This is a genomic window from Ewingella sp. AOP9-I1-14 (genome assembly GCF_052375995.1).
Classification (GTDB): Bacteria; Pseudomonadota; Gammaproteobacteria; order Enterobacterales; family Enterobacteriaceae; genus Ewingella; species Ewingella allii.
On the sequence record NZ_JBQSVA010000005.1, the window covers coordinates 1 to 113,533 of the forward strand.

Consider the following 113,533-nt stretch of genomic DNA (forward strand, 5'->3'; position numbering starts at 1 on the left):
TGACTTCTCAGTCGTTGTTCCCGGTCAGTGGAGGCGCATTATAGGGAGTTCTCAGAAGGCCGCAACCCCTAATTTCAAATTAATTACTGACCGTTCTTTTTTTCAACAAACATCGCAAAAACGGACAACAATCACCCAGTTTTCTACACAAAATGGCCTTTTCGACCCGTAACACTGGGGTAAACTCTTTTCTATAATAAGACCACTGAATCTCAGGATGCCCTTTTAATGCCCCTTAACGCCCAACAACAAGCCGCCCAGCGCAATCTTTCTTATCTATTGGCGGAGAAAATCGCCCAGCGCATCTTATCTGGTGAATATGCCGAGGGCAGTATCTTGCCCGGTGAAATTGAATTGGGGGATATTTTCGGGGTAAGCCGGACGGCGGTACGCGAAGCAGTGAAAACGCTGGCCGCCAAAGGGATGCTGTTACCCCGCCCACGGATTGGGACGCGGGTGATGCCGCAATCAAACTGGAACTTCCTCGATCAGGAGCTGTTGAACTGGTGGATGACCCGCGAGAACTTCGATCAAGTGATGGCGCACTTTGTGATTTTGCGCCGCGCGCTCGAACCCCAGGCTTGCGCACTGGCCGCCACTACGGCGACGAAGGAACAGAAGGAACTTCTTTCTTTATATATGGCGGAGATGAAGGAGCTGCATTATCGCTTTGACCGCGAGCGCTGGATAAAAGTCGACACCCAATTCCACCAGCTTATCTATGAAGCCGGAAAGAACCCCTTCCTGACCTCATTCTCCAATTTGTTCAGCTCGGTTTATCAAAGCTACTTTAGAGCCATCACCGGGAATGAGGTGATTAAGCTGGAATACCATCAGGCCCTGGTTGATGCCATTCTGGCCAGTGATCCCGAGGGTGCTCTGCTGGCATGCCAAAACCTGCTGTTAGCGGTGGATTGAGCCAACCGAGCCGCGCACCACTAGCTCTGGCGTTAAGACCAGAACCTGAGGCTCAGCTTCAGGTTCTTTCAAACGATGCAAAAGCGCATCGATGGCCAGTTCCCCCAGTGAATCTTTCGGCTGATGAATGGTGGTCAGCGGCGGCGTCATATATTGCGCCAGCTGAATGTCATCATAGCCAATGACTGCGATGTCATCCGGCACGCGCAGCCCTTCTTTATATAGTGCCTGATAAACCCCAACCGCCATCGCGTCGTTGCTGGCGAAAACCGCCTCGGGGCGCTGCGGCAGGGCGAGCAACTGCTCCATGGCGGGCAGGCCGCTGGCAAACTCGAAATCCCCAATCACTTCATAACCCGGTAACACCGGCAGTCCCGCCTGATGCATGGCCTGACGATAACCATCCAGTCGCTGTACGGCGGTGGTTTTATCCAGCGGGCCGGTGATACAGGCGATGCGCTGGTACCCTTGGCTAATCAGATACTCCGTCGCCATCACGCCGCCGAGCAAAGCGTTATCCTGAATGACATCGTTCGCCGCGCCAAAAGGTGCCCAGTCCATCATCACAATAGGTAATGACGGATAGCGGCTGATGGCGTCCTGCGACGGCCGATGATTCTCGGTACACATTAATAGCAAACCGTCGACGCGCTTTTGCAGCAGGGTTTCCATACTGCGGTTCATGCGCTCGGCGTCGCCGTCGGTGTTGCAGAGGATCAGGCTGTAGCCGCGTTCATAGCAGCTGCGCTCCACGCCGCGCACTACTTCCGCATAGAAGGGGTTGCTGCTGGCGGTGAGCAGCATGCCAATCGTCCGAGTTTGGTTCAGTTTAAGGCTACGGGCGAGGGCGGAAGGTGCATAGTTGAGGCTGTCTATCGCCGCGGTGACTTTTTCGCGGATAGCCTCGCTGACAAAGCGATTGTTGTTGATGACATGAGAGACGGTGGAGGTTGAGACGCCCGCGACGCGGGCGACATCTTTCATGGTGGCCAATCAGGACTCCTGACGCGCAAGGAAGTCGTCGATTTCATTACGCCATGGCACAGAAGGCTGCGCCCCCGGACGAGTCACGGCAATGGCGGCGGCGGCGTGAGCAAAACGCACGGCTTTGTCCATGGCTGCGCCTTCGAGCAGGGCGGTGACCAATGCGCCGTTGAAGGTGTCCCCGGCCGCGATGGTGTCCACGGCTTTGACGCGGAAACCGCTGACCTGCTTGCCTTCGCCGTGCTGGCTCAGCCAGACGCCTTTGCTGCCTAGCGTGATAATCACGGTTTCGATGCCTTTATCATGCAGCGCTTTCGCGGCGCGTTGGGCATCTTCATTATTATTCACCTGAATGCCGGTCAGGCGCTCGGCCTCGGTTTCGTTCGGCGTGATCATGTCCACCAGCGACAAGAGTTCATCGGGCAGTTCACAAGCCGGAGCCGGGTTGAGGATAACCTGAGTGTTGTGCTGCTTCGCCAGCTTAGCCGCAGCGATCACGGTTTCTAGCGGAGACTCTAATTGCATCAGCAACGCCGAGGCGTCGACAATGTTCTGTTGATAACGATTCAGGTAGTCAGGCGTCACGGCTTTATTCGCACCGGCATCAATACCGATAACATTCTCGCCTTCGGCATTAACGAAGATCAGCGCCACGCCGGTAGTGGTGTCGGCGATTGCCTCAACGGGAGAAGTATCGATGTTGTCACTGGCCAACTGCTGACGAACGCGCTCACCAATATCATCATCACCGACGCAGGCGATAAAGGAAATATCCGCGCCCGCGCGCCCGGCGGCGACCGCCTGGTTAGCTCCCTTACCGCCAAAAGCCACGGTATATTGTTTACCGATCACCGTTTCGCCAGGCTGAGGGAATTGATTGATATTGAGAATATGGTCGGCATTGATACTGCCGAGAACCACCAGTTTACCTGTATCCATTTGCGTTCCCTGAGTCATGTTGCGCCGCCCAACAGGAGCGGCGCAGAGTCTGTCAATTACGGCTGTGCAACCAGTTTCAGATCTACTGGAATAACAGCAGGCACTTTTTCGCCTTTCAGCACTTTATCAGCAGTCTGAACGCCAATCACACCAATCTGGTCTGGACGCTGGGCCACGGTTGCGCCCATCTTGCCACTGTTAACCGCTTTGATGCCATCTTCGGTGCCGTCAAAACCTACCACCAGAACGTCGGTTTTACCCGCGGTCTGCAAGGCACGCAGCGCGCCTAATGCCATTTCGTCATTCTGAGCAAATACCGCCTGCACGTCTGGGTGTGCAGTCAGCAGGTTCTGCATTACGTTCAGACCTTTAGTACGGTCGAAGTCTGCCGGCTGGCTAGCCAGAATAGTGAAGTGGTGCTTTTCAGCCGCCTGAGCGAAGCCTTTGCCGCGTTCGCGGGCAACGGAAGTCCCGGCAATGCCTTCCAGTTCAATAACTTTGGCGTTTTCGCCGACTTTCTTGGCGATGTAATCACCGGCCATTTTGCCGCCGAAGGCGTTATCAGAGGCCACGTGGCTTGCCACTTCGCCTTTGCTTGCCTGACGGTCAAGGGTGATCACTGGGATCTTAGCCTGGTTCGCCATGGCAACGGCGTTACCCACGGCGTCGGAGTCAGTCGGGTTGATCAGCATCAGTTTGGTGCCGCGAACCGTCAGGTCCTGCACGTTTGCCAGCTCTTTCGCCGGGTTGTTCTGGGAATCCAGCACCACCAGGTTGTAGCCCAGCTTGTCAGCTTCTTTCTGCGCGCCGTCTTTCATGGAAACGAAGAACGGGTTGTTCAGCGTAGAAACCACCAGCGCGATGGTGTCTTTAGCCAATACGTTGGCGCTGAAAGAGGCGGTAATTGCTGCTGCGGAAACCCAAACTGCCAGTTTTTTCATATTCATGGTCATAATTCCTGTAGGGGAGGTTATTTGTTGCTTTTGTTATCTACCAGAACAGCCAGCAATATCACGACTGCTTTGACTATCATTTGGTAGTAGGAGGATACGCCTAATAAATTCAAACCGTTATTTAGGAAACCGAGGATCAGCGCGCCGATCAACGTTCCTACAATACGTCCTTTACCACCCGACAGGCTGGTTCCTCCCAACACCACAGCGGCAATTGCGTCCAGCTCATAACCGGTACCGGCAGTCGGTTGCGCAGAGGACAAACGCGCCACTTCGATAATGCCGGCTAAAGCCGCTAATAAACCACACAGGGAGTAGACGATAATTTTAACTTTATCAACGCTGATACCTGACAGACGCGTCGCGGACTCATTGCCGCCCAGCGCGTAGATATAACGTCCTAAACGGGTGTGATGCAGCATGTACCACGCCAGCGCAAACACCACCACCATCAGCCAGACCGGCGTCGGGATGCCCAGCGGGCGACCGATACCAAACCAGCCAAATGTATCAGCAACATCGGTGAATCCAGTGCTGATTGGACTACCGTTGGTGTACACCATGGTGACACCGCGCAGCAGGAGCATCATCACCAGTGTGGCAATAAACGCCTGAACCTTGCCTTTAGCGACAATCACCCCGGTGACGGCACCTACCGCCGCCCCCAAGGCCAGCGCACCGGCGACGGCCACCAGCGCATTCACTTCTAAACCGACAATCGACGCAGCCACCGCGCCCGTTAAGGCCAGCAGCGAACCGACGGATAAGTCGATCCCCGACGTCAGAATAACCAGCGTCATGCCCACGGCCATAATGGCGTTGACCGAGGTTTGTTGAAGAATGTTAAACAGGTTGTTCAGCGTGAAGAAATTCGGGCTCATGGAAGAGACCACGGCAATCAGCACCAGCAGCGCAATCAGCGATTTCTGCTCTAACAACCATTCTTTTGTGAACCAGCCCTTTTTGGCTGGCATAGTTTGAGAACTCATAGTTGATTACTCCTGCGTCACGCCGTATTGCTTGCCGACAGCGGCTGCCATCAACACTTCTTGCGTAGCCTGTTCTATCGGGAATTCACCGCTTAAATGGCCTTCGTGCATCACCATGATCCGGTCACTCATGCCGATAACTTCTGGCATTTCTGACGAAATCAAAATGATGCTCAAACCTTCGCGCTTGAACTGGTTAATGAGCTGGTAAATCTCTTTCTTGGCGCCGACGTCAACGCCGCGCGTTGGTTCGTCGAGGATCAAAACTTTTGGACGTGTCATCAGCCCGCGAGCAATCGCCACTTTCTGCTGATTCCCCCCGGAGAGCAGGCCGATAGGCTGCATCATGGACGGCGTCTTGATGTTGAACATGCGAATGAAATCGCCGACAGCCTGCTGCTCATCAGCATGTTTCAGGGTGCCACCCGCGCGGCTGAAGTAGCGCAGCGCGGTCAGCGACATGTTCTCTTTGACTGACATCCCGAGCACCAGTCCGTCGCGCTTACGATCCTCAGAGATATAAACGATGCCGTTCGCCAACCCGTCCTGTGGGGAATGGGTGACAACTTCGCGGCCATCAAGGGCGACATAACCCGCTTTACGCGGCAGCGCGCCGTAGAGAATCTTCATCAACTCGGTACGACCGGCGCCCATCAGTCCGGAGACACCGAGAATTTCGCCAGCATATAAGTTGAAGCTGACATCTTTGACGCCCGGCCCGGAGACATTGCGCACTTGCAGGCGCAGCGCGCCGCGCTCTTGCTTGAGGCGCGGGTATTGCTCTTCAAGGCGGCGGCCAACCATCATTTCGATCAGCGTGTCTTCCTGCAATTCGCTTACTGGGCGCTCGGCGATAAACTGGCCATCGCGGAACACGGTGACGTCATCGCAAATTTCAAAGATTTCCTTCATGCGGTGCGAGATGTAGACCACGCCGCAACCCGCCGCTTTCAGCTCGCGGATGACGTTAAATAAAGAGGCGGTTTCGGTATCGGTTAAGGCGTCGGTCGGCTCATCCATGATGATGACCTTGGACTCGAAGCTCAGCACCTTGGCGATTTCCACCATTTGCTGGTCACCAATCGATAACTCGCCCACCAGACGATGGCTGCTGTAACGCAGGTTCAGGCGCGCCAGCAGTTTGTCGGCTTCGGCGTACATCTTCTTCCAATTGATGCGGCCAAACCCATTAACAAACTCGCGGCCAAGAAAGATGTTTTCCGCGATAGTCAGCTGGGGGATCAGGTTCAATTCCTGATGAATAATGCCGATGCCGGCTTCCTGAGAATCTTTAGGCCCGTTAAAAGAGGCCTCTTTTCCCAGAAAACGCAGTGAACCGGCATCCTTTTGATAGATGCCGGTGAGCACTTTCATCATGGTGGACTTACCGGCGCCGTTTTCACCCACCAGCGCCATCACGCGGCCCGGATAGACGCTTAGCGCCGCGCCGGAGAGCGCTTTAACGCCGGGAAACGCTTTATCAATCCCTGAGAGTTGCAGCAAAGGTTGCATAAAGGCCTCAGAAGGTTACGCCAGCACAAAGAATAACGTTCGCGTACGGCGAACATTCCCCGCTACGGACCACGGCCCGGCTGTGTTCGGTTTGCACCTTGAATGACTCATGGCTGATGTACTCAAGGCTGATGGTGTTTCCCTGGTGTTGCTCAAGCTGTTTCAACTGCGCGAGTAACGCTTCATGGAGTTGAGGATTTTTTTCGACGATCTCCTCGGCGAGAATCGCGCGCTCAACCTGCATCTCATGGGTCACTACCTTGAAAACTTGCAAGAAAGTAGGAACACCGGCAGTTAGCGCCAGATCGATGCGTTGGGAAGATGCGGGTACCGGTAAACCGGCATCGGCAATAACCAGCTGATCGGTATGACCTAACCTGGCAATGACATAGGAGATTTCGGCATTTAAAAGCGGTGATTTCTTCATTGTGAACTCCGACAGCGAAACGTTTCGCTCACTGCTGAGTTTATGACGATGCTAGAAACTGGCAATCGCCTTGTGATGAAATTGTGATCGCCGTCGAAACGTTTCGCTACCCGTTTTAGAAAGCCGCGCTAAATTTGAGTTAATGACTTTTCACGGCGTTTAGAAAAGCAAAAGGGCACTCGAAAGTGCCCTTTGTTCACCACAGGCGAATTAGATTTCCACCTGCGTCCCTAGCTCGATAACGCGGTTAGGCGGGATCTCGAACTGGTCCGGCGCGCGCAGCGCGTTGCGGCTGAGAGCCATAAACAGCTTGCCGCGGAAGTAGAGATACCAAGGCCGCTTGGTGAGGATTAGCGACTCGTGGGACATAAAGAACGAAGTTTCCATCATGCGGCACGGCAGACCTTCCAGCCCGCAGCGGTGGAACACTTCCTCAACGTTTGGCGTCTCTTTGAAACCGTAGCTCGCCACCACGCGCCAGAAGGTCGGTGAGAGCTGCTCGATAGTTACCCGGCGAACATTGTGCACATAAGGCGCGTCTTCGGTGCGCAGCGTCAGCAGCACCACGCGCTCGTGCAGCACTTTGTTGTGCTTGAGGTTGTGCAGCAGGGCAAACGGAATGACGTTAGTGGCGCGGGACATATAAACCGCAGTGCCCGGCACGCGCACCGGCGGCGATTTCTCCAGCGAGGCGATCATGGCTTCCAGCGAGTTGCCGTGTTCGTGCATCCGGCGCATAAGGCGGAAACGCTCGCTTTTCCACGTGGTCATCACGATAAACATGCACAGGCCGAGGGTCAGAGGCAGCCAGCCGCCGGAGAACAGCTTGGTGGCGTTCGCCGCGAACATCGGCACGTCAATAAACAGCAGAACCACCAGCAGAATGCCGACCAGGAAAGCTTTCCAGTGCCAGTTTTTCAGCGCCACGGTGCAGGAGAGAATCGAGGTCAGCACCATGGTGCCGGTCACGGCAATACCATAGGCGGCGGCCAAATTACTCGAATGCTCGAAGCTGGCGATGACGATAACCACTGCGAAATAGAGCGTCCAGTTAATGGCGGGAATGTAGATCTGCCCGGCTTCCATTTCTGAGGTGTGGATGATGCGCATTGGCGGCAGATAGCCCAAACGAACTGCCTGACGAGTCAGGGAGAACACGCCGGAGATCACCGCCTGCGAGGCGATAATGGTGGCGAGGGTCGCCAGAATCAGCAGTGGGATCAGCGCCCAGTCAGGTGCCAGCAGGAAGAACGGGTTTTTAATCGCCTCGGGGTTTTTGAGCAGCAGTGCGCCTTGCCCGAAGTAGTTCAGCACCAGCGAAGGTAGCACCACGGTGAACCACGCCAGACGGATAGGGAATTTGCCGAAGTGGCCCATATCGGCATACAGCGCCTCAACACCCGTGATGGAAAGCACCACCGCGCCGAGCGCAAAGAAGGAGAAGGATTTATGCTCAATAAAGAAGTTCACCGCCCACATCGGGTTCATGGCCCGCAGCACTTCTGGGTTTTGAGCAATACTGTTAATACCTAGCACCGCCAGCGTCAGGAACCACAGCAGCATCACCGGGGCAAACAGCTTGCCGACAATGCCGGTGCCGTGCTTCTGGATGATGAACAGTAACGTCAGGACGGTAATAGAAAGCGGCACGATATAAGGGTCGAGCGACGGGGCGGCAATCTCTAAGCCTTCCATCGCCGACAGCACCGAAATCGCCGGGGTGATCACCACTTCGCCATAGAAGAAGCTGCCGCCGATAAGCCCGAGGATCACTAATACCGCCGTGGTTCGCGCCGAGGTGTTACGGCCCGCGAGGGACATCAGGGTCAAGATCCCGCCTTCACCGGCGTTGTCTGCGCGCATCACGTAAGTGAGGTATTTCAGCGAGACAATAAGTATAAGCATCCAGAAAATCAGGGAAAGGAAACCAAAGACAACGCTGGGTTCAACGTTAAAGCCGTAGTGGCCTGAAAAACACTCTCTCAAGGTGTAGAGAGGGCTGGTGCCAATGTCACCATAAACCACACCAATGGCGGCCAGGGTTACTGCGGGGAGTGACCGTTTATGTTCTGTGCTCATAATTGGTTTCTTTTTGCTGCTCTTTTATGCAAAGAATTCCGTAAGCGAAAGATGCGCTCAGGGCTGAATGCCCACTAAACGGCGCACAGTATGCACGAATAAATCCAATTGCCTACCCCTATATAAACAAGGAATTGGCGATTAACGCAGATAAACCCACAGTATCTATAATAGAAAGATTTGTGTAATCAACAATCTATATCCGTAAGCTATATCAATAAAAATAGGCCATGGTTTATTATCATTCCCAGCCCAGTAATTTCACTGATCTCATTTACTCACGGAAACCGGAAGATTCAGTATGGCGCATTCTCCTTTACTTGCAGAACGGATTGCCCGTCTTGCCAATGCTTTAGAACACGGACTGTACGAGCGTCAGGAAGCCATCCGGTTGTGCCTGCTGGCCGCGCTGTGCGGCGAAAGCGTGTTTCTGCTCGGGCCGCCCGGCATCGCTAAAAGCCTGATTGCCCGCCGCCTTAAGTTTGCCTTCCGCCACGCCCGCGCTTTTGAATACCTGATGACGCGCTTTTCCACTCCAGAAGAGGTTTTTGGCCCGCTGTCAATTCAAGCCCTGAAAGACGAAGGCCGCTATCTACGCCTGACTTCCGGCTATTTGCCCGAGGCGGAGATTGTTTTTCTGGATGAGATTTGGAAAGCCGGCCCGGCCATCCTCAATACCCTGCTGACCGCCATTAACGAGCGACGCTTTCGTAACGGCGAGCGCGAGGATGCTATCCCGATGCGGCTGCTGGTAAGCGCCTCCAATGAACTGCCTGAGGCCGACGGCAGCCTTGAGGCACTCTATGACCGTATGCTAATCCGCCTATGGCTGGACAAGGTGCAGGATAAACAGAATTTCCGCTCTTTGCTGACTTCCCGGCCAAACGAAAGCGCCAATCTGGTGCCGGAAGCCCTGAGCATTAGCGATGAAGAGTATCAGCAGTGGCAGCCTGAAATAGATAAGGTGGCCTTGCCGGAATCCTGCTTCGAGCTGATTTTCCAACTGCGCCAGCGTCTGGATGCGCTGGACACCGCGCCTTATGTTTCGGACCGCCGCTGGAAGAAAGCCCTGCGCCTGCTGCAAGCCTGCGCCTTCTTCAGCGGCCGTCAGGCCATCACGCCTATCGACCTGATTTTGCTGAAAGATTGTCTGTGGCACGACCTGAACACCTATCACCTGCTGCAAACCCAAATCGAGCAGATGATCACCGAACAGGCTTACCAGCAGCAGACGTTATTAATGAAGCTGCGCCAGCTCAATCAGGAATGGATGCAGTATCAGCAGCAGCAAAGCTCCAGACAGTCGATCAAAGTGCTCAAAAAGGCGGGTATTTTTAGCCGTAAGCCACAATACAGCCTGCCGGATACGCTGGCGGCTAGCAGCCTAACCCTACTGCTGCAAACTCCTCTCCATCTGCACGATATTCAGGTTTCCCATCTGCTGGTGGAAAGAAGCGTGCTCGACGAGTGGCTTAATAAAGGAGGGGTTCTGAAGGTGAAGCTCAACGGCATGGGATTCGCGCAGAACATTGAGGCGGAGGTGGATGACAAGCTGCAGCTGCTGGTGCTGGATATCAGCCGCCAGTCGACGCCCCTGACCTTACCGGGCAAAGAGCAGATTGCCGTTCCCGATGAGATGAAAAGCACGCTGGAAGGGCTGAATGCCAAATTTAACCAGCAGCGCCACGAGTTCAGCCAGCATCAAAACTGCCTGTTTGTCGCCGCCGAGTGGGCCGCGAAGATTGAAGCCAGCCTGCTGGCGGTGTCGGAGCAACTCCGCCACCAGCAAGACTTGTTCAGCGGGCACTGATCCATGCTCAGTCTGGAATCCCTCGATCTCTTATTGTCGATCAGCGAAGGTGAGCTGATCGAGGAGCTGATCATCGGCCTGCTGGCCACGCCGCAGCTGGCGATTTTCTTCGAAAAGTTCCCACGACTGAAGCGCGCGCTGACCAAAGACCTGCCCGAGTGGAAGTTCAGACTGCGCCAGCGCATCCACGATACGCCGGTGCCGCCGGACCTCGCCAAAGAGTTCTACCTTTATCAGCACTGCCAGCAGATTGACGCCGCCACCTTTCAGGCCGAGCTGCCTGCGCTGATTGAGCAGCTTGAGTCGCTAAACTCTCCCTTTATTACCGAGGCGCGCTCGTTGCAGCAAAACGCCGAGGAGACGCGAGGCCCGAAAACCGGCAATAGCTTCCACACTCTGTTTCTCCAGCGCTGGCGGCTGAATCTTACTTTCCAGACGGTGACCGTTCATCATCAGCTGCTCGAGCAGGAACAGGAGCAGTTGCAGGAAGAGCTACAGCAGCGGCTGGAACTCAGCGGCGAGCTCTCTCCTTTATTAGCAGAGAACGATGCCGCCGCCGGACGGCTGTGGGATATGAGCAAGGGCCAGCGGCAGCGTGGCGAAGTGCAGTCGCTGTCGCGCTACGGCGCTTTTTTGCAGCAGCAGCCTGAGTTGCAGAGGCTCGCCGAGCAGCTGGGTCGCAGTCAGAAAGCCAAAACCAGCCCGCACGAAGATGCCAAGATGGAAGAACATCGGCTGATGGTGCGCGAGCCCGCCACGGTGCCCGAAGAGGTGAACGGCATTCATCAGAGCGACGATATTTTGCGCCTGATGCCCACCGAGCTGGGGACGTTGGGGATCCCCGAGCTGGAGTATGAGTTTTACCGACGCCTGCTGGAAAAGCGCCTAATGACCTACCGACTGCAAGGCGACGTGTGGCGCGAAAAAGTGGTCAAACGCCCGGTGGTGCATCAGCAGCAAGAACCCCAGCCGCGCGGGCCTTTTGTCATCTGCGTGGATACTTCGGGTTCAATGGGAGGATTTAATGAGCAGTGCGCCAAAGCGTTCTGCCTGGCGCTGCTGAGAATTGCGCTGGCCGACAACCGCCGCTGCTACATCATGCTGTTCGCCAGTCAGGTGATTCATTACGAGTTGACCTCTTCCAACGGGTTGGATCAGGCTTTGCGCTTTCTCGGCCAGCATTTCAGGGGCGGTACCGACTTGGCTGCCTGCCTGACCGCCACCTTAGATAAGCTGTCATCACCCGAGTGGCAGGACGCCGACGCGGTGATCATCTCGGATTTCATCGCCCAGCGGCTGCCAGAAGAAGTTAAGAAGAGAGTGAAGCATTTACAGCAGGATAAACATCACCGTTTCCATGCTCTGGCGATGTCGCAATACGGCAAGCCCGGCATCATGCGCATCTTCGACCACATTTGGCGCTTTGATACCGGGATGAAAAGCCGCGTCCAGCGTCGCTGGCAGCGGCCTTAAACGGTAGTTTTAGAGCACGCCTTCAACGCTGTCGTGCAGCAGTGGCGACCAGACGCCGCACTGCACCTGCGCGATATGCGGCTTTTGCAGCAACAGCATCACCAAACGAGATTGGCCAATGCCGCCGCCGATGGTTTGCGGCATCTCACCGCGCAGCAGCGCCTGGTGCCAGTCGAGCTGTAGACGAGCTTGGTCATCGGTCAGCGCCAGCTGGTGCTTTAAGGTCGCGGCATCAACGCGAATGCCCATCGACGACAGTTCCAGCGCATCTTCCAAAATAGGGTTCCACACCAAAATATCGCCGTTCAGGCCAGATAGCCCAGCTTCACCTTTACTGCTCCAGTCATCGTAGTCCGGCGCGCGAACGTCGTGATATTTACCGTGAGACAGTTTGCCGCCAATGCCCATCAGGAACACCGCGCCCAGCTCTTTGGCGATGGCGCGTTCGCGCTGCTTGGCATCTAGCTCCGGGAAGCGTTGAAGCAGAGTTTCGCTGTGGACAAAGTGGATCTCCTCCGGCAAGAACGGCGTCAGGCCAAACTCACGGCTCACCGCCGCTTCGGTTTCCTTTATACCGGCGTAGATCTTACGCACCGTGGCTTTAAGAAACTCAGGCGTTCGTTCGCCATCGCCCATCACCTGTTCCCAATCCCACTGATCCACACAAACAGAGTGCACCGGCGACAGACGATCTTCATCCGGGCGCAGCGCCTTCATGTGGGTATACAGGCCTTCGCCCGCGCTGAAGTCATGCTGGCCGAGGGTTTTACGCTTCCACTTCGCCAAAGAGTGCACCACTTCAAAGGTCGAGTCTGGCAGGGATTTCACATGCACCTGAACCGCCTTCTCGCTGCCGGAGAGGTTGTCCTGCGTGCCGTCGCCCAGCTGGCTTAATAAAGGTGCCTGCACTTCAATCAGGCCTAGCTGCTTTTCCAGCTGCTGGGAGAAGGTGGATTTCACAAAGCTGATTTGACGCTGTTTCTCGATAAATTGGGTTTTCATTGTTGTTTTCTCATTCCCTTGTCTTCAATAGAACTGATTAAGCAACAAAGTAAGAGATAGATTCAATATCCAACAATAAATATTGCCTTAAGGCTTTTAATCCATCATTTTTAGGCAGCATAAATTGTTGATACGAGAATATGAGAGGAAAAAAATGACCGAAATTTATCAGATCGATAATCTCGATCGCGCCATCCTAAACGCCCTGATGGTTAACGCGCGCACGGCCTATGCCGAACTGGCGAAGGTTTTCGCCGTCAGCCCCGGCACCATCCATGTTCGCGTTGAGAAGATGAAACAGGCAGGAATCATCACCGGTGCCAATATCACCGTCAGCCCAAAGCAGCTAGGTTACGACGTCTGCTGCTTTATCGGCATCATTCTCAAGAGCGCCAAAGACTACCCCTCTGCTCTGGCCAAGCTTGAAAGCATTGAAGAGGTGGTCGAAGCCTATTACACCACCGGCCACTACAGCATCTTCATCAAGATCATGTGCCGCTCGATTGATTCGCTGCAACACGTACTTATCAACAAGATCCAGACCATTGATGAGATTCAGTCCACGGAGACGCTGATCTCCCTGCAGAACCCCATTATGCGCACCATCAAGCCATAAGGCCGAATTTATATACCCCTATTATCCACAGGTAGATCCCAGCTGATTCACAGCGTACAATGTCGTTTCTTTTATCAGGTGAGAGCATTATGTCTACCATTACCCTGATCAGTGGCAGTACGCTTGGCAGTGCCGAATATGTAGCGGAACACGTTGCAGAAAAGCTGGAAGAAGCCGGTTTTAGTACTCAGACATTACATGGTCCAGAGCTATATGAAGTCCCGGCCGAAGGTATTTGGCTGGTGGTGTGTTCAACACATGGTGCAGGAGATCTTCCTGACAACCTTCAACCTTTCCTGGAACAGCTGGAAGAGCAGCAGCCGGATCTGTCTAAAGTACAGTTCGGGGCATTGGGTCTTGGCAGCAGCGAATACGATACTTTTTGTGGCGCGATCCGTTCATTGGATCAAAAACTGACAGCGTTGGGCGCGAAAAGAATTGGCGATCGCATGGAAATCGATGTGACCCAACATGAAATTCCTGAAGATCCCGCTGAGATTTGGGTGATCAATTGGATTAATTTGCTCAAATAAGTGTAAATATTCAGCGATCAGTTGTGGGTAACTAGGCTGCAAAGCAGGGTAAAACCGGTAGTTATCCCTCTAACAACCTTAGGTCGCATTTCATGCTGTGCATAACTCTCTATTCTGATCCCAGCTTATACTGAACAGGATCACCGATCATTCACAGCATTCGATCGTGCTTAGCTTGTTGATCTTCATCGACAATAAAGACTTATGCACAGAGGATCGTGATCCTAATAGAAGTATTAATAAGAGATCTTTAAATAAAAAAGATCTTCTTTTAATTAGTGACGATCCCTCGGGACTTGTGGAACCTCAAAACTTGAGTAGAATCCCTCCTCCCAACACCACACACCCTTTCATCGCATGAACTCCGAGGTGCAGTACCATGTTTTATCCGGAACAATTTGACGTCATCATCATCGGTGGTGGCCATGCAGGCACCGAAGCCGCTATGGCTTCAGCCAGAATGGGACGTCAAACCCTGTTATTGACCCACAATATCGACACGCTTGGACAAATGTCGTGTAACCCAGCGATTGGTGGGATCGGGAAAGGACATCTGGTTAAAGAAGTGGACGCACTGGGCGGTTTGATGGCTACGGCGATCGATCATGCGGGGATTCAGTTTAGGATACTAAACGCGAGTAAAGGTCCAGCCGTTCGAGCCACTCGTGCCCAGGCAGACCGTGTTTTGTATCGCCAAGCCGTTCGCACAGCATTGGAAAACCAGCCAAACCTGATGATCTTCCAGCAGTCTGTTGAAGATTTGATTGTTGAGAATGGCACAGTGGTTGGCGCCGTGACCAAAATGGGCCTTAAATTCCGTGCTAAGTCTGTCGTTCTGACCGTGGGCACCTTCCTGGATGGAAAAATCCACATTGGTCTGGAGAACTACAGCGGCGGCCGTGCGGGGGATCCACCAGCAATCTCCCTGTCACAGCGCCTGCGTGAACTGCCACTGCGTGTAAATCGCCTTAAAACCGGTACGCCTCCGCGTATCGACGCACGCTCTATCGACTTCAGCGCATTAGCGCCGCAGCACGGTGACAACCCGGCGCCGGTTTTCTCATTCATGGGCAACGCCGCGCAGCATCCGCGTCAGATCCCTTGCTACATGACCTACACCAATGAGAAAACCCATGATGTGATCCGCAATAATTTGGATCGTAGCCCGATGTACGCAGGGATCATCGAAGGGATCGGCCCGCGTTACTGCCCGTCGATCGAAGATAAGGTCATGCGTTTCGCAGATCGTAACTCGCATCAGATCTTCCTTGAGCCTGAAGGGCTGACCAGCAACGAAGTCTATCCAAACGGTATCTCCACCAGCCTGCCGTTTGACGTGCAGATGCAGATCGTTCGTTCCATGCAGGGTCTGGAGAACGCCGTTATCGTGCGTCCGGGCTATGCCATCGAATACGATTTCTTCGATCCGCGTGATTTGAAGCCGACGCTGGAAAGCAAATTCATTCCAGGCCTGTTCTTCGCCGGACAGATCAACGGCACCACCGGTTACGAAGAAGCAGCAGCGCAAGGCTTATTGGCGGGCATGAACGCTGCGCGCTACGCCTTTGAGCAAGAAGGTTGGGCGCCGCGTCGCGATCAGGCTTACCTTGGCGTGTTGGTCGACGACCTGTGCACTCTGGGCACCAAAGAGCCGTACCGCATGTTTACCTCGCGTGCTGAATATCGCCTGATGCTGCGTGAAGACAATGCCGATTTACGCCTGACTGAAAAAGGCCGTGAACTGGGCTTGGTTGATGACGCTCGCTGGGCTCGCTTCAACCAAAAATTAGAGATGATCGAGCTTGAACGCCAGCGCCTGCGCGGCATTTGGGTGAACCCGCGTTCTGAGCAAGTTGAATTGGTTAACGCGCATCTGTCCGCGCCGCTGTCAAAAGAAGCCAGTGCCGAAGAGTTGCTGCGTCGTCCTGAGATGACATACGAGCTGCTGACCAGCCTTACACCGTTTAGCCCTTCAGTGCCGGACGTTCAGGCTGCCGAGCAGGTTGAAATTCAGGTCAAATACGAAGGTTATATCGCTCGTCAGCAGGATGAGATCGAAAAACAGCAGCGCAACGAGAATACCCTGTTGCCGCTGGATCTCGATTATCGTCAGGTGAATGGCTTATCGAACGAAGTGCTCGCCAAACTTAACGATCACAAACCGACGTCGATCGGCCAGGCGACCCGTATTTCAGGTATCACACCGGCGGCTATCTCGATTCTGCTTATCTGGTTGAAAAAGCAAGGTCTGCTGCGCCGCAGCGCCTAATTTCCTCTCGGTTCTGGCCGCCGGATGATTTCAGTCTGGTGGCCAAATCTCGCTTTTCCCGCTCCATCAGCTGATTTATCATTCTTCACCAATTCGAACGGACATGTTTTTTGTCAGAGGACCTCATTGTGCATAAGAAATTAGACTCGCTGCTGGCTGCGGCTGGATTATCGTTACCCGATCAGCAAAAACAGCAGTTAGTGGCCTATGTCGAGATGCTGCACAAATGGAATAAAGCCTACAACCTGACTTCGGTTCGTGACCCTATGCAGATGCTGGTTCGCCATATCATGGACAGCATCGTGGTGAATAATCACCTGACCGGCTCGCGCTTTATTGACGTCGGCACGGGGCCTGGCCTGCCGGGCATCCCGCTGGCTATCGTTCGCCCTGACTCCCACTTCACTCTGCTCGATAGCCTTGGCAAGCGCGTGCGTTTCTTACGCCAGGTTCAGCATGAGCTGGGGCTGACTAACGTCGAGCCGGTACAGAGCCGCGTGGAAGAGTTTATCCCCAAGCCGCCATTTGACGGCGTGATTAGCCGCGCCTTCGCCTCGCTGCAAGATATGCTGTCGTGGTGTCACCATTTGCCGGCGAAAGGGCAGGGGCGTTTCTACGCGTTGAAGGGCGTGCGTCCGGATGATGAGCTAGACTCGTTACCTGATGGCGTCACGTTGGAAGAGATCGTCAAATTGAAGGTGCCTGAACTCGAGGGAGAGCGCCATTTAGTTATCCTTAAGGCAAACTAAATTTGCGATGAGTCAATAAATCGTCAAAATTTCAAATGTGTATGAAAGGTAAAATAAGCAGGCTAATTAAATTAATGCCGTCCATTTGAGTTTTACCTCATTTTTACACTCTGATAGCAGTTGTATGACCTTTCAGATCTAATCAGGCAGGAAATAGTTACGGTTGAAAATAAAAAGTGGCGCTGGCTAAGATAAAACTCATGTAATGAAAATGTTGTTATTTGTTGGGTTATTGTTTCATGGAAGTGCAGTTATTTTGCATTCCGTTTTAATTAAGGCTACCAAATAACCATCCTATTGATTTTTATTACTTTTAAAAGGCCAGAATAGCTAAGGATTAGCTTTACCGATGATGTATTAGCAGCTGAAAATAGTAATTATGTGATCGGGCGCACGCTTCTTTGTTAAGCAATGGAATACTCGTACAAATGCCAAAAGGCCATTTACGACTATAGTTTGCTTATGAAAATAGCCTTAAAGCTTAAAATTTAAATAATTGTTCACCTTTTCGCTACTTATCCATTGAATTCGTTTGAGTGGCCCGTATAATTTGCTCGTTTTTTGCTGCTTGACTCAAAACCGTAAAGGCTATGATATACGGCACTCAGCATACCTCCAGCTAGGTACTTAGTACGGAGAGAACAAACGTCATGTCTGTATCAGGTATTTTGTACAGCAAGAACGGCGCGAAGGTGGCCAGAAAGCTGTTAATACTGCAGTTACTGACCTTTGTTCTGCTCAGTGCTGCATTTGGCTTTAAAAGCCTGACGTGGACCACTTCTGGCTTAATGGGCGGAATGGCCGCATGGCTACCGAATGTATTGTTCACGCTTTTCGCAATGCGTCAGCAGGGGCAAACAGCGGTTTCTGGACGAGTTGCCTGGACTTTTGCCATCGGAGAAGCGCTGAAGGTTCTGATAACGATTATCTTGATGATTATCGCGCTGGGCCTGTTTAAGGCGGTTTTTGCTCCGCTTGGTTTGGCTTATTTATCGGTGTTGATGACTCAGATTTTAGCACCGGCCGTCATTAACAGTTACCGTACTTAACTACTAAAGGGTAAGAGGCATCATGTCTGCATCAGGAGAAATCTCTACTCCACAAGAGTATATCGGTCACCATCTGACACAGCTTCAGGTAGGGACGGGATTCTGGTCGATTAACATCGATTCGATGTTTTTCTCCGTGGTCCTCGGGGTACTCTTTCTGGTTATTTTCCATCGCGTCGCTAAAAAGGCCACCAGTGGTGTCCCAGGAAAAATGCAAACGGCCATCGAGCTGGTTGTAGGTTTCGTCGATAGCAACGTGCGTGACATGTATCACGGCAAAAGCAAAGTCATCGCCCCTTTGGCTCTGACTGTCTTCGTCTGGGTGTTCTTAATGAACATGATGGATTTGCTGCCAATCGATTTTTTACCGACCATCGGTGAAAGATTACTTGGTTTGCCTGCTCTGCGTGTTGTACCAACGGCCGACGTGAACATCACGTTGTCGATGGCGCTTGGCGTATTCATTCTGATTCTTTTCTATAGCATTAAGATGAAAGGCGTTGGCGGTTTCGTTAAGGAACTGACAATGCAGCCATTCAATCATCCGGTTTTCATTCCGATTAACCTGATTCTTGAAGGTGTCAGCCTGCTGTCCAAACCAGTTTCACTGGGTCTGCGACTGTTTGGCAATATGTATGCGGGTGAGTTGATCTTCATCCTTATTGCTGGCCTGCTGCCGTGGTGGTCACAGTGGATTCTGAGTGTGCCTTGGGCCATTTTCCACATCCTGATCATTACGCTGCAAGCTTTTATCTTCATGGTTCTGACGATTGTCTATCTCTCGATGGCATCTGAAAAACACTGATTTTCTTTCAACACTACTGCGTTTTAACTGAAACAAACTGGAGACTGTCATGGAAAACCTGAGTATGGATCTGCTGTACATGGCTGCCGCATTGATGATGGGCCTGGCGGCAATCGGTGCTGCAATCGGTATCGGCATCTTGGGTGGTAAATTCTTGGAAGGTGCTGCACGTCAGCCTGACCTGATCCCTCTGTTGCGTACACAGTTCTTTATCGTTATGGGTCTGGTCGATGCAATCCCAATGATTGCTGTTGGTCTGGGTCTGTACGTGATGTTTGCTGTCGCGTAACACTGAGCTCGCTCACTGTTATTCGAACTACATCAAATAATTCACTTTGAAAGAGGCATTGTGCTGTGAATCTTAACGCAACAATCCTCGGCCAGGCTATCGCGTTTGTCCTGTTTGTCTGGTTCTGCATGAAGTACGTATGGCCGCCAATTATGGCTGCCATCGAAAAACGTCAGAAAGAGATTTCTGAAGGTTTGTCTTCCGCAGAACGTGCAAAAAAAGAGCTGGACTTAGCGCAAGCCGATGCGACCGACCAACTGAAAAAAGCTAAAGCTGAAGCTCAGGTAATCATCGAACAGGCGAACAAGCGTAAATCGCAGATCGTCGACGAAGCGAAAGCCGAAGCCGAGCAGGAACGTAACAAGATCGTGACGCAAGCTAAGGCAGAGATCGACGCCGAACGCCAACGCGCCCGTGAAGAGTTGCGTAAGCAAGTCGGGATTTTGGCCATTGCTGGCGCCGAGAAGATCATCGAACGTTCCGTGGATGAAGCTGCTAACAGCGACATCGTTGATAAACTGGTCGCTGAACTGTAAGGAGGGAGGGGCTGATGTCTGAATTTGTAACTGTAGCTCGCCCCTACGCCAAAGCAGCTTTTGACTTTGCCGTTGAGCACCAAAGCTTAGATCGCTGGCAGTCCATGCTGGCGTTCACGGCTGAAGTCACACGCAATGAACAAATTGAAGAACTGCTTTCCGGGGCTTTAGCACCAGAAACTCTGTCTCAAACGTTTATCGCGGTATGTGGTGAACAACTCGACGACGCAGGCCAAAATCTGATTAAGGTTATGGCTGAAAATGGACGTTTACGCGTTCTTCCGGAAGTGCTGCAACAGTTCATCGAACTGCGTGCCTCTTTAGAGGCCATTGCCGAAGTAGAAGTTACTTCAGCAACTCCACTGTCCGAAGATCAGCAGGCTAAGATTGCTGCTGCGATGGAAAAACGTCTGTCTCGCAAAGTTAAGCTGAATTGCAAAATTGACAAGTCTGTTCTTGCCGGTGTCGTAATCCGTGCAGGTGATATGGTGATTGATGGCAGCGTTCGCAGTCGTCTTGAACGCCTGGCAGACGTCTTGCAGTCTTAAGGGGACTGGAGCATGCAACTGAATTCCACCGAAATCAGCGAACTGATCAAGCAGCGCATTGCTCAGTTCAATGTGGTGAGCGAAGCTCACAATGAAGGTACTATCGTTTCCGTCAGTGACGGGATCATCCGCGTGCACGGCTTAGCCGATGTCATGCAAGGCGAAATGATTGCGTTGCCGGGTAACCGTTACGCTATCGCCCTGAACCTGGAGCGCGACTCCGTAGGTGCCGTTGTAATGGGCCCTTACGCTGACCTCGCCGAAGGTATGAAAGTTAAATGTACTGGCCGTATCCTGGAAGTTCCAGTTGGCCGTGGCCTGCTGGGTCGCGTTGTTAACACCCTGGGTGCGCCAATCGACGGTAAAGGTCCGGTAGAACACGACGGCTTCTCAGCTGTTGAAGCTATCGCACCGGGCGTTATCGAACGTCAATCCGTAGACCAACCTGTGCAGACAGGCTACAAATCCGTTGATGCCATGATCCCAATCGGTCGTGGTCAGCGTGAATTGGTCATCGGTGACCGTCAAACCGGTAAAACTGCTCTGGCAATTGATGCGATCATCAACCAGCGCGATTCCGGCATCAAATGTATCTATGTGGCTATCGGCCAGAAAGCGTCCACCATTTCTAACGTGGTTCGTAAACTGGAAGAGCACGGCGCACTGGAAAACACCATCGTTGTTGTTGCGACTGCATCAGAATCTGCTGCACTGCAATACCTGGCACCGTACTCCGGCTGCGCAATGGGTGAATACTTCCGTGACCGCGGTGAAGACGCACTGATCGTTTATGATGACCTGTCTAAACAGGCTGTTGCTTACCGTCAGATTTCCCTGCTGCTTCGTCGTCCACCAGGTCGTGAAGCTTACCCAGGCGACGTTTTCTATCTCCACTCCCGTCTGCTGGAGCGTGCTGCGCGTGTTAACGCCGAGTACGTTGAAGCATTCACCAAGGGTGAAGTGAAAGGCAAAACCGGTTCCCTGACTGCGCTTCCAATCATCGAAACGCAAGCGGGCGACGTTTCAGCGTTCGTTCCAACCAACGTAATCTCGATTACCGATGGTCAGATCTTCCTGGAATCAAACCTGTTCAACGCCGGTATCCGTCCTGCGGTAAACCCAGGGATTTCCGTATCCCGTGTTGGTGGTGCAGCTCAGACCAAGATCATGAAAAAACTGTCCGGTGGTATTCGTACCGCGTTGGCACAGTATCGTGAACTGGCTGCGTTCTCCCAGTTTGCATCCGATCTGGATGAAGCAACGCGTAAACAGTTGAACCACGGTCAGAAAGTGACTGAATTGCTGAAACAGAAACAGTACGCGCCGATGTCAATCGTAGCGCAGTCACTGATTATCTTCGCAGCAGAACGTGGTTACCTGGAAGACGTTGAATTGTCTAAAGTCGGTAGCTTTGAAGCTGCGCTGTTGGCTTACGCTGACCGCGAGCACGCAGAGCTTCTGCAACAAATCAACCAAACTGGTGCGTACAACGATGAGATCGAGGGTAAATTCAAAAATATCCTCGATACCTTCAAAGCAACCCAGTCCTGGTAACACTAAGCGGTCCTGCTGCCCTGCTTTAGCAGACCAGCAGCAGGCCGTTTGGTAATGAGGAGAAGCAGAGATGGCCGGCGGAAAAGAGATACGTAGTAAGATCAGCAGCGTGCAAAACACGCAAAAGATCACTAAAGCGATGGAGATGGTCGCCGCCTCCAAAATGCGTAAAACGCAGGATCGCATGGCGGCCAGCCGTCCTTATGCAGAAACCATTCGTGAAGTGATCGGTCACCTCGCGTTAGGTAATCTGGAATACAAGCACCCGTACCTGGATGAGCGTGAAATTAAACGCGTTGGGTATCTGGTGGTGTCTACCGACCGTGGTCTTTGTGGCGGCTTGAACATTAACTTGTTCAAAAAACTGCTGGCAGAGATGAAAGGCTGGTCCGAGAAAGGCGTTGAGGTTGACTTAGCCCTGATCGGTTCCAAAGCAGCCTCTTTCTTCGGTTCCGTAGGTGGCAACGTTGTTGCCCAAGTGACTGGCATGGGGGATAACCCTTCTCTGTCAGAACTTATCGGACCGGTAAAAGTGATGTTGCAGGCTTACGATGAAGGTCGTTTAGACAAGTTATGCGTTGTTAGCAACAAATTCGTCAATACCATGTCTCAGGAACCACGCATCGTTCAGCTGTTGCCTCTGCCACCGGCAGAAGATGGCGAACTGGCGAAGAAATCCTGGGATTACCTGTATGAGCCAGATCCTAAAGCACTGCTGGATACCCTCCTGCGTCGCTATGTGGAATCTCAGGTTTATCAGGGCGTCGTAGAAAACCTGGCCAGCGAACAGGCCGCGCGAATGGTAGCGATGAAAGCCGCAACCGATAACGGCGGCAGCCTGATCAAAGAGCTGCAGTTGGTATACAACAAAGCTCGTCAGGCCAGCATCACTCAGGAACTCACCGAGATCGTCGGGGGAGCCTCCGCGGTTTAAGCTAGGTTTACGAATTACGTAGAGGATTCAAGATGGCTACTGGAAAGATTATCCAGGTAATCGGCGCCGTGGTGGACGTCGAGTTCCCTCAGGATGCAGTACCGAACGTGTACAATGCTCTTGAGGTAGAAAACGGTGCCTCCAAACTGGTTCTGGAAGTTCAGCAACAGTTAGGCGGCGGCGTTGTTCGTTGTATCGCAATGGGTACCTCAGACGGCCTTCGTCGCGGTCTGAAAGTGAACAACCTGGAACACCCAATTGAAGTTCCGGTTGGTAAAGCGACTCTGGGTCGTATCATGAACGTATTGGGTGAACCAATCGACATGAAAGGTGAAATCGGCGAAGAAGAACGTCGTGCAATTCACCGTCCAGCACCTTCTTACGAAGAGCTGGCTAACTCCCAAGAATTGCTGGAAACCGGTATCAAAGTTATGGACCTGATGTGTCCGTTCGCTAAGGGCGGTAAAGTCGGTCTGTTCGGTGGTGCGGGTGTTGGTAAAACTGTAAACATGATGGAGCTGATCCGTAACATCGCGATCGAGCACTCCGGTTACTCCGTGTTTGCAGGCGTGGGTGAACGTACTCGTGAGGGTAACGACTTCTACCACGAAATGACTGACTCCAACGTTATCGACAAAGTTTCCCTGGTCTACGGTCAGATGAATGAGCCACCAGGTAACCGTCTGCGCGTTGCACTGACCGGCCTGACCATGGCGGAGAAATTCCGTGATGAAGGTCGTGACGTACTGCTGTTCGTTGACAACATTTACCGTTACACCCTGGCGGGTACCGAAGTGTCTGCACTTCTGGGCCGTATGCCATCGGCGGTAGGTTATCAGCCAACGCTGGCGGAAGAGATGGGTGCTCTGCAAGAGCGTATCACCTCGACCAAAAGTGGTTCTATCACCTCCGTTCAGGCCGTTTACGTCCCTGCGGATGACTTGACTGACCCATCTCCAGCCACCACCTTCGCCCACTTGGATGCGACCGTGGTACTGAGCCGTCAGATCGCGTCACTGGGTATCTACCCAGCGGTTGACCCACTGGATTCTACCAGCCGTCAGCTGGATCCACTGGTTGTTGGTCAGGAACACTATGATGTGGCTCGTGGCGTGCAGTCTATTCTGCAACGTTACCAGGAACTGAAAGACATCATCGCGATTCTGGGTATGGACGAGCTGTCAGAAGACGACAAGCTGGTTGTATCCCGTGCGCGTAAGATTCAGCGCTTCCTGTCCCAGCCGTTCTTCGTGGCCGAAGTCTTCACCGGTTCTCCGGGCAAGTTCGTATCGCTGAAAGATACCATTCGTGGTTTCAAAGGCATTATGGACGGCGACTACGATCACCTGCCGGAACAAGCGTTCTACATGGTTGGCACCATTGAAGAAGCAGTGGAAAAAGCCAAGAAACTGTAACGCTAGCTTGTTGTGAGAGAGGATGACATGGCTGAAAAAGCTTACCATCTGGATGTTGTCAGTGCGGAAAAGAGAATGTTTTCTGGCATGGTACAAAAGATCCAGGTGACGGGTAGCGAAGGCGAACTGGGTATTTTCCCGGGGCATGCTCCGCTGCTCACCGCCATCAAGCCTGGTATGGTGCGCATTGTTAAAGAACACGGTGAAGAAGAGTATATCTATCTTTCCGGCGGCATCCTTGAGGTGCAACCGAGCGCAACGACCGTGTTGGCTGACACTGCAATCCGTGGGCAAGACCTCGACGAAGCGCGAGCGCTTGAAGCTAAGCGTAAAGCGGAAGAACACATCAGTGGTTCTCACGGCGACGTCGACTACGCTCAGGCGTCTGCGGAACTGGCTAAAGCGATCGCGAAACTTCGCGTTATCGAGTTGACCAGAAAAGCGATGTAACGACATCAGTTGAAAAGGCGACCTTCGGGTCGCTTTTTTTTTGGCTATCTTTTTTTTGGGCAATAAATAAGGTGGGTTTTGCATCTTATTCTTATGACAAGGCCCGCCATTAAATGGAATACTACTGCGTAAATCAGGCATTTTTATCGCCGATTTCATTTATATTGGCTATGCCCTGCTCAGGCCTTGCGGGCTGCGGCTTGCGGGCATTTTTCAAAGCGAAATATGTAGTAATTCTGTTGCTTAACAGGTTACTTTTGTCCCTCAAATTGGATTTGTCAGGTTACCTATGTCTAACAGCGCATTGAGTGTTGTGATCCTTGCCGCAGGCAAGGGGACTCGCATGTACTCCAACCTTCCTAAAGTTCTTCATCCTCTGGCTGGTAAGCCGATGGTTCAGCACGTAATCGATGCTGCGACCCATCTAGGTGCGAATAACGTTCATCTGGTTTATGGCCACGGTGGCGATTTGCTGAAGCAGTCGCTGGCCGAAGAGGGGCTGAATTGGGTGCTTCAGGCCGAGCAGCTGGGCACCGGGCACGCGATGCAGCAAGCCGCGTCGCACTTTGCCGATGATGAAAACGTGTTGATGCTGTATGGCGATGTCCCGCTGATTTCTGTTGAAACGCTGGATAATCTGCTGAAAGCCAAACCGGACGGTGGCATTGGTTTACTGACAGTGGTGCTGGATGACCCAACGGGCTATGGCCGCATCGTGCGTGAAAATGGCACGGTGACTGGCATCGTTGAGCAGAAAGACTCCAACGCCGAGCAGTTGAAAATCAAAGAAATTAACACCGGTATTCTGGTGGCTGAAGGCGCATCGCTAAAACGCTGGCTGGGGCAACTCAACAACAATAATGCGCAGGGTGAGTATTACATCACCGACATTATTGCCATGGCCCATGCAGAAGGGCACCAGATTGCCACGGTTCACCCAGCCCGTAATAGCGAAGTGGATGGTGTGAACAACCGCCTCCAGCTCTCCCGCCTTGAGCGCGTTTATCAGAGTGAGCAGGCCGAGCGCCTATTATTGGCGGGCGTCATGCTATTAGACCCATCCCGCTTTGATTTGCGCGGCGAGTTGTCGCACGGCATTGATGTGCAGATCGACGCCAACGTGATCATCGAAGGCAACGTCAAGCTTGGCGACCGCGTGAAAATCGGCGCGGGCTGCGTGCTGAAAAACTGCGTGATTGGCGATGACTGCGAAATCAGCCCGTACAGCGTGTTCGAAAACGCCGTGCTGGAAGCTGAATGTACCGTGGGGCCATTCGCCCGCCTACGCCCGGGTGCCGAGCTGGCGCAGGGCGCGCACGTCGGTAACTTTGTCGAAGTGAAAAAAGCGCGACTGGGCAAAGGCTCAAAAGCTGGCCATCTCTCCTATCTTGGCGACGCGGAAATTGGCGATAACGTGAATATCGGCGCGGGCACCATTACCTGCAACTATGACGGCGTAAACAAGTTTAAAACGGTGATTGGCAACGACGTCTTTGTTGGCTCAGACACCCAGCTGGTGGCGCCCGTTACCGTCGGCAACAACGTGACTATCGCCGCAGGCACTACGGTGACTCGCGACGTGCCAGAAAACGGTTTGGTTATCAGCCGCGTACAGCAGGTGCATAAGCCTGACTGGCAACGCCCGGTGAAGAAGAAGTAACGCGTTTAACCGCTATAGTTAATTCAGAAAGGCACGTTTCGGCGTGCTTTTCTGACACCAGAGTTGTGTTTTGGTCTGCGTTTTCTCAGGAAATGCAGACCAAAACATAATAATCCCCAACTTCTACAAGGCTCGGGGAACCCGGAAAAAATCCGGATATCAATCAGGTCAGGCGACAAAAATAAGGTCTGTGAACAGGCTTTAAATAGGAATAAAACTGATGTGTGGAATTGTTGGCGCAGTAGCGCAACGTGATATTGCAGAAATTCTGTTAGAAGGTTTACGCCGCCTCGAGTATCGCGGTTATGACTCAGCGGGTCTGGCGGTGGTCGATGCCGATGGCAAGCTGAACCGTCTGCGTCGCGTAGGTAAAGTGCAAATGCTGGCTGATGCTCTGGCACAAACGCCTTTGAGCGGCGGCACCGGCATTGCGCACACCCGCTGGGCGACCCACGGCGAGCCTTCTGAAGCGAATGCCCACCCGCATGTGTCTGATTACATTGCCGTGGTGCATAACGGTATTATCGAAAACCACGAACCTCTGCGTGCTCTGTTGATCGAACGCGGTTATCGCTTTGATTCTGAAACAGATACCGAAGTTATCGCCCATCTGGTTCATTGGGAGCAATTGCAGGGCGGCACGCTGCTGGAAGTGGTTCAGCGCGTTATTCCTCAACTGCGTGGTGCTTATGGCACGGTGGTGATGGACCGTCGCGATCCGTCCGTGCTGGTGGCCGCGCGCTCCGGAAGCCCGCTGGTGATTGGTCTGGGCGTGGGTGAAAACTTCATCGCGTCTGACCAGCTTGCCCTGTTGCCTGTCACTCGCCGCTTCATGTTCCTTGAAGAAGGCGACGTGGCGGAAATTACCCGCCGCACGGTGAACGTCTTTGACAATAAGGGTCACGCGATACATCGCGCTGAAATCGAATCTAAAGTGCAATATGACGCCGGTGATAAAGGCGTTTACCGTCACTACATGCAAAAAGAGATTTACGAGCAACCTCTGGCGATTAAAAACACCCTGGAAGGTCGCTTCAGCCAGGGTCAGGTGAATCTGAGCGAACTGGGTGAGAAAGCCGACGAGATCTTGTCTCACGTGCAGCATGTGCAGATTATTGCCTGCGGGACCTCTTACAACTCCGGCATGGTGGCGCGCTACTGGTTTGAATCTCTGGCTGGCATGCCTTGTGATGTCGAAATCGCCTCTGAATTCCGCTACCGCAAATCCGCCGTGCGCCCGAACAGCCTGATCATCACCCTGTCGCAATCCGGCGAGACGGCTGACACGCTGGCAGCGCTGCGCCTGTCCAAAGAGCTGGGTTATCTGGGCTCGCTGGCCGTGTGTAACGTGGCGGGTTCTTCGCTGGTGCGTGAGTCGGATCTGGCACTGATGACCAAGGCGGGCACCGAAATCGGCGTGGCATCCACCAAAGCGTTCACCACCCAATTAACCGTTCTGCTCATGCTGGTGGCGCGTATGGGCCGCCTGAAAGGGATGGACGCTCAGGTCGAACACGACATCGTGCACGCGCTGCAGGCCTTACCTGCGCGTATCGAACAGATGCTGTCGCTGGATAAAACTATCGAATCTCTGGCTGAAGGCTTCTCTGACAAGCATCACGCCCTGTTCTTGGGCCGTGGCGACCAATATCCGATCGCGATGGAAGGTGCGCTGAAGCTGAAAGAGATTTCTTATATTCACGCTGAAGCCTATGCCGCGGGTGAGTTGAAACACGGCCCGCTGGCGCTGATTGATGCTGATATGCCAGTAATCGTTGTAGCACCTAACAACGAATTGCTGGAAAAGCTGAAGTCGAACATTGAAGAAGTGCGCGCGCGCGGCGGCTTGTTGTACGTCTTCGCCGATCAGGATGCGGGTTTCACCGACTCAGACGGCATGAAGATTATCCAACTGCCACACGTGGAAGAAATCGTTGCCCCTATCTTCTACACCGTGCCGTTACAGCTGCTTTCCTACTATGTTGCCCTGATCAAAGGTACCGACGTCGATCAGCCACGTAACCTAGCGAAGTCTGTCACCGTCGAATAAATACCCGTCATCCTTCGCGCTACAACGCGAATGATTTAGGGTATTACTGGAATGTGACAGCTTAAGCCGACCTCCGGGTCGGCTTTTTACCCTCCAAATCTCAAGAACCTGCCCGCATCGGCTATTTTGTGACCTTTGTCATAAAACTGTCATATAACGTACATTTTACTGTCACCAAACTGTCCTATTTTCCTCCTGTGCCAAACACTTTAAGTAGCCTCGAGCTGGGTCGAACCCAAGATCGAACAAATAAGAAACCACTAGGAGTGGAACATGAAATTGATGCGTAACACCGTCGCCGGTATTGTGGCAGCGACTTTCTCCCTCACAGCAATGTCTGCTTTCGCTGCTAGTAACTTGACTGGCGCTGGCGGCACCTTCCCTGCACCTGTGTATGCCAAATGGGCTGACGCTTATCAAAAAGCTACTGGTAATCAGGTTAACTATCAGGGTATCGGTTCTTCCGGCGGCGTTAAGCAAATCATCGCTAAAACTGTCGACTTCGGTGCTTCTGATGCGCCAATGAAAGAAGAAGACCTGCAAAAGAACGGTCTGTTCCAATTCCCAACCGTGATCGGTGGCGTGGTACTGGCTGTTAACATCCCGGGCATCAAATCAGGTCAGTTGACGCTGGACGGCGCAACGCTGGGTGATATCTACCTGGGCAAAATCAAAAAATGGAATGACGCGGCAATCACTAAGCTGAACCCAGGCGTGAAACTGCCAGACACCAACATCGCGGTTGTGCGCCGTGCTGACGGTTCAGGTACCTCTTTCGTGTTCACCAGCTACCTGACAAAAGTTAGCTCTGAGTGGAAAGACAAGATTGGCGCAGGTTCAACGGTAAACTGGCCTGTTGGTCTGGGCGGCAAGGGTAACGACGGCGTTGCTGCTTTCGTTCAACGTCTGCCAGGCTCAATCGGTTATGTTGAATACGCATACGCTAAACAAAACAACCTGGCATACACCAAGCTGGTGGATGCAGACGGTAAGTCAATCAGCCCAACTGAAGCTTCTTTCAGCGCGGCAGCTAAAGGCGCTGACTGGAAGAAAACTTTCGCTCAGGACCTGACTAACCAGAAAGGCGACAACGCGTGGCCAATCAGCTCTACCACCTTCATTCTGGTGTACAAAGAGCAGGCTAACGCAGCCAACGGTGCTGAAGTGCTGAAGTTCTTTGACTGGTCTTACAAAAACGGCGGCAAGCTGACTACTGATTTGGATTACGCCACTCTGCCAGAATCTGTTGTTGAACAAGTTCGCGCAGCATGGAAATCCAACATCAAAGACAGCAGCGGTAAAGCTCTTTACTAATCAATCATCTTTAAGTTGTCTCGGCGTTGGTCGCCTTGATGGAACTTAAATGATTTTGAGTTAGAGTACAGGTCTTCTGCCTCATTCCCTCTCCGTCCGGAGAGGGAATTAAATCTGAACAAGAAGAGAGTGGTATGGCTGAATATAAGCCGTCTATCAAAGCACCAAGTAAAAACGGTGACATCATCTTCGGCGCGCTAGTTAAGCTGGCAGCGCTGATTGTGCTATTGCTGCTGGGCGGTATTATCGTCTCGCTGTTTATTGCCTCATTACCAAGCATCGAGAAATTTGGTTTCTCTTTCCTGTGGACGAAAACCTGGGACGCACCGAACGAACAATTCGGCGCACTGGTGCCAATTTACGGCACGGTTGTCACCTCGATTATCGCCTTGCTGATTGCTGTTCCGGTCAGCTTTGGTATCGCACTGTTCCTCACCGAGCTGGCACCTAACTGGTTGCGTCGCCCGCTGGGGATTGCGATTGAACTGCTGGCGGCTATCCCCAGCATTGTTTACGGCATGTGGGGCCTGTTTATCTTCGCGCCGCTGTTTGCTACCTATTTCCAGACTCCCGTTGGCGAAGTCCTTTCCGGTATTCCTATCGTTGGCGCCCTGTTCGCAGGCCCGGGCTTTGGTATCGGTATTCTGGCCGCTGGCGTGATCCTCGCCATCATGATCATCCCTTATATCGCCTCCGTGATGCGTGACGTGTTTGAGCAGACGCCGGTGATGATGAAAGAGTCCGCGTACGGCATCGGCTGTACGACGTGGGAAGTTATCTGGCGCATCGTGCTACCTTTCACCAAAAACGGCGTTATCGGCGGCATCATGCTGGGTCTTGGCCGTGCGCTGGGTGAAACCATGGCGGTGACCTTTATCATCGGTAACACCTACCAGCTCGACAGCGCATCGCTGTATATGCCGGGCAACAGTATTACCTCCGCGTTGGCGAATGAGTTTGCCGAAGCCGAAGCTGGCCTGCACACCTCGGCGCTGATGGAACTCGGTCTGATTCTGTTTGTTATCACCTTCATCGTTCTGGCCTTGTCCAAAGTGATGATTCTGCGTCTTGCTAAGAAAGAGGGCCGCTAAATGACCACGATGGAAATGCAAAGCAACGAAGCTTTATTACAGTCACGCCGTAAACGTCAGGCGTGGCGCCGTCAAAAGAACCGCGTTGCCCTGCTGTTGTCGATGGCAACCATGGCTTTCGGCCTCTTCTGGCTGGTGTGGATCTTATTCACCACCGTAGTGAAAGGTGTCGACGGCATGTCCTTGGCGCTGTTCACCGAAAACACCCCTCCGCCGAACACCGCGGGTGGTGGTTTGGCGAACGCCATTGCCGGTAGCGGCCTGTTGATCCTGTGGGCGACCGTGATTGGTACCCCGCTCGGCGTGATGGCGGGTGTTTATCTGGCTGAATATGGCCGTAAATCGCCGCTGGCCGAAGTGATTCGCTTCATCAATGACATTCTGCTCTCCGCGCCTTCCATCGTGGTTGGCCTGTTCGTTTACACCATCGTGGTGGCGAAAATGGGTCACTTCTCCGGTTGGGCTGGCGTGCTGGCACTGGCATTGCTGCAAATACCTATTGTTATCCGTACCACGGAAAACATGCTCAAACTGGTGCCGGACAGCCTGCGTGAAGCGGCCTACGCGCTGGGTACGCCAAAGTGGAAGATGATTTCTGCTATTACGCTGAAAGCGTCGGTGTCGGGGATCATGACCGGTATCCTGCTGGCGATTGCCCGTATTGCCGGTGAAACCGCACCGCTGCTGTTTACGTCGCTCTCCAACCAGTTCTGGAGCACCGACATGATGCAGCCGATTGCCAACTTGCCAGTGACCATCTTCAAATTCGCGATGAGTCCGTTTAGCGAGTGGCAAGAGCTGGCTTGGGCAGGTGTATTGCTGATCACCGTCTGCGTCCTGCTGCTGAATATTCTGGCGCGTGTGATTTTCGCCAAGAAAAAACAGTAAGTTAGAGCAAAATAACATTTATTGAGGGTGGCTCCGGCCGCCATCACAGTTACCCGGCGTCGCAGCTGCGGCGCGCGAAAGATAAAAGAGAGATGTCTTAATGAGTCGAATGACTGACGCATCCAACAGCAAAATCCAGGTTCGCGACCTGAACTTTTATTACGGCAAATTCCATGCGCTGAAAAATATCTCCCTGGATATCGCCAAGAATGAAGTCACCGCCTTTATCGGCCCATCCGGCTGCGGTAAATCGACGCTGCTGCGCACATTCAACAAAATGTACCAGCTCTACCCAGAACAGCGCGCGGAAGGTGAAATCCTGCTCGACGGCGAAAACATTCTGGTGGATAAGCAGGACATCGCGCTGCTGCGCGCCAAAGTCGGCATGGTATTCCAGAAGCCAACGCCATTCCCGATGTCGATTTATGACAACATCGCCTTCGGCGTTCGCCTGTTTGAGAAGCTGTCTCGCACCGACATGGACGAGCGCGTTCAGTGGGCGTTGACCAAGGCCGCGCTGTGGAACGAATCCAAAGATAAACTGCATCAGAGCGGCTACAGCCTGTCTGGTGGTCAGCAACAGCGTCTGTGTATTGCGCGCGGTATCGCGATCCGCCCAGACGTGCTGCTGCTCGATGAGCCTTGCTCGGCGCTTGACCCAATCTCTACCGGCCGCATTGAAGAGCTGATCACCGAGCTGAAATCGGACTACACCGTGGTTATCGTGACGCACAACATGCAGCAGGCTGCGCGTTGTTCCGACCGCACGGCGTTCATGTATTTAGGTGAATTGATTGAATACAGCGACACCGACTCGCTGTTCACGTCACCGGCGCGCAAACAAACTGAAGACTACATCACTGGCCGTTACGGTTGAGGTAAGAAAAATGGATAACCTGAACTTAAATAAACACATTTCCGGCCAGTTCAATGCAGAGCTTGAGCACATCCGTACTCAGGTGCTGGCGATGGGCGGTCTGGTTGAACAGCAACTGACTGACGCCATTACCGCCATGCACAATCAGGATGGCGAGCTGGCTCAGCAGGTCATCAAAGGCGATGACAAAGTTAACATGATGGAAGTGGCTATCGACGAAGCTTGCGTGCGCATCATTGCGAAACGCCAGCCGACCGCCAGCGACTTACGCTTGGTGATGGCGATCATCAAAACCATTTCCGAGCTGGAACGCATTGGTGACGTGGCGGACAAAATCTGCCGCACGGCTCTGGAGAAGTTCTCCCATCTGCATCAGCCGCTGCTGGTCAGCCTGGAGTCGCTGGGCCGCCACACGGTGCAGATGCTGCATGACGTGCTGGACGCCTTTGCCCGTATGGATCTCGACGAAGCGGTGCGTATTTATCGCGAAGACAAGAAAGTCGATCAGGAATACGAAGGCATTGTGCGTCAGTTAATGACCTACATGATGGAAGATCCGCGCACCATTCCAAGCGTGCTGACCGCGCTGTTCTGCGCCCGTTCTATCGAGCGTATCGGTGACCGTTGCCAGAATATCTGCGAATTCATCTTCTACTTCGTGAAGGGTCAGGATTTCCGTCACGTGGGCGGCGACGCGCTGGACAAGCTGCTGACTGATAGCAAAAAAGAGAAGAAAGAAGACTAACAGCTTCCCTTTCTGCTCGAACGAAAAGGCCTCCTCGCGAGGCCTTTTGCTTTTCTGCTTTCTAGCGCGCTGTAATGGTGTAACCCTTGGCGCGCCACAGTGCGGGCAGTTCGCGCATATCGTGGAAAGTAGTTACTAGCGGGTTGTCGAGAGGCGGGTTGTGCGGGTCGGCGCAGTAGTAAAAGACTGGAATGCCGGCGGCGATCCCCGCCTGCGCGCCTGCCACGGAATCTTCCACCAGAATGCAGCGTTTGATGTCCACCTTCATCACCTCGGCGGCTTTATACAGCACGGCCGGATCGGGCTTCCAGCGCTGCAAGTCGTAGCCGCTGAACAGGTTATCGCCCATAAACGGCAATAGGCCGGTTTTGCCAAGTGAAAGCTGCATTTTGCTCACCGGGCCGTTGGAGACCACACACATCGGCACCTGAATCTGCTCTAACAGCTGGTGCACGCCGTCGATGGCTGTCAGTTTGCTATCAAACAGCCGCGCCACGTGCTGGCGGAAAATCACTTCCATCTCTTCTTTCGGCACATCCAGCCCGTGCTGTTTATTGATGATGGCGATGATTTCGTAGAGCTTGACGCCTTTGTAAGTCTTGTACATCTCGTCAAAGGAGACGGTAACGCCAAAGTGCGCGAACATCTCCACGTAGGCTTCGCAGCACAGCAGTTCGCTGTCCACCAACGTGCCGTCACAGTCAAAAAGCACGCAGTCGATCGGCAACGGGTCATTGTTTTCAATATTTTGGCTTACGGACATATTTCCTCCGGCAGAGATTTTTGTCATGGCATCATGAATTTAGGATCTTTGACCTCAACTCTATCCTGTACGCGACAAAATGTGCTGCTTTTCGTGCCAGAAAAAATCCTGCCGAGTGGCATCCAAAAAGCACTTTTTGGGGTAGGATAGCCGTCGACTGTTTTTTCCCTTCTTCGGAACCCACTCAATGAGTAAACCACAAAGCAATGTCTCCAGCGGACAGGGCCTGTTCGAACGTCTGTTTAAACTGACGCAGCACGGCACCACCGTACGTACTGAAACTATCGCCGGGCTGACGACGTTCCTGACCATGGTCTATATCGTGTTCGTGAACCCGCAGATCCTTGGCGTGGCCGGTATGGATAAACAGGCTGTGTTCGTGACCACCTGTCTGATTGCCGCGTTCGGCAGCATCCTGATGGGCGTGGTGGCTAACTTGCCGGTGGCGCTGGCACCAGCGATGGGGCTGAACGCGTTCTTCGCCTTTGTCGTGGTTGGCGCGATGGGCATTTCATGGCAGATCGGCATGGGTGCTATTTTCTGGGGCGCAATCGGTTTCCTTTTGCTGACCATTTTCCGCATTCGCTATTGGATGATTGCCAATATTCCGGTGAGCCTGAGAATTGGCATCACGGCCGGTATCGGGCTGTTTATCGGCATGATGGGGCTGAAAAACGCCGGCATTATTGTGCCGAACCCGGACACCATCGTCACCATCGGCAATCTGACCTCGCACAACGTACTGCTGGGAGCCTTGGGCTTCTTCATCATTGCCGTACTGGCTTCGCGTAACATCCACGCGGCGGTGCTGGTGTCCATCGTGGTGACGACGGTGATCGGTCTTATTATCGGCGACGTACACTTCACCGGCTTCTTCTCTATGCCGCCGAGTGTCACCTCCGTTGTGGGGCAAGTTGACCTGAAAAACTCGTTAAACATCGGGCTGGCGGGGGTTATTTTCTCCTTCATGCTGGTGAACCTGTTTGACTCCTCAGGCACGCTGATTGGCGTGACGGACAAAGCCGGGCTGACCGACGCCCAAGGCAAATTCCCGCAGATGAAGCAGGCGCTGTATGTCGACAGCATCAGCTCCGTCGCCGGGGCTTTTGTCGGCACCTCTTCCGTGACGGCTTACATCGAAAGCTCCTCAGGCGTTTCCGTAGGGGGCCGCACCGGCCTGACCGCCGTGGTGACAGGCATCCTGTTCTTGCTGGTGATTTTCCTCTCCCCGCTGGCGGGAATGGTGCCAGCCTATGCCGCCGCCGGTGCGCTGATTTACGTGGGCGTGCTGATGACCTCAAGCCTGGCGCGCGTCACGTGGGATGACCTCACCGAGGCTGTTCCGGCTTTCGTCACCGCCGTCATGATGCCGTTCAGCTTCTCCATCACCGAAGGTATCGCCTTAGGCTTTATCTCCTACGTGGTGATGAAAGTCGGCACCGGCCGTTGGAGAGAGATCAGCCCGTGCGTGGTGGTTGTCGCGCTGCTGTTCGTGCTGAAAATTGTGTTTGTCGATAGCCACTAACTCCAGCATCGATACATAAAAAAACGGCCCGTCATGTGAGTGACGGGCCGTTTGGCGTTTGGCTTACCGCTGGCGTTATTTGGCCGTGACGCGGCGCGTGTAGTCGGCGAAGGCATTCAGCTGGCCGGTGAGGAAATCCAGCGTGCCTTGCTCAATCACTTCGCCCGTTTGCTCATCCACTTTGCTCTGGATCACGCCACCCATAAACTCAGGACGGTTCATCACCTGGGCGTCGAGGAACACCAAAATCTGGCGCAGGTGATATTGGCAGCGCGCGCCGCCAATCGGCCCCATTGAGCTGGTCTGGATCAGCACCGGTTTGCCCGCGATTGGCTGGTTTGGCAGGCGCGAGAGCCAGTCGATAGCATTCTTCAACCCGCCGGGAACCGAATAGTTATACTCCGGCGTCACGATGATCAGGCCGTCAGCCTGACGAATTTGCTCGGCAATGGCTTCGATATCCGCCGGGAAACCCTCTTCTTGCTGCACGTCTGCGTCATACAGCGGCAGGGTGCCAATCGACGGCAGAGCTTCAATACTCACGCCGGAAGGTGCAAGTTTAGGGAGGGTTCGCGCGACCATCGCGTTGTACGAGCCTTGGCGCAGGCTGCCTAACAGAGTGACAAACTTCAGGGGTTGCGTTGACATGAATGACTCCTGTTATGGGGAATGTCTTGAATGAGGCTCAGAATAAATCTATACCAGATTGCTGGCGCCGGACAGCGATCCGCACGGCGCTTTCGCAGGCAATCATTACTTTGCCGGAGGCAGACTGGTGAACTTCATAAAATGCGGCGAGTTGGGCTGCTGCTGGATGGAGAGAGCTTGAGTGCGAGTAAAGCCACTTTCGGGTGAATATCGCCAGCAGAGTAGACGGGCGATAGCCGGAGAGTGCGCACAGGCCCACGTCAGAGAGCCATCGATGTCACTCATCACCTGAGCTTCAGGAGTGATGGCCGAGCGCAGGCGGCCCGACGCCGGATTCAGGCTCAGGCTCCTCTCGCCGTATTCCGTCAGCCCGGAGAGTTTCAGCATGCTTTGGCGAATACACCACAGTTGCAGCGCCGACTCCACCGGGTCACTTTGTAGCGCGATCCATGTCTGTTCGACGGCAGACAGCTGGGCTTGCTGCTGCGAATTGATTAACGCGCTGCGGGCGTGGATCACTTCCAAATCCAGCCCGACCTTGCCTTCGCTGCTCAACATCACGCCGACCGTGGTTCCGGCGTAAGCCAGACTGAAATCAGGCAGGTTTTGCGATTCAAAGCTCGGGCGGCCGCTGGGCAGGGTAATGATCGCGGGCAGTTCGGTAATGCCGTACAGGTAAAACATCATTTCGGCCAGCAGCACGCGGCCACTTAGAAAGCGTTTACGCTGTTTTTCGGAAAGGCTTTTGGCAGATAAAAGTACGTTCGGGGGAAGGCGGTGAGTATCCGGCTCAGGCTCCGCTGCAACCCATCTAGCAAAATGGCACGCCATTGTTCACTCCATGATTAATGGTTCGGCTTATTTTCTATTAAGAAAGGAAGGATAACATTAAGAGAAATCATTAAAAACTGCTTAAAAACCGCCTTTAATCGCATTTCCACTGCTTAAAAATGCGCTTTCCATCCCCAAAAGGTGAGCCACATCACGTTAATCCCCCACAACTAACAAATTTCGCTGTCCGAAGGATGTTCTGGCGTTTTCTGACCGAAACTGACTTACAAGATATATCTGCTAACAGCACATAAAGAAACCTCAGAAAATGCCGTTAGTACTTAAGCAGCGCTCTCGCTGCTTTGCCTGTGAGTACCGCGAAAATGTTAAAAACAACGCAATCACGCTTTATCGCCTTGATCAGCTTATTTTTTATTGTGCTGGTTATCGTTACGCTTATCGTCATCCAGGTGTATATCTCTCCCAAGTTGAAACAGGCCGAAAGCACGCAAGTCGCCAATCAGGTTGACGATATTGCGGTTGCTATCAACGATCGCCTGAATAAAGTTGAGTCGCAGGTTCGAAGCATTACCCAGAGCGTGGCGCAGATGGACAGCGCCTCCATCGACAAACTTCTGCCGCCACTTGTGGATCAGTATGGCGACAGCGCGGTGTTCGGCGGCGGTATCTGGCCTCTGCCCAACAAGCGCGATCCGGCCAAAGTGAAGTTCAGCACCTTCTTTGCCCGCAATGGCAGCAATGAGCTAACCGAAAATACGTTTTGGAACAGCGCGGAGTCGCCAAACTACTTCGAGCAGTCGTGGTACGTCGGGGCTTTAAAAGGTGAAAAGGGCCAGTGCGTCTGGGCTCCGGCCTATTTCGATGATGCCAGCACCCAGCCGCGCACCAACTGTGCGATGGCGATTTACAAAGGGTCTGAACCTTGGGGCGTGGCCACCATTGATGTCACGCTGGGCTTCTTCAATCAGCTGGTGGCTGATATGGAGAAAAAGGTTCACGGCACGATTTATATCGTTCAGCAGGATGGCACCATTGTCGGTACCAGCCACAGCAGCGATGAAAAACTGCCGAAACTGGCCTCACTGGGCGATCAGTCTGCACTGGCCGAGCAAATCAGAAAAAGTCTCGATGGGATAAAAGACAGCAGCACTCTGGTGGCGGATTATGACAATGACGGCACCAGCCACACCCTGTTTATGAGCCGCATTCAGGGGCCGTGGTTTATCGCCACTGATATGCCAACCAGCCAGCTGTTACAGCGGACGCACAGCATTTTGGCGAGCCTCGGCCTGGTGCAGATCCCGATGGTTCTGCTGCTGTTGATTGTGCTGATTGCCGGCATCAAGCTGTTTATGCGCCAGCTCGCCGCGCTGAATCGCAACATCAGCCAGCTTTCGGCCGGTGGCGCGGACTTGACCCAGCGCCTGCCGCAAAGCAGCAGCCCTGAGTTCAACGCGGTGAATAGCAGCTTCAACAACTTCCTCGACTTCCTCCAGTCGCTGCTCAAGCAGGTGGGCGACAGCTCGCTGGCGATAGCCTCGGCGTCGCGGCAGATTGCCAGTGGTAATCTGGATCTCTCGGCGCGAACCGAGGAGCAGGCCAGCTCGATTGAAGAGACGGCGGCCTCGATGGAAGAGCTGACCAGCACGGTGAAACAGAACGCGGGCAACGCCGAAAGTGCCAACCAGCTGGCGCGCGATGCCTCCAACGTTGCCGAGAAAGGCACGCGGGTGGTGCGCCAGGTGGTGGATACCATGGGCTCGATCACCAACTCGTCGAAGAAAATCGTCGATATCATTAGCGTGATTGACGGCATTGCCTTCCAAACCAACATCTTGGCGCTGAATGCCGCGGTAGAAGCCGCGCGCGCGGGCGAACAGGGGCGCGGATTCGCCGTGGTGGCCTCGGAAGTACGCAGTCTGGCCCAGCGTTCCGCCACTTCAGCCCGTGAAATCAAAAAGCTGATTGAGGATTCGGTGGCGGATATTACCTCCGGCAGCCAGCTGGTCGCCACGGCAGGCAGCACCATGGATGAGCTGATGACCGGGGTGAACAATGTTGCCACGCTGATGAATGAAATCATGTCCTCCAGCCAAGAGCAGAGTCTGGGGATTGAGCAGGTGAACGTGGCGATCACCCAGCTGGATAACACCACCCAGCAGAACGCCGCGCTGGTGGAACAGGTGTCTGCCGCCGCGCAGGCGATGCAGGATCAAACCCTGCAGCTGGAAACCGTGGTATCGGGCTTCAAACTCTAATTTTCTTCTGACGGCATTAATCCAAGCCCGGCCAGCGCGCCGGGCTTTTTTTATGTCCCAAATCAGCCATAAACCAATGGTTACGATCTGGCCTTATTTCGTGGCGTGAATTGAGTGATTTTTAGCCCCGCTCGGCGGCATAATGGCAGACCTTCACTGTGACCCAAAAGTAACTCACCGGATGACGCGAAAAATAACCATAAAGTCTTACGGGCTGTGGCTCGCCATGGCAATCAGCGGGCTGGCGCAGGCGGCCCATGCCGACAGCGACCTGGCCGCGCAGATTAAACATGGCGAGTATCTGGCGCGTGCCGGGGATTGCGCCGCCTGCCACACCGCGCCGGGCGGCAAGCCTTTTGCTGGTGGCTTGAAGATGATGACGCCGGTGGGGGCCATCTATGCCAGCAACATCACCCCGGACAAACTGACTGGCATTGGGAGTTACAGCGAGCAGGATTTCAGCCGGGCGCTGCGCCAAGGCATTGCCCAAGACGGCCACCATTTGTATCCGGCGATGCCTTACCCCTCATTCAATAAAATCACCGACAGCGATACCCGCGACCTTTACCTCTATTTCACCCAGCAGGTCGCGCCGGTGGCACAAACCAACCGGCCGAGCGACATCCCTTTCCCGCTCAACATTCGCTGGCCGCTGGCGGTGTGGAATCAGGTCTTTTTGCAAGAAAAGCCTTACTACTCCGACCCGAAACAGACCGCCGACTGGAACCGTGGAGCCTATCTGGTTCAAGGGCTGGGGCACTGTGGCAGCTGCCATACGCCACGCGGCGTCGGCTTCCAAGAGAAAGCCTTGGATAACGGCAATCGCGCCTATCTCTCCGGCGGCACCTTGGACGGCTGGCATGCGCCAAACCTGCGCGGCGACGCCACCACCGGGCTGGGGCAGTGGACCGAGGGTGATATCACCCAGTTCTTGCAGCAGGGCCACACGGCGCGAAGCACCGCCTTTGGCTCGATGGTCGAGGTAGTGCAGGACAGCACCCAATACCTGACCGACGCCGACCGGCAGGCGATTGCCGTGTACCTCAAATCGCTGCCTGCCGACGGTCAATTTAGGGTTCAGGTGAATAACAGCGCCACCGCGCAGGCACTGGAGAAAGGCGACCTCGCCGCCAGCGGCGCACAGCTTTATATGGATAACTGCGCCGACTGCCACTTAGCCAGCGGGCAGGGCGAAAAGAACAAATATCCGCAACTGGCGCAAAACCCGGTGGTGGTCAGCGCCGACCCTTCATCAATGATCAATATCGTGCTGCGCGGCGCGCACTCGCCAGTCACCGCCACGTCCGGCAAAGAAGCGAAAATGCCCGCCTTCGCCGACCGACTGGAAGATCAAGACGTCGCCGACGTCGTAAACTTCATCCGCAACGGCTGGGGAAATCAGGCCGAAAAGGTCAGCGCCGCACAGGTTAAAGCCATGCGTAAGCTGACCGAGCCTGATAAGGGCTAAATTGTAGGGGGTCTGCCGCCAGTGTTGGCATGCGGCATTAATGCTGGTGGTAGCACTGAAGCGTGGTTTTGATTGCCTCTTACGGCATAAAAGAGTGAGGGTAAACCTGCTCCACAATGGATTTTTCTTTCGATAAATCAACTCAGAGCAGCTTTTCGATCTGCTTCTCGCTCATCCCCATACTCAGCTCAAGCAGCTTAAAATCCATACCGAGATACTCGTCGAAAAAAACCGCATTAACAGAGAGTTAACGCGGTTAGTGTTTACTTACAAACTTATCGAATTTCTGGCTTATTTGCCGATACAGAAACTGGAGAAAATACGCCCAAGTAGGTCATCCGAGGTAAATTCACCGGTAATTTCACTCAGCGCCTGCTGCGACATGCGCAGCTCTTCTGCCAGTAACTCTCCGGCGCGCGCGCCTAAAAGCTGGTCTTTGCCGCGGATCAGGTGTTCTGCCGCCAGTTCTAGCGCCTGCAAGTGACGGCGGCGGGCGAGGAAGCCCCCTTCCATATTGTGATTGAAGCCCATAACCTGCTTTAGATGCTCACGCAGCAGGTCTACGCCGTCGCCGGTGCGTGCCGAAAGGCGAATAAGTGAGTGACCAATCACTTCGGTCATACCCAGCGTTTCACCTGTGATGTCTGCCTTGTTGCGCACCACGACAATCGGCAATGTCTCTGGCAGACGGGCCATAAACTCCGGCCAAATTTGCGCAGGCTCGGTGGCGTCGGTGGTGGTGCCATCAACCATAAACAGCACTAAGTCGGCCTGTTCGATCTCATTCCACGCACGTTCGATACCAATTCGCTCAACTTCGTCACTGGCTTCGCGCAGTCCGGCGGTGTCGATGATGTGCAACGGCATGCCGTCGAGGTGAATGTGCTCGCGCAGCACGTCACGGGTGGTACCGGCGATGTCGGTGACAATGGCCGCCTCGCGCCCCGCTAACGCATTGAGCAAGCTTGATTTTCCGGCGTTTGGACGACCGGCGATCACCACTTTCATTCCTTCGCGCAGCAGGCTGCCCTGACGCGCCTCGGCACGCACGGCATCAAGGTCGCCGATCACCGTATTGAGTTGAGCCTCAATTTTGCCGTCAGACAGGAAGTCGATTTCCTCATCGGGGAAGTCGATCGCCGCTTCCACAAAGATTCGCAGGTGAGTAAGTGCTTCCACCAAATGGTGAACACGATTGGAAAATGCGCCCTGTAGGGAGTTTACCGCCGAACGCGCGGCCTGCTCGGAGCTGGCGTCAATCAGGTCAGCGATGGCTTCGGCCTGGGCTAAGTCCAGTTTGTCATTGAGGAAGGCGCGTTCAGAGAACTCGCCCGGGCGCGCGATACGCACGCCGTCCAGCGAGATAATACGCTTAAGCAGCAAATCGAGGATAACCGGGCCGCCGTGGCCTTGCAGCTCCAGCACGTCTTCGCCGGTGAAGGAGTTCGGGCCGGGAAACCACAGGGCAATACCCTGGTCGAGCGTCGAGCCGTCCGCATCGCGGAAGGGCAGATAGTCGGCGTAGCGCGGCTTGGGCAGCTTACCTAAGATCTCCTGCGCAATCTGGCTCGCCGCGCGGCCGGAAACGCGCAGAATGCCGACTCCGCCGCGGCCGGGAGGCGTGGCTTGGGCAACAATGGTATCTGAGGTGCTCATAGCGAATTATCTCTATTTTGAATGTACAAAAGGCGATCAAATGATCGCCTTTTCTGTTAATTACACAAGTTCAGAATTTCACAAGTTTAGAGCTTCAGGGGCGGGAAGCCCCTGAGACTGACTTATGATTTTTTCTTGTCGCGGCTGTGCAGACCACGTTTTTCCAGCCCGCGATAAATCAGCTGCTGCTGGAGGATGGTTACCAGGTTACTGACGATGTAGTACAGCACCAGACCGGATGGGAACCACAGGAAGAACACGGTGAAGATGACCGGCATGAAGGTCATGATCTTCTGCTGCATTGGGTCTGTGACGGTAGTCGGCGACATCTTCTGAATGAAGAACATCGTGATACCCATCAAGATCGGCAGAATGTAGTACGGGTCTTGCGCTGACAGGTCATGGATCCACAAGGCGAACGGCGCGTGGCGCAATTCAATGGAGCCAGACAGCATGTAATACAATGCCAGGAAGATTGGCATCTGGATAACCAGCGGCAGACAGCCACCCAACGGGTTCACTTTCTCTGCTTTATACAGCGCCATCATCTCCTGACTCATGCGCTGTTTGTCATCACCAATGCGTTCACGCATCGCGGCCAGTTTCGGCTGCAGCATACGCATTTTCGCCATCGACGTGTACTGAGCGCGGGTCAGTGGGTACATGATACCGCGAACAATAAAGGTGATGATGATGATGGAGAAGCCCCAGTTACCGATGAAACCGTGAATGAATTTCAACAGTTTAAACAGTGGCTGAGAAATGAACCACAACCAGCCGTAGTCAACAGTCAGGTCAAGGTGCGGCGCGATGGCGGCCATTTGATCCTGAATCTCTGGGCCTACCCACAGGGTAGAAGCCACTTGTTGCTGCGCGCCAGGTTGAACAACAAAAGGTGCACCTTTGAAGCCAACAGCGGAAATGCCGTTATTGGTCGTGGTGTAGAAGTTGTTGGTGTCTTTCGCTGAAGGGATCCACGCGGTTGCAAAGTACTGCTGCAACATGGCAACCCAGCCGCCTTGAGTGGTGACGTTCAGCGCTTCGCTCTTATCGAACGCGTACTTCTGATATTTATCATCGCTAGACGAGTAAGCAGCGCCACGGAAGGTATGCAGGGCAAAGTTATTGCTCCCGGTATCTTTGTGCTTCGGCAGCTCGGTGGTTTGGCGCAATTGGCCAAACAGCGTCATTTCAAGTGGGGTCGCAGTGGTGTTGTTGATGTTGTACTCAACATTCACGGCGTAAGAACCACGCTTGATAACGAAAGTTTTGGTGATCACTGCGCCGTTCTGAGCGGTATAAGTCAGAGGGATACGCAGTTCAGCCTGACCTTCGCCTAAGGTGAAGTTGTCCTGACTAGCCTGATACAGAGGACGTTCGCCGTTAGCCGGGTTGTCTGGGCCGTTTTTGCCCGTCAGACCGCTTTGAGCCTGATAGACGAAATTAGGAGTGGTTTCCAGAAGCTGGAAAGGTTCGCTTGAACCCAGAGACGTTGGGTAAGCAGTCAGTAAAGCCTGATCAATATCACCGCCACGGGTGTTGATGCTCAATGACAGCACGTCAGTGTTGACGGTGATCATTTTGCCCTGTCCGCTGCCAGGAACAGCCTGGTTAGCAGCATCGCCGTTAGCAGTATTCGCAGTCTGTTGCGTGGTCTGATTGGCTGGTTGCGGAGCGTGGTCCGTCTGCCAGGCCTGCCAGATCATGAAAGACACGAACAGCAGAGCGATGAGAAAGAGATTGCGTTGCGAATCCATCGTTAGAGTTCTCTGTTATTGTCGGTTTTCGGCGGCACGGGGTCATCACCACCTGGGTTCAAAGGATGGCATTTTAATACGCGTTTCAATGTCAACCAACTGCCTTTTAACATGCCAAAACGACCAATGGCCTCAATACCGTATTGAGAGCAGGTTGGTCGAAAACGACAATGTGGCCCAAGCAAGGGACTGATAAAAAGCTGATAACCACGTATCAACCCGATCAGGATGCGGGAGCCTGCCGGCAATGTCGACGCCATAATTTCTCCAACGCTTCCGTCAACGCACGATTGTCTAAATCGGCGACACCCTTTTTAGCCACTACCACAAAATCCATCGAAGGCAGCTTGTGCTGAAGTAGCCGGAAACTTTCGCGGGTTAGGCGTTTTATCCGGTTACGCTCATGAGCGCGTTTGACGTGTTTTTTTGCGACGGTGAGACCCATGCGGGGATGCCCCAGCTCGTTCAGGCGGCCGAGTATAGTGATTTGCGGCGTGCCAGCCCGTTGTGGCTGCTGGAAGACGAAAGTGAAATGACGGGGAGTTAACAAACGTAACTCCCTGGGAAAAGCGAGCTTAACCACTAAATAGGTTAGCTTTTATTACTTAGAAGCAGACAGACGGGTACGGCCTTTCGCACGGCGGCGAGCCAGAACCTGACGACCATTCTTGGTGGCCATACGAGCACGGAAACCGTGGCTACGGTTGCGCTTCAATACGGACGGTTGGAAAGTGCGTTTCATAGCGATTTCTACCTAAACTTAAATTATTACTGATCAGTAAACGCGTTGGCTGTCGGTGAAAAAACAACCGATGCCTTTATCGCAACATATAAAGAAGCGGGATTGTAATAACTGTACAGTCCTGAGTCAATTTACATTACCAGATGTTTACCATATATGGCCCGTGGTCACCGCTTAATCCCATCAGGCTATGACCATCAGGAACACAGGCATCACACGTAGGGCTGAGGATTATACGGACTCCGCCCTAAAGCGCAAGGATCGACCGCAGATCCTTGCGCTTTAGTTATGTGATCTGACGATCAGGCTGATTAAAAACATAGCGAATAAATCTTATTTTTTGCAGTGAGTGATGATTACGACACCTAATTTTTTTAGGATCGGCTAAGCTTACCCACTTGCTGATCGTAGCCTGTGGATAAAAAGGATCTAATCTGTCAGGAAGGGGAGGATCTCTGTGTCGGATTGCGTTATGATCCGCCATTCCGACAGCGATCCCAGCACGCTCGTTGTCGACAAAACCGTAAAAAGCGGTTCGCACGGTAATTCATATCACTGACAGGGTGATTGAAGACTCATCCCCCGCAACGCCGGGCGGTACGTGTGTCAAAAATCATGATTTAAAAAATATCCTGATCCTTTTCTTTTTTTGATCTTGTTCGAGTGGAGTCCGCCGTGTCACTTTCGCTTTGGCAGCAATGTCTTGCCCGTTTGCAGGATGAGTTACCTGCCACAGAATTCAGTATGTGGATACGCCCCTTGCAGGCGGAACTCAGTGACAATACGTTGGCGCTTTACGCACCTAATCGTTTTGTCCTTGATTGGGTGAGAGACAAGTATTTAAACAATATCAATGGTTTGCTTAACGATTTTTGCGGCACTGATGCGCCATTATTGCGTTTTGAAGTCGGCAGCAAGCCGCTGATTCAACGCGTTAACCAGCCGGTTACCGCCAGCGTGAGTTCGCCTGCCACTCAACCTGCACCACGGCTTGCGCCTTCGCGCCCAAGCTGGGACAGCTCGGCGGCACAGCCCGAGTTGTCATATCGCTCGAATGTGAATCCCAAGCACACTTTTGACAACTTCGTCGAAGGTAAATCGAACCAGCTGGCTCGCGCGGCTGCACGTCAGGTTGCGGACAATCCTGGCGGTGCCTATAACCCTCTTTTCCTTTATGGCGGTACCGGTCTCGGTAAAACCCACTTATTGCACGCGGTCGGCAATGGCATCATGGCGCGCAAAGCCAATGCCAAAGTGGTGTACATGCACTCCGAGCGTTTTGTTCAGGACATGGTTAAAGCCCTGCAAAACAACGCCATTGAAGAGTTTAAACGTTACTACCGTTCGGTCGATGCACTGCTGATCGATGACATTCAATTCTTTGCTAATAAAGAGCGTTCTCAGGAAGAGTTCTTCCATACCTTTAATGCCCTGCTTGAAGGTAACCAGCAAATTATCCTGACGTCTGACCGTTATCCGAAAGAGATTAACGGCGTTGAAGACCGGCTTAAGTCCCGCTTCGGCTGGGGTTTGACCGTGGCGATTGAGCCACCTGAGCTTGAAACGCGCGTCGCCATCTTGATGAAAAAGGCTGATGAAAATGATATTCGCCTGCCGGGTGAAGTCGCCTTCTTTATTGCTAAACGTCTGCGTTCTAACGTCCGTGAGCTGGAAGGGGCGCTGAACCGCGTCATTGCCAACGCCAACTTTACTGGCCGGGCGATCACTATCGACTTCGTTCGTGAAGCGCTGCGCGATCTATTAGCGCTGCAAGAGAAGTTGGTCACCATTGATAATATTCAGAAAACGGTGGCCGAGTATTATAAGATTAAGGTTGCAGACCTGCTCTCCAAACGACGCTCTCGTTCGGTAGCCCGCCCGCGCCAGATGGCGATGGCATTGGCGAAAGAGCTCACCAACCACAGCCTGCCAGAAATCGGCGATGCGTTCGGTGGTCGCGACCATACAACGGTGTTGCACGCGTGCCGTAAAATCGAGCAGCTGCGTGAAGAAAGTCACGACATCAAAGAAGATTTCTCCAACTTAATCAGAACATTATCCTCCTAGCGCTATGAAATTTATTGTTGAACGTGAGCATTTGCTAAAACCGCTGCAACAGGTCAGTAGCCCGCTGGGTGGGCGACCAACTTTACCTATTCTCGGCAACCTGCTTTTACAGGTGACTGAGGGTTCGCTGTTGCTGACAGGTACCGATTTAGAGATGGAGATGGTGGCGAAGGTGGCCCTGTCTCAACCCCATGAAGTGGGCGCGACCACCGTTCCGGCGCGTAAATTCTTTGATATTTGCCGTGGTCTGCCAGACGGCGCGGAAATTTCCGTCGCGCTGGACGGTGACCGCATGTTAGTTCGCTCGGGCCGCAGCCGTTTCTCGCTGTCGACTCTGCCTGCGACTGACTTCCCAAATCTGGACGACTGGCAGAGCGAAGTCGAATTCACTTTGCCACAGGCGACCTTAAAACGCCTGATTGAAGCCACTCAGTTCTCCATGGCGCATCAGGACGTTCGCTACTACTTAAACGGCATGCTGTTTGAGACGGAAGGCGAAGAGCTGCGCACTGTGGCTACCGACGGCCACCGTCTGGCGGTCTGCTCCATGCCTATCGGGCAGGCGTTGCCGTCGCATTCGGTGATCGTACCGCGTAAAGGCGTGATGGAATTGGTTCGCCTGCTGGATGGCGGCGACGCTCTATTGCAGCTGCAAATTGGCAGCAATAACATCCGTGCGCACGTCGGCGACTTCATCTTCACCTCGAAACTGGTTGATGGCCGTTTCCCTGATTATCGCCGCGTATTGCCGAAAAATCCGGACAAAACGCTGCAAGCGGGCTGTGACTTGCTCAAGCAAGCCTTTGCTCGCGCCGCCATTCTTTCCAACGAGAAATTCCGCGGTGTTCGCCTGTATGTCAGCCATAACCAGCTGAAAATTACGGCCAACAACCCAGAGCAGGAAGAAGCCGAAGAGATTCTCGACGTCGGCTATGACGGCACTGAAATGGAAATCGGCTTTAATGTCAGTTACGTGCTCGACGTGCTGAATGCGCTGAAGTGCGAAGACGTGAATCTGCTGCTGACTGACTCAGTATCCAGCGTGCAGATTGAAGATGCCGCCAGCCAGTCAGCCGCCTACGTTGTTATGCCAATGAGGCTGTGATCTGAATTAATGGCCCTCACCCGATTACTGATAAAAGATTTCCGCAACATCGAGGCGGCGGATTTAGACCCGTCGCCCGGCTTCAATTTTCTGGTCGGCCCCAATGGCAGTGGTAAAACCAGCGTGTTAGAAGCGGTTTATACGCTAGGGCACGGGCGCGCTTTTCGCAGTTTGCAGGCGGGAAGAGTAATTCGTCACGATCAGGCGGAATTCATTCTGCATGGCCGTATCGATGAAGGCGGCGAGCGTGATATTTCCGTTGGGCTAAGTAAAAGCCGCCAGGGTGACAGCAAAGTGCGCATTGATGGCAGCGACGGCCACAAGGTGTCTGAACTGGCGCAACTGCTGCCGATGCAGCTGATCACTCCCGAGGGCTTTACCCTGCTGAACGGCGGGCCAAAGTACCGACGAGCATTCCTCGACTGGGGCTGTTTCCATCATGACCCCGGTTTTTTTATCGCCTGGAGCAACCTACGTCGGTTACTCAAGCAGCGCAACGCCGCGCTGCGTCAGGTGAGTCGCTATGCGCAGATTCGTGCCTGGGATCAGGAGTTGATCCCGCTAGCCGAGCGCATTAGCGAATGGCGGGCAGCCTACAGTGACGCAATCGCCGCTGATATCAGCGCGACCTGCGCCCAGTTCCTGCCTGAGTTTGCCCTGAGTTTCTCTTTCCAGCGAGGATGGGATAAAGAGACTGAGTATGGTGAATTGCTGGAGCGTAACTTTGAGCGCGACAGAGCCTTAACCTATACCGCATCAGGCCCGCATAAAGCCGATTTCCGCATCCGTGCCGATGGCACGCCGGTGGAGGATTTACTGTCTCGCGGGCAGCTGAAATTACTGATGTGTGCGCTGCGATTAGCGCAGGGTGAGTTTCTCACCCGACAGAGCGGGCGGCGTTGCCTGTATCTTCTTGACGATTTTGCCTCCGAGCTGGATGCCGACCGACGTCGGTTACTGGCCGATCGCCTGAAAGCCACCCAGGCTCAGGTATTTGTCAGCGCCATTGCTGCTGAGCAAGTAACCGACATGATGGGTGAAAAGGGCAAGATGTTCCGCGTGGAACAAGGTAAAATAGCCGTTCTATCACAGGACTAAAAATGAGCGAGAAACGTTGATGTCGAATTCTTATGACTCCTCAAGTATCAAGGTATTAAAAGGGCTGGACGCGGTGCGTAAGCGCCCCGGCATGTATATCGGCGATACCGATGACGGCACTGGTCTGCACCACATGGTATTCGAGGTTGTGGACAACGCTATCGACGAAGCCCTCGCTGGCCACTGTAAAGAGATTCAAGTCACTATCCACGCTGACAACTCTGTCTCCGTTCAGGATGATGGCCGTGGTATTCCGACCGGTATTCATGAAGAAGAGGGCGTTTCAGCTGCTCAGGTCATCATGACCGTTCTGCATGCCGGCGGTAAATTCGATGATAACTCGTACAAAGTCTCTGGCGGCTTGCACGGCGTGGGTGTTTCCGTCGTTAACGCCCTGTCAGAAAAACTCGAGTTGGTTATCCGCCGCGAAGGCAAAGTGCATGAGCAAACTTACGTGCACGGCGAGCCACAAACCCCGCTGAAAGTGGTCGGTGAAACGGAAACTACCGGTACTACCGTGCGTTTCTGGCCGAGCTTCCAGACCTTTACTAACCAAACCGAATTCCAGTACGACATTCTGGCGAAACGCCTGCGTGAACTGTCGTTCCTGAACTCCGGTGTGGCAATTCGTCTGCTGGATAAGCGCGACGATAAGAGCGATCACTTCCACTACGAAGGCGGTATCAAGGCTTTCGTGGAATATCTGAATAAGAACAAAACGCCAATCCACCCAACGGTGTTCTATTTCTCTACCGTGAAAGACGATATCGGCGTTGAAGTCTCATTGCAGTGGAACGATGGCTTCCAAGAGAACATTTACTGCTTTACCAACAACATCCCTCAGCGCGATGGCGGTACTCACCTTGCCGGTTTCCGCTCTGCGATGACCCGTACGCTGAATGCGTATATGGATAAAGAAGGCTACAGCAAAAAATCGAAAATCAGCGCCACCGGCGACGACGCCCGTGAAGGCCTGATTGCCGTGGTTTCCGTTAAAGTGCCCGATCCTAAGTTCTCATCTCAGACCAAAGACAAACTGGTTTCTTCCGAAGTGAAGACTGCCGTTGAGTCGCTGATGAACGAGAAACTGGTTGATTACCTGATGGAAAACCCAGCCGACGCCAAAATCGTCGTAGGCAAAATCATTGATGCCGCCCGTGCGCGTGAAGCTGCACGTAAAGCGCGTGAAATGACCCGTCGTAAAGGCGCGCTCGACTTGGCCGGCTTGCCGGGCAAACTGGCTGACTGCCAGGAACGCGACCCAGCCCACTCTGAACTCTACTTAGTGGAAGGGGACTCAGCGGGCGGCTCAGCCAAACAGGGCCGTAACCGTAAGAATCAGGCCATTTTGCCGCTGAAAGGTAAAATCCTGAACGTTGAGAAAGCGCGTTTCGACAAAATGCTTTCTTCTCAGGAAGTTGCGACGCTTATCACCGCGTTGGGTTGCGGCATTGGCCGTGACGAATACAACCCTGACAAGCTGCGTTACCACAGCATCATCATCATGACCGATGCCGACGTCGATGGTTCTCACATCCGTACCTTGCTGCTGACCTTCTTCTTCCGTCAGATGCCTGAAATTATCGAACGTGGTCACGTGTATATCGCTCAGCCGCCGTTGTATAAAGTCAAAAAAGGCAAACAAGAACAGTACATTAAAGATGATGAAGCGATGGATCAGTATCAAATCACCATCGCAATGGACGGCGCAACGCTGCACACCAATGCCCACGCTCCGGCGCTGGCAGGTGAAGCACTGGAAAAACTGGTTGCCGAACATTACAGCGTGCAGAAGATGATTGGCCGCATGGAGCGCCGCTACCCGCGTGCTCTGTTGAACCGTCTGGTTTACCAGCCAACGCTGCACGAAGCCGATCTCACCGATCAGGCTAAAGTTCAGGATTGGATGGAGTCGCTGGTTGCTCTGCTCAATGAAAAAGAGCAGCACGGCAGCAGCTACAGCGCCATTGTGCGTGAAAACCGCGAACGCCAGATTTACGAGCCGGTTCTGCGTATCCGTACTCACGGCGTGGATACCGATTACGATCTTGATTTCGAGTTCGTTCACGGTGGCGAATACCGCAAACTCTGCACTCTCGGTGAGAAGCTGCGCGGCCTGATCGAAGAAGATGCTTTCATCGAACGTGGCGAACGCCGTCAGCCAATCTCCAGCTTCGAGCAGGCGCTGGAATGGCTGGTGAAAGAGTCCCGTCGCGGCCTGTCAGTACAGCGTTATAAAGGTCTGGGTGAAATGAACCCAGAACAGCTGTGGGAAACCACCATGGACCCAGAGCAACGCCGCATGCTGCGCGTAACTATCAAAGATGCTATCGCCGCCGACCAGCTGTTCACCACCCTGATGGGTGATGCCGTTGAGCCGCGTCGTGCCTTCATCGAAGATAATGCCTTGAAAGCCGCTAACATCGACATCTAAAAATACCCGGCATCCTTCGCGCCGTCTCGGTGTTGGCTGCCTTCTTTCACCCCGGTCACTTACTTGTGTAAGCTCCCGGGGTTCATTCAGTTGCCGCCTTGATACAGCACGAATGATTTTGGGTAGTAGAGTGTTATGAAACTAAGTCCGGAGTGAGAAATCACTTCGGATTTTTTTTATCCGTGATCAACTCGGCATATCGCGCTAGCATTGGGCTAGATACCGACAATTCAGAGGATGCTATGGCTATTGAATTAATCGCAATTGATATGGACGGCACGTTGCTCAATCCGCAGCATGAAGTGACACCCGCGGTGAAAAAGGCACTGTCCGCCGCTCGCGACAAAGGCGTGCAGATTGTTCTGGCGACCGGCCGTCCGTTCGTTGGCGTGCAGCGATACCTGATGGAGCTAGATTTGCAGCAAGAGGGTTGTTATTGCATTACCAATAACGGCGCTTTGGTGCATAACGCGCAGGATGGCAGCGTGATTGCCGAAATAGCTATGGATATCCATGATTATCACTACTTTGAGAGGTTGTCTCGCGAGCTGGGCGTTCACTTCCACGCGCTGACCCGCACCGAGCTGTTTACCGCCAACAGCGATATCAGCCAGTACACTGTTCATGAGTCGGCGGTCACCGGCATTCCCCTGCACTTCTGCCCGGCAGAAGAGATGGACGCGGCGATGACCTTCCCGAAAGTGATGATGATCGATCATCCCGAGCTGCTCGACCGCGCTATCGCGCAAATCCCTGCTGAAGCTCGGGAAAACTACACCATCATGAAAAGTTCGCCGTACTATCTCGAGATCCTCGATAAGCGCGTGAACAAAGGCGAAGGCGTCAAAGCCTTGGCGGAAAAACTGGGCATTCCGCGTGAAAACGTCATGACCCTTGGCGATCAGGAAAACGACATCGCCATGTTGGAATATGCCGGTATCGGCGTGGCAATGGGTAACGCGCTGGACAGCGTGAAGGCCGTCAGCCAGTTCGTGACCAAAACCAACCTTGAAGACGGCGTGGCCTATGCCGTTGAAAAATTTGTATTAAATGTCTGATATAGACTGATGAACAGGGCGGCCACTGGCCGCTTTTTTTATGCCCGCCATTCGTCGCCACTTCACACAATTGTTAATTCAATGTTGCTGATTGTCTAAAATGTGATCTGAATTGTAGTACAACCCAAATATTGGGTACTACAATCGCTCACAAGTTGAATGACTTTTAGCCGGAGATGGCATGGACGTTGTGGTGAATGAAGACAGCCTGTTGAGCAAAACCGATCGCATTATTTTGGCATTAGGCGAGCAGATTGTGGCGGGCAAATACCCTCCGGGCGCCGCGCTGGCGCCTGAATCTGAGCTGTGCGAAGAGTTTCAAACCTCGCGAAACGTTATCCGTGAAGTAATGCGCTCGCTAACCGGCAAACGACTGATAGATATCAAACGCTATCGCGGCGCGTTCGTCACCCCGCGCGACCAATGGAATTTCCTCGATACCGACGTCTTGCAGTGGTCGCTGGCGCAGGGTGATAAACCCGAGCTTATCGCAGCCATGAGTGAAATCCGTAATTTGGTGGAACCGGCAATCGCTCGCTGGGCCGCCGCGCGCGCCACGGCTGCCGACCTGATGCGTATTGAAGCCGCGCTCAACGACATGGTGGCTTTTGCTCAGGAGCGTCAGGCGTTTAACGAGGCCGACGTCCGTTTCCACGAAGCCGTGCTGGCGGCGGTGCATAACCCGATTATGCAGCAGCTCAGCGTGGTCATCAGTTCTCTGCAACGCGCCGTTTTCGAAAGAACTTACATGCCAGATGCCAATAACATGCCGCGCACGCTGCGCGAGCATCAGGCGCTATATGACGCAATTCGCTTACAGCATCCGGATGAAGCAGAGCAGGCGGCGTTAACCATGATCGCCAGCACCACCCGCCGCTTACAGGAGATGCCATGAACCACAGCTATATCGCCGTCGACTGGGGCTCCACCAACCTGCGCGCCTGGCTTTACCGCGACGGGAAATGCGTCGACAGCCAGCAGTCGGCCGCCGGGGTTACGCGTCTCGAAGGGCGCACCCCGGCGCAGGTTTTCCAGCAACTTATTGCTCCGTGGCAACAGCACGGCCTGCCGGTATTGATGGCCGGAATGGTGGGCAGCGACGCGGGCTGGGTGCCCGCACCTTATCTGCGCTGTCCGATTAGCTTGTCGGAAATCGCCCATCGCCTGACACCCGTCGAGCAGGCTACGTCGGCCAATGTGCGCATTATCCCAGGCATCTGCATCGAACGTGAAGACAACTTCAACGTCATGCGCGGTGAAGAAACCCAGCTGGTGGGTGCCTACGCCACGCGGCCCGCCGAGTTTTACCTGCTGCCCGGCACCCACAGCAAATGGGTGCGCCTTGAGGGCGACAGCGTAGTGGATTTCTCTACCGTGATGACCGGCGAGTTGCACCACTTGCTGCTGACCCATTCGCTGATTGGCAGCGGCCTGCCGGAGCAAATCGTCGACAGCGCGGCTTTCGCCAAAGGCATGGAGCAGGGCTTCTACGACAGCAGCCTGATGCGCCGACTGTTTGAAGTCAGGGCCGCGCGAGTGCTGGGAAAACTGGCGAAAACCTCAGTCAGCGACTGGCTCTCCGGCCTATTAATCGGCCACGAAGTGGCACAAATGCAACAACACTACTCGCTCAGCCGAGAGCACGGCCCGCTGGTGCTGGTGGGCAGCCCGGCGTTGACCCAACGTTATCTCCCCGCGCTGAAAATAGCGGGGATTCAGGCCTTGGTTATCGAGGGCGATACGGCTTTTCAGGCGGGAATAAGGAGCATTGTCAATGAGTTGGAAAACTGAGGTATTCGACGGCGAACTGCTGCCACTGATCGCCATCCTGCGCGGCATTACTCCTGCCGAGGCTGAGCAGCACGTCGAGGTGCTGATTGAGGCGGGTTTCAACGCCATCGAAATTCCGCTGAATTCACCCGACTGGCAGAGCAGCATCAAGGCCGTCAGCGCCAAGTATGGAGCGCGCGCGCTGATTGGCGGCGGCACCGTACTGACGCCGCAGAACGTCGACCAACTGGCCGAATTGGGCGGCAAACTGGTGGTGACGCCAAACACCTCCGCGCCTGTGATCCGCCGCGCCGTCGAGCTGGGCATGGTGGTCTGCGCCGGTTGTGCCACGGCCAGCGAAGCCTTTACCGCGCTGGAAGCTGGAGCACAGGGGCTGAAAATTTTCCCCTCTTCGGCCTTCGGCCCTGAATACATCAAAGCCCTGAAAGCGGTGTTACCGCCGGCGATCCCGGTGTTCGCCGTCGGTGGCGTCACGCCGGAAAACCTGCATCTGTTTATGGCGGCAGGCTGCGTCGGCGCTGGCCTGGGCAGCGATTTATACCGCGCCGGGCAGCCGGTTTCGCGCACGCAACAACAGGCCCGCGCCTTTATCGACGCCTATCGGGGAGCACTGCAATGAAAATTACCAAACTGACCACTTACCGTCTGGCGCCGCGCTGGATGTTTTTGAAAGTCGATACCGACGAGGGCATCAGCGGCTGGGGCGAGCCGGTGATTGAAGGCCGCGCCCGCAGCGTAGAAGCTGCGGTTCACGAACTGAGCGAATACCTGATTGGCCAAGACCCGGCGCGCATCAACGATATTTGGCAAACCCTGTATCGCGGCGGTTTTTATCGCGGCGGCCCTATTTTGATGAGTGCCATTTCCGGCATCGATCAGGCGTTGTGGGACATCAAAGGCAAGGCGCTCGGCGTGCCGGTCTATCAACTGCTTGGTGGTTTAGTGCGAGATAAAATCAAAGCCTACAGTTGGGTGGGCGGCGACCGTCCGGCGGAAGTGATTGAAGGCATTCGCAAATTACAGGGCATTGGCTTCGATACGTTCAAGCTAAATGGCTGCGAAGAGATGGGACTTATCGACAGTTCGCGCAAAATCGATGCCACCGTCGCCGTGGTGGCGCAAATCCGCGAAGCCTTCGGCAACAGCATTGAGTTTGGTCTGGATTTCCATGGCCGGGTGAATGCGCCAATGGCAAAAGTGCTGATCAAAGAGCTGGAGCCGTATCGCCCGCTGTTTATTGAAGAGCCGGTGCTGGCCGAGCAGGCGGAATATTACCCACGGCTGGCCGCGCAGACCCATATCCCGATTGCCGCCGGTGAGCGCATGTATTCACGCTTCGAGTTTAAACGCGTGCTGGAGCAGGGCGGATTGGCAATTCTTCAGCCCGATCTCTCCCACGCCGGGGGCATCACCGAGTGCTACAAAATCGCCGCGATGGCCGAGGCCTATGACGTCACCCTCGCGCCACACTGCCCGCTGGGGCCTATCGCGCTGGCGGCCTGCCTGCACGTCGACTTTGTTTCCCGCAACGCTGTGTTTCAGGAGCAAAGCATGGGGATCCACTACAATCAGGGCGCGGAATTGCTCGATTACGTGCTGAATAAAGAGGATTTCTCCATGGAAGGGGCGTTCTTCCTGCCGCCGACCAAACCGGGTCTGGGCGTGGTGATCAATGAAGTGTTGGTGATTGAGCGCAGCAAGCAGGCTCCGGACTGGCGCAATCCGGTGTGGCGGTATGAGGATGGCTCGGTCGCCGAGTGGTAATGCCCGGCATACTTCGAGCCGTAGGGGCGTTGGCTGCCTTCCTACAGCTCGAATTATTTAGGGCATAAGCAGGTTATTTTTATTTAAAACAATAATACCTACGGGTTTTTATTCCGCTTAACGGGATAGGGGCTCCCCTACACGTAATTCAACACCAAGGTGCGTACGATGAATAATGAATTGTACTCCTCGACCATTAAAAAAATGAATATCAGGATCATTCCTTTTATTATGTTGCTGTATCTCATTGCTTATATCGACCGTTCTAATATTTCGGTAGCGGCGTTGCAGATGAATGCGGATTTAGCGCTTACCGCCGAAATGTACGGTATAGCCGCCGGGATATTTTATATCTCCTATATTATTTTCGAAGTGCCGAGCAATGTGATTTTAACCCGCGTTGGCGCGAAATTATGGATAGCCCGCATCATGATCACCTGGGGCCTGCTGGCCGCCGGGATGAGCCTGGTACAGACGCCGGTACAGCTCTACGTCATGCGTTTCCTGCTGGGTGCCGCGGAGGCGGGCTTCACGCCGGGGATCATTTATTATCTCTCCTGTTGGTATCCGCGCAGTGACAGAGCGCGGGCCATGTCGCTGTTTTATATTGGTGCTGCGCTGGCGTCAGTGGTCGGTTTACCTATTTCGGGCACGATTCTTAATATGCACGGCTTCTTAGGTGTTGAGGGCTGGCGCTGGTTATTCCTGCTGGAAGGTATTCCCGCCTTTCTTTTAGGTATAGTGACCTGGTTTTATTTAGATGATTCACCGCTGAAAGCCAAATGGCTCAGCGAGGCGCAGCGTAATGCGTTAACGCAGCAATTAAATCGCGAAGCGGGTGAGTCAGTGATAAATAAAGACCATCGCTGGTCAGCAGCATTAAAAAGTAAAAAGGTCTGGGCATTAAGTCTACTGTGGTTATTACAAGCTTTTGGGACAATTGGTATCACGCTATTTTTGCCGCTGATCGTCAAAGGCGTGGTGTCAGAGCAGAGTAATTTGATTGTCAGCCTGCTGTCGGCGGTACCTTTCCTTTTCGCCTGTATTTTCATGTATTTGAATGGTCGCCACTCGGACCGCACCAAAGAGCGCGCCCTGCACCTTGGGCTGCCACTGATTGTGTCGGGCTTCTTACTGCTCGGGGCGATTTTCACCCATAACTTGGTTCTGGCTTACATCATGCTGGTGCTGACCGTTGGGCTGAACTGGGCCATCACCCCCATCTTCTGGGCGGTGACCACTGAGACGGTGGCGGGCGTGGCGGGTGCCGCCTCGATTGCGCTGATTAACGCGGTGGCGAACATTGCCGGGTTAACCTTCCCGCCGATTATGGGACGCATCAAAGACGTGACTCACAGCTACGACGCGGCGCTGATTGCCGTGGCCGCCGCGCTGATCCTGGGCGGGCTGCTGGGGCTGGTTCTGGGCCGCAAACGCTCCATGCTGGTGAATGCGGGCAAAGGGGCCATGCCCGCCGCCAAATAGTGTTCCCATAAACAAAAACGTTTACTCTTAAACAAGGCCGCACAGGGGCAGAGAATAAGAGGAAGCAAACGTGGTGGGTGAAAAGCAGTTAACCGACGATGCTCGCGGGCATCAGCTGACCAACATTAACGTCTGGACGCCGGACGGCCAGTGGCTGGTCTATGATGTCCGGCCGCACGGCGGTTCATTTACCGGCTCAACCATTGAGCGGGTGAATGTCGAAACCGGCGAAGTGCAGGTGATTTATCAGGCCACGCAGGCGGCGCACGTCGGCGTGGTCACGACCAGCGCGCAGCCGCCGGTGCGTTATGCCTTCATCCACGGGCCAGAAAACCCAGATGCACAGTGGCAATATGATTTTCATCATCGCCGTGGGGTAATTGTCACTGAGCCAGAAGCTGAAGCAGTTACTCTCGATGCCCTTGATATTACGGCACCTTTCACCCCCGGCGCCCTGCGCGGCGGCACCCACGTTCACGTCTTCAGCCCCGACGGCAGCCGCCTGAGCTTTACCTATAACGACCACGTTTTGCACGAGCTGGATGTGCAGCTCGATCAGCGTAATGTCGGCATCGCGCTCTCTTCCTTGGGCGTCGTTTCCCCTAAACATCATCCGCGTGAATATAACGGCAGCCACTTCAGCGTGCTGGTGAGCCACACCACGCCGGACCCTCAGCCGGGCAGCGATGATATTACCCGCGCCTATGAAGAGGGCTGGATTGGCACCGAGGGCTATCTCAAGCCGGACGGCAGCCGCCAACGCTGGGCGCTGGCGTTTATCGGCGACACACTGTCGGCCAGCGGCGAGAAGCTACCGGAAGTCTTTGTGGTTGATTTACCAGAAGATGACGCCAGCTATCGGCAGGCCGGAGAGTTGCCGTTACAGGGCACTGCTGCTTCGCTTCCCGCGCCGCCCAAGGGAGTGCGCCAACGCCGCATAACCTTCACCGCGCAGCAGGCTTTCCCCGGCGTCGCCTTGCAGCCGCGCCACTGGCTGCGTGCTTCCCCGGACGGCTCAAAAATCGCCTTTTTGATGAAGGATAACAACGGCGTAGTTCAACTGTGGACGGTTTCGCCGAACGGCGGCCAGGCGCAGCAAATCAGCCGAACCACCACCGGAATTCAGTCGGCATTTAGCTGGCACCCCAATGGCAATGCGTTAGCACTGGTTTGCGATAACAGCGTGATGGTGCTGGACGTGGCGAGTGGCGAGATGCGCCGCCTGAACGAGCGCAGCGAAATCGCGCCCTGCGGCGACGCGGTGGTGTTTTCACCCGACGGGGCGAAAGTCGCCTATATGCGCCAGTGCGGCCAGTTTGCCCAGCTTTTTGTGGCGCAGAATGTAGGCTAAATAAAGAAGCTTGGCTGCATAAAAAGCAAAAAACCGGCCTGATGAATGGGCCGGTCTGTTTTTAATAAAAGAGGCTGAGGTGGGGAATATTAATGTGACGCCCGCTTTTTCTGCTTCGTCGACTCAGTCATTGGCGGCACGTGGTCAATATCAATGCCGTGGCTGATCGCTAAATTCTGCTCCTCGCTGGCTTTTATACGATCCCGCGTGTTGAGTTTGTCCTGGCGGTAATAGTCATAAGGCAGCAGCAGGGTATCAAGTAATGCACTAAAAGGCAGATCGACAATCAGCAGTGGCGTCATGGCCCAGCTGGTGTCGTCGCTTGAAATCATCGATACGTCGGCGCGTGTGCCCGGATAATAACCCTGATGGCCGCCGGTATGACTCATTACGCTAGAGCAACCGCTAACCGATAAAAACGCGCATCCCGTCACGAGCGGTAATAAAACTGATTTCATCATGTAGAACTCATCTCATGCTGTCGGGCTGAGGATATTTCGTCAACGTTGATTTATATCATTCAGCTAAAAGATTTAACAAAGCAAAGCGCGGCTCTGTGCTAGCCATCCCAATTTATCTTTTTCATCCTTGAATCGTGTTTATAAATGTCGCAGCGATCTGTCCTAATTATTTCGCTGGGTTATCTGTTTTGGCTTTGTCACAAAATTACAGCGTTAGTTATAGTGTAAGAGATAACTGAGATCCTGCCGCCCAATGTCAATTTTTATAGGGTTTAAGCTTTGTTTAGACATCTATAGCTCCCTGCTGACATGCACTGATAAAAAACTTTTCTTTCCCTGACTTGAAAATCTTTTTTCCGTCGCCATTTTTATCATACGACGCAGGAAAAGCATACGCCGACAGGGTATGAAGCGTCGCAGACCTGTCCATGAGGAAGGTCGTTTAACCGACTCGCTGCATAATCAGGAGAAGTAATAAATGCGTAATTTTGATTTATCCCCTCTATACCGTTCCGCTATTGGTTTTGATCGCCTGTTTAATTTGATTGAATCTGGTCAAAATCAGGGTGGCGGCTACCCTCCTTATAATGTTGAACTGGTAGATGAAAATCACTATCGCATCGCGATAGCGGTCGCCGGTTTTGCTGAGTCTGAGCTGGATATTACTGCTCAAGATAATATGTTGCTGGTCAAGGGCGCGCATAAAGATGCAGCCGCAGAGCGTACCTATTTATATCAGGGTATCGCTGAGCGTAATTTCGAGCGCAAATTCCAGTTAGCAGAACATATTCAAATTAAATCCGCCAATTTGGCGAATGGTCTGCTGTATATCGATCTCGAACGCGTGGTCCCCGAGTCCTCAAAACCGCGTCGGATAGACATTCGCTAATTTCTAACGAATTTTAAATTTTCCACCTTGCTCGCCGTCAGGGAGCAGCAGCGTCACGCCGATGAATAACGTGGCGCTTGATGAATAAACATTATCTCGCTTCACAGAAGGAGTTTTAAATATGCGTAACTACGATCTTTCCCCATTACTGCGTCAGTGGATTGGTTTCGACAAACTCGCCAGCTCCATGCAGGGCGCTGAACAAGGCTTCCCGCCATATAACATTGAGAAATCAGACGATAACCATTATCGCATCTCACTGGCGCTGGCCGGTTTCCAGCAGAGCGAACTGAATATTGAAGTCGAAGGCCCGCGCTTGACCGTCAGCGGCACCCCGGCTGAGGCGGATAAAAAAGTGGAATATCTGCATCAGGGGCTGGTGATTAAGCCTTTCAGCCTGAGCTTCACGCTGGCCGAACATATGCACGTATCGGCGGCCGAGTTCGTCAACGGCCTGCTGCATATCAGCCTGGTGCGCGATGTTCCGCAGGCGCTGCAACCGCAGAAAATCGCCATCGGCACTGAGAAGCCTGCGTTAGAGAATCAATCGGCTGAATAACAGCCAAAAGCAGCAGAAATGAAAAAGGAGGACATCACGTCCTCCTTTTTTATGTGCGTTTTCCAGCAGTTAGCGAATCAGCCCTTCGGCGTGTGCTCGCTCGACTTCTTCCGCCAGAATCTTCACCCCGCGTTCGATCTGCTCGGCGTCCGGCACGTAGTTCATGCGCATACACTGGTGAGTGTGCGGCCACGGGTGCTCAAGGCCGGGGAAGAAGAAATGCCCCGGCACCATCAGCACGCCGCGCTGTTTTAGGCGCTGATAGAGCGTTTCAGTGCTGATCGGCAAATCTTTGAACCACAGCCAGAGGAAAATCGCCCCTTCGGGTTTATGAATTAAGCAGCGATCTTCTGGTAAATAGCGGCGTAAAGTAGCAATGGTTTCCTGCACGCGCTGATAGTAAAACGGCTTAATGACCTCTTCGGAGAGGCGCAGCAGATCGCCGCGAGCAATCATTTCATTGGCGATGGCTGGCCCTACGCTGCCCGGCGCGAGGCTGATAATGCCGTTCATGTTGCTGATTGCCGTAATGATTTTCTCATCCGCGATGACAATGCCGCAGCGCGAACCCGGCAGGCCGAGCTTGGACAGACTCATGCACAGAATGATGTTCGGATTCCACAGCGGCGTGGCTTCGCTAAAGATAATGCTCGGGAAAGGCACCCCGTAGGCGTTGTCGATCAGCAATGGCACGTCGTGCTGCTGGGCGAGAGCGTCGAGGCGCTGTAATTCCTGATCGGTTATCACATTGCCGGTCGGGTTGGTCGGGCGTGAAACGCAGATCAAGCCAACTTCTTCATTGATGTTCAGATGGTCGAAATCAACGTGATACTTAAACTGCCCTTCGGGCAGCAGCTCAATGTTTGGTTTGGCGGAGATAAACAGGCTCTCGTCCAATCCGGCGTCGGCATAGCCCAGATACTCTGGGGCCAGCGGGAACAGCACTTTGGACATTGAACCGTCTGCGCGACGACCGGCGAACAGATTGAATAAATAGAAGAACGCGCTCTGGCTGCCATTGGTTAACGCAATGTTTTTTGCATCTAACTCCCAGCCCAGCTCTTTCTTCAATAGCGCCGCCAGCGAGTGGCGCAGCACGTCTTTACCCTGCGGGCCGTCATAGTTGCACAAGGCCTCTGTCAGCTTGCCTTCGCTTAACATCTCGGTAAACAGCGTCTGGAAATAGTCCTGCATTTCAGGTATTTGCGCAGGATTCCCCCCGCCGAGCATCACAGCGCCCGGCGTGCGCAGACCTTCGTTCATATCACCCATCAGGCGGCTAATGCCTGTGGAACGGGTAAATTTATCGCCGAAAACAGAAAACGTCATAGTCAAACTTTGTGTTATCAGAATGTGATGACCACCTTAACGCTTGCTTTAAAACAGTGCAATCAGGTGCAGGTTTTTGCATGAATTCCTCTCCCCGCGCAAGGCGAAGGGAGAGGTGAAGTGGCGCGGTTTTTACAGCAGAAAAGGCGGAAGAAAATTACTTATTTAGAACCTGCGGGTTGACGCAATTCTCTTGCACATCGCCGGTCAGGGCGGCAATCAGGTTGTCCACCGCGCAGGCGGCCATGCCGTAGCGGGTTTCATGAGTGGCAGAGCCAATGTGTGGCAGCGCGACAACGTTCGGCAGGCTAAGCAGTGGAGAATCTTTCGGTAGCGGCTCAGTTTCGAACACGTCCATACCTGCGGCGTGAATGGTGCCGTCCTTGAGCGCGGCGATCAGCGCCTTTTCATCAATGACCGGGCCGCGACCGGCGCTGATCAGAATCGCGCTGGATTTCATCTTCGCCAGCTGCTCTTTGCCGATGGTGTGGAAGGTCTGGTCAGTCAGCGGCAGCAGCACGCAGACGAAATCAGATTTAGCCAGCAGTTCGTCCAGCTCGCACTTTTTCGCGCCAAAACGCTCTTCCGCCGCTTTATGCTGGCTGCGGGCGTTGTACAGCACCGGCATGTCGAAGCCGAAGTGGGCGCGCTGGGCCAGCGCCATGCCGATGCGGCCCATGCCGATAATGCCGATAGTTTTGTGGTGCACGTCAACGCCAAACCAGTCTGCGCCGATGTTGCTGGTCCATTCGCCCGCTTTGACGCGCTCGGCAACGTTGACCACGCGGCGCGCGGTGGAGAGCACCAGCGCCATCACGGTGTCGGCCACGGTGTCGGTCAGCACGGTCGGGGTGTGCATCAGCGGGATTTCGCGGCGAGTCAGCTCGTCCACGTCGAAATTGTCGTAACCCACGGAAATGGTGGATACGCCGCGCAAGCGCGGAGCGTGGTCCAGCAGCTCCTTGTTTACCGCGCCGCCCGAGCCAATCAGCCCTTCAGCCTGTTGCAGGGCATCGAACACCTTGGCGCGGTTTCCTTCATTAATTCCGTCGAATTCGACAATTGAAAAATGCTCTTCCAGACGTTGATGCAGGTCGGCAGGTAGTTTTTTGTATAAAACGATAGACGGCTTCATTACGGACTCCAGAAACGAATGAATGTACCCAACCTATTGAAATGGCTGGGATAGCGATTTAAAGGTAATGTCTAAACATAGCACAGGCTTAGGCCGACTGCGGCTTGGCGGCATCGCGTTCCGGCTTCACCATCAGGGTCAGTATCACGGACACCAGCAGGGAGACGGCCATGAAAATGAAAGAGGCCGCCGGACTGCCGGTGTTGCCGTTGAGGTAGCCGACGAACCAGGAGCCGAAGAAAGAGCCGAGCGCGCCGAGGCTGTTAATTAAGGCCATCGCGCCACCCGCAACGTTTTTCGGCAGCATCTCAGGGATGATGGCGAAGAACGGGCCATAAGGCGCATACATCGCGGCGGCGGCGACCACCAGCAGCGAGTAGGAGATCCAGAAATTATTCGGCCCAATCGCCCACGACGCGAAGAACGCCAGCGCGCCAATCAGCAACAGCGGCCAGACGAAAATTTTGCGGTTTTGCATTTTATCCGACGCCCATGACACCAGGATCATGGCGATGGTCGCCGCCAGGTAAGGCACCGAGGAGAGCCAGCCGGCTTCCACCATGCCCATCTGCATGCCACTGCGCAAAATCGACGGCAGCCACAGCACGAAGCCGTAAACCCCGATACTCCACGCAAAATATTGCATGCAGAGTAAAATCACATTGCGCGACTTAAAGGCTTCCGCGTAGTTATGCACGGCCTTGATGCCCTCCTGCTCCTTGGCCAACTGCGCGGCCAGCGCCTGTTTTTCGTCCTGCGACAGCCAGCTCACTTGCTCCGGTTTGTCCTTCACCAGGAACCACCAGCAGAAGGCCCAGATCACCGCCGGAATGCCCTCGAAGATGAACATTTCGCGCCAGCCGAAGGCGTGGATCAGATAGCCGGAGAGCACTGACATCCACAGCACGGTGACCGGATTACCCAAAATCAGGAAGGTGTTGGCCCGCGAACGTTCGGATTTGGTGAACCAGTTACTGATATACACCAGCATGGCGGGCATCACGGCGGCTTCTACCACGCCGAGGGCGAAACGGATCACCGCCAGCATCGGAATGTTGTTGACCACGCCGGTCAGCGAGGCAAAACCGCCCCACAGCAGCAGGCACCAGAAGATCAGTTTTTTGACGCTACGCCGTTCGGCGTAAATCGTGCCGGGGATTTGGAAGAAGAAATAACCGAGGAAAAACAGTGCGCCGAGCAGGGAAGACATGCCTTTGGTGATGCCAAGGTCGTCATTGATGCCCGCGGCCGAGGCAAAGCTGAAGTTCGAGCGATCTACATAGGCCAGACTGTAGGTAATAAAAACGATGGGCATGATATACCACCATCGTCTGATGGCAATTTTGGCTTCGTTCATGACTTTTATCCTCAGTTTCGCGACTGATTAGTATTATTTGATGTTATATAGGGTGCTAACTAAGTGTAGCAAACAGGGTATTTTAGGCTTGGCCCAGTTGCTCGCGGGTCGGCAATCCTTCGCTATCGCCCACCGCCTGCACCGCCAGGCTGCCAATCTTATTGCCGCGCTTCACGGCTTGCTCAAGGCTTAATCCTTCCAGCAGGGCGCTAATCAGCCCAACCGCGAAACCGTCGCCAGCGCCGACGGTATCCACCACGTTTTCCACTTTGCAGGCCGCAACGTCTGCCTGCTCGCCGCCGGCGCTTTTAAACCACGCGCCGTCCGCGCCGGTTTTGATGATCACGGCTTTCACGCCTTGCTCGAGGTAGAAGTCGGCGATGCCCTCTGGCGTTTGTTGACCAGTCAGCAGCTGGCCTTCACCAAGGCCGGGCAGAACCCAGTCTGCGGCAAAGGCTAAGGCATTAATTTCTTTGCGCATTGTCTCCTCGCTGCTCCACAGTATTGGGCGCAGATTGGGGTCAAACGAGATAGTTTTGCCTGCTTTACGCATCTCGCTGGCGGCGAATTTCGACAGTGCCAGAGAGGTATCCGACAGCGCAGCGGCGACGCCGGACAGGTGCAAATGTCGCGCAGCGCCGAAGTAGTCCGGATTGAAGTCTGCGACCGACAGATGGCTGGCCGCCGAGCCTTTGCGGAAATACTCGACGCGCGGATCTTTACCGCCCAGCTCTTTGGATTTGAGCTGGAAGCCGGTCGGAAAACGCTTATCCACCGTCACCTGCCCGGCGTTAATCTGCTCTTTTTCCAGCTGTTTAAGCACAAAGCGGCCAAATACGTCATCACCCACGCGGCTGGCCCAGCCGACCTTCAGCCCGAGGCGCGACAGGCCGATCGCCACGTTCAACTCCGCCCCCGCCACCTGACGAGTAAACTGGCTGACGTCCTCTAAAGGACCGGTTTCACAAGCGACAAACATCGCCATAGCTTCGCCGACGGTGACCACATCCAGCGCGTCGGGTTGCGACAGTTTCGACATCTTATTGCTCCTTGGCTTAGTCGCGGAGTAAATCCACATAGTGGCGCGTCACGGCGGTCAGATCTTCGCCCACCAGTGGGAATTCGATGCCGCGCGGCGCGTCCTGCGGTAGCTTCGCCAGCAGAGGTTTCCAGCTGCCATCGCTGTCGTCGAGGGCCACGGCGTGCCACTTGTCACCGCGTTTTTCGGCGGCTTTGACGTGGACATAGCCCACATGGCTTGCCAGACGATCGGCGGCGGCCATCGGGTCTTGCCCGACCCACAGCCAGTTAGCCATGTCGAACGTCATCGCCAGAGGTAAATGGCGGGACTCGGCGGCAAACATAAACGAGTTCATCAATGACAAAATGCCGCAATCCGACGTCTGGTCATTTTCCACCACCAGTTTCACCGGGCTGGCGTCCAGCGTGACTTTCAGCGGCGTCAGGTCTGCGCCCACGTTGAAATGGCCCAGTGCCAATTTCAAGCTGCGCGCGCCTAGCGTTTCGGCTTCTTTTAAAAATGTCGGCAACGACGGGTTCACTTTTCCACCCTCGACAAACAGGGATTCCGGTACCGAATAAACCGTAAATAAATTTTTCTGGCGGATCTTTTCGGCCAATTCGGACAGTGAATTAAAGTCGGCGTCATCAAACAGTTCGCGACGAATTTCTACGCCATCGGCACCGGCGTCGGCAACCACCGATAGCAGCTCCGCCTGGCCGCCCAGCGCCTTCACGTTGTCGTTCCCATAGGCCGCCATCACTACCACAATGTCTCTTTTCATCTTGATGATCCTTGTTAGAAATGGCCCAGTCACGTGGGTCAACGTTCAATTTTAGACGGTTAAACGCAGTGCCGTTTTTTGTTAAGCACTTGCTGTACCTTTTTAACGCCTTTTCCACAGTAATTGGGACCGGTACCATTCGAAAGCCGTAAGGCTGAAAAGTATGATCCCGCTCACGAAGTAAAAACTGGATTTCACGGCAATAGGGTATATGCTCAACACTATATGTGGACTCATTGTGCCCACAAATAACCGGAGGCGTTATGGAAACCAGTATCAAAGCCCGCGTGTCAGAGGAGCTTAAGCGCGAAGCGGCCGAGGTTCTGCATGATTGTGGGCTGAACGTGAGCACGGCAATCAGGCTGTTTCTCGAACAAGTGGTTAAGTCAGGAGGGCTGCCATTTGAAGTCAGGAGATATCCGTCTGAGAGTATGAAGACCGCGTTAAAAGAAACAGCGGAAATCGAGGCTTCAGGAAAGGAGCTGCACAGCTCATTGGAAGATATGTTCAAAGGAATGAACCATGAAATCGAAGGTCAGCAAAAGAGCTAAACTACCGCGCTGCGTGGCCTATACACGTACTTTTGAGAAAGCCTGGACGCGCTACAACAATGCAGGCCGGCATAACATGAACGCTGTTCGAACCGTTATGGGCCTGCTTTACATGGGCAATCCACTCCCGGCAGAGTATCTCGACCATGAGCTTAAAGGTGCAGAGTGGAATAAGGCCCGTGAGCTTCATGTTGAGGGAGATTTTCTGCTGGTTTACAAAGTCTGTGAGGCACAAAACCTGCTGACTTACATTCACTTAGGTACGCACAGCGAGCTATTCGGCTGATCAATTCATTCCTAATGTCGAACCACGCACAATCAGTTCTCCGGCGAAGGCTTGCTCGCGGATGGGGTCTTGGCTGCCCTGAATGCGGGTGACCAACTGCTCTAGCGCCGCGACGCCCATGTCATAGGTGGGTTGCTTCAGGGTGGTGATGCCCACGCCAGCCAGCTCGGCCCATTCCAGTTCGTCGAAGCCCAACAGGCCAATGTCCTGACCCCACACCAGCTCCATCCGGCGCATGGCGCGGGCGACCAGCAGCGTCATGGCGCCGTTGGCGGCCAGCACGGCTTTGCATTTGTGCGGGTGGCGGGAGACGAAATCGTGCAGCAAAGCTTCCAGACCGGCGGTGTCGCTAAGCTCCACTTCGCCCTGTTCGGCAATGCGGTCCGGCTCGCGCTGCATGCGTTTGAGAAAGGTGTGTAGACGGTCAAGACGAGTGTTGACCGTCATCGGCTCGCTGAGGAACAAAATAGCCTCGAAGCCTTGCTCTAGCAGATGTTCGGTGACTTCGCTGGTGGCCTGAGCATTGTTTAGGCCTATGACGTCGCAGGAGAAGTTCTCCACTTTGCGGTCAATCAGTACCATCGGCAGTTGGGCCTGTTGCAGCGTCGAAATCGCCGCTTCGCGCATACCCACCGCGTTAACCACCATGCCATCGACCCGATAGCTGCTGAGCAGCTGAAGATAGTGCTTTTCTTGATCGAGCTGATTGTTGGTATTACACACCAGCAACGTCAGGCCCTGCTGGCGGCAGGCGGCTTCGACGCCGCGCATCACTTCGACAGAATAGGGGTTGGTGATATCCGCCAGAATCAGGCCGATTAAGCGCGTTTGCCCACTTTTCAGGCTGCGCGCCATCTGGCTTGGCTGATAATCCAATAAGGTAATGGCCCGCTCAATCCTTTCTTTCAGATCGTCGGAAAGCAGATTCTTTTCGCCATTCAGATAGCGTGAAACGCTGGTTTTACCGGTTTTAGCCGCACTGGCAACATCACGTATCGTGGCGCGGACGGCGTTGCCCGGCTCCTTTTTTCTGCTCACAACCTTATCCTCAAAATGCATAACCACAGGAGACTAGCATAAAAAACGGGGCCATTAGGCCCCGTAATTACCAAATCGACGCGACTTACTGCAACGGACTGAGGGTGATTTCTACGCGACGGTTCTGCGCTTTGCCCTGTTCGGTGCTGTTGCTGGCGATTGGGTTATCCGGGCCTGCGCCCTGAGTGCGCACGCGGCTACCAGCCACGCCTTGGGTGATCAACGCGCTGCCCACGCCGTCAGCACGCTGCTGGGACAGTTTCATGTTCAGCGCGCGAGTGCCGGTGCTGTCGGTGTAGCCGACGACGTTAACGGCAGTTTTCGGATATTCTTTAAGTACCATCGCCACGCCGGTCAGGGTGTTGGCACCGGCCGGTTTCAGGGTGCTGCTGTTGGAGTCAAAAGTGACGTTATTTGGCATGTTCAGCACGATGTTGTCGCCCTGACGGGTCACGCTAACGCCGGTACCGCGCATTTTGTCACGCAGTTTGGATTCCTGCACATCCATGTAATAACCCGCGCCGCCGCCCAGTGCTGCGCCTGCCGCCGCACCGATCAGGGCGCCTTTGCCGCGGTCATGTTTAGATGATGAAAGCATCCCTACGCCCGCGCCCAGTGCGGCCCCAAGACCCGCGCCGATGCCTGATTTTCCTGCTTCAGATTCGCCGGTGTACGGGTTGGTGGTACAGGCTGACAGGCCCATAGTGACGCAAAGTGCGCCCGCGACCACAAGAAGTCTTCTGTTCATCTTAATTTCCTTTAGGGATGTTTTATTTCAAGCCGAATCGTTTTGATTATGACGCCGCAATTCGTCATAAGTTGCACATAAAAAGGTGTCAAAACATAAAGAAATGAAACCGGCTGTCATAGGGATTTCGGCGTTCTGGCGCTCTTTATGCGGAATTTTGCTGCGTTAAGCAGTAGGTGAATTCCGGTTCTCTTTTTTTGTCACTTCTGCGGATTTTTACGGAACTTTTTAAAACTTACTACGGCGCTAAAGGCTTTTGCCAGCGCAGTACCCAAGTGGGGAGAGAAGTACCGGGATGAGTTGTTACATTGACCACCAAAAAACCCTCTTTGCGATAAAACGCCACCGCGCGGTGATTTTGTTGGTAAACCTCTAACAGCAGCAGTGGGAAATTAGCCTTGGCTTGCTGCATCAATTGTTGAGCAACACCTTGACCATAAAGGCTTTCCTTGATGAACAGCGCGCCAATAAACTGCTTGTTGAGCACGCTGATAAAGCCCTCAATCTCTCCCGCCGCGTCGCAAGAAACCCAGGTTATTGCTTTAGGTAAGAACTCTTCGCGCACCATCGCGGCACTCTCGAACCAGTACGACTCCTCGATAAAGGGGTGGGCGGCGAGGGTGCTTTTCAGCCATAGCAGCATAATGGCTTGCGTGTCGTCGGGCGCGGCGAGGCGGATCATGCCGGGCGGTTTTTAGGGTGGCAGAAGCAGTAAGATTGATGATCGTTCACCAGCCCGGCGGCCTGCATAAAGGCATAGCAAATTGTTGAGCCGATAAACTTAAAGCCTTTCTTCTTCAATGCCTTGGACATGCTGTCGGACACCGCGGTTTTGGCCGGAATGCCTTCTGGGCCAAGGGGATTATTGATGACCGGTTGGTTATCAACAAACTGCCAGATGAACGCGGAGAACTCTTCGCCGCCGGCTTGCATTGCTAAATACGCCTGCGCATTGGAGATGATGGCTTTGATTTTACCGCGATGGCGAATGATGCCCGCGTCTAGGACCAGCGTTTCCACATCTTCATCAGTCATTTTTGCGATGCGAACCGGGTCGAATTGGTGAAAACAGCGGCGATAATTATCACGTTTACGCAACACGGTTATCCAGGAAAGACCGGCCTGCTGGCCCTCAAGACACAGCATTTCGAACAGTTCGCGGCCATCTTTCACCGGAACGCCCCATTCTTTGTCGTGATACTCCAGATAAATGGGCTCTTTTGATACCCAACTACAACGTGTCATTACGTTAATCCTTATCGTCATGGCGGTGGCCCATAGTCCTACTAATGGGGCGAGTCTGCAACTTCATGAGACTACTCTGCAACTTCCCGCTTTTGCGTTCTCTTCCTTGACTCCCCGGCATTCTGAACCATAGTCAAAACCACAAATTACGCAATCCTTACATATTGATTGAATTCGACCTCTCGTTAATGATGGAAAATATGATGAGCAAACCTCTGATGGATAAGAAGAAAAAACCTCTTTCGCGCCTGAGCCTATGCGCGCTGGCTACCGCCATTTTGTTAGGTACTAGCGCCTCTGCCCATGCTTATGACCAGCTCTACGTCTTCGGCGACAGCCTGAGTGACACCGGCAACATCGGCCGCTGGACCTTCGACAGCAACACCCATCAGCTGTATGACGAAATTTTGGCTGGCAATATCGGCACCACCTTAAGCCCTTCTTCCAAAGGCGGGTTGAACTATGCCGAAGGCGGCGGCGTGGCCGTGCCGGGGCTGGATTCGGACTACACCACGCAGGATCAGGTAAAAAGCTATTTGGCATCGACCGGCGGGAAAGCTGACCCGAATGGCCTGTATATCCACTGGATTGGCGGTAATGACCTGGCAGCTGCGGCGCTAAACCCCCTCAAAGCCTTGGATATTGCAACCAACAGCGCAACTCAGGCCGCGTCGCAGGTCAATGATTTGCTGAAAGCCGGAGCAGGAACCGTGGTGGTGCCGACGGTGCCAAACATCGGCCTGACGCCGGTATTAATGGAAGGCATTATTCAGGTCGGTATGCTGCCAGTGCAGCAAAAAGCGCTGGAGGCGGCCTATAAGTACCTCAATGCGCAAAATACGCCGAGCACCGATGCTCGTACTCAGGCGATTCACGACGCCTTAAAAGCCTCGACCACCGCAGGATTAGACTTAGAGATCGTGCAGGACTTGGTGTCGAAGGGGATGATTGCCGCCTACGACGCGCTGCGAGGCGTGGCGGAGGGACTGACTGAAACCTACAACACCACCGAAGATATCGCGCTGGCCCAGACCGGCGGCAACATCGCGCGCGTGGACATCAACGGCCTGTTCAACGAAGTGATCGCCAACCCGGCGATGTACGGCTTCGCTAACACAGCGGGCACCGCCTGTCCGGTCGGCACCTCGGCGTCAGAATGTACCTCGAACCTGCCGGGCTTCGACAGCAGCAAAAACTTCCTGTTTGCCGACCACTTCCACCCAACGCCGCAGGCCCACGCGCTGATCGCGCAGTATATGCAGTCGGTGATCAACGGCCCGCTGGAAGTCACCGCCCTGAACCAAGGTTCACTAGCTTTGGCGCGCAACACCCAAGGGCTGCTCGACAGCCGCTACCAGCAGCTGCGCACGCAGGATAACAAAGCCGGTACCTTCGGCATGTTCGGCGGTTATGCCGGGCAGCACTTTGATAATAAAGCGAATTCGTCCCTGAGTAATGGCGATACCACTACCAACTCCGGCAACATCGGGTTGGATTATCAGCTGACCGACAACTGGATGATGGGCCTGATGATCTCCGGCTCCAGCGACAAGCAGGACCCGACCGACAACTACAGCTATCGCACGCGTGGCTGGATGGCGACGGCCTTCACCGGAGTGAAAATCGCCGAAAACGGCTGGATAAACGGCGATTTCCACTATGGCTCACTGAACTATGACGACATCAAGCGCAGCATCACCCTCGGCCCGGCGACTCGCACCGAGCAGGGCGATACCGACGGTAAAAACATCGGCGGGCGCGTGACCGCCGGTTGGGATATCCCCGTGCTGCCGGTGCTGACTACCGGCCCGGTGGCGCAATACAGCTGGGATTACAGCAGCGTGAACGGCTACGCCGAGAAGGACAACACCAGCACCTCGATGCGCTTTGGCGACCAGACCTCCCACTCGCAGATTGGCGCGCTGGGCTGGCGTCTGAACGCGCAGCTGGGCATCGTCAACCCGTATGCGCAGGTCACCTATGACCGTCAGTTCGGTGATAACAACTACACCGCCACCGGCGCGATTAAATCGACCCGCACGCGCTTTAGCCGCACCACGGAAGATCAGGATAAAGACTGGGTGGATATGACCCTCGGCGCCAACGTACAGATAACCGACAGCGTCGCGGCCTTCGCCGCCGTTTCGCAGACCACTGGACTGGATTCTGGCGAGCAGACGTCATACAACGCGGGTATCAGTGCAAGGTTCTAAAAGAATCTTTAAAGGTGCTTTTAAAAGCACCTTTAAAGGCTATAATTACGGCATAGTCTGACAGGAGAAAAACTATGCCGTTTGAAATACTCACCTCATCAGCTGCCAGCATTACTGAATTAAAACGTGACCCGATGGGGACGTTTAGCGCAGGAGAAGGCGAAGCCGTGGCGATTCTCAATCGCAACGAGCCGGCTTTTTACTGTGTCCCGCCTGACGTCTATGCCTACCTCATGAGTTTGGCGGAAGACGTTGAACTGAACCGCATTATGGATAAGCGGCAGGGTGAAGAAAGGATAAGGCTGACTCTGGATGACCTATAAACTCGATTTTTTAAAGTCAGCGCTCAAGGAATGGAAGGCGCTGGCTCCCCCAATTAAAGATCAATTCAAGAAAAAACTGGCCGAGCGGCTGGAAAACCCCCATGTCCCTTCAGCTCGCTTATCCGGGCCAAAAGCCAATCGCTATAAAATAAAACTCAAAAGTCTGGGTTATCGATTGGTTTATCAGGTTGAAGACCAGCAAATCGTGGTCGTGGTGGTGGCGATAGGTAAGCGGGAAGGTGATGCCGCCTACCGATTAGCCGCCAGTCGATGAGCGCAGAGAGGCCGAAACCGACTGCAACCGATCTGTTGTGTCATTCTGGCTGATTATCTTCCGCTCAGCGGGTATACTGTCCGAATCTTTTAAACTCACTGTCTCGCGTGCGAAACCAACATGCAAAAGTTTGATACCAAGACCTTTCAGGGCCTGATCCTGACACTTCAGGATTATTGGGCGCAGCAGGGCTGCACCATTGTTCAACCACTGGATATGGAAGTCGGCGCGGGTACCTCGCACCCGATGACCAGCCTGCGCGCACTCGGCCCTGAGCCTTTTGCGGCAGCCTATGTCCAGCCGTCACGCCGCCCGACTGACGGTCGCTACGGTGAGAACCCAAACCGCCTGCAACACTATTACCAGTTCCAGGTGATGATCAAACCTTCCCCGGACAACATTCAGGAGCTGTACCTCGGCTCGCTGAAAGAGCTGGGTATTGACCCGCTGATCCACGACATCCGCTTCGTTGAAGACAACTGGGAAAACCCAACGCTTGGCGCATGGGGTCTGGGTTGGGAAGTGTGGCTGAACGGCATGGAAGTGACGCAGTTCACTTATTTCCAGCAGGTCGGCGGTCTGGAATGTAAGCCTGTGACCGGCGAAATCACCTACGGGCTGGAGCGTCTGGCGATGTACATTCAGGGCGTAGACAGCGTTTACGACCTGGTCTGGAGCGACGGCCCGCTGGGTAAAACCACCTACGGCGACGTGTTCCACCAGAACGAAGTTGAGCAATCGACTTATAACTTCGAATATGCCGACGTTGATTTCCTGTTCACCTGTTTCGAGCAGCATGAGAAAGAAGCGCAAACCCTGTTGGCTCTTGAGAAGCCGCTGGCACTGCCTGCTTACGAACGCATTCTGAAAGCGGCGCATTGTTTTAACCTGCTGGACGCGCGTAAAGCCATCTCCGTGACTGAACGCCAGCGCTACATTCTGCGCATCCGTACCCTGACTAAAGCGGTTGCTGAGGCGTATTACGCTTCCCGCGAAGTGCTGGGCTTCCCGATGTGCAAAAAGAACGAGAAGTGAGAAACAGTGATGACTGAAAAAACTTTTCTGGTAGAAATCGGTACTGAAGAACTACCACCGAAGGCTCTGCGTAGCCTTGCTGAATCTTTTGCGGCTAACCTGACTGCGGAGCTGGATGCGGCAAATCTGCCACACGGCGAAGTAAAATGGTTCGCAGCACCGCGCCGTCTGGCGCTGAAAGTCTCCAACCTGAGCGCCACTCAGGCCGATCGCGAAGTCGAAAAACGCGGCCCGGCCGTGTCTCAGGCTTTCGATGCCGAAGGCAAACCGAGCAAAGCGGCCGAAGGCTGGGCGCGCGGTTGCGGTATTACTGTCGATCAGGCCGAGCGTCTGGTGACTGACAAAGGTGAATGGCTGGTTTACCGTGCGCACGTCAAAGGCGAAAGCGCGCAACACCTGCTGGCACCGATGGTCGCTAACTCGCTGGCCAAGTTGCCAATCCCTAAACTGATGCACTGGGGCGACTCCGACGTGCAGTTTGTACGTCCGGTTCATACCGTGACCCTGCTGCTGGGCGATGAGCTGATCCCAGGCACCATTCTGGGCATCGAGTCTGCGCGCACGCTTCGCGGCCACCGCTTCATGGGTGAAGCTGAATTCACCATCGACAATGCTGACCAGTACCCGCAAATCTTGCTGGAACGCGGCAAAGTGGTTGCCGATTATGAGCAGCGTAAAGCCCTCATCAAGCAAGATGCCGAGAAAGCTGCCAAAGAGATTGGCGGTATTGCTGACCTGAGCGAAAGCCTGCTGGAAGAAGTGGCCTCGCTGGTGGAGTGGCCGGTCGTGCTGACCGCCAAGTTCGAAGAGAAATTCCTCAAGGTGCCTGCCGAAGCGCTGGTTTACACCATGAAGGGCGACCAGAAGTATTTCCCGGTGTACGACGCTGCGGGCAAACTGCTGCCGAACTTTATCTTCGTGACCAACATTGAGTCGAAAGACCCGCAGCAGATCATTTCCGGTAACGAGAAAGTGGTTCGTCCGCGTCTGGCCGATGCCGAGTTCTTCTTCAATACCGACCTGAAAAAGCGTCTGGAAGATAACTTGCCGCGTCTGGAAACCGTTCTGTTCCAGAAACAGCTCGGCACCCTGCGTGATAAAACCAACCGTATCGAAGAGTTGTCAGGTTGGATCGCCGATAAAATCGGTGCCAACGTTGAGAACGCCAAGCGCGCTGGCCTGCTGTCTAAGTGCGACCTGATGACCAACATGGTGTTCGAGTTCACCGATACTCAGGGCGTGATGGGCATGCACTATGCGCGTCATGACGGCGAAGCGGAAGAAGTGGCCGTGGCGCTGAACGAGCAGTATCAGCCGCGCTTTGCCGGCGACCAACTGCCAGAATCGCTGGTGGCCTGTGCGCTGGCAATCGCCGACAAAATGGACACGCTGGCCGGTATCTTCGGGATTGGTCAACATCCAAAAGGCGATAAAGACCCGTTCGCTCTGCGCCGTGCTGCGCTGGGCGTGCTGCGCATTATCGTTGAGAAAAACCTGCCTCTTGACCTGCAAACCCTGACCGAAGAAGCCGTTCGCCTGTACGGCGACAAGCTGACTAACGCCAAGGCTGTGGATGAAGTGGTTGATTTCATGCTCGGCCGTTTCCGCGCGTGGTATCAGGAAGAAGGTCACGCGGTCGACACTATTCAGGCCGTATTGGCGCGTCGTCCGACCAAACCTGCTGATTTCGACGCCCGTGTGAAAGCCGTGAGTCACTTCCGTACGCTGGATGAAGCCGCGACGCTGGCCGCTGCCAACAAACGCGTTTCCAACATCCTTGCTAAGTCTACCGACACCCTGCTAGACCACGTTCACGCTTCAGTCTTGAAAGAAGCGGCAGAGCTGAAGCTGGCGACCCATCTGGTGGTGTTGCGCGACAAACTGGAACCGCTGTTCGCAGCAGGCCAGTATCAGGAAGCGCTGGTGGAGTTAGCCGCGCTGCGTGAAACCGTGGACAGCTTCTTCGATACCGTGATGGTTATGGATGAGAATGAAGCTATTCGTGTGAACCGCCTGACGCTGCTGTCCAAACTGCGTGAGCTGTTCCTGCAAGTCGCGGATATTTCTCTGCTGCAGTAAAAAGCTATTTATCACCATGCTGCATGGGTTTCAGCCCATAGCACACCAGAGGGGGCAACAATCGTTGCCCCCTCTTTTTTGGCGAAAAACTTAGCGGGAGAAAACGGTTATTACGCCCAGAATAATTAAGATCACGCCAATAGCGTATTGCGCAGTAAAACGCTCCTGAAAAATAAAATAGCTAGCCAGAGGGACTAAAATAAACGCCAGTGCCATCAAGGGATAAGCATGCCCTAGGGCTATTTTTTGTAAAACCCATACCCAGGCCAGCGTTGTTACTCCATAGAGAGCTAAAGCTGCCGTCAGGATAAGCAGTCCGCGAACAGAGGTATATGAGCCAGCATGATGGAAGCTCATCGCGCTGAGTTTGAACAGTATTTGCCCAGCCGAAATACCCAAAACGCACAGCAATGCCACGAAGTACGTCACGATTTATCCTCTATTGAGTGGGAGTGGAGGCTATCCCGCTGATGTAAAACCCGCGTCGGGATGGAGGTGGTATCGTGGCCGATAAAGGCCAAAATAAACTGAATACCTATAATGATGGGCATCGCTGCCAACATCACCGTACCGGCGGGCGTGGGTAGGCCAGTGTCCTCAGCGCTTATCCATTTAATCGAACCAAAAATCACACCAAATAATAGAAAGATTATCCCAATAGGTAGCTCGACAGAGGCAAGCGACATGTCTCGAAGATAATAATTATAAAAAATACGCTTTATAAAATTGCGGCAGTGCTTAGCCAAAAAACCACCAATGATAGCGGGAATTTTTAGATTACTTATTTCATTCCCATATTTCGAGTGCATGGGGACATCCATCACTACTGCTCGTAATATATTGAGGTGAAACAGCATATCTGTTTCGAAGAAGTAGCGGTTGCTGATTTTGTCTAAAGGGAGCTGAATGGCCACATCGCGATGCAGCGCGGTATAACCATTTGTAGGGTCAAAAATATTCCAATATCCAGACGAGAGTTTGGTCATAAAGGAAAGTACGGCATTACCGGCAAGCCTAATTCGCGGCATAGTGAGGAGATTTTCCAGATTATGAAATCGATTACCTTTGGTATAATCTGCCTCGCCGCGCAGAATGGGTTTAACAAAGTCTATTAACAGTGCAGGATCCATTTGCCCGTCACCGTCTATCTTTACCAATATCTCCATTTTCTGCTCAATCGCCAGACGATAGCCGGTCATCACGGCTCCGCCGACCCCTTTATTTTCCGGGTGTCGGACAATGTGAATACGCGGATCGCGGGTATTTTCCCGAACGTAATCCCCGCTCTGCTCTGGACAACAGTCATCCACAACAAAAATAAGCTTCATCTCAGGCCCAATAGCAGCAATTACCTGAAGAATGTGCTCCCTGACTTTGTAGCAGGGAATAATGACGGCTATGTTCGGTATCACTCTTGGCTCCCCTTTTTCTTATATTGCTGTCTATCATTTAGCAGAATTAAGGTTGCTATTAAGGCTGAGCAAAGACTCCAGACCATGTAGCGGAAATCTGCAGCAGTAGCGATAAAAAAGAGCGAAGCTGTATTAACTAAGCCACTTAAACTGACCGCAATAACTAACCCACACCGGCCTTTATTATCATCATGGTTGAGAACTCGACGCACTGATATTAACAGTGCAATAATAGCCAGCAGAGTATAGAGCCACGCTCGGTAAATAATCGACGAAGTAAAAGTATCAAAAATAGTTAATAACTTTCCCACATCCTCCATGGAGAGATGCGTGAAACTGATACCCATATATTCAGCGCGATTACCTGGTTGATAGGGATTATAAACCGGCTCGCTATCAGCACCTAAAAGTCGCGTAAATATATAGAGCCGGTGTTGTAAATAGTCACCGGGATGTGCCAATACCAGTGTTAACCAATCATGAAAGAGGGCCGATTGCTCCTTTTTCTCGAGATAGGGTGAAACTACCTCAAAGGTGGTGGTATTGACATTGGGTGAATACCTTTCCTGCAGATAACTGAACATATCGCGTTGAGGATCTATTCTTGGTAGATAATCCGGCAGCAAATTTTTATTTTCGGCAATAGAAATGGCGGCCATGTCCCAAATTAAAAGGGTGCCGGTCGAATATATGCGTACAGTTTTATGTTTTATCAATGAGCTGACAGCGGTCATTGCTATCAGCACGATGAAACAATAGGTCAGAGTTAAGGCCCAGAGGCGGTAGAGTGATTGCGTTAATTTCTTGCTGAACTGGAAACTCAAAAATAGCAGTAATATCACACCGGGAATGTACCCATTGATGCGTACTGAAATGGCATAGAATAGTGCAATTAGCGCGACGGTGATCCATCCCCAGTGAGCGTTGTTACCATAGCCAAGCAGTGCGGCGACACATAATACCAAGGCACTCATCATGCCGACGTCTTTCCAGACATGCAGAGACGTTATAATCAATGGCGGCCAAAGACCTATCACTAATAGTAATATCAAACGCGCAGCAAGACTCCGCGTGAGCTGCGTGACCAGCAGTAGCAGCGAAAGCCAATAAATAAACTGATGAAACACCAGCATGCTGCCGATGAAGCCCGTGATGTTAAGTAAGCCTCGCCAAAGGTAAACCATGATGACGGGATGGGCGTCGTTGATAGATTGCAAACCGGCAGCTTGACGATATTGCGACAGGCTATCCACCGACATAAATCCTGGATTGAAATACCAGGAAAAGAAAATGCAGCAGCTAAGAGCAAGCAAAGAAACAATGAAAAGGTTGGCGCGCTGGCTGATGGTCTTATTATCTGATTCCATTGGATGAACTCCTTGTCGCGCACGACGAAAACAGGGCTTTGCCAGTGGCTATCTACATATCTTCCGAAGTAAAGCTTTAACAAGCGTAGTTGTCGCCTCGCATATGCTCAACCTTACTAATGAAAAGAGGCACTCACTAAATTTTGGAATAAAATCTTCAAGATATGGAGTCACTAAATTTTATTTTACCTTTGTATATATATGATTCGGGTTAAAGATAGAGCAAAAAATAATCCCCTGATTTAATAGTAAGTTGAAGATTAAATTAATTGAATAGATTAGTCTGTTAATAATTCAAATTTACTATCTACCACCACACCTTTTACGTTAACTAGAAGTGATAGGTAAAACCTATATATTAATATGGAAGTAATTAACAGGCTGGTCTGCTTTTAATTTGGGTTAAGTCAAGTAAACAAAGAGAGAGAACTATTATGAATAAAACAATTATATTATCTGTTTTTATCGGGTTAACTTCCTTTGCCGGTATTGCGGCGGCGGCAGAGCAATGCCCAAAACCTGAAACGGTCGTAGCCACAAAGCAAGAAGAAGATAGTGATAAAGTCATGAGTATGGTTTATTGCTCTCCATCTGCAGATGATTGTAAGTGGAAAGGGTATGACCCTATGGCTGAAAAAGGGAGTGAGGTTGAGACTCTCTTAAACCCTAATGGGGAGCCGACGAAAAATAATGGGTTAACCTATTGTGACTATAAATTAAAAACAGGTGACCAAATTAGGATGACCCTGTCTAAATAATTTTGTTGATAGTTTTTATATAACCTCTGGGCTTATTTCTTTAATAAGATTTAAGCCTTTTTAATTTTTTGTGCAGGCCTATTTTTTCGACAATAACGCCTCTTAAGGCTGTATCACATTTTTTTAACCGCCAAGTTGTTGTTTGTATCGCATTCCCCCCAGATGTTCTATTCTATTACTCGCATGGAAAGCCCAGATCGGCACGGAACTGGCCGGTAAAAAGAACATTGAAATCAGGAGTCAGGACTCATGGCTGTAGGGATCAGAAGCAGGGCATTCGGGCGTTGGTTAGCGCCGTTTGTGGCATTGCTGGTCGTGTTTCAACTCACGGCATGCGGCGATAAAGAGCCGGAGCAACGCAAAGCTTTTATCGATTATTTGCAAAATACCGTGATGCGCAGCGGGCAGAATCTGCCGTCGCTGAGCGAAGATCAAAAACAGAAGTTCGGCAATTACGCTAACGATTACGGCATCATTCTGTCGTTCTCGCGTCAGCTGAAGTCATCGGTTGAAGGCGGTCTGGTGCCGGCGGTTAGCGCCATTGGTCAGATTCGTGCTCCGCAGGACTACATGACGCAACGCTCTGCGCTGCAACAGGCGGCGGGTTCGTTAAATCTTCTGAGTGCGCAAATTCGTGACTCGAAGAATAAAGCGGATACCGCGATGGCCGCGCTGAAGCAGCCGGATGATTTGAAAGCGGTTTATGGTCAGGTTTATTCCAATGTCGTGACCGAACCGGCTAACGTGCTGACACCGCTGGTGCCTGCGCTCAGCAGCTTCACTCAGGACATCATTGCCGTGGGCGATTACCTGCAACAGCAGGGCAATCAGGTGGCTTTCGCCAATGGCGGCGTGCAATTCCCGACTCAGCAGCAGGCAACGCAGTACAACACTATGATGTCGAATCTGGTGGGCAAACAGCAGACGCTGCTCAGCGCGCAGAAAGTCGCGCAAGGCGATTACAGCCATTAATTTCTGGTAACTCGCTGAATTATTGTTAAATAATCGAGCCACGTGGGAAACCTCGTGGCTTTTTTGTCTCTTGCGCCAGCGTCAGGATCTGTAAATTTATAAAAAATAACAATTTCTCACCTGCAACTGGCTGCGATTTACTCTACTTTTCAGCAATACATTTTCCTCTTTCCCGACTTTATCGATTAAGGATCTATGAATGAAACGTCAGACGATGACTTTGCTGGCCGCACTGGTAATGACCCCGACGCTAGCGATGGCGGCTGATGCCACCACCGCCGATTTCACCCCGGCTCAGCAAGAAGCGATTGGCAAGATTGCTGCCGATTACATGGTCGCGCACCCAGAAATTTTGGTGCAGGTGAGCCAGAAGTTGCAGGCCCAGCAGGCTGACCAGCAGCAGCAACAGGCTCAGGATGCCGTGCTGGCTAACGCCAAAGCGCTGGTGAATGACCCGGCGACGCCAAGCTATGGCCCGAAAGATGCCAAAGTCGCGTTTGTGGAGTTCTTCGATTACCAATGCCTGTATTGCAGCCGTATGGCCCCGCTGGTAGAGCAAACGGTGAAGGCCAACCCAACGGTGCGTTTCGTGTTTAAAGAGTGGCCAATCTTCGGCGATCGTTGGAAAGAGTCGATCACGGCCGCTGAAACCGGCATGGCAGTGTGGAAAGAGAAGGGCTCTCAGGCTTACTTCGACTATCACAACAGCCTTTATCGCACTGGCCATGACGAGGGTAAGTTGACTAACGCGGATATCGCCGCCGCGGTTAAAGCAGCGAAAGCCAGCACGCCAAGCGCAGAACAGCTGAAAGCGACCCATGAAGCTCTCGCATCCAATGACGAATTGGCGCGTACTTTAGGCTTCGGCGGCACGCCGGGCTTCGTGGTGATGCCAACCTCTGGCGCCACCGCTGCAAACACCACCTTATTGCCAGGTGCCGTGTCTGCCGAGGAGTTACAGGCCGCCATCGTCAAAGCTCAGGGTAAATAACCCGCTAGCCACACCTTCAGGCTCCTCGATTGGGGGGCCTGATATTTTTTCTCGCTTTGCCTTCCCCTGATACGCCGATAAAAATTTCACGTACACTCTAAGAATGAATTCTAATTGTTTTCTTTTAGATATTTTATGCGCTCAATGGTTTTATCAAGAAGGCATTGGGTATATATGCTTTGATACCCAGTTCCGGTTTGGGATTCGTATGTTTCATAATCACAACTTGTATCCCTAAATCTAATCCATATTTGTTGGGATTTTTTCAGAAATATATCTTTCGATAAAGTTTGTCCATACAAATCGCCACCTTCTTTTTTATATTTCTGCATTTGGGTAGTATACAAGTTATTTAGCTCGTGGTCTGCTTGTGCATATTTATTTTTAATATCAAGATAATTCAGCTCTTCATCCTTAGATGTTGCATATGTAAAAAAAGTTATCGTTATTAGTATGAATGTTGCTTTCTTTGGAATTATCATTGTAAATACCCCTTCCTTGAGTTAAAAATATAACGTTGATATTTTTTTAGCTCAGATTTGATGACTGTTCCCATAAGGTTGAATTATCTTAGTTAAGCAGTTATCTGACTTAGCAAAACCACCTTAAAAGATGGTTTTTTTTAAAAAAAAGCATTGCGAGAATATTAAACTGCTCTTAAGTGATTTAGTTCTGCCAACTTAATACTCATCTACTCGTCAGAATGAAGAAACTGGTTTCTGCCTTTACATTCAGTATCTGAGAATTGTTTCTCCATAAAGTCACAGTGATTTTTAATGTAGTTATTCCATTCGGGCTGCGCCTCAATTTTTGGGGCCCCATCTTTATTGGTCTCTTTGTCGATTATAACTTTTAGCTCGCGGTTTCTCTCGTATGTTTGCTGATACAAACATGCATTCTGATTTATCTTATACTCAGAACCGTCATCAGGACTATATTTGCAAATTTCATCCCTAGCTTTGATCCATAGTATCTGAGTTCTCTTAACTTCATATTTTATCTCAGGAAAAGATGTAACTATACTTTTATACAAGTAGTTGAGAAGATTATCCTCTGATTGATAGTTATTGTAAGAGCATTTTTCCAATGCGGCAGTATTCCCACTTGTACAATTTTTGTAGCCTACAGCAGAAAAACTAATTAAAGATAATAGTATTAATTTTTTCATTGAGATAATCCCTCCTCGAATAATTTGGCTTCATCTTCTCTGCGGGTTATTAACCCGTCTAACCCCTTACCAACCCAAAGTCTCTTCATTGAGCGGAACTGATTTGGAATGTCACTCAAATTTCCTGAAATAAAGTCATCATGAATATTCTTCATTTCAATGCGCGAAGCAACATTGGGTTTAACAAAGGATGTACCACGATTGATTACTAGTGAAAGCATGGCTCCTTGACAATGAGGGTGCGTGTTCAAGACTTCCGGATACGTGTCCACGACTATTTGTGCATATTTAGATTTCATTTTCATAGCTAAAGACGTCGCTTCCTCTTTGCTAATTGTTATATCACTCAATGAAGGGATAAAAGCCAAAGCATTATCACCTTTCAGTCCAATACTTTGTTCCAAACGAGTTAGCTGTTCCTCCGTAAAATAGCCAGTAAGCATGGCTTGCATTTTAGCTACGGTTTGCTGTCCTAAATCATAACCATATCCAATTGTGACGCCACTAGCATTACTACCTTGAGGTACATAAGGAGATTTTTGGTAACCTTCAGCTTTTAAAATTAAATCGGCTGATTTTTTAGATATTTTGTAAATACCCAAGCTTGTCTGGAAATCAATTGTATCGCTAAATTTTCTTGTGATTGCATCCAAAAAAACCAAAGGATGCATGTGCCACAGTGCCTCTGCGCTTCGAATTTCCGGCACCTCTTTCATCCATACCAGTGCGTTGATATGCGCGTGATTGTACTGTGCGATCGCGGGATAACGTTTCGACAACTCTGCCAGCCTCGGCCGCCATAGCGCGGAGTCCGCGTCGTGCAACCATTCGCTATGGTGCTTCACCAACAGTCGCTGCACGATGTCACGGCACCAGCTTTCACGACAGTGTAAACCACGCCATATCTCGTACCCGGACAGTTTCTGGTCCCCGTCTAAGTCCCACTTGCGCAGCCGTGTCTGGTAGTACTCCGTCAGGCTCAGCGAATACATCCCATTCTGCTTCGTCGAATGCACTTCAAGCTTTCCATAAACGTCACGCAGCCAGCTTTCCTGAAATCCTTTAGTGACGTCCGTCGGCGGCTCCTCCTGAACCAGCATGACAAAGCCCCGCGCAGACAAATCGTACTGTTCAACCTCCGTCACATCCGACGCAGGCAGCCAGCCGTTTTCCTGCTCAATGAAGTACCAGAGCTGGCCGTCAACCTCGGTCTTCTTCGCGTCAGTCAGTTTGGTAAATTGGCGGTCGCCGGTCTGGCGGGCCGAGTCTCCTTCCATCGCAACAAAGCGATTTTCTCGCTCGCGGTACCGCCACAGCGTTTTTCCCGCCTCTGACCTGAGCAGCTTCTCGCCCACACTCAGGCCCGCTTTGTTCTCCACAAAATCGGGGAAGCGGCTGTCCTGGCTAAATATCTCAAGGTGTGAAAACGCACAGGGCGCGACGCCCGGCGACTCATGGTTTCCGGCGTGGCCAATCTTTTCTCCCGCAGTCACGGCGATAAGGTCATCACCGGCCAGTGTTACCACCTGATTAAACACGTCCCGGGCTTTCGCCTTTTGCATCCAACCCGGAATGGTTGAAGGCTGACGTTTCAGGTATTTACCCAGTCCAGACACCCAGCCGGTTTCCCCCACCGCAAGCGACGAGTTTTTACCCGACGGGACGGAAATCACCCGGACAAATACAAAAGGAGAAGCGCGCCGTTGCAGAAAGAAGCTGGCCTCCTCCAGTATTTCTACCTCGGCGCCGCGAGGCAGCGTGCCGCCGCTGTCAGCGGGGGCGCCGTAGAGGGAGAGATTCTCGCCAGACGCATTGACAGGATGGCCTGCGGGTATGCCGCCGCGCGCCCAGCTACCGTCCGTGCTGTCCTGCCGGACCTTTAGGCTGCTCGCGGTAACCAAAGCAGGTTTATCACCACCGTATTTTGACAGCGGAGAGAGCTGCATCCACAGGGTATAAAAGTCTAGCGCGTCCGCCGGTTTGTCAGCGTCGGGTGTGCAGGTCGATTTGATGAGGATGAATGTAGAGGTGAATTTCAACATTTTTGGCCCGCATGGGGCTTTCAGATAGTCGTCATTCAGCCGGTAGGCTACGACATGGCCGTCGGTCATGCTGCGAAAACCGGAAGTTCCGGAAATGCTTTCTTTGAGGTGGATGCCGCCGTGCCAGTGACCTTCTGCTTTCGCCAGCCAGAACGTATCGCCGTTTGTTCCTTGCATTGCTTCCATCAGCTCGTGGGCTGACGCATACCCTTCCACGGGTAGTTCCGTTTTCATTACTCAATCCTTGAGGTAATTTGGTTGCCCCAGCATCATACTCGGCGCCATCTCAAACCAAAAAACTTTTTAAAGCTTGTTGTTCTACGCCATATAACCTCATTAGAGGGAGGGTCGAGGACATATCAGTAGTACCCAGCGCATTTCTGCCTCCCCCAACCGTAATTTTCTTTCAACCTTCCCCTCGTAAACCGGTTCATTGACGGCGCTCATACAGCTGGCCGCTTTTTATACAGATTTTTTGTCGTCATCGAAAAATAAATTGTGATGAATGTCACATTTTAATAACAAAGCGACAAAGTAAAAGTGTGATTTTAATCACATTTTAAGGGCGATAACGCGCAAAAATTATTCGTTGTACCTAAGTTTCAGGGGTGTTTTGTGATGAAAGTCACTAAAAAGTGGGGTGTGACGGGGTGGGCTGCGTGATCTTGCTCACGTAATGCGCAGCGTCTACGCGGTGCCATAATCACGTGGTAGAGTCCGCCTCGCAGACAGCAATTCGACGGACGGATTTTTAAAGCAGTGGCACGAAAACCGTATTAACCGTCACCGATAATTAACAGATATCACGCGCTCTTATTGTTAGCGCGTATCAATAGGGGTGCGTTTTATGTTTTCACCAGACGTTAAGGTCGGAGTTCAAAACTTTGGCCGCTTCCTGAGTAACATGGTGATGCCTAACATCGGGGCATTTATTGCCTGGGGTATCATCACGGCGCTGTTCATCCCAACGGGTTGGTTGCCTAACGAAACGTTAGCGAAGCTGGTTGGCCCGATGATCACTTACCTGCTGCCATTGTTGATCGGTTTCACCGGTGGACGTCTGGTTGGCGGCGACCGTGGCGGCGTGGTGGGTGCTATCACCACCATGGGCGTTATCGTCGGTGCAGACATGCCGATGTTCCTCGGTGCGATGATTGCAGGTCCGCTGGGCGGCTGGTGTATCAAGCGCTTTGACCGTCTGGTTGACGGCAAAATCAAAAGCGGCTTCGAGATGCTGGTTAACAACTTCTCAGCCGGTATCATCGGTATGCTGCTGGCGATCCTCGCCTTCTTAGCTATCGGCCCGCTGGTGGAAGCGCTGTCCAAAGTGTTGGCGGCTGGCGTGCATATCATGGTTATCCATAACCTGCTGCCACTGGCTTCTATCTTTGTTGAACCAGCGAAAATCCTGTTCCTCAACAACGCCATCAACCACGGTATCTTCTCTCCACTGGGTATCCAGCAGGCGACTGAAACCGGTAAATCAATCTTCTTCCTGATCGAAGCTAACCCAGGTCCGGGTATGGGCGTACTGATGGCCTATATGTTCTTCGGTCGTGGCAGCGCTAAACAGTCAGCTGGCGGCGCGGCAATCATCCACTTCTTCGGTGGTATCCACGAAATTTACTTCCCATACGTTCTGATGAACCCGCGCCTGCTGCTGGCGGTAATTCTGGGCGGTATGACTGGCGTGTTCACCCTGACCGTATTGAACGGCGGCCTGGTTTCTCCTGCATCTCCGGGCTCTATCCTCGCGGTTCTGGCAATGACGCCAAAAGGTACTTACTTCGCTAACATCGCGGCAATCGTGGCGGCGTTCGCGGTCTCCTTCATCGTGTCTGCTTTCCTGCTGAAAACCAGCAAAGTGAAAGAGGGCGACGATCTGGACGAAGCCACTCGCCGCGTTCAAGACATGAAAGCACAGTCTAAAGGCGGCAAAGCTTCTACCGCTGGCGTGGCTGGCGACTTGTCTACCGTGCGTAAAATCATCGTAGCTTGTGACGCAGGTATGGGTTCAAGTGCCATGGGTGCAGGCGTGCTGCGTAAGAAAGTGCAGGATGCTGGCCTGACTAACATCAGCGTCACCAACAGCGCAATTAACAGCCTGCCGGACGACGTTGACTTGGTTATTACCCACCGTGACCTGACCGAACGTGCAATGCGCCAAGTGCCACACGCACAGCACATTTCACTGACTAACTTCCTCGACAGCGGCCTGTACACTGATCTGACTGCCCGTCTGGTTGAAGTGAATAAAACCAGCCAGTACAAAGAGAAAGTGAACACCACGCTGAGCGACAGCCTGGTGAGTGAGCAAGAGAACGAACACCTGTTCCGCCTGAGCGAAAGCAACATCTTCCTCGGCTTGCAGGCGAGCAATAAAGAAGACGCGATTCGCTTCGCCGGTGAGCAGCTGGTGAAAGGCGGTTACGTTCAGCAGGAATACGTTGAAGCGATGCTGGCCCGTGAGCAGCTGACTTCCACTTACCTCGGCGAATCTATCGCAGTACCGCACGGCACTATCGAAGCGAAAGATCGCGTGCTGAAAACCGGTATCGTGTTCTGCCAGTACCCGGCGGGCATTCGCTGGGGCGATGACGAAGATGACTCAGCCCGTCTGGTTATTGGTATCGCGGCGCGTAATAATGAGCACATCAACGTGATCACCAAGCTGACCACGGCGCTGGATGAAGATGGCGTAATTGACCGTCTGGCCAACACCACCAGCGTGGAAGAGGTTCTGACCATCCTTCGCGGCTAATCAGCCAACAAGGGAAACGGTCGAGAGTATTACTAAGCGGGTCTTTCGAGACCCGCTTGTTGATTCGGACTCGAAGGAAATATTGTTATGAAAGCACTACATTTTGGCGCGGGCAATATTGGCCGTGGATTTATCGGTAAACTGTTGGCCGATGCGCAAGTTGAATTAACCTTCGCTGACGTCAGCCCTGTGCTGCTGGAAGCCTTGAACAGCCGTCATGGTTACGACGTGCACGTGGTTGGCGAGAAGGCCAGCGTCGAGCCAGTGAAAAACGTTAACGCGGTCAACAGCGCCGGTCAGGAAGCTATCGACCTGATCGCTAAAGTCGACTTGGTGACCACCGCCGTTGGCCCAACCGTGTTGGAAAAAATCGCTCCGAACGTGGCGAAAGGCCTGGTTCTACGTCACCAGCAGGGCAATGAGTCTCCGCTGAACATCATCGCTTGTGAAAACATGGTGCGCGGCACCAGCCAGTTCAAACAGCACGTGTTCAACGCGCTGCCGGAAGATGAGAAAGCCTGGGTTGAAGCGCACGTCGGCTTCGTTGACTCCGCCGTTGACCGTATCGTGCCTCCGGCTGCGGCGGGCACCACGGATCCGCTGGAAGTGACGGTTGAAACCTTCAGCGAGTGGATTGTCGATCAGACCCAGTTCAAAGGCCCGTTGCCGACTATCGCCGGTATGGAGCCAACGGATAACCTGATGGCGTTCGTCGAGCGCAAGCTGTTTACCCTGAACACCGGTCACGCGATCACCGCGTATCTCGGCCAGCAGGCAGGCCATGCCACCATCCGTGATGCAATTCTCGACGAAAAAATCCGTCTGGTGGTGCGCGGCGCGATGGAAGAGAGTGGTCAGGTGCTGATCAACCGTTACGGCTTTGACCCGCAAAAGCACTTCGCTTACATCGAAAAAATCATCACCCGTTTCGAAAACCCGTACCTGCATGACGACGTTGAGCGCGTTGGCCGCCAGCCATTGCGTAAACTGAGCGCGGGCGATCGTTTAATCAAGCCACTGCTGGGTACATTGGAATATAATCTGCCACACAACAATTTGGTGATCGGTATCGCCGCCGCAATGCACTACCGCAGCGATGAAGATCAGCAAGCCAAAGAGTGGGCAGAGTTGCTGGAAAAAGTCGGTCCAAAAGCGGCGCTGGCTCAGGTTTCAGGCCTGCCAGAAGACGGCGAAGTTGTCGCCCAAGCCGTGAGCATCTACGAGAAAAAGCACTAATTTTCAAAAATTAATGCCCAAGTGATGAAGCTACAGCGGTTCGCGCCGTTGTAGCTTCAAACACAACTGGGACTCACGGATGACTATGGACACATCAGAAGCCGTAATTCATGACGCGATTCTTAACGTAAGTAACTCGATGGAAAAAGCACAGGCGTTTGAAAACCGGGTACTGGAAAAACTGAACGCAGGCAAATCTGTGCGCAGCTTCTTGATGACTGCCGTAGAATTACTGGCTGAAGCGCTGGATATTCTGGTGATTCAGGTATTCCGCAAAGACGATTACGCGGTGAAATATGCCGTCGAGCCTTTATTGACCGGCAACGGCCCGCTGGGCGATCTGTCCGTCAGGCTCAAATTGATTTATGCGCTGGGCGTGATCAGCCGCCATGAATATGAAGACGCCGAGCTGCTAATGGCGCTGCGCGAAGAGTTAAATTATGACGGTGAAGACTATCGTTTTACCGACGATGAAATCCTTGGCCCCTTTGGCGAACTGCACTGCGTAGCCGCACTTCCCCCTGCGCCAACCTTCCTCAAACCCGGTGAAGCCGACGAATCCTTGATCGCCATGCAGCAGCAGCGCTATCAGCAAATTGTCCGTTCCACCATGGTGCTTTCCATTACCGGGCTGATTGCTCATATCAGCAATCAGCAGCCGTCGCGGCTCTCTCCCGTTCAGCGTTAATCCCTTTGTTACTTAGAAAACGCGCTAGTTAAAAGCATGGCGTAACTCGTCAAACATCAGCCAGACGGCGGTGATCGCCATCAGCCCGGCCATGATGCTATTGAACAGTTTCAGCTTCCACGTCACCCGCAGGGCCTGGCGCAGACGGTCGCCCATCACCACCCAAACCAGAATGCACGGCAGGTTGATCAGCGCGAAACCGATACAAATCATCAAGGTATGGCTTAACAATGCCCCTTCGCGCGGAGTGAAGAGGATCGCCACGTTGGTCGCCATCAGCCAGGCTTTGGGGTTCACCGCCTGAAACAGCGCGCCGTGGATCATCTTCATCGGTGCTTGCTCCGCACCTTCTCCGGGCGTGCCGGAGCGATAAATTTTCCACGACAGCCAGAACAGATAGGCGCAGCCCAACACCGCCATAGGCAGGCGGATCACCTGCATCCAGCTGAGTAAAATCGCCAAAAGAGAGGTGGTGAGTGCGCACTGGATCACGCAGCCAAGGGTGATGCCGAGCATCATCGGCACGGTGCGGCGCAGGCCGAAATTCACGCCAGAGGCGGCGAGTAAAATGTTATTCGGGCCGGGCGTTATCGACATGACGGTGACGTAACTGACAAAAGCGGTGTCCAGCATAGGGCGTTCCTCGGAAAAAAATCTGTACCGCCAGAGTAAACAGTCAGTCAGTTAGGTAACAGAACCAAAAATAAGCTATTGTCATGGTTACAGTTGTACTAAAAATAAACTGTACTCATTCAATTTTGCGGAACTGACACCATGGCCGAGATGCTAACCCCTTTGATCGATGCAAACAGCGCGGGCGACACGCGCTACAACCTGTTGGCCGATAATCTGGCTGAGGCGATTCGGCGCGGCACCTTGCCCGCTGGCAGCCGTTTGCCTTCGGTGCGGCGCTCGGCCCAGACCTATTCGGTCAGCATTAATACCGTGGTGGCGGCCTATCGCCGGTTGGAAGATCGCGGGCTGATTGAAGCGCGGCCGCAGTCGGGATTCTACGTGCGCACGGCGCTCCCGGCCCTGGAGGTGCGGCACTTGCCCCACGGGCCAGCGGCGGAGCCAGCCGACAACGTGCTGGACCTGATCGATACCGTGTTTGCCGCGCAAATCAACCCGGCCTACACCAATCTCTCGCTGGCTTGCCCGCAGGCCAACGACTTCTACCCCGGCGCCAAGCTGGGGCGCATCATGTCCTCGCTGCTGCGCCGCCAGCCACACTTGATTGGCCAGTACGCGCTGCCGCCGGGGAATCTGCCGCTGCGCCAGCAAATCGCCCGGCGCTCGCTGGCTCTGGGCATGATGCTGGAAGCCGCCGACATCACTCTGACCCACGGCTGTATGGAAGCGCTGCAACTGGCGCTGCGCGTCATCACCCAGCCGGGCGACAGCGTCGGGCTGGAGACGCCGACCTACTTCTATTTGCTGCCGCTGCTGGCGAGCCTTGGGCTGAAAGCGGTGGAAATCCCTACCGATCCGCAGACCGGCCTGTCTCTCGACGCCCTTGAATTGATGCTCAATGAGAAGCGGCTAAACGCGGTGATCGCCATGCCAACCGCGCAAAACCCTATGGGCTTCACTATGCCGCTGGCGGCGAAAAAACGGCTGGCGCGCCTGATGAACGATCATCGCGTGCCGCTGATAGAAGACGGACTGTATGCCGAAATTCAGTTTAGCGACGCGCTCTCTCCGGCGGTGAAATCCTTCGACAAGTTCGGCTGGGTGCTGTTTTGCACCAGCTTCACCAAGACGCTGGCCCCCGATTTTCGCATTGGCTGGATTGCGGGCGGGCGCTTCGCCGACAAACTTCGCAAGCTGAAGGCGGTGTCGTCGATGACCGAGTCCTCTTTGCTGTCGCAAACGCTGGCGGTGTTCCTCGAGTCAGGGGGTTACGACCACCATCTGCGCAGTTTACGCCGCCGCTATGAGGCGCAGGTCGACGAAGCGCGAGCGCTGATTGCGCAATATTTCCCGCAGGGAACTCGCTCCACTCGGCCGATGGGCGGTTTTGTGTTTTGGGTAGATTTCCCGGCGGACGTGGATACCGTGGCACTCTTTAAGCAGCTGATTGAAGAGAAAATCTGCCTGACGCCGGGCACGCTGTACTCGCCGAGCGGGCGCTACAGCAATGGCCTGCGGCTCTCCTGCTGTTATCCTTTCGACGTGCGTTACACCGCCGCGCTGGCGCGCCTGGGGCAGCGAGCCTGTGAGATGAGCGGCCTGCCGCCGGGGCTGGCGGAAACTACCGATGATGCGCGGGCTGATGAAACCCGCACTTCCTGATACAATAGCGGCTATTGTGTTTAGCAACATCGTGCCCGCTGCGGCACCTACGGGTCGAAAATACTATGAAAGAAGTCGAAAAAGCCGAAATCAAACGCCTCAGTGACATGCTGGACGCGTTGAACCACAAAGATGCGACCGTTATCCAACAGGGTAACGCTGAGCTGATTGCCAAGCATGAAGAAGAGAAAGAGAAGCTGGCGGCCGAAATCGCTCGCCTGAAAGACGTGCGCGTTAAGAAGCTGAGCAAAGAAGCGCAAAAGCTGGAAACGCTGCCATTTAGCCGCGAAATCACTAAGAAAGAGCAGGCCGACATGGGCACGCTGAAGAAAACCGTGCGTGGCATCGTGGTGGTTCACCCGATGACCGCGCTGGGCCGCGAAATGGGCCTGAAAGTGGTGACCGGTTACGCCAAAAAAGCCTTCTAAGCCGCGAATCTCCTCCCTGCATCGCGCAGGGAGGAGCTAAAATCATTTACCCGCCGAACCAAACAACCTTCTGCCAAAATCCTCAATCTTGCGATTAATCAGCCGCATCTGCATGGTTTTATTCCAGCTGGCGGACAGCCCCGCTGCGTTCATTAATCGGCGATACTGCTCTTCGTCGAAAGGCATGTTGAAAGCGATGGAAATCGCCTCAGCCACCGACACGTCGCTGTTGCGGGTCATCAATTCAAAGGGTTTATCTCCGCTCACGCTGCCAGTGGCGATCACGCGGTAGAGCCAGCCGCATTTGCCGGTGTCTTGTAGCACCTGCGACATCTGCGGGCAGTGCAAAAAGGTATTGAGCTTGTAGCAGGGGGATCGCGGCTGAGTGACCTGAATCAGCGCGTCGCCCCAACGGAAAATATCGCCGATAAAGACGTTAGCTTCTGTCAGGCCGAGGGTGGATAAATTTTCCCCAAAGGCGGGCGGATGGAAACGCTCTTCCTGCTCGGGAAAGTGCTGGCGCAGCCACGCATAGTGCTCGCGGGGGAAGTGGCATAAGGCGCGATCTGGCCCGCCGTGGTAGCTGCTTTCGGCCTGCTCGTCACCTTCTAATCCTAGCGCTTTGAGCTGTAAAATACCGTCTACCTGCCGTTTGCCGATGGCGCTCGGTCTGTCATTCTCATAGGGTTTGACCGCGCCGATATACACGTCCGGGTAATGCATAAAAACCTCCTGTCTTGTCGTTGCCCCTGGTGCTTCAGCATACCCCGCAATTGCCCGGCTAAACAGGCGAAAAAAAATGCGCCCGATGGGGCGCATTTCACGGGGAGGGCGACAGGCTTAGAAAGTTTCCCAATTATCCTGACTGACACCCGCCGGGCGCGGCAGCAGCGGAGACTGCAACTGCGGCGCGCGCGGAGTGACTGACGCACTCTTGCTGTCACTGTCCGACAGGCGGAACACCGACACGGCTTCGGTCAGCAGGCGTGACTGCTCTTCGAGAGAGTCGGCGGCGGCGGCAGACTGCTCAACCAGCGCGGCGTTCTGCTGGGTGGTGCTGTCCATCTCGACAATGGCTTGGGAAATCTGCGTGATGCCCCGGCTCTGCTCGTCAGACGCGGAGGCAATCTCGCCCATAATGTCGCGCACGTTGGTCACCGACTGCACGATATCCTGCATGGTGCGCCCGGTACTTTCGACCAGCTTGGCCCCGGTATTCACTCGCTCGACCGACTCGGCAATCAACCCTTCAATCTCTTTGGCGGCCTGCGCGCTGCGCTGGGCCAGCGTGCGAACTTCAGAAGCCACCACCGAGAAGCCGCGCCCTTGCTCACCGGCGCGGGCAGCTTCCACCGCCGCGTTCAGCGCCAGAATGTTGGTCTGGAAGGCGATACCGTTGATAACGGAGGTTATCTCGGCGATGCGCTTGGAGCTGCTGGAGATCTGCTGCATGGTGAGCACCACGTCGCCGACCTGCTTGCCGCCGAGGGTGGCGGTTTGCGAGGCGTCAGAGGCCAATTTGCTGGCATGGTGGGCGTTCTCTGCGTTTTGTTTCACTGTCGAACTGAGCTGCTCCATGCTGGCGGCCGTCTCTTCCACTGCCGCCGCCTGCTGTTCGGTGCGCGAGGATAAATCAGTATTCCCCGCGGCAATTTCCGCCGCCGCGTGGGACACCTGACCGACGCCCGTACGAATTTCATAAATCATATTGCGCAGGTTCTGGCTCATTCCGGCCACGGCGTTCATCAACATGCCCAGCTCGTCGCGGCGGGCGGTAGGCTGCGCCGCCGTGAGATCCCCCTTGGCAATCAGCTCGGCGGTGGCCAGCGTGGCACGCAGCGGATGGGTTAACTGGCGGGTGATGTGCCACGAGAATAGGGTGCCGATAACCAGCACCGCCAGCGTAATAATACCCATCAGCATCAGCGCTTTGTTGATGTCGGCGTGGGTGCTCTCCAGCTCGTTTTTGAAGATATCCGCCACTAATGCGTTCATATCATTGGCTTTTACCGCCAAGATTTGCGAGGCCGCCTTCTCGCGCTCGACGGCAGGCAGGTAAGCCACGACGTGTGATTTATAGCTCGCCAGCGCGTTCATCAGCGGGGCCAGCGTCTCTTGCTGGTTTGGCAACAGCAGGGCGTTGAGCTTGGTGGCATTGGCCTTGGTATCGTCAATCGCCTGCAATAATGGCACTTCTGACGCCTGAGTTGGGCTGAGCAGCAGGCCGCGAACGTAATAGCGGATGCTGATCAGCTTCTGAATCACTTCAGAAAGCGACATGCGAATCGACGGATCTACATCTTCTACCCGCAGCTGTTCTTGCAAGCGTTTGAGGATGTCCTCAGTGTCCGACAAGTTCCAGCTCTTGCGCACCGCGTCTTTTTCATCCACCGCGTGTTTGAAAGCCGCCTGCGCCTGTTTGTATTCACTAATTTTTACTGGCACCTGATCTAAATTGGCTTGATTCTTCGGCTCCCAGCTCATCTTGCCTTTGGACTCTTGTAGTAACTGCTCAACTTGGCCGATAAGTTGCTGGTTTTTCTCCAGATAAACGGGGTCGTAATTGAATTGGTATAAGGTGCGATTAAGACGTGCGTCGTGCAATAAGGTATTAATTTGATTGCTGAAATCAACCTTATCGGCCCGCTGGTCGATGCTTTTGAACTTCATCATCCCCACGGCGGATATCACCACGGCAATCAGCAAAATAAACCCCAGGCCCAGCCCGAGTTTGGTGCCGACTTTTAGATTATCGATGCGCTGTACTAAACCCATTCCCATCAGTATTTTCCCCCAACGTCCATGCTTAAAAAGAGATGCCTTTGTGAAGGGTCTATCGGAATGACTTAAGCCAAACTTTAGGGGGGTGAGGCAGGATATTTAAGAAGTGCGAGCAAGGTCTGAAAATTGAGAGAAAAGGCTGCAACAAGGGGGCGAAAAATGGGCGTAAAAAAGGCGGGGAAGCCCCCGCCTAATGTGCGTTTCTGAACCCCTAGGGGCGCGAAATTACTTCGCTTCAGCCAGACGTTTTGCCGCTTCGTCCCAGTTCACAACGTCCCAGAATGCTTTGATGTAGTCAGGGCGTTTGTTCTGGTATTTCAGGTAGTAAGCGTGTTCCCAAACGTCCAGGCCCAGCAGAGGGTAGCCAGATGCGCCAGAGATTGCTTCACCCATCAGCGGGCTGTCTTGGTTAGCAGTAGAAACTACCGCCAGTTTGCCGTCGGTTTTCAGCACCAGCCACGCCCAGCCTGAGCCGAAACGAGTAGTTGCTGCTTTCTCGAAGGTTTCTTTGAAAGCGTCAACGCTGCCGAAGTCACGTTCGATTGCCGCTTTCAGGTCGCCCTGCAGGGTGGTACCGGTTTTCAGGCCTTTCCAGAACAGGCTGTGGTTAGCGTGGCCACCTGCGTTGTTGCGCAGAGCAACTTTCTTGTCAGCTGGCACTTTGTCCAGGTTGGCAATCAGTTCTTCAACAGACAGTTTTGCCAGTTCTGGCAAGCTTTCCAGCGCAGCGTTAGCGTTGTTAACGTAGGTCTGGTGGTGTTTAGTGTGATGGATTTCCATCGTCTGTTTGTCGAAATGCGGTTCGAGTGCGTCGTATGCGTAAGGCAGTGATGGCAGTGAATAACTCATGTTCATCGTCTCCATAGTGTAGGGCGGCACCGTCATTGTGAGCACCGCGTAATCAGTAGGATCATTATAGTTAATTAAATGATATTGAAAATGATTATCTATGCTCCGCACTTTGTGCGGGTATTGTCTCAGGCCCGTCAGGCGGGGCTTTCGGCCGCCCTTAGAGCAAGTACAAATAAGCTGGTAATAAACAATCTAACGCTGAATTGAGAGCAATCCGACGCGGGCTCAGCCCCTCAACCTCTGTGGATGAGTATAGACCGTCGCCCGCCCCGGCTTGCTGAAGCCGACCAGCGTCAGGTTACAGCGTTCGGCGACATCCACCGCCAGTTGCGTGGCGGCGGAGACGGCAAACAGAATTTCGACGCCGCACATTGCGGCTTTCTGCACCATTTCATAGCTGGCGCGGCTCGATACCAGCGCCGCGCCCTGCTGCCAGTCGGCTTTCTTGGCCCGCACGCCGAGGATTTTATCCAGCGCGACGTGGCGGCCGACGTCTTCACAGCCGCCGAGCAGTTCGCCCTGTGGGCTAATCCATGCTCCGGCGTGAGTGCAGCCGGTGAGCTGGCCGATGGTTTGCACCGATTTCAACTGACTCAGCGCCTGATCTAACAGCGCTAAATCAAAGGTTTGAGTAAAAGGCAGCGGCTTGAGCGGGCGGAACAGATCGCCAAGCTGCTCAATGCCACACACGCCGCAGCCGGTGCGTCCGGCCATCGCGCGGCGGCGCTCTTTTAAACCGCTAAAACGTCGGGTTGATAACTCGATGTTAACTTCGATGCCATTGCAGTTGGATGACACATCCATACCGTAAATGTCAGAGACGGATTCGATAATGCCTTCTGATAAAGAAAATCCGAGCGCGAAGGCGTCGAGATCTTTTGGCGACGCCATCATCACCACGTGAGAGATGCCGTTGTAGACCAGTGCTACCGGCACTTCTTCGGCGATCCAGTCATCTTCTGGCGCATCCAGATGCCCGCGCTGCATCACCGGCTTGCGGGTCGCCCCGACAATCGCCGTCCGGGTCTGATCGCCTTTTTCGTCAGAAGGGTTCTGGCGCAGAACATCCATCGAAATAACCTTTTAAACACTACGAAATTTAAACAATATTTTAACGCTTCGCTTCTCAGAGGGGAAAGCCTGATTGCGCAAAACCGAGGCTGACGCGGCAGAAAGGCATTTTTGGTGTAGGACGCGTGAAGGGCAATTCTTAAAAATGGCGCTTTGCGCGGCGTAGCTTGGTAAAGCGGGGCTTGGCTGCTAGCTTTAAAATAGGTCTTAACGCGGGAGAATATGATGAAGCTAGTCGGCAGCTACACCAGTCCATACGTGCGTAAAATCTCAGTCATGCTGCTGGAGAAGGGCATTCCTTTTGAGTTTGTGAATGACCCGCCGAGCGAGCCGGGCAGCAAAATCACCGACTATAACCCGCTGGGCAAAGTGCCCGCGCTGGTCACTGACGAGGGCGAGGTGTTTTACGATTCGCCGATCATCGTGCAGTTTATCGAGTTGCAGAATGCTTCCCCTACGCTGCTGCCGTGGCAGCCCCTTGAGGCATTGCGGGTTAAACAGATTGAGGCGCTGGCCGATGGCGTGACCGACGCCGCCGTGGCGTTGGTGTTAGAGAGCAAGCGCGATGCTGACAAACGTAATGAAGAGTGGGTGGTGAAACAGCGCGCCAAGGTGCTGCGCGGCCTCGACACCCTTGAGCAGCATGCCAAAAACTGCACGTTGTTGAATGGCGAAAGCCTGAACGTGGCGGATATCGCCGTCGCCTGCGCACTGGGATATATCAACTATCGCCGCGTGGCTCCCGGCTGGTGCGTCGAGCGCCCGAAGCTGGTTTCGCTGGTAGAGCGCCTGTTCCAGCGCGAAAGCTTTTCCCGCACCGCGCCGCCTTAATCTAGCCCTTTCTCGCCGATCTATCCCCCTTTGAGCATCTCGTGCGCCTCCGGCTGAAAAGTTGTGAGGCCGCTCGAAGAGTTCCCTTTACATCCCGCCCTCCATCTCCTTACTGCCTACGCTTTATACAGCGTTCTGCGTTTTACTCTCGTTCAAGGCAGCATAAAGGAGATTCACCATGGCTTATGACAAGACCCCGCACGCCGTAAAACCCGAAGAGTATGGTTTCCCGCTGAAACTGAAAAAACGTTATGACAACTTTATCGGCGGCGAGTGGGTCGCGCCGGTGAAGGGAGAATACTATTCCAACCTGACGCCAATTACCGGCGAGGCGCTGTGCGAAGTGGCCAGCTCCAGCAAAGATGATATTGAACTGGCGCTGGACGCCGCCCACGCCGCCAAAGCCGCGTGGGGCAAGACTTCAGTGCAGGAGCGCGCCAATCTGCTGCTCAAAGTCGCTGATCGTATGGAGCAAAATCTCGAGCTGCTGGCGAATGCCGAAACCTGGGATAACGGTAAGCCGATCCGCGAAACCTCGGGGGCCGATGTGCCGTTGGCTATTGACCATTTCCGCTATTTCGCCTCTTGCGTCCGTGCGCAGGAAGGGGGCATCAGTGAAATCGACAGCGAAACCGTGGCTTACCATTTCCACGAACCGCTGGGCGTGGTGGCACAGATTATTCCGTGGAACTTCCCCCTGCTGATGGCCTGCTGGAAGATGGCACCGGCGCTGGCGGCGGGTAACTGCATTGTGATGAAACCTGCCAAGCTGACCCCGCTTTCCGTGCTGCTGCTGATGGATCTGCTGAAAGACATTCTGCCCGCTGGAGTCATCAACGTGGTTAACGGCGCGGGGGGCGAGATTGGCGAATATCTGGCGACGTCTAAACGCATCGCCAAAGTGGCCTTTACCGGCTCCACCGAAGTGGGCCAGCAGATTGCCGGATACGCCGCGCAAAACCTGATCCCCGCCACGCTGGAGCTGGGCGGCAAGTCGCCGAACATCTTTTTTGCGGACGTAATGGACAAAGAAGACAGCTTCTTCGACAAGGCGCTGGAGGGCTTCACCCTGTTTGCCTTCAACCAGGGCGAGGTCTGTACCTGCCCGAGCCGCGCCTTGGTGCAAGAGTCAATTTACGAACGCTTTATGGAAAGGGCGATCAAGCGCGTGGAGGCTATTCGCACCGGCAACCCGCTGGACGCGGATACCCAGATGGGCGCGCAGGTGTCGGCGGGCCAGATGAAAACCATTCTGGACTATATCGAAATTGGCAAGAAAGAGGGCGCTCAGGTGCTGACCGGCGGTGCACGCAAGAAACTGGAAGGCTCGCTCAATGAGGGTTATTACCTGCAACCGACCATCTTGCTGGGTAAAAACAACATGCGCGTGTTCCAGGAGGAGATCTTCGGGCCAGTGCTGGCCGTCACAACCTTTAAAGACATGGACGAGGCGCTGGAGATTGCCAACGATACGGCTTACGGGCTGGGAGCTGGGGTGTGGAGCCGCGACGGCAGCGTGGCCTACCACATGGGGCGGAACTTGCAGGCGGGGCGCGTTTGGACTAATTGTTACCATGCCTATCCGGCCCACGCGGCCTTCGGCGGCTATAAACAGTCGGGCATCGGACGCGAAACCCACAAGATGATGTTGGACCACTATCAGCAGACCAAGTGCCTGCTGGTCAGCTATTCCGATAAGCCGATGGGTCTGTTTTAAGCATAAAAAGAAGGTCCGCTATTGCGGACCTTTTTCTGCTACACCACGCTGTTCGGTGCGATGAACACCTGACGGCGGCGGATAAACACGGCCACTAAGGCTAACCAGCACAGTCCGCTTATCAGGTTGAAAAGGTTAAATAAACCACTTCCCCCCTCGACGTAAGCCACTTTCGCCAGCTCAATGCCCAGCGTAAACACCGCCATGCTGATCATCCCCATCGCGGCGGATACCGTGCCTTTGCTCATGGTGCTGGAGAACAGCGTTAAGCGATATAAGCCGGCGTTAGCCACCCCAATGCCGAAAGCGTAGAGGCTCAGCCCTGCGGTCATCCAGAAGTAGGCGTGGCCCGACAGCAGGGTGGCCGCCGCGGCAATAATCAGTCCGACTACCATGGGTCCGGCACCCAGCTTGATTAACTGCTCGACGCTGCGTTTGCCGGTCAGCTTTGCCAGCGTGATATTGCCGATGATGAGCGCGCCGAAAATCGGCACCTGCAACAGGCCGTACTCAAACGGTGGCAGGCCTTCGCCGCTGATCAGAATCACCGGAGATTGGGCAATCCACGCCAGCAGCGGCAGGCTGGCAAAGCCAATGGCGAGCGCGCCGCACAGGAACTGACGGTTTTTCAGCACCTCTTTATAGTCTTTCCACAGGCTCTTCATGGAGAAGCTTTCGCCCAGGCGCGATGCGGTTTCCGGCATTGATTTCCACAGGCCCCAGAAGGCAATGGCGGCCAGCAGGGCGAACAGCACGAACATGGTTTCCCAAGGCGCGAACTGCACCAGCGCGGCTCCGGCCAGCGGCCCGAGTAGCGGCGCTATCAGCGCGACGTTAGCCATCATGGCGGTGATTTTAATGCACACCGACTCTTCGAAAGATTCCTGAATCGCTGCATACCCCACCGCGCCGATAAAGCACAGGCTAATCCCCTGTAAAAAGCGCATCACCATAAATTGCTCGATGCTTTGGGCGAACAAAATCGCCAGACAGGTTACGATGAAGAAACCGACCCCGGCCAGCATCACCGGCCGACGCCCACGGCGATCCGACAGCGGCCCGAGCAGCCATTGCAGGAACATGCCGCCAGCTAAATAGGCGGTCATCGAGGTTGGAACCCACTCTTCGCCAGCGTTAAAATTCGCCACCACGGCCAGCATGCCGGGTTGGATCATATCGTTGCCGATATAAGTGGCGAATTCAAAAAGCACCAGACAAAGCGGGAACAGAAGCGCCCGCCGATCCAAAAGGGACGCGGTATTTGGAGAGTTATGCATGTTGTTATTTCACGACGTAAGGCTAGATCACGGGAAACTAGCAAGAAAATAGGGACTGTCCGGGCGGGTAACGCAGGCGGGGCAGTAATGGCGGCTATTTTGCCGATTTTTTGAACTAAGCGCAATCCTCTTTTTGTGTTTAGCACTTTCTGAGAATGTCACTTTTAGCTTGTTAGCCCAGTCAAAGCTCATTAACCTGCTAATAAAGGTAGAAAGTGAAGGTCTTTGTAGGAAAAAAGAGTTTAATGAATCAGAAAATCAGCTGGATAGACAATTTGCGGGCGGTGGCCTGCATGATGGTGGTGATGATCCACGCCAGCACGGCGCAGGTAGTGAATTTCGCCGCCATCCATACTCTTGATTGGACCCTCGCTAATCTGCTCAATTCCACCTCGCGCGTCTGCGTGCCGCTGTTTTTCATGATTTCGGGCTATCTGTTTTTCGGCGAAAAAAGCGCGGAGAAACGCCATTTCCTGCGTATCGGCTTATGCCTGTTGTTCTATAGCGCGGTGTCGCTGATTTACATCTTAAGTTTTACAAATGTTGGATTTTGGCCTTCTTTACGTCTTATTCTGCAAAAGCCGGTGTTTTACCACCTCTGGTTCTTCTACGCCATTGTGGTGATTTACCTGCTCTCCCCACTGATCAACGTCAAACAGGTGTCGGGTAAGTATCTGCTGGTGGCCGGGCTGCTGCTTGGCGTGCTGGCTAACCCACAGCTTCCAGCGCTGCGCATTGACCGAGTGGCGATTTTGCCACTCAACCTGTATATCGGCGGCAACACCTTCTATTACGTGCTCTATGCGCTGATGGGGCGGGCGATGGGCATGATGAATACGCAGAAAACCGGCGTCACGCCCGTGGCCTGCGGGCTGTTTATCCTCAGCACTTTGGGCGTAGCTTGGGGGACTTACCACCAGTCGCTGATCAACCAAAACTTCGCCGACACTTACTATGTTTACACCGGCCCGCTGGTGTTTATCTCGGCGATTTCGCTGTTCGTTATCGGCAAGAACGCGCTGGATTCGCGAGTGCTGCCGGGGCTAGGAATTATCTCGCGCCATTCACTGGCGATTTACGGTTTTCACGCGCTGATCATCATCGGCCTGCGCGGTGCGCACATTGGCTTCCCGCAGTGGCCGTTGGTCAATATCGCCTTCCTGTTCCTGTGCGGCCTGCTGGGAAGCCTTGGGTTGGCAGTGCTGCTGGCGAAAATCGATCGCCAAAAATGGATCAGTTAGTGCCCACTCGGCCATCTCTCCTGTGCCCGCCGTAACTGTCTGCCGGAGGTAAATCCGGCGGCGAGGGCGGCTTTCTCAATGCCCAGACCTTGCTGCAGCCGCTGCTGGGCGACGGCGATGCGCAGCTGCTCATGGTAGTCGCGCACGCTGATCCCCAGGTGCTGGCGGAACAGCCGCGTCAGATGCCGCCCGCTGACATGGGCCTTCGCGGCAATCTCCTCCAGCTGCCACGGCGCTTCTGGCGTGGCTGACATCAGGTTTTGTGCGCGATGCACGGCGGGGTGAATGTGATTGCGATATCTCAGCCACGGCGAAAGCTGCGGGTCATCCCCGGCGCGGCGAAAATAGACCACCATCTCGCGGGCCACGTCCAGCGCGGCCTGCGCGCCTAACCGGCTGGAAATGATGTGCAGCGTCAGATCTATCCCCGCCGTGATGCCCGCGCTGGTCAGCACAAAACGGTCTTCGACAAAAATGCGATTGTCTTTCACCTGCGCGCTGGGCACTTGTTGCTTTAGACGCGCGATCACGTCGTGGTGAGTGGTGCACTGGTAGCCGTCGAGCAATCCCGCTTGACCCGCCAACAGGCTGCCGGAGCAGATACACACCAGCGTCACCTCTCCCTGTTCAATCGCCGCTTTTTGCTGTTTGAGCCAGTCGCGCACTTGCACTGCGGCGGGCGTGGCGAAGTTTTCCGCCGAATGCTCAACGCCCGGAATAACAATGATACTTCCACTGGCGAAGGAGGTCGGTAAGGGCTGCAAGCTGCCCACTTTCAGCCCGGTGGAGGTTTCTGCTTCGGTGAGCGGGCTGATGTAATGCAGACGAAACTGCCCGGTCAGGCGCAAAGCCTCGCCGGGGCCGACTAAATCCAGCGCCATCACGCCCGGGAGCGTGACAAAGTAAACGTCTTGCATGGTGAAACCTCTTGGCTAACTCACGGCTGCGAAATCCCATCTTCACACAGCTTGGTCAAGCTCCGCCAGCGCGCCGTCGACGTCGGTGATGGTGGCAAATCGGTCCGCCAGAACCAGCTCGGTGCGACGTTTAATGGCATCCGTGGAGAAGGTTTCCCCGCTGGCGTGGGTCATTGGGAAGGTCAGCGTCGCTTCGGTCACGAAAGTCACGGTATAGCCGATGTCCGACGCCACGCGAGTGGTGGTTTCACAGCACTGTTCGGTGCGCACACCAGCAATAATCAGGTGGCTAATGCCCTGTTCACGCAGCCATTCATTCAGGCCTGACTCCAGCAGCGCGTTGTGAACGTGTTTGTGAAACACCTGAGTCGGCGTATGGCGCAGGAAGGGCATCGGCGTAACCAGCCCGGACTCCAGCGAGAAAACCCCCTCAGAGTTGACGTGGAAGACATCAATAACCGGCACGCCGCGCGTTTGGCAGCCGTCGATCAGTCGGTTCAACGCCTGTTGGAATGCGGGTAAATCCTCTTCTTGCCAGAAAGGGCGGTGCTCGAAGGAGCGTTGGACGTCGATATTTAATAAGGCGCTGCGGGTCATTTTAGGACTCCATCTCATAGGTGTGAAACCAGTGTGCGCCTGAAAAGATGGGAAGGACATGCCAAAAACGGACATCATGCTGGCGGAAAGGGACGAACTGCGATGAGGATAATTCGGCGGGTTTTAGTTAAGGACAATTCTAATTATGTCTCGCGATTAATCCTGTAATGCATTGTTTAAATAGAGTTTATTGGTTTTCCCCCTGACTTGAGTATTAAAGTGATTCGGCAGAACAAGGTTGTTCTGCGATTTACCAATATCAATCTAAATGGAGATGTAAAAATGCGTACATTAGAAAAGCATGAGTTGAACGAAGTGTCTGGCGCCGGTCTGTTAAGTGATGTGGGCGCTCTGCTGGATAACGGTTTAGATCAAATCGGCTCTCTGATTAACGGCACCACCAAGCCGACGGGTACTAATACTTTCGGCGTTGAAGTGGGTAATATTGTTGAATCAACAATCAAATCTGTAGCTGACATGTTCTGCGGCTTCTTCAAGCGTAAATAATAAATGGAGGGGAGAGTTTTGGCTCTCCCCTTTTTTGACGATTAAAGGCCTAACTCGCCGGAACATCCATTAGAACACCAGCTGCACCTTAGAGGCTTTGGATTTATCCATCGCGAATTCCAGCGCTTCCACCAAATCGCCTTGTGGGAACTCCGCAGACAGCAGCGGCATCGGGTCAACCGTTTTATTTGCCAGCCACTCAACCGCCGTTTTGAACTCTTCCGTGAAGCGGAAGCTGCCGACCCAGTTAATTTCCTTAGCAATCAACATCATCAGCGGGAAGTCATTCACCGCGCCACCCATACCCACCTGCACCAGCGTGCCGCGCGCGCGGGTTAACTCCAGACAGCGGCGGATAGACGACGGATGGCCTGAGGCATCGAAAGAGACGTCAAAATAGCCTTTTTCCGCCTGATAGGGCGCGAAGTCGCCTTTTGCGGCATCAAGTGCAATATTGGCACCCATTTCTTGTGCCAGGCTCAGGCAGCGTTCACTCAGATCGGCGCAAACAACCTCCTTCGCGCCTTTGGCTTTGGCGGCAGCGACAATCAGGCTGCCAATCGGCCCAACGCCTGAGACAAACACCGTTTTACCCTTGATATCACCAGCCTGATTAACGGCGTGGATAGCCACGGCCAGCGGCTCGGCAAACACCATCAGGCGATCGCTAACCTGATTATCGAAGGCGATACACTGCTCGCTGTCGACGATTTTATACTGGGTGAACGCGCCGTTGATGTGGGGGAAATACATCGCGCTGCCGAAGAATTTCATGGTAGTGCACTGGTTTTCATCACCAGAAAGGCAGTATTTACAGGCTTTACACGGCTTGCTTGGGTTGAGTGCCACTTTTTGGCCCGGTTTCAGGCGATCGGTGTCAGATTTCTCCACTACGCCAACCACTTCATGGCCCAAAACCATGGCTTCGCGCACTTTGAAATCACCAACCTGACCATGCTCGTAGTAATGCAGGTCAGAACCGCAGATGCCGCCACGGGTAACTTTTACCAGCGTGCCTTGTCCCTGATAATCGATCTGCTGCTCGACCACGGAGACATCTTTTTTGCCGGTGACCACGCAGGATTGGGTGTCAATCTTCATCATAGTTTTGCTCTTTATTAGGTGCTTTGCCGCTGCGTTTTACAGCAGGAATGCTGCCAGTAAAGAGGGTTTATGGCGTCAGAAATGTGATCGCCATCACCTTAAGGCGTGTTACTAAATCCTGTTACCCAGAACTTGAAGGCCCTCAACATTTACAGTGCCTTTTGCTTGCCGAAAGTCAGCGCCCAGTGAGCTATCACCCCGCCAACCAGCCCCCAGAATGCCGAACCTACGCCCAGCAGCGTGACGCCAGAGGCGGTGATCAGGAAAGTAATGACTGCCGCGTCGCGGTGCGACTCTTCCGCCAGTGCGCGCTGCAAACTGCCCGCAATGGTCCCCAATAGCGCCAATCCGGCGATGGTGTGGATGAGCGGCGTGGGCAGCGCGGTGAACAGCAGGCCGATAGAGCCGCCGAACAGCCCGGCCAGCAGGTAAAACACCCCGGCAGCCACGGCGGCCATATAGCGTTTTTTGGCATCAGGGTGGATATCTTCTCCCATGCAAATCGCGGCGGTGATGGCGGCAATGCAGAAGGTGAAGCCGCCAAAAGGCGCGAGCAGCAGGGCGGTCAGCGCCGTCCATGAAATCAGCGGAGAAACCGGCACCTGATAGCCGTGAGCCTTAAGCGTGGCGATGCCCGGCGCGTTTTGCGACGCCATAGTGACCACAAAAAACGGAATGCCGATGCCCAGTAGCGCCGAGAGCGAGAAGTGCGGGGTGACGAATTCCGGCACGGCGAAGCTCAGGCTTTGCCCGTGCAGGCTAATGTCTCCCTGCAATCCCGCCACAATCAGCCCGGCGGCCAGTGTCAGCACGATGGCGTAGCGCGGGAGAGCACGGCGAGCCAGCAGATAGACCAGACACATCGTCCCTGCCAACGCAAAATTGCTTTGCAGCGACGTGAAAGCGTTCAGGCCGAAACGCAGCAATATTCCGGCCAGCATCGCGGCGGACAGCGCCTGCGGAATGTAGTGCATCAGTCTGGCAAAAAGGCCTGTCACGCCGCATAACAGCATCAGGCCGCTGGCAAAAATAAACACCCCAATGGCATCATTCATCGAGGTGCCCGGCAGGCTGGTGACCAGCAGCGCCGCGCCCGGCGTCGACCACGCTGTGACGATTGGCGTGCGATACCACAAAGAGAGGCCGATGGAGGTCAGCCCCATGCCGAGACCCAGCATGGTCAGCCAGCCACCAATCTGCAAGGGGCTGGCACCCGACGCTTCCGCCGCCTGGAAGATAATGGCCGCCGAACTGGTGTAGCCGACGAGTACCGCCACAAAACCGGCGAGGATGGCGGAAAAGGTCACATCTTTGAGGCTAAGGCGCGGCAACATGGCTGGAAATCCTTGCAATAGACGATTAATTTAAGCGAAAGCATCCACTTATGTTTAACAGAGAGAACGCAATGAGCCAATCTAATGAGGTGAAAATTCGTACTTTGACCCCTGCTGACCGCCAAGGGTGGGAAGCGCTGTGGCGCGACTATCTCGACTTCTACCAGTCAGAGCTTGACCCGGCGCAGTTTGATTACACCTTCCAGCGTCTGTCGCAGAGCGATTATCCCGACATGTTTGGCTATGTGGCGGAGTATCAGGGCAAGTTGGTGGGCTTGGTCAATTGCATCAACCACGATCACGGCTGGCACATGCAGCAGGTGGTCTATTTGCAGGATTTGTTCGTGGATGACAGCGCGCGCAAGCTCGGCATTGGTCAGAAACTGATTGAAGCGGTTTATGACTATGCCGATCAGAACGACAAAGCCAACGTCTACTGGACTACCAAAACCTCCAACCATACCGCGCGCAAACTGTATGACCGGATTGGCACGCAGACTGAATTCATCAAATATCAGCGCTGAGGGGAGGTTATTAATCCGCTAGGTTTTTTACCATGGTCAGATTGGTTGGCGCATAGCCCAGACCGGCATACAACGCCTGTGCGCCGCTGTTGTGATAGAACACGTTCAGGCCGATGGACTTCAAACCCAGCTCGCGCACTTTCTCTTCTAACTGAAGAAAAGCGGCGCGAGCATGGCCCTGACGGCGAAACGCCGGGTAAACAGATACTTCATAAATAAACGCGCTGCGATCGCCCTGGCGCTCGACGTCGGCTAACCAAATACAGCCAGCCGTTTCACCTTGATCAGTTTTGATTACAAACAGATAGTTATCTGGCGTGGCGACGCCCTGCGGCAGCAATTCCTCCATGACTCCCTGAGCACGCGCCAGCGCATTGTGCTCCAGCCAGCGCCCCGATTTGACGTTCTCTCTGGCGTAATCTTCCGCCAGCTGCTGATGAAATTGTGAGAAATAGTCTGCACTCATTGCACATAACTGGGTCATTAGGTTTATTCCTTTTCCGCTTTTTTCACCGGCGTGACAAAGCATTCGCTGACGTTAGTACCATTTTTCTCAACGGTAGTAATGACATAACCCTGCTCGTTTATCACGATGGCGCCGTAAGGCAGATCATCCTGCTTCACGCTGATCATCTTCTGAAACTCTTGAATAAGGTTGCTTTTCGCCGCAGCCTGCTCGGGCTTGTCCATTCCGTTTACGTCAATATAGGCCTGCTTAAACTCGGTGCTCATGCCTTTTGGCTTTAGGCGGCTTTCCACCACGGCCTTGACCGTCGCGGTCACGTCGTTACCCAGTAGAAACATGCTAACTATTTCATAAGTCAGCACATCTTTCTGTTTGGCGATCACATAGCCGCTTTCGAATGACTTCATTTTCTGGTTGTTGGGATAAGTAAACTCATCCAAACAAATGGTCTTGTCGCCAATCTGAAACTGATTAAACCGCGCTTTGATCGCCTGCGGAGACGAGCCGGGTGAAGGGGCTGCCTGAGCGGCGCTCACCAACAGGGGAAGCAGTATTGCCAGCACAAATGTCCGTTTTTTCATGGGTTTTCCTGAAAGAGTCACGTCTTACCTCACGGCCTATTTTGCAGTATAGGGAGATGAATCGAGGATGAGAAAGATTAAATATGCGTATGACATAAACTTGTAACATTCAGACGCTGAAAGAACCTGCGACACCCCCGACGTTTTGCGCTATGTTTTTAATTATTAATATTTTTCCGCATTCTCAGGAGAGTCGATGAGCCAGTCCGCGCTGAAGTTATATTCTGATGCACAGTTTTTCAGCCCCTACGTGATGTCCGCTTTTGTCGCCTTGACCGAAAAAGGCATCCCTTTTGAGATAGAAACCATCGATTTGGCAGTGGATGAAAATCTGCATGATTACTATTCGGCGGTTTCGCTGACGCGCCGCGTCCCGACGCTGACCAATGGTACTTTCGTGCTGTCGGAGTCCTCGGCGATTGATGAGTATGTGGAAGAGCTGTTCCCCGCGCCGACCTTCCCGGCAATCTATCCCTCAGACCCGGAAAATCGTGCCAAAGCGCGCGAAGTTCAGGCTTGGCTGCGCAGTGATTTAATGCCGATTCGCCAAGAGCGTTCCACCGAAGTGGTGTTCGCCGGTAAGAAATTCCCCCCTTTGAGCGAAAGTGGCCAAATGGCGGCGGAAAAGCTGTTTAGCGCGGCGGAGCGTTTGCTCGGTGAGCGTGAGAATATGTTTGGCGAGTGGTGTATTGCTGACGTGGATTTGGCTTTGATGATCAATCGGTTACATCTGAATGGCGATGCCGTTCCCGAGAAGCTGGCGGCCTATGCCGATGCCCAGTGGCAGCGTCCGGCGGTCAAAGAGTGGCTGGCGCTGTCGGCCAAGTAAAATGCGACAATGGGAAAAGATAGGTGGCGCGACAGGGAAGAACCCCGTCGCGCGCAGCCATCAGCCCAGACGTTTGGTTAAATAAAAACGGGTGTGGGTTGAAGGAGCTTCATCAGGCGCACGGATATCCTTGATGTAATCTTCCAACGCCATTTGCATATGGAAGCCGTGGCGCTCGTAGAACGGGCGCGCCTGAAAACTAAAGGTATCGACCATGGCGTAGCGGCAGCCGCGCTGTAGCGCTTCTTGCTGGACATCCTGCAACAGTTTGGTGCCGATGTCCTGACCACGCAGAGACTCATCAACCCATAAGTAAATGATTTTTAGCCAGTTACCCACTGTTTCCGCAATAATGCCAGCCTGCTTCTTGCCCTGATCATCTTCGATAAAAATCGCTAAATCCCGGAATGATTGCTCGGGGATAAAGCCTTTATTGTAGCCGCGCAGGCCATCGATAATGTCAGTGATGTCAGCCTCAGTAGGCGTGTCGGTCATGCGCGTTTTCATAACTCTTTCCTTTGTTAACGTTTTGTCGTCGCGAGACGAACTGCAAAAGCGATAAATACTGTGCCGGTCAGGCGATCTAAGGTTTTCACCACGCTCGGGCGTTGCAGCCAGCGAGAGAGTGGTCGGGTGGCGGCGATCATGGTCAATGACCACAGGGTGCCAATCACCGCGTGCATGGCCGCCAGGCCGAAAATGTATGGCGGAACCGAATAACCGGTAGCAACAAATTGCGGCAGAAACGACACGTAAAACACCCCGACCTTGGGATTAAGCACGTTGCCGAACAAACCTTTGATAAACCAACTGCCGAAAAGTGGATTTTTCTTGGCTTTGTCCTGTGCGCTAAACGACATGCTTTCACGCGGTTTTAGCAGCATTTGCACCCCAAGCCAGCACAGATAGGCTGCGCCAATCCATTTCAGCAGATTGAATGCCAACTCTGACGCCGCCAGCAGCGCCCCTAAACCCAGCGCAACTGCCGCACCCCAAACCAGACAACCCGTGCTAATGCCCAGCGCGGCCAGCACGGCTTTCTTGCTGCCCTCGCTGGCGGCGGTGCGTAACACTAAAGCAGTATCCAGACCCGGCGTTAGGGTCAGAATACCGGCGGCAAAGGCGTAAGAAACCAAAGATTCGGTCAGGGTCACGGCGTTGTCTCTATGCTGTGGTGAGCTTTTTGCTCAGGAAATAGCGGGTATGCGTGGTGGATTCCCCCTGCGGCGCCCGCGCGTCTTCAATGTAATCTTCCAGCGTCATCTGCACGCTGTAACCCATACGCTCGTAGAACGGGCGCGCCTGGAAACTAAAGGTATCCACCAGTGAGTACAGGCAGCCGCGGGCTTTGGCTTCTTCTTCGGCTTCGCTGATAAGCTGCGTGCCGACATCTTTTCCGCGCAGGGACTCATCCACCCACAGCATCTGGATGTACATCCACTTCCCGACGGTTTCCGCCACAATACCGGCCTGTTTTTTGCCGTGTTCATCTTCGACAAAAATACCCAGCTCACGGAGTTTAGGCCGGTGAATAAAATTGAGATTGAAAGTGCGGAGGGCCGTTTTTATTTCGTCGACATCATCGGCCGTCGGTGCTGCGGTGAGGCGTGTTTTCATGGCGGTTCCCTTTGCTGAAAAAATGACAGTCCAGAATAGTAACCGGCCTTGAGGGATGCAATGGGAAGCGTAAAGAAAGTCTTAAAGTGAGATCAGGAGAGTGTCTGATAATCATGACAAAAGCCTGTGGAATGCGCCGCTAAGACGCTTTCCACAGGCTTCTTGATTTCTGAGGGTATTAACTGACTGGCGAAAGCTTATTTGTAGATTTCAGCGTCGGCGTGCAGGCGGTTATTACCGGTCACGGAGATGATGCGGTAAGAAGAGGCACCAGCATCACTTGCCTGAGCTGCCAGTTTGCTTTCCAGACCACCAATAGTGGTTGGGCCAGAGGCAGAAATCACGCCCAGTTTTTGTTGACCGTCCATCGGCTGACTCACCTGCTGAGCAGCAAAACTACCGAAAGAAATCAGAGAAAGGGTTGCAGCTACAGCAAAAATTTTGACGTTTTTCATGATGTATATTCCATTCAGGTTATTAGATAGAAAGGTGGTTGCCTTTCGATGAGTGAATAATAGACCTGTGGCATGCAGATGAAAAACGGATTGATTTGAGAATGTCATTCAAAAAATTAGTTGAAGATTTTACGCGAATTTACAGCCGGCTGCGAGAGGTTGACAATGCGGGTTCGGACGTTGACACCGGTTTAAAAACCGAGCACAAACTGACGTTTTATTACCCTTCCTGCTGATTTTGGGCGAGTTTCTGGTTTTCTGCTACGCTATAAGTGCAGTGCAAGAAAAAGCCGTCTCTGGTGGAATTTCAGCAGGCGATCATGCGAGGAGCAACCTCCTTCGCACTTGTTTAGCCGCATTGGCTCAACAATATTCACGGTACGGAAATTTATTTGGAGGAGTCAAAAAATGGGAATTTTATCCTGGATTATCTTTGGTCTGATTGCAGGTATTCTGGCGAAATGGATCATGCCGGGTAAAGATGGTGGCGGGTTCATCCTGACCGTGGTTCTTGGTGTTGTCGGTGCCGTCGTCGGTGGTTACATCAGTACACTGTTTGGCTTTGGCCGCGTGGACGGTTTCAATTTCGGCAGCTTCGTCGTCGCCGTGATCGGCGCGCTGGTGGTGCTGTTTATCTACCGCAAAGTCCGCAGTTGATAACACCAACCTAGATTATTTCTAAAAAAGCCGCGTTGAACGCGGCTTTTTTGTGTCTTGAGATCCCCCTGAAGCTCCTCCCATCCATTACCCTGTATAAACATTGTTGACACTGAGAGGGCTTTGTCTCACAGTATCATCATTGTTGATACTTCCTTGAGGAAAATCTATGCCGCAGGTCATTGTGAAAAAATGGGGAAATAGCCCTTCTGTGCGCCTACCGGTCGCTATCATGGAAGCAGCCTCTCTCAAGGTCGATGATACTGTCGAGATTGCAGTAGAAGACGGCAAAATCATCATCGTCCCAGTTCGCGCTAAAACCTATTCACTCGATTCCCTTCTAGGGGGAGTGACGGAAAGCAATATGCATGAAGAGGCCGATTTCGGTTCCCCTACAGGCCGAGAGGTGTTGTGACATGGTGAAGCCTTTTATTCCTGACGCCGGAGACATTATCTGGCTGGATTTTGACCCACAAGCCGGTCACGAACAGGCCGGGCATAGGCCAGCCGTCGTTCTGAGTCCTGCTGCATATAATGATCGAGTGGGGTTGCTGCTGTGCTGCCCGATGACCACCAAGATAAAAGGCTACCCTTTCGAGGTGTTAATTGCTGGCACTAGGCAGAGCGCGGTGTTGTCAGATCAGATAAAAAGTCTGGACTGGCGTAAAAGAAATGCTGTCAAAAAAGGAACCGTGAGCCTGCTCGAGCTTGATGAAGTCAGAGCAAAGGTAAAAGCGCTGATTGACGGTTAACCCTAGCTGTAAGCTAAAAGCCGCGTTGAACGCGGCTTTTTTGTGTCTGCGAGTGATTTAGGTGACTTTCCGTGGGCGCCCGCCTTTTTTGCCATTCTCACGGCTGGCCTGGGCTTTTACCGCGCTGCGGATCGCGCCATTGATTGACGCAGCGATCTTTTTCAAATCACTGGCTTCAAACAGGATTTTTGCTAACAAGCCGGGTAAAAAAATATCGACATCGCAGGCTGGAACGCGCAGGGCTTTGCTGAAACCGTCGACTTCCGCCGCCTGAAGCTGCTCAGGGGTGGCGTCCTGAAGTTCATCAATGAGATCAACATTAATCAGGTAACCCACGCCATTGCCATGCATGATCATAAATGCATGTTGCTGAGGCCGATATTCAACGGAAACCGGTCGGGAAGACTCGTTGGCCGCCTCTTCCCCGCGTTTTAGCGCGGCTTCAAATTGCGTCATTCGTTATCCATAAACCTAGCAGTTAGGTTTTAGAATAGTCTCTTAGTGGCGGCAATGCGAGCAGAATTTGATTAAATCGCCACCAATCCCCGCACGCCTTCGGCTTCCATCTCCTTGCCGCGCCCGCTTTTAATAATGCTGCCGCGCGACATTACCAGATAGCTGTCGGCCAGCTCGGCGGCGAAATCGTAGAACTGCTCGACCAGCAGGATTGCCATATCGCCTTGTGCGGCAAGCTGCTTGATGACCGCGCCGATCTCCTTAATCACCGAGGGTTGAATACCCTCGGTAGGCTCGTCGAG

Annotated in this window: 113 protein-coding genes (1 of these 113 cut by a window edge); 63 read left to right on the plus strand and 50 right to left on the minus strand. The window is 53.5% G+C overall.

The features are described 5' to 3' along the window. Positions 1–228 precede the first annotated feature (228 nt). Positions 229–918 (plus strand): FadR/GntR family transcriptional regulator, encoded by a 690-nt coding sequence (locus tag ACT3RT_RS14520; RefSeq protein WP_496203227.1) that lies wholly within the window; start codon positions 229–231, stop codon positions 916–918. Here ACT3RT_RS14520 and rbsR read toward each other — a convergent pair. From rbsR to kup, 7 genes are all read right to left on the minus strand, one after another. Next, complete coding sequence (gene rbsR, locus ACT3RT_RS14525; RefSeq protein WP_485902899.1) at positions 904–1,911, minus strand: ribose operon transcriptional repressor RbsR; 1,008 nt, start codon at positions 1,909–1,911, stop codon at positions 904–906. The genes ACT3RT_RS14520 and rbsR overlap by 15 nt on opposite strands. Beyond that, the gene (gene rbsK, locus ACT3RT_RS14530; RefSeq protein WP_485902901.1) at positions 1,912–2,841 is read right to left on the minus strand and encodes a ribokinase; all 930 of its coding nucleotides are present in this window, start codon (positions 2,839–2,841) and stop codon (positions 1,912–1,914) included. Positions 2,842–2,897: 56 nt separating this feature from the next. Next, positions 2,898–3,788, minus strand: a complete 891-nt coding sequence (rbsB, locus tag ACT3RT_RS14535) for a ribose ABC transporter substrate-binding protein RbsB (RefSeq protein WP_034794404.1) — start codon at positions 3,786–3,788, stop codon at positions 2,898–2,900. A gap of 23 nt (positions 3,789–3,811) precedes the next feature. Beyond that, positions 3,812–4,783 carry a ribose ABC transporter permease gene (gene rbsC / locus ACT3RT_RS14540; protein ID WP_034794402.1) on the minus strand — a complete coding sequence of 324 codons (972 nt, stop codon included), beginning with the start codon at positions 4,781–4,783 and terminating at the stop codon, positions 3,812–3,814. A 6-nt stretch (positions 4,784–4,789) separates the two neighbouring features. After that, a complete protein-coding gene (rbsA, locus tag ACT3RT_RS14545; protein WP_496203228.1) occupies positions 4,790–6,295 on the minus strand; it encodes a ribose ABC transporter ATP-binding protein RbsA in 1,506 nt (501 codons plus the stop codon). A gap of 7 nt (positions 6,296–6,302) precedes the next feature. After that, complete coding sequence (rbsD, locus tag ACT3RT_RS14550; RefSeq protein ID WP_353503787.1) at positions 6,303–6,722, minus strand: D-ribose pyranase; 420 nt, start codon at positions 6,720–6,722, stop codon at positions 6,303–6,305. Positions 6,723–6,932: 210 nt separating this feature from the next. Beyond that, positions 6,933–8,801: a low affinity potassium transporter Kup gene (kup, locus tag ACT3RT_RS14555; RefSeq protein WP_353503786.1), complete on the minus strand. Its 1,869-nt coding sequence runs from the start codon at positions 8,799–8,801 to the stop codon at positions 6,933–6,935. 301 nt (positions 8,802–9,102) lie between these two features. On the opposite strand from kup, the gene ravA reads away from it, so the two are divergent. Together ravA and viaA are read left to right on the plus strand one after the other, a co-directional pair. Continuing rightward, positions 9,103–10,611 carry an ATPase RavA gene (ravA, locus tag ACT3RT_RS14560; RefSeq protein ID WP_496203229.1) on the plus strand — a complete coding sequence of 503 codons (1,509 nt, stop codon included), beginning with the start codon at positions 9,103–9,105 and terminating at the stop codon, positions 10,609–10,611. 3 nt (positions 10,612–10,614) lie between these two features. Then, positions 10,615–12,084, plus strand: a complete 1,470-nt coding sequence (viaA, locus tag ACT3RT_RS14565; RefSeq protein ID WP_396131729.1) for an ATPase RavA stimulator ViaA — start codon at positions 10,615–10,617, stop codon at positions 12,082–12,084. Positions 12,085–12,093: 9 nt separating this feature from the next. Here the strand turns inward: viaA and asnA are convergent, their stop codons facing one another. Then, complete coding sequence (gene asnA / locus ACT3RT_RS14570) at positions 12,094–13,086, minus strand: aspartate--ammonia ligase (RefSeq protein ID WP_353503783.1); 993 nt, start codon at positions 13,084–13,086, stop codon at positions 12,094–12,096. 154 nt (positions 13,087–13,240) lie between these two features. Between asnA and asnC the strand changes: the two genes are divergently transcribed. The 20 genes from asnC to phoU all read left to right on the plus strand — a co-directional run bounded on the left by asnC (position 13,241) and on the right by phoU (position 33,458). Then, complete coding sequence (gene asnC, locus ACT3RT_RS14575) at positions 13,241–13,702, plus strand: transcriptional regulator AsnC (protein WP_100936558.1); 462 nt, start codon at positions 13,241–13,243, stop codon at positions 13,700–13,702. An 89-nt stretch (positions 13,703–13,791) separates the two neighbouring features. Continuing rightward, positions 13,792–14,235 carry an FMN-binding protein MioC gene (gene mioC / locus ACT3RT_RS14580; RefSeq protein WP_353503782.1) on the plus strand — a complete coding sequence of 148 codons (444 nt, stop codon included), beginning with the start codon at positions 13,792–13,794 and terminating at the stop codon, positions 14,233–14,235. Positions 14,236–14,614: 379 nt separating this feature from the next. Then, a complete protein-coding gene (mnmG, locus tag ACT3RT_RS14585; protein WP_496203230.1) occupies positions 14,615–16,504 on the plus strand; it encodes a tRNA uridine-5-carboxymethylaminomethyl(34) synthesis enzyme MnmG in 1,890 nt (629 codons plus the stop codon). A gap of 128 nt (positions 16,505–16,632) precedes the next feature. Further along, positions 16,633–17,253 carry a 16S rRNA (guanine(527)-N(7))-methyltransferase RsmG gene (rsmG, locus tag ACT3RT_RS14590; protein WP_496203231.1) on the plus strand — a complete coding sequence of 207 codons (621 nt, stop codon included), beginning with the start codon at positions 16,633–16,635 and terminating at the stop codon, positions 17,251–17,253. Positions 17,254–17,903: 650 nt separating this feature from the next. Then, the gene (gene atpI, locus ACT3RT_RS14595) at positions 17,904–18,302 is read left to right on the plus strand and encodes a F0F1 ATP synthase subunit I (RefSeq protein ID WP_034794371.1); all 399 of its coding nucleotides are present in this window, start codon (positions 17,904–17,906) and stop codon (positions 18,300–18,302) included. 22 nt (positions 18,303–18,324) lie between these two features. Next, positions 18,325–19,107: a F0F1 ATP synthase subunit A gene (atpB, locus tag ACT3RT_RS14600; protein ID WP_154145800.1), complete on the plus strand. Its 783-nt coding sequence runs from the start codon at positions 18,325–18,327 to the stop codon at positions 19,105–19,107. 49 nt (positions 19,108–19,156) lie between these two features. Then, on the plus strand, positions 19,157–19,396 hold the full coding sequence (gene atpE, locus ACT3RT_RS14605) for a F0F1 ATP synthase subunit C (protein WP_034794367.1): 240 nt from the start codon (positions 19,157–19,159) through the stop codon (positions 19,394–19,396). Between the two features lie 65 nt (positions 19,397–19,461). After that, entirely contained in the window at positions 19,462–19,932 is a 471-nt protein-coding gene (gene atpF, locus ACT3RT_RS14610) for a F0F1 ATP synthase subunit B (protein WP_034794365.1), read from the plus strand. 14 nt (positions 19,933–19,946) lie between these two features. Then, complete coding sequence (gene atpH / locus ACT3RT_RS14615) at positions 19,947–20,480, plus strand: F0F1 ATP synthase subunit delta (protein ID WP_034794363.1); 534 nt, start codon at positions 19,947–19,949, stop codon at positions 20,478–20,480. Between the two features lie 12 nt (positions 20,481–20,492). Continuing rightward, complete coding sequence (atpA, locus tag ACT3RT_RS14620; RefSeq protein WP_034794361.1) at positions 20,493–22,034, plus strand: F0F1 ATP synthase subunit alpha; 1,542 nt, start codon at positions 20,493–20,495, stop codon at positions 22,032–22,034. Positions 22,035–22,104: 70 nt separating this feature from the next. Continuing rightward, positions 22,105–22,968 (plus strand): F0F1 ATP synthase subunit gamma, encoded by an 864-nt coding sequence (gene atpG / locus ACT3RT_RS14625; RefSeq protein ID WP_034794358.1) that lies wholly within the window; start codon positions 22,105–22,107, stop codon positions 22,966–22,968. Between the two features lie 32 nt (positions 22,969–23,000). Then, complete coding sequence (atpD, locus tag ACT3RT_RS14630) at positions 23,001–24,383, plus strand: F0F1 ATP synthase subunit beta (protein ID WP_034794356.1); 1,383 nt, start codon at positions 23,001–23,003, stop codon at positions 24,381–24,383. Positions 24,384–24,410: 27 nt separating this feature from the next. Further along, positions 24,411–24,833, plus strand: a complete 423-nt coding sequence (locus ACT3RT_RS14635; protein ID WP_034794353.1) for a F0F1 ATP synthase subunit epsilon — start codon at positions 24,411–24,413, stop codon at positions 24,831–24,833. A gap of 289 nt (positions 24,834–25,122) precedes the next feature. Then, positions 25,123–26,493, plus strand: a complete 1,371-nt coding sequence (gene glmU / locus ACT3RT_RS14640; RefSeq protein WP_353503779.1) for a bifunctional UDP-N-acetylglucosamine diphosphorylase/glucosamine-1-phosphate N-acetyltransferase GlmU — start codon at positions 25,123–25,125, stop codon at positions 26,491–26,493. Positions 26,494–26,713: 220 nt separating this feature from the next. Continuing rightward, on the plus strand, positions 26,714–28,543 hold the full coding sequence (gene glmS, locus ACT3RT_RS14645) for a glutamine--fructose-6-phosphate transaminase (isomerizing) (RefSeq protein ID WP_496203232.1): 1,830 nt from the start codon (positions 26,714–26,716) through the stop codon (positions 28,541–28,543). A gap of 273 nt (positions 28,544–28,816) precedes the next feature. Further along, the gene (pstS, locus tag ACT3RT_RS14650) at positions 28,817–29,857 is read left to right on the plus strand and encodes a phosphate ABC transporter substrate-binding protein PstS (RefSeq protein WP_034794345.1); all 1,041 of its coding nucleotides are present in this window, start codon (positions 28,817–28,819) and stop codon (positions 29,855–29,857) included. A gap of 134 nt (positions 29,858–29,991) precedes the next feature. Beyond that, on the plus strand, positions 29,992–30,948 hold the full coding sequence (gene pstC / locus ACT3RT_RS14655) for a phosphate ABC transporter permease PstC (RefSeq protein WP_353503777.1): 957 nt from the start codon (positions 29,992–29,994) through the stop codon (positions 30,946–30,948). Then, on the plus strand, positions 30,949–31,836 hold the full coding sequence (gene pstA / locus ACT3RT_RS14660) for a phosphate ABC transporter permease PstA (RefSeq protein ID WP_034794340.1): 888 nt from the start codon (positions 30,949–30,951) through the stop codon (positions 31,834–31,836). Positions 31,837–31,945: 109 nt separating this feature from the next. Next, on the plus strand, positions 31,946–32,713 hold the full coding sequence (gene pstB, locus ACT3RT_RS14665) for a phosphate ABC transporter ATP-binding protein PstB (RefSeq protein WP_017490418.1): 768 nt from the start codon (positions 31,946–31,948) through the stop codon (positions 32,711–32,713). 10 nt (positions 32,714–32,723) lie between these two features. Further along, positions 32,724–33,458 carry a phosphate signaling complex protein PhoU gene (phoU, locus tag ACT3RT_RS14670; protein ID WP_034794334.1) on the plus strand — a complete coding sequence of 245 codons (735 nt, stop codon included), beginning with the start codon at positions 32,724–32,726 and terminating at the stop codon, positions 33,456–33,458. Between the two features lie 61 nt (positions 33,459–33,519). Here the strand turns inward: phoU and yieH are convergent, their stop codons facing one another. Further along, positions 33,520–34,221 carry a 6-phosphogluconate phosphatase gene (gene yieH, locus ACT3RT_RS14675; RefSeq protein WP_485902922.1) on the minus strand — a complete coding sequence of 234 codons (702 nt, stop codon included), beginning with the start codon at positions 34,219–34,221 and terminating at the stop codon, positions 33,520–33,522. A 187-nt stretch (positions 34,222–34,408) separates the two neighbouring features. On the opposite strand from yieH, the gene ACT3RT_RS14680 reads away from it, so the two are divergent. Beyond that, positions 34,409–35,746: an NCS2 family permease gene (locus ACT3RT_RS14680; RefSeq protein ID WP_353503775.1), complete on the plus strand. Its 1,338-nt coding sequence runs from the start codon at positions 34,409–34,411 to the stop codon at positions 35,744–35,746. A gap of 75 nt (positions 35,747–35,821) precedes the next feature. Here ACT3RT_RS14680 and ACT3RT_RS14685 read toward each other — a convergent pair whose 3' ends face one another. Together ACT3RT_RS14685 and ACT3RT_RS14690 are read right to left on the minus strand one after the other, a co-directional pair. Next, a complete protein-coding gene (locus tag ACT3RT_RS14685) occupies positions 35,822–36,394 on the minus strand; it encodes an NADPH-dependent FMN reductase (RefSeq protein WP_496203233.1) in 573 nt (190 codons plus the stop codon). A gap of 105 nt (positions 36,395–36,499) precedes the next feature. After that, the gene (locus tag ACT3RT_RS14690; RefSeq protein WP_353503773.1) at positions 36,500–37,225 is read right to left on the minus strand and encodes a 4'-phosphopantetheinyl transferase family protein; all 726 of its coding nucleotides are present in this window, start codon (positions 37,223–37,225) and stop codon (positions 36,500–36,502) included. Between the two features lie 323 nt (positions 37,226–37,548). Between ACT3RT_RS14690 and ACT3RT_RS14695 the strand changes: the two genes are divergently transcribed. Beyond that, entirely contained in the window at positions 37,549–39,444 is a 1,896-nt protein-coding gene (locus tag ACT3RT_RS14695) for a methyl-accepting chemotaxis protein (protein ID WP_496203234.1), read from the plus strand. Between the two features lie 181 nt (positions 39,445–39,625). Continuing rightward, on the plus strand, positions 39,626–40,912 hold the full coding sequence (locus ACT3RT_RS14700; RefSeq protein ID WP_496203235.1) for a c-type cytochrome: 1,287 nt from the start codon (positions 39,626–39,628) through the stop codon (positions 40,910–40,912). 291 nt (positions 40,913–41,203) lie between these two features. On the opposite strand, the gene mnmE is transcribed toward ACT3RT_RS14700, so the two are convergent. From mnmE to rpmH, 5 genes are all read right to left on the minus strand, one after another. Beyond that, positions 41,204–42,568 (minus strand): tRNA uridine-5-carboxymethylaminomethyl(34) synthesis GTPase MnmE, encoded by a 1,365-nt coding sequence (mnmE, locus tag ACT3RT_RS14705; RefSeq protein ID WP_485902932.1) that lies wholly within the window; start codon positions 42,566–42,568, stop codon positions 41,204–41,206. 122 nt (positions 42,569–42,690) lie between these two features. Then, the gene (yidC, locus tag ACT3RT_RS14710; protein ID WP_353503770.1) at positions 42,691–44,325 is read right to left on the minus strand and encodes a membrane protein insertase YidC; all 1,635 of its coding nucleotides are present in this window, start codon (positions 44,323–44,325) and stop codon (positions 42,691–42,693) included. Positions 44,326–44,327: 2 nt separating this feature from the next. Continuing rightward, the gene (gene yidD / locus ACT3RT_RS14715) at positions 44,328–44,585 is read right to left on the minus strand and encodes a membrane protein insertion efficiency factor YidD (protein WP_072009927.1); all 258 of its coding nucleotides are present in this window, start codon (positions 44,583–44,585) and stop codon (positions 44,328–44,330) included. Next, positions 44,549–44,908 carry a ribonuclease P protein component gene (rnpA, locus tag ACT3RT_RS14720; protein WP_034794314.1) on the minus strand — a complete coding sequence of 120 codons (360 nt, stop codon included), beginning with the start codon at positions 44,906–44,908 and terminating at the stop codon, positions 44,549–44,551. Before rnpA ends, yidD begins: the two co-directional genes overlap by 37 nt. A gap of 18 nt (positions 44,909–44,926) precedes the next feature. Next, positions 44,927–45,067, minus strand: coding sequence for a 50S ribosomal protein L34 (gene rpmH / locus ACT3RT_RS14725; RefSeq protein ID WP_009637487.1), 141 nt, complete (start codon positions 45,065–45,067; stop codon positions 44,927–44,929). A gap of 675 nt (positions 45,068–45,742) precedes the next feature. On the opposite strand from rpmH, the gene dnaA reads away from it, so the two are divergent. The 11 genes from dnaA (at position 45,743) to ACT3RT_RS14780 (ending at position 59,220) form a co-directional block, all read left to right on the plus strand. Further along, positions 45,743–47,134, plus strand: a complete 1,392-nt coding sequence (gene dnaA, locus ACT3RT_RS14730; RefSeq protein WP_353503769.1) for a chromosomal replication initiator protein DnaA — start codon at positions 45,743–45,745, stop codon at positions 47,132–47,134. A gap of 4 nt (positions 47,135–47,138) precedes the next feature. Further along, a complete protein-coding gene (gene dnaN / locus ACT3RT_RS14735) occupies positions 47,139–48,239 on the plus strand; it encodes a DNA polymerase III subunit beta (protein ID WP_034794306.1) in 1,101 nt (366 codons plus the stop codon). A 9-nt stretch (positions 48,240–48,248) separates the two neighbouring features. After that, positions 48,249–49,337 (plus strand): DNA replication/repair protein RecF, encoded by a 1,089-nt coding sequence (recF, locus tag ACT3RT_RS14740; protein ID WP_441655966.1) that lies wholly within the window; start codon positions 48,249–48,251, stop codon positions 49,335–49,337. A 19-nt stretch (positions 49,338–49,356) separates the two neighbouring features. Further along, entirely contained in the window at positions 49,357–51,771 is a 2,415-nt protein-coding gene (gene gyrB, locus ACT3RT_RS14745; RefSeq protein WP_353503767.1) for a DNA topoisomerase (ATP-hydrolyzing) subunit B, read from the plus strand. A 242-nt stretch (positions 51,772–52,013) separates the two neighbouring features. Next, the gene (yidA, locus tag ACT3RT_RS14750; RefSeq protein WP_353503766.1) at positions 52,014–52,829 is read left to right on the plus strand and encodes a sugar-phosphatase; all 816 of its coding nucleotides are present in this window, start codon (positions 52,014–52,016) and stop codon (positions 52,827–52,829) included. Between the two features lie 181 nt (positions 52,830–53,010). Further along, complete coding sequence (locus ACT3RT_RS14755; protein ID WP_485902939.1) at positions 53,011–53,724, plus strand: FadR/GntR family transcriptional regulator; 714 nt, start codon at positions 53,011–53,013, stop codon at positions 53,722–53,724. Beyond that, positions 53,721–54,620 carry a 2-dehydro-3-deoxygalactonokinase gene (locus ACT3RT_RS14760; protein ID WP_496203236.1) on the plus strand — a complete coding sequence of 300 codons (900 nt, stop codon included), beginning with the start codon at positions 53,721–53,723 and terminating at the stop codon, positions 54,618–54,620. Before ACT3RT_RS14755 ends, ACT3RT_RS14760 begins: the two co-directional genes overlap by 4 nt. Continuing rightward, positions 54,604–55,239 carry a 2-dehydro-3-deoxy-6-phosphogalactonate aldolase gene (locus ACT3RT_RS14765; RefSeq protein WP_485902943.1) on the plus strand — a complete coding sequence of 212 codons (636 nt, stop codon included), beginning with the start codon at positions 54,604–54,606 and terminating at the stop codon, positions 55,237–55,239. The genes ACT3RT_RS14760 and ACT3RT_RS14765 overlap by 17 nt, the downstream gene beginning before the upstream one ends. Then, the gene (gene dgoD / locus ACT3RT_RS14770; RefSeq protein ID WP_496203237.1) at positions 55,236–56,384 is read left to right on the plus strand and encodes a galactonate dehydratase; all 1,149 of its coding nucleotides are present in this window, start codon (positions 55,236–55,238) and stop codon (positions 56,382–56,384) included. Before ACT3RT_RS14765 ends, dgoD begins: the two co-directional genes overlap by 4 nt. 168 nt (positions 56,385–56,552) lie before the next feature. Next, positions 56,553–57,869, plus strand: a complete 1,317-nt coding sequence (locus tag ACT3RT_RS14775; RefSeq protein ID WP_441655965.1) for an MFS transporter — start codon at positions 56,553–56,555, stop codon at positions 57,867–57,869. A 70-nt stretch (positions 57,870–57,939) separates the two neighbouring features. Beyond that, positions 57,940–59,220: a DUF3748 domain-containing protein gene (locus tag ACT3RT_RS14780; protein WP_496203238.1), complete on the plus strand. Its 1,281-nt coding sequence runs from the start codon at positions 57,940–57,942 to the stop codon at positions 59,218–59,220. Positions 59,221–59,309: 89 nt separating this feature from the next. Here the strand turns inward: ACT3RT_RS14780 and ACT3RT_RS14785 are convergent, their stop codons facing one another. Continuing rightward, positions 59,310–59,678, minus strand: a complete 369-nt coding sequence (locus ACT3RT_RS14785; protein ID WP_353504049.1) for a YceK/YidQ family lipoprotein — start codon at positions 59,676–59,678, stop codon at positions 59,310–59,312. Between the two features lie 481 nt (positions 59,679–60,159). Between ACT3RT_RS14785 and ibpA the strand changes: the two genes are divergently transcribed. Further along, entirely contained in the window at positions 60,160–60,570 is a 411-nt protein-coding gene (ibpA, locus tag ACT3RT_RS14790) for a small heat shock chaperone IbpA (RefSeq protein WP_140475544.1), read from the plus strand. 121 nt (positions 60,571–60,691) lie between these two features. Further along, positions 60,692–61,129 carry a small heat shock chaperone IbpB gene (ibpB, locus tag ACT3RT_RS14795; RefSeq protein ID WP_353503760.1) on the plus strand — a complete coding sequence of 146 codons (438 nt, stop codon included), beginning with the start codon at positions 60,692–60,694 and terminating at the stop codon, positions 61,127–61,129. Positions 61,130–61,198: 69 nt separating this feature from the next. Here ibpB and ACT3RT_RS14800 read toward each other — a convergent pair whose 3' ends face one another. The 5 genes from ACT3RT_RS14800 to ACT3RT_RS14820 form a co-directional block, all read right to left on the minus strand. After that, entirely contained in the window at positions 61,199–62,458 is a 1,260-nt protein-coding gene (locus tag ACT3RT_RS14800; protein ID WP_353503759.1) for a valine--pyruvate transaminase, read from the minus strand. Positions 62,459–62,615: 157 nt separating this feature from the next. Then, on the minus strand, positions 62,616–63,593 hold the full coding sequence (gene ghrB, locus ACT3RT_RS14805; protein WP_485902951.1) for a glyoxylate/hydroxypyruvate reductase GhrB: 978 nt from the start codon (positions 63,591–63,593) through the stop codon (positions 62,616–62,618). Between the two features lie 88 nt (positions 63,594–63,681). After that, the gene (locus tag ACT3RT_RS14810) at positions 63,682–64,950 is read right to left on the minus strand and encodes an MFS transporter (RefSeq protein WP_396131754.1); all 1,269 of its coding nucleotides are present in this window, start codon (positions 64,948–64,950) and stop codon (positions 63,682–63,684) included. 82 nt (positions 64,951–65,032) lie between these two features. Continuing rightward, entirely contained in the window at positions 65,033–65,989 is a 957-nt protein-coding gene (locus tag ACT3RT_RS14815) for a sugar kinase (RefSeq protein ID WP_353503757.1), read from the minus strand. Positions 65,990–66,005: 16 nt separating this feature from the next. Beyond that, positions 66,006–66,755, minus strand: coding sequence for a sugar phosphate isomerase/epimerase family protein (locus ACT3RT_RS14820; RefSeq protein ID WP_485902954.1), 750 nt, complete (start codon positions 66,753–66,755; stop codon positions 66,006–66,008). A 263-nt stretch (positions 66,756–67,018) separates the two neighbouring features. On the opposite strand from ACT3RT_RS14820, the gene ACT3RT_RS14825 reads away from it, so the two are divergent. Further along, positions 67,019–67,306, plus strand: a complete 288-nt coding sequence (locus ACT3RT_RS14825) for a type II toxin-antitoxin system RelB/DinJ family antitoxin (protein WP_396131757.1) — start codon at positions 67,019–67,021, stop codon at positions 67,304–67,306. Continuing rightward, positions 67,278–67,592: a type II toxin-antitoxin system YafQ family toxin gene (locus ACT3RT_RS14830; RefSeq protein WP_496203239.1), complete on the plus strand. Its 315-nt coding sequence runs from the start codon at positions 67,278–67,280 to the stop codon at positions 67,590–67,592. Before ACT3RT_RS14825 ends, ACT3RT_RS14830 begins: the two co-directional genes overlap by 29 nt. On the opposite strand, the gene ACT3RT_RS14835 is transcribed toward ACT3RT_RS14830, so the two are convergent. The 4 genes from ACT3RT_RS14835 to ACT3RT_RS14850 all read right to left on the minus strand — a co-directional run bounded on the left by ACT3RT_RS14835 (position 67,593) and on the right by ACT3RT_RS14850 (position 70,623). Beyond that, positions 67,593–68,630 (minus strand): LacI family DNA-binding transcriptional regulator, encoded by a 1,038-nt coding sequence (locus ACT3RT_RS14835; protein WP_496200384.1) that lies wholly within the window; start codon positions 68,628–68,630, stop codon positions 67,593–67,595. It abuts the gene before it with no gap. A gap of 85 nt (positions 68,631–68,715) precedes the next feature. Continuing rightward, positions 68,716–69,378: an OmpA family lipoprotein gene (locus tag ACT3RT_RS14840; RefSeq protein WP_353503753.1), complete on the minus strand. Its 663-nt coding sequence runs from the start codon at positions 69,376–69,378 to the stop codon at positions 68,716–68,718. Positions 69,379–69,616: 238 nt separating this feature from the next. Further along, positions 69,617–70,060 carry an N-acetyltransferase gene (locus tag ACT3RT_RS14845; protein WP_496203240.1) on the minus strand — a complete coding sequence of 148 codons (444 nt, stop codon included), beginning with the start codon at positions 70,058–70,060 and terminating at the stop codon, positions 69,617–69,619. Beyond that, positions 70,057–70,623, minus strand: a complete 567-nt coding sequence (locus ACT3RT_RS14850) for a DNA-3-methyladenine glycosylase I (RefSeq protein WP_353503751.1) — start codon at positions 70,621–70,623, stop codon at positions 70,057–70,059. The genes ACT3RT_RS14845 and ACT3RT_RS14850 overlap by 4 nt, the downstream gene beginning before the upstream one ends. A gap of 203 nt (positions 70,624–70,826) precedes the next feature. On the opposite strand from ACT3RT_RS14850, the gene ACT3RT_RS14855 reads away from it, so the two are divergent. The 5 genes from ACT3RT_RS14855 to glyS all read left to right on the plus strand — a co-directional run bounded on the left by ACT3RT_RS14855 (position 70,827) and on the right by glyS (position 76,547). Then, a complete protein-coding gene (locus ACT3RT_RS14855) occupies positions 70,827–72,836 on the plus strand; it encodes an autotransporter outer membrane beta-barrel domain-containing protein (protein WP_496203320.1) in 2,010 nt (669 codons plus the stop codon). Positions 72,837–72,910: 74 nt separating this feature from the next. Further along, entirely contained in the window at positions 72,911–73,159 is a 249-nt protein-coding gene (locus tag ACT3RT_RS14860) for a type II toxin-antitoxin system Phd/YefM family antitoxin (protein ID WP_353503750.1), read from the plus strand. Beyond that, positions 73,149–73,433: a type II toxin-antitoxin system RelE family toxin gene (locus ACT3RT_RS14865; protein ID WP_496200387.1), complete on the plus strand. Its 285-nt coding sequence runs from the start codon at positions 73,149–73,151 to the stop codon at positions 73,431–73,433. The genes ACT3RT_RS14860 and ACT3RT_RS14865 overlap by 11 nt, the downstream gene beginning before the upstream one ends. Positions 73,434–73,553: 120 nt before the next feature. After that, positions 73,554–74,468 carry a glycine--tRNA ligase subunit alpha gene (glyQ, locus tag ACT3RT_RS14870; protein ID WP_034794259.1) on the plus strand — a complete coding sequence of 305 codons (915 nt, stop codon included), beginning with the start codon at positions 73,554–73,556 and terminating at the stop codon, positions 74,466–74,468. A 9-nt stretch (positions 74,469–74,477) separates the two neighbouring features. Beyond that, positions 74,478–76,547, plus strand: a complete 2,070-nt coding sequence (glyS, locus tag ACT3RT_RS14875) for a glycine--tRNA ligase subunit beta (RefSeq protein WP_485902963.1) — start codon at positions 74,478–74,480, stop codon at positions 76,545–76,547. A 90-nt stretch (positions 76,548–76,637) separates the two neighbouring features. On the opposite strand, the gene ACT3RT_RS14880 is transcribed toward glyS, so the two are convergent. Genes ACT3RT_RS14880 through ACT3RT_RS14890 form a run of 3 tightly spaced genes read right to left on the minus strand, consistent with a single transcriptional unit; the run spans position 76,638 to position 79,326 of the window. Then, positions 76,638–76,976, minus strand: coding sequence for a DMT family transporter (locus ACT3RT_RS14880; RefSeq protein WP_353503747.1), 339 nt, complete (start codon positions 76,974–76,976; stop codon positions 76,638–76,640). Next, positions 76,973–77,959: a glycosyltransferase family 2 protein gene (locus tag ACT3RT_RS14885; RefSeq protein ID WP_496203241.1), complete on the minus strand. Its 987-nt coding sequence runs from the start codon at positions 77,957–77,959 to the stop codon at positions 76,973–76,975. The genes ACT3RT_RS14880 and ACT3RT_RS14885 overlap by 4 nt, the downstream gene beginning before the upstream one ends. Next, the gene (locus ACT3RT_RS14890) at positions 77,956–79,326 is read right to left on the minus strand and encodes a hypothetical protein (protein ID WP_496203242.1); all 1,371 of its coding nucleotides are present in this window, start codon (positions 79,324–79,326) and stop codon (positions 77,956–77,958) included. The genes ACT3RT_RS14885 and ACT3RT_RS14890 overlap by 4 nt, the downstream gene beginning before the upstream one ends. Before the next feature lie 434 nt (positions 79,327–79,760). Between ACT3RT_RS14890 and ACT3RT_RS14895 the strand changes: the two genes are divergently transcribed. From ACT3RT_RS14895 to ACT3RT_RS14905, 3 genes are all read left to right on the plus strand, one after another. After that, positions 79,761–80,084, plus strand: a complete 324-nt coding sequence (locus ACT3RT_RS14895; RefSeq protein ID WP_353503743.1) for a hypothetical protein — start codon at positions 79,761–79,763, stop codon at positions 80,082–80,084. Positions 80,085–80,333: 249 nt separating this feature from the next. Further along, positions 80,334–81,056: a DUF3053 domain-containing protein gene (locus ACT3RT_RS14900; protein WP_034794254.1), complete on the plus strand. Its 723-nt coding sequence runs from the start codon at positions 80,334–80,336 to the stop codon at positions 81,054–81,056. A 199-nt stretch (positions 81,057–81,255) separates the two neighbouring features. Then, positions 81,256–82,047 (plus strand): DsbA family protein, encoded by a 792-nt coding sequence (locus ACT3RT_RS14905; protein ID WP_485902970.1) that lies wholly within the window; start codon positions 81,256–81,258, stop codon positions 82,045–82,047. A 110-nt stretch (positions 82,048–82,157) separates the two neighbouring features. On the opposite strand, the gene ACT3RT_RS14910 is transcribed toward ACT3RT_RS14905, so the two are convergent. The 3 genes from ACT3RT_RS14910 to ACT3RT_RS14920 form a co-directional block, all read right to left on the minus strand. Continuing rightward, entirely contained in the window at positions 82,158–82,529 is a 372-nt protein-coding gene (locus ACT3RT_RS14910) for a lysozyme inhibitor LprI family protein (RefSeq protein ID WP_496203243.1), read from the minus strand. Between the two features lie 209 nt (positions 82,530–82,738). Next, on the minus strand, positions 82,739–83,215 hold the full coding sequence (locus ACT3RT_RS14915) for a lysozyme inhibitor LprI family protein (protein ID WP_496203244.1): 477 nt from the start codon (positions 83,213–83,215) through the stop codon (positions 82,739–82,741). Further along, positions 83,212–85,491, minus strand: coding sequence for a pesticin C-terminus-like muramidase (locus ACT3RT_RS14920; RefSeq protein WP_496203245.1), 2,280 nt, complete (start codon positions 85,489–85,491; stop codon positions 83,212–83,214). The genes ACT3RT_RS14915 and ACT3RT_RS14920 overlap by 4 nt, the downstream gene beginning before the upstream one ends. A gap of 613 nt (positions 85,492–86,104) precedes the next feature. Here ACT3RT_RS14920 and ACT3RT_RS14925 point away from each other — a divergent pair. The 3 genes from ACT3RT_RS14925 to ACT3RT_RS14935 all read left to right on the plus strand — a co-directional run bounded on the left by ACT3RT_RS14925 (position 86,105) and on the right by ACT3RT_RS14935 (position 89,942). Further along, complete coding sequence (locus ACT3RT_RS14925; protein ID WP_353503741.1) at positions 86,105–88,018, plus strand: PTS mannitol transporter subunit IICBA; 1,914 nt, start codon at positions 86,105–86,107, stop codon at positions 88,016–88,018. An 87-nt stretch (positions 88,019–88,105) separates the two neighbouring features. Next, positions 88,106–89,254 carry a mannitol-1-phosphate 5-dehydrogenase gene (locus tag ACT3RT_RS14930; protein ID WP_034794239.1) on the plus strand — a complete coding sequence of 383 codons (1,149 nt, stop codon included), beginning with the start codon at positions 88,106–88,108 and terminating at the stop codon, positions 89,252–89,254. A 139-nt stretch (positions 89,255–89,393) separates the two neighbouring features. Further along, positions 89,394–89,942 (plus strand): MltR family transcriptional regulator, encoded by a 549-nt coding sequence (locus ACT3RT_RS14935; protein WP_034794420.1) that lies wholly within the window; start codon positions 89,394–89,396, stop codon positions 89,940–89,942. Positions 89,943–89,966: 24 nt separating this feature from the next. Here ACT3RT_RS14935 and ACT3RT_RS14940 read toward each other — a convergent pair whose 3' ends face one another. Then, on the minus strand, positions 89,967–90,575 hold the full coding sequence (locus tag ACT3RT_RS14940; RefSeq protein ID WP_353503740.1) for a LysE family translocator: 609 nt from the start codon (positions 90,573–90,575) through the stop codon (positions 89,967–89,969). A 141-nt stretch (positions 90,576–90,716) separates the two neighbouring features. On the opposite strand from ACT3RT_RS14940, the gene ACT3RT_RS14945 reads away from it, so the two are divergent. Beyond that, positions 90,717–92,237: an aminotransferase-like domain-containing protein gene (locus ACT3RT_RS14945; protein ID WP_496203246.1), complete on the plus strand. Its 1,521-nt coding sequence runs from the start codon at positions 90,717–90,719 to the stop codon at positions 92,235–92,237. 65 nt (positions 92,238–92,302) lie between these two features. After that, positions 92,303–92,665: a YibL family ribosome-associated protein gene (locus ACT3RT_RS14950; RefSeq protein WP_034794235.1), complete on the plus strand. Its 363-nt coding sequence runs from the start codon at positions 92,303–92,305 to the stop codon at positions 92,663–92,665. Positions 92,666–92,707: 42 nt separating this feature from the next. On the opposite strand, the gene yiiM is transcribed toward ACT3RT_RS14950, so the two are convergent. The 4 genes from yiiM to fdhD form a co-directional block, all read right to left on the minus strand. Continuing rightward, entirely contained in the window at positions 92,708–93,388 is a 681-nt protein-coding gene (yiiM, locus tag ACT3RT_RS14955; protein WP_396131769.1) for a 6-hydroxyaminopurine reductase, read from the minus strand. 117 nt (positions 93,389–93,505) lie between these two features. After that, entirely contained in the window at positions 93,506–95,446 is a 1,941-nt protein-coding gene (locus ACT3RT_RS14960; protein ID WP_353503733.1) for a methyl-accepting chemotaxis protein, read from the minus strand. Positions 95,447–95,671: 225 nt separating this feature from the next. Then, positions 95,672–96,295, minus strand: a complete 624-nt coding sequence (sodA, locus tag ACT3RT_RS14965) for a superoxide dismutase [Mn] (RefSeq protein ID WP_034794232.1) — start codon at positions 96,293–96,295, stop codon at positions 95,672–95,674. A 228-nt stretch (positions 96,296–96,523) separates the two neighbouring features. Continuing rightward, positions 96,524–97,369: a formate dehydrogenase accessory sulfurtransferase FdhD gene (fdhD, locus tag ACT3RT_RS14970; protein ID WP_496203247.1), complete on the minus strand. Its 846-nt coding sequence runs from the start codon at positions 97,367–97,369 to the stop codon at positions 96,524–96,526. A gap of 225 nt (positions 97,370–97,594) precedes the next feature. On the opposite strand from fdhD, the gene ACT3RT_RS14975 reads away from it, so the two are divergent. Together ACT3RT_RS14975 and exaC are read left to right on the plus strand one after the other, a co-directional pair. After that, complete coding sequence (locus ACT3RT_RS14975) at positions 97,595–98,200, plus strand: glutathione S-transferase (RefSeq protein ID WP_353504046.1); 606 nt, start codon at positions 97,595–97,597, stop codon at positions 98,198–98,200. Between the two features lie 178 nt (positions 98,201–98,378). Next, positions 98,379–99,917 (plus strand): acetaldehyde dehydrogenase ExaC, encoded by a 1,539-nt coding sequence (exaC, locus tag ACT3RT_RS14980; protein WP_353503731.1) that lies wholly within the window; start codon positions 98,379–98,381, stop codon positions 99,915–99,917. 38 nt (positions 99,918–99,955) lie between these two features. Here the strand turns inward: exaC and ACT3RT_RS14985 are convergent, their stop codons facing one another. Next, positions 99,956–101,194, minus strand: a complete 1,239-nt coding sequence (locus ACT3RT_RS14985; protein WP_496203248.1) for an MFS transporter — start codon at positions 101,192–101,194, stop codon at positions 99,956–99,958. 245 nt (positions 101,195–101,439) lie between these two features. Between ACT3RT_RS14985 and ACT3RT_RS14990 the strand changes: the two genes are divergently transcribed. Then, positions 101,440–102,435 carry an acyltransferase gene (locus ACT3RT_RS14990; RefSeq protein WP_496203249.1) on the plus strand — a complete coding sequence of 332 codons (996 nt, stop codon included), beginning with the start codon at positions 101,440–101,442 and terminating at the stop codon, positions 102,433–102,435. On the opposite strand, the gene ACT3RT_RS14995 is transcribed toward ACT3RT_RS14990, so the two are convergent. Together ACT3RT_RS14995 and ACT3RT_RS15000 are read right to left on the minus strand one after the other, a co-directional pair. Further along, on the minus strand, positions 102,432–103,352 hold the full coding sequence (locus ACT3RT_RS14995; RefSeq protein ID WP_485902975.1) for a GlxA family transcriptional regulator: 921 nt from the start codon (positions 103,350–103,352) through the stop codon (positions 102,432–102,434). The two genes, ACT3RT_RS14990 and ACT3RT_RS14995, sit on opposite strands and share 4 nt — an antisense overlap. Before the next feature lie 42 nt (positions 103,353–103,394). Continuing rightward, complete coding sequence (locus tag ACT3RT_RS15000) at positions 103,395–103,949, minus strand: cysteine hydrolase family protein (protein ID WP_496203250.1); 555 nt, start codon at positions 103,947–103,949, stop codon at positions 103,395–103,397. Positions 103,950–104,231: 282 nt separating this feature from the next. On the opposite strand from ACT3RT_RS15000, the gene ACT3RT_RS15005 reads away from it, so the two are divergent. Further along, entirely contained in the window at positions 104,232–104,456 is a 225-nt protein-coding gene (locus ACT3RT_RS15005) for a hypothetical protein (RefSeq protein ID WP_353503726.1), read from the plus strand. 69 nt (positions 104,457–104,525) lie between these two features. Here the strand turns inward: ACT3RT_RS15005 and idnD are convergent, their stop codons facing one another. Then, positions 104,526–105,557 (minus strand): L-idonate 5-dehydrogenase, encoded by a 1,032-nt coding sequence (idnD, locus tag ACT3RT_RS15010; protein ID WP_496203321.1) that lies wholly within the window; start codon positions 105,555–105,557, stop codon positions 104,526–104,528. A gap of 152 nt (positions 105,558–105,709) precedes the next feature. After that, positions 105,710–106,894, minus strand: coding sequence for a benzoate/H(+) symporter BenE family transporter (locus ACT3RT_RS15015; RefSeq protein ID WP_496203251.1), 1,185 nt, complete (start codon positions 106,892–106,894; stop codon positions 105,710–105,712). Between the two features lie 71 nt (positions 106,895–106,965). Here ACT3RT_RS15015 and ACT3RT_RS15020 point away from each other — a divergent pair, with 71 nt between their 5' ends. Further along, positions 106,966–107,418, plus strand: coding sequence for a GNAT family N-acetyltransferase (locus ACT3RT_RS15020; RefSeq protein ID WP_353503724.1), 453 nt, complete (start codon positions 106,966–106,968; stop codon positions 107,416–107,418). Positions 107,419–107,428: 10 nt separating this feature from the next. Here the strand turns inward: ACT3RT_RS15020 and ACT3RT_RS15025 are convergent, their stop codons facing one another. Both ACT3RT_RS15025 and ACT3RT_RS15030 read right to left on the minus strand, forming a co-directional pair. Further along, positions 107,429–107,902 (minus strand): GNAT family N-acetyltransferase, encoded by a 474-nt coding sequence (locus tag ACT3RT_RS15025; RefSeq protein ID WP_353503723.1) that lies wholly within the window; start codon positions 107,900–107,902, stop codon positions 107,429–107,431. A 5-nt stretch (positions 107,903–107,907) separates the two neighbouring features. Next, on the minus strand, positions 107,908–108,465 hold the full coding sequence (locus ACT3RT_RS15030) for a hypothetical protein (RefSeq protein WP_353503722.1): 558 nt from the start codon (positions 108,463–108,465) through the stop codon (positions 107,908–107,910). A 196-nt stretch (positions 108,466–108,661) separates the two neighbouring features. Between ACT3RT_RS15030 and yfcF the strand changes: the two genes are divergently transcribed. Then, complete coding sequence (gene yfcF / locus ACT3RT_RS15035) at positions 108,662–109,294, plus strand: glutathione transferase (RefSeq protein ID WP_485902978.1); 633 nt, start codon at positions 108,662–108,664, stop codon at positions 109,292–109,294. A gap of 60 nt (positions 109,295–109,354) precedes the next feature. Here the strand turns inward: yfcF and ACT3RT_RS15040 are convergent, their stop codons facing one another. The 4 genes from ACT3RT_RS15040 to bhsA all read right to left on the minus strand — a co-directional run bounded on the left by ACT3RT_RS15040 (position 109,355) and on the right by bhsA (position 111,366). After that, positions 109,355–109,801, minus strand: coding sequence for a GNAT family N-acetyltransferase (locus ACT3RT_RS15040; protein ID WP_353503720.1), 447 nt, complete (start codon positions 109,799–109,801; stop codon positions 109,355–109,357). 14 nt (positions 109,802–109,815) lie between these two features. Beyond that, positions 109,816–110,448, minus strand: a complete 633-nt coding sequence (locus ACT3RT_RS15045; protein ID WP_353503719.1) for a LysE family translocator — start codon at positions 110,446–110,448, stop codon at positions 109,816–109,818. A 10-nt stretch (positions 110,449–110,458) separates the two neighbouring features. Next, positions 110,459–110,911, minus strand: a complete 453-nt coding sequence (locus ACT3RT_RS15050; RefSeq protein WP_353503718.1) for a GNAT family N-acetyltransferase — start codon at positions 110,909–110,911, stop codon at positions 110,459–110,461. A 197-nt stretch (positions 110,912–111,108) separates the two neighbouring features. Beyond that, positions 111,109–111,366 carry a multiple stress resistance protein BhsA gene (bhsA, locus tag ACT3RT_RS15055; protein WP_353503717.1) on the minus strand — a complete coding sequence of 86 codons (258 nt, stop codon included), beginning with the start codon at positions 111,364–111,366 and terminating at the stop codon, positions 111,109–111,111. A 408-nt stretch (positions 111,367–111,774) separates the two neighbouring features. Between bhsA and ACT3RT_RS15060 the strand changes: the two genes are divergently transcribed. The 3 genes from ACT3RT_RS15060 (at position 111,775) to mazF (ending at position 112,775) form a co-directional block, all read left to right on the plus strand. Next, positions 111,775–112,023: a GlsB/YeaQ/YmgE family stress response membrane protein gene (locus tag ACT3RT_RS15060; RefSeq protein WP_185688980.1), complete on the plus strand. Its 249-nt coding sequence runs from the start codon at positions 111,775–111,777 to the stop codon at positions 112,021–112,023. A 169-nt stretch (positions 112,024–112,192) separates the two neighbouring features. Beyond that, positions 112,193–112,438: an AbrB/MazE/SpoVT family DNA-binding domain-containing protein gene (locus ACT3RT_RS15065; RefSeq protein ID WP_034794194.1), complete on the plus strand. Its 246-nt coding sequence runs from the start codon at positions 112,193–112,195 to the stop codon at positions 112,436–112,438. Position 112,439: 1 nt separating this feature from the next. Beyond that, on the plus strand, positions 112,440–112,775 hold the full coding sequence (gene mazF, locus ACT3RT_RS15070) for an endoribonuclease MazF (RefSeq protein WP_353503716.1): 336 nt from the start codon (positions 112,440–112,442) through the stop codon (positions 112,773–112,775). A gap of 57 nt (positions 112,776–112,832) precedes the next feature. Here mazF and ACT3RT_RS15075 read toward each other — a convergent pair whose 3' ends face one another. Together ACT3RT_RS15075 and urtE are read right to left on the minus strand one after the other, a co-directional pair. Next, a complete protein-coding gene (locus ACT3RT_RS15075) occupies positions 112,833–113,231 on the minus strand; it encodes a DUF2442 domain-containing protein (RefSeq protein ID WP_485902979.1) in 399 nt (132 codons plus the stop codon). A 71-nt stretch (positions 113,232–113,302) separates the two neighbouring features. After that, a protein-coding gene (urtE, locus tag ACT3RT_RS15080; protein ID WP_396131782.1) for an urea ABC transporter ATP-binding subunit UrtE crosses the window boundary here: on the minus strand, positions 113,303–113,533 show its 3' portion. Its footprint extends 468 nt past the window's final position; the window shows 231 of its 699 coding nt (coding positions 469–699); its start codon lies beyond the right edge, outside the window — the gene reads right to left on this strand; its stop codon occupies positions 113,303–113,305.

Coding starts and splice junctions, on each gene's coding strand:
- ravA (WP_496203229.1), top strand. CDS start 9,103: ATGGCGCATTCTCCTTTACTTGCAGAACGGATTGCCCGTCTTGCCAAT.
- asnA (WP_353503783.1), bottom strand. CDS start 13,086: ATGAAAACCCAATTTATCGAGAAACAGCGTCAAATCAGCTTTGTGAAA.
- ACT3RT_RS14800 (WP_353503759.1), bottom strand. CDS start 62,458: ATGACGTTTTCTGTTTTCGGCGATAAATTTACCCGTTCCACAGGCATT.
- ACT3RT_RS14845 (WP_496203240.1), bottom strand. CDS start 70,060: ATGATCCGCCTCGCCGCGCCCGACGACACGCAAGCCATTATGCTGCTA.
- mioC (WP_353503782.1), top strand. CDS start 13,792: ATGTCTACCATTACCCTGATCAGTGGCAGTACGCTTGGCAGTGCCGAA.
- pstC (WP_353503777.1), top strand. CDS start 29,992: ATGGCTGAATATAAGCCGTCTATCAAAGCACCAAGTAAAAACGGTGAC.
- ACT3RT_RS14995 (WP_485902975.1), bottom strand. CDS start 103,352: ATGCAAGACGTTTACTTTGTCACGCTCCCGGGCGTGATGGCGCTGGAT.
- ibpB (WP_353503760.1), top strand. CDS start 60,692: ATGCGTAACTACGATCTTTCCCCATTACTGCGTCAGTGGATTGGTTTC.
- rbsD (WP_353503787.1), bottom strand. CDS start 6,722: ATGAAGAAATCACCGCTTTTAAATGCCGAAATCTCCTATGTCATTGCC.
- ACT3RT_RS15060 (WP_185688980.1), top strand. CDS start 111,775: ATGGGAATTTTATCCTGGATTATCTTTGGTCTGATTGCAGGTATTCTG.
- ACT3RT_RS14935 (WP_034794420.1), top strand. CDS start 89,394: ATGGAAAAAGCACAGGCGTTTGAAAACCGGGTACTGGAAAAACTGAAC.
- ACT3RT_RS14690 (WP_353503773.1), bottom strand. CDS start 37,225: ATGGCGTGCCATTTTGCTAGATGGGTTGCAGCGGAGCCTGAGCCGGAT.
- yidD (WP_072009927.1), bottom strand. CDS start 44,585: ATGGCGTCGACATTGCCGGCAGGCTCCCGCATCCTGATCGGGTTGATA.
- ACT3RT_RS14695 (WP_496203234.1), top strand. CDS start 37,549: ATGTTAAAAACAACGCAATCACGCTTTATCGCCTTGATCAGCTTATTT.
- rbsC (WP_034794402.1), bottom strand. CDS start 4,783: ATGAGTTCTCAAACTATGCCAGCCAAAAAGGGCTGGTTCACAAAAGAA.
- ACT3RT_RS14990 (WP_496203249.1), top strand. CDS start 101,440: ATGAATCAGAAAATCAGCTGGATAGACAATTTGCGGGCGGTGGCCTGC.
- ACT3RT_RS15000 (WP_496203250.1), bottom strand. CDS start 103,949: ATGACCCGCAGCGCCTTATTAAATATCGACGTCCAACGCTCCTTCGAG.
- ACT3RT_RS14840 (WP_353503753.1), bottom strand. CDS start 69,378: ATGAACAGAAGACTTCTTGTGGTCGCGGGCGCACTTTGCGTCACTATG.
- mnmE (WP_485902932.1), bottom strand. CDS start 42,568: ATGAGCACCTCAGATACCATTGTTGCCCAAGCCACGCCTCCCGGCCGC.
- atpG (WP_034794358.1), top strand. CDS start 22,105: ATGGCCGGCGGAAAAGAGATACGTAGTAAGATCAGCAGCGTGCAAAAC.
- ACT3RT_RS14855 (WP_496203320.1), top strand. CDS start 70,827: ATGAGCAAACCTCTGATGGATAAGAAGAAAAAACCTCTTTCGCGCCTG.
- atpH (WP_034794363.1), top strand. CDS start 19,947: ATGTCTGAATTTGTAACTGTAGCTCGCCCCTACGCCAAAGCAGCTTTT.
- ACT3RT_RS14860 (WP_353503750.1), top strand. CDS start 72,911: ATGCCGTTTGAAATACTCACCTCATCAGCTGCCAGCATTACTGAATTA.
- fdhD (WP_496203247.1), bottom strand. CDS start 97,369: ATGGATGTTCTGCGCCAGAACCCTTCTGACGAAAAAGGCGATCAGACC.
- glyQ (WP_034794259.1), top strand. CDS start 73,554: ATGCAAAAGTTTGATACCAAGACCTTTCAGGGCCTGATCCTGACACTT.
- ACT3RT_RS15075 (WP_485902979.1), bottom strand. CDS start 113,231: ATGACGCAATTTGAAGCCGCGCTAAAACGCGGGGAAGAGGCGGCCAAC.
- rbsB (WP_034794404.1), bottom strand. CDS start 3,788: ATGAATATGAAAAAACTGGCAGTTTGGGTTTCCGCAGCAGCAATTACC.
- ACT3RT_RS14760 (WP_496203236.1), top strand. CDS start 53,721: ATGAACCACAGCTATATCGCCGTCGACTGGGGCTCCACCAACCTGCGC.
- pstB (WP_017490418.1), top strand. CDS start 31,946: ATGACTGACGCATCCAACAGCAAAATCCAGGTTCGCGACCTGAACTTT.
- ACT3RT_RS14785 (WP_353504049.1), bottom strand. CDS start 59,678: ATGAAATCAGTTTTATTACCGCTCGTGACGGGATGCGCGTTTTTATCG.
- ACT3RT_RS15065 (WP_034794194.1), top strand. CDS start 112,193: ATGCCGCAGGTCATTGTGAAAAAATGGGGAAATAGCCCTTCTGTGCGC.
- ACT3RT_RS14950 (WP_034794235.1), top strand. CDS start 92,303: ATGAAAGAAGTCGAAAAAGCCGAAATCAAACGCCTCAGTGACATGCTG.
- glmU (WP_353503779.1), top strand. CDS start 25,123: ATGTCTAACAGCGCATTGAGTGTTGTGATCCTTGCCGCAGGCAAGGGG.
- ACT3RT_RS14960 (WP_353503733.1), bottom strand. CDS start 95,446: ATGGGAATGGGTTTAGTACAGCGCATCGATAATCTAAAAGTCGGCACC.
- atpD (WP_034794356.1), top strand. CDS start 23,001: ATGGCTACTGGAAAGATTATCCAGGTAATCGGCGCCGTGGTGGACGTC.
- ACT3RT_RS14925 (WP_353503741.1), top strand. CDS start 86,105: ATGTTTTCACCAGACGTTAAGGTCGGAGTTCAAAACTTTGGCCGCTTC.
- yidA (WP_353503766.1), top strand. CDS start 52,014: ATGGCTATTGAATTAATCGCAATTGATATGGACGGCACGTTGCTCAAT.
- ACT3RT_RS14850 (WP_353503751.1), bottom strand. CDS start 70,623: ATGACACGTTGTAGTTGGGTATCAAAAGAGCCCATTTATCTGGAGTAT.
- ACT3RT_RS14825 (WP_396131757.1), top strand. CDS start 67,019: ATGGAAACCAGTATCAAAGCCCGCGTGTCAGAGGAGCTTAAGCGCGAA.
- ACT3RT_RS14905 (WP_485902970.1), top strand. CDS start 81,256: ATGAAACGTCAGACGATGACTTTGCTGGCCGCACTGGTAATGACCCCG.
- ACT3RT_RS14680 (WP_353503775.1), top strand. CDS start 34,409: ATGAGTAAACCACAAAGCAATGTCTCCAGCGGACAGGGCCTGTTCGAA.
- ACT3RT_RS14910 (WP_496203243.1), bottom strand. CDS start 82,529: ATGATAATTCCAAAGAAAGCAACATTCATACTAATAACGATAACTTTT.
- ACT3RT_RS14700 (WP_496203235.1), top strand. CDS start 39,626: ATGACGCGAAAAATAACCATAAAGTCTTACGGGCTGTGGCTCGCCATG.
- ACT3RT_RS15025 (WP_353503723.1), bottom strand. CDS start 107,902: ATGACCCAGTTATGTGCAATGAGTGCAGACTATTTCTCACAATTTCAT.
- ACT3RT_RS15050 (WP_353503718.1), bottom strand. CDS start 110,911: ATGAAAACACGCCTCACCGCAGCACCGACGGCCGATGATGTCGACGAA.
- viaA (WP_396131729.1), top strand. CDS start 10,615: ATGCTCAGTCTGGAATCCCTCGATCTCTTATTGTCGATCAGCGAAGGT.
- ACT3RT_RS14865 (WP_496200387.1), top strand. CDS start 73,149: ATGACCTATAAACTCGATTTTTTAAAGTCAGCGCTCAAGGAATGGAAG.
- ACT3RT_RS14765 (WP_485902943.1), top strand. CDS start 54,604: ATGAGTTGGAAAACTGAGGTATTCGACGGCGAACTGCTGCCACTGATC.
- yieH (WP_485902922.1), bottom strand. CDS start 34,221: ATGTCCGTAAGCCAAAATATTGAAAACAATGACCCGTTGCCGATCGAC.
- ACT3RT_RS14890 (WP_496203242.1), bottom strand. CDS start 79,326: ATGGAATCAGATAATAAGACCATCAGCCAGCGCGCCAACCTTTTCATT.
- ACT3RT_RS14755 (WP_485902939.1), top strand. CDS start 53,011: ATGGACGTTGTGGTGAATGAAGACAGCCTGTTGAGCAAAACCGATCGC.
- ACT3RT_RS14945 (WP_496203246.1), top strand. CDS start 90,717: ATGGCCGAGATGCTAACCCCTTTGATCGATGCAAACAGCGCGGGCGAC.
- ACT3RT_RS15005 (WP_353503726.1), top strand. CDS start 104,232: ATGCGTACATTAGAAAAGCATGAGTTGAACGAAGTGTCTGGCGCCGGT.
- atpA (WP_034794361.1), top strand. CDS start 20,493: ATGCAACTGAATTCCACCGAAATCAGCGAACTGATCAAGCAGCGCATT.
- ACT3RT_RS14520 (WP_496203227.1), top strand. CDS start 229: ATGCCCCTTAACGCCCAACAACAAGCCGCCCAGCGCAATCTTTCTTAT.
- kup (WP_353503786.1), bottom strand. CDS start 8,801: ATGAGCACAGAACATAAACGGTCACTCCCCGCAGTAACCCTGGCCGCC.
- ACT3RT_RS15030 (WP_353503722.1), bottom strand. CDS start 108,465: ATGAAAAAACGGACATTTGTGCTGGCAATACTGCTTCCCCTGTTGGTG.
- yfcF (WP_485902978.1), top strand. CDS start 108,662: ATGAGCCAGTCCGCGCTGAAGTTATATTCTGATGCACAGTTTTTCAGC.
- dnaN (WP_034794306.1), top strand. CDS start 47,139: ATGAAATTTATTGTTGAACGTGAGCATTTGCTAAAACCGCTGCAACAG.
- sodA (WP_034794232.1), bottom strand. CDS start 96,295: ATGAGTTATTCACTGCCATCACTGCCTTACGCATACGACGCACTCGAA.
- ACT3RT_RS15015 (WP_496203251.1), bottom strand. CDS start 106,894: ATGTTGCCGCGCCTTAGCCTCAAAGATGTGACCTTTTCCGCCATCCTC.
- gyrB (WP_353503767.1), top strand. CDS start 49,357: ATGTCGAATTCTTATGACTCCTCAAGTATCAAGGTATTAAAAGGGCTG.
- ACT3RT_RS14685 (WP_496203233.1), bottom strand. CDS start 36,394: ATGTCAACGCAACCCCTGAAGTTTGTCACTCTGTTAGGCAGCCTGCGC.
- atpB (WP_154145800.1), top strand. CDS start 18,325: ATGTCTGCATCAGGAGAAATCTCTACTCCACAAGAGTATATCGGTCAC.
- recF (WP_441655966.1), top strand. CDS start 48,249: ATGGCCCTCACCCGATTACTGATAAAAGATTTCCGCAACATCGAGGCG.
- ACT3RT_RS14635 (WP_034794353.1), top strand. CDS start 24,411: ATGGCTGAAAAAGCTTACCATCTGGATGTTGTCAGTGCGGAAAAGAGA.
- mazF (WP_353503716.1), top strand. CDS start 112,440: ATGGTGAAGCCTTTTATTCCTGACGCCGGAGACATTATCTGGCTGGAT.
- pstS (WP_034794345.1), top strand. CDS start 28,817: ATGAAATTGATGCGTAACACCGTCGCCGGTATTGTGGCAGCGACTTTC.
- yiiM (WP_396131769.1), bottom strand. CDS start 93,388: ATGCATTACCCGGACGTGTATATCGGCGCGGTCAAACCCTATGAGAAT.
- phoU (WP_034794334.1), top strand. CDS start 32,724: ATGGATAACCTGAACTTAAATAAACACATTTCCGGCCAGTTCAATGCA.
- ghrB (WP_485902951.1), bottom strand. CDS start 63,593: ATGAAGCCGTCTATCGTTTTATACAAAAAACTACCTGCCGACCTGCAT.
- glmS (WP_496203232.1), top strand. CDS start 26,714: ATGTGTGGAATTGTTGGCGCAGTAGCGCAACGTGATATTGCAGAAATT.
- asnC (WP_100936558.1), top strand. CDS start 13,241: ATGACCGAAATTTATCAGATCGATAATCTCGATCGCGCCATCCTAAAC.
- atpI (WP_034794371.1), top strand. CDS start 17,904: ATGTCTGTATCAGGTATTTTGTACAGCAAGAACGGCGCGAAGGTGGCC.
- ACT3RT_RS14915 (WP_496203244.1), bottom strand. CDS start 83,215: ATGAAAAAATTAATACTATTATCTTTAATTAGTTTTTCTGCTGTAGGC.
- ACT3RT_RS14900 (WP_034794254.1), top strand. CDS start 80,334: ATGGCTGTAGGGATCAGAAGCAGGGCATTCGGGCGTTGGTTAGCGCCG.
- ACT3RT_RS14895 (WP_353503743.1), top strand. CDS start 79,761: ATGAATAAAACAATTATATTATCTGTTTTTATCGGGTTAACTTCCTTT.
- ibpA (WP_140475544.1), top strand. CDS start 60,160: ATGCGTAATTTTGATTTATCCCCTCTATACCGTTCCGCTATTGGTTTT.
- mnmG (WP_496203230.1), top strand. CDS start 14,615: ATGTTTTATCCGGAACAATTTGACGTCATCATCATCGGTGGTGGCCAT.
- ACT3RT_RS14815 (WP_353503757.1), bottom strand. CDS start 65,989: ATGTCGAAACTGTCGCAACCCGACGCGCTGGATGTGGTCACCGTCGGC.
- ACT3RT_RS14920 (WP_496203245.1), bottom strand. CDS start 85,491: ATGAAAACGGAACTACCCGTGGAAGGGTATGCGTCAGCCCACGAGCTG.
- ACT3RT_RS14975 (WP_353504046.1), top strand. CDS start 97,595: ATGAAGCTAGTCGGCAGCTACACCAGTCCATACGTGCGTAAAATCTCA.
- glyS (WP_485902963.1), top strand. CDS start 74,478: ATGACTGAAAAAACTTTTCTGGTAGAAATCGGTACTGAAGAACTACCA.
- pstA (WP_034794340.1), top strand. CDS start 30,949: ATGACCACGATGGAAATGCAAAGCAACGAAGCTTTATTACAGTCACGC.
- ACT3RT_RS14940 (WP_353503740.1), bottom strand. CDS start 90,575: ATGCTGGACACCGCTTTTGTCAGTTACGTCACCGTCATGTCGATAACG.
- rbsK (WP_485902901.1), bottom strand. CDS start 2,841: ATGGATACAGGTAAACTGGTGGTTCTCGGCAGTATCAATGCCGACCAT.
- ACT3RT_RS15020 (WP_353503724.1), top strand. CDS start 106,966: ATGAGCCAATCTAATGAGGTGAAAATTCGTACTTTGACCCCTGCTGAC.
- ACT3RT_RS14810 (WP_396131754.1), bottom strand. CDS start 64,950: ATGAACGAAGCCAAAATTGCCATCAGACGATGGTGGTATATCATGCCC.
- ACT3RT_RS14775 (WP_441655965.1), top strand. CDS start 56,553: ATGAATAATGAATTGTACTCCTCGACCATTAAAAAAATGAATATCAGG.
- ACT3RT_RS14930 (WP_034794239.1), top strand. CDS start 88,106: ATGAAAGCACTACATTTTGGCGCGGGCAATATTGGCCGTGGATTTATC.
- ACT3RT_RS15040 (WP_353503720.1), bottom strand. CDS start 109,801: ATGAAAACGCGCATGACCGACACGCCTACTGAGGCTGACATCACTGAC.
- yidC (WP_353503770.1), bottom strand. CDS start 44,325: ATGGATTCGCAACGCAATCTCTTTCTCATCGCTCTGCTGTTCGTGTCT.
- dgoD (WP_496203237.1), top strand. CDS start 55,236: ATGAAAATTACCAAACTGACCACTTACCGTCTGGCGCCGCGCTGGATG.
- ACT3RT_RS14985 (WP_496203248.1), bottom strand. CDS start 101,194: ATGCATAACTCTCCAAATACCGCGTCCCTTTTGGATCGGCGGGCGCTT.
- ACT3RT_RS14830 (WP_496203239.1), top strand. CDS start 67,278: ATGAAATCGAAGGTCAGCAAAAGAGCTAAACTACCGCGCTGCGTGGCC.
- idnD (WP_496203321.1), bottom strand. CDS start 105,557: ATGAAGATTGACACCCAATCCTGCGTGGTCACCGGCAAAAAAGATGTC.
- atpE (WP_034794367.1), top strand. CDS start 19,157: ATGGAAAACCTGAGTATGGATCTGCTGTACATGGCTGCCGCATTGATG.
- bhsA (WP_353503717.1), bottom strand. CDS start 111,366: ATGAAAAACGTCAAAATTTTTGCTGTAGCTGCAACCCTTTCTCTGATT.
- rpmH (WP_009637487.1), bottom strand. CDS start 45,067: ATGAAACGCACTTTCCAACCGTCCGTATTGAAGCGCAACCGTAGCCAC.
- rbsA (WP_496203228.1), bottom strand. CDS start 6,295: ATGCAACCTTTGCTGCAACTCTCAGGGATTGATAAAGCGTTTCCCGGC.
- ACT3RT_RS14820 (WP_485902954.1), bottom strand. CDS start 66,755: ATGAAAAGAGACATTGTGGTAGTGATGGCGGCCTATGGGAACGACAAC.
- exaC (WP_353503731.1), top strand. CDS start 98,379: ATGGCTTATGACAAGACCCCGCACGCCGTAAAACCCGAAGAGTATGGT.